Origin of the sequence: Vibrio sp. Vb1127 (assembly GCF_033338735.1) — a bacterium.
In the GTDB taxonomy this organism is placed as follows: domain Bacteria; phylum Pseudomonadota; class Gammaproteobacteria; order Enterobacterales; family Vibrionaceae; genus Vibrio; species Vibrio alginolyticus.
Genome location: NZ_JAWOTF010000009.1, coordinates 1 through 115343, shown reverse-complemented (window position 1 = coordinate 115343; position 115343 = coordinate 1). Strand labels below are relative to the sequence as shown.

95 protein-coding genes, 1 rRNA gene and 2 other annotated features (1 of these 98 running past the window's edge) are annotated in these 115343 nt (G+C 44.7%); of the genes, 57 read left to right on the top strand and 39 right to left on the bottom strand.

Annotation, left to right across the window (positions count from 1 at the left end; all coding sequences use genetic code 11):
* Both ftsZ and lpxC read left to right on the top strand, forming a co-directional pair.
* A protein-coding gene (gene ftsZ / locus R7H07_RS14165) for a cell division protein FtsZ (protein ID WP_017633617.1) crosses the window boundary here: on the top strand, positions 1-623 show its 3' portion. 616 nt of this gene lie to the left of the window's left edge; 623 of the gene's 1239 nt are visible here — the last part of the coding sequence; the start codon falls outside the window, past its left edge; the stop codon is at positions 621-623.
* 101 nt (positions 624-724) lie between these two features.
* Entirely contained in the window at positions 725-1642 is a 918-nt protein-coding gene (gene lpxC / locus R7H07_RS14160; protein ID WP_005381871.1) for a UDP-3-O-acyl-N-acetylglucosamine deacetylase, read from the top strand.
* Between the two features lie 113 nt (positions 1643-1755).
* Here lpxC and R7H07_RS14155 read toward each other — a convergent pair whose 3' ends face one another.
* Positions 1756-2214 carry a DUF721 domain-containing protein gene (locus R7H07_RS14155; protein WP_206959295.1) on the bottom strand — a complete coding sequence of 153 codons (459 nt, stop codon included), beginning with the start codon at positions 2212-2214 and terminating at the stop codon, positions 1756-1758.
* A 407-nt stretch (positions 2215-2621) separates the two neighbouring features.
* Here R7H07_RS14155 and secA point away from each other — a divergent pair, with 407 nt between their 5' ends.
* From secA to carB, 5 genes are all read left to right on the top strand, one after another.
* Complete coding sequence (gene secA / locus R7H07_RS14150) at positions 2622-5351, top strand: preprotein translocase subunit SecA (protein WP_005381868.1); 2730 nt, start codon at positions 2622-2624, stop codon at positions 5349-5351.
* 155 nt (positions 5352-5506) lie between these two features.
* A complete protein-coding gene (gene mutT / locus R7H07_RS14145) occupies positions 5507-5905 on the top strand; it encodes an 8-oxo-dGTP diphosphatase MutT (RefSeq protein WP_005387387.1) in 399 nt (132 codons plus the stop codon).
* Between the two features lie 110 nt (positions 5906-6015).
* The gene (gene dapB, locus R7H07_RS14140; RefSeq protein ID WP_065274178.1) at positions 6016-6825 is read left to right on the top strand and encodes a 4-hydroxy-tetrahydrodipicolinate reductase; all 810 of its coding nucleotides are present in this window, start codon (positions 6016-6018) and stop codon (positions 6823-6825) included.
* A 481-nt stretch (positions 6826-7306) separates the two neighbouring features.
* On the top strand, positions 7307-8446 hold the full coding sequence (carA, locus tag R7H07_RS14135; protein WP_017821483.1) for a glutamine-hydrolyzing carbamoyl-phosphate synthase small subunit: 1140 nt from the start codon (positions 7307-7309) through the stop codon (positions 8444-8446).
* Between the two features lie 16 nt (positions 8447-8462).
* Positions 8463-11696 carry a carbamoyl-phosphate synthase large subunit gene (gene carB / locus R7H07_RS14130; protein ID WP_005381854.1) on the top strand — a complete coding sequence of 1078 codons (3234 nt, stop codon included), beginning with the start codon at positions 8463-8465 and terminating at the stop codon, positions 11694-11696.
* Positions 11697-12019: 323 nt separating this feature from the next.
* On the opposite strand, the gene R7H07_RS14125 is transcribed toward carB, so the two are convergent.
* Positions 12020-12445, bottom strand: a complete 426-nt coding sequence (locus R7H07_RS14125; protein WP_017633621.1) for a hypothetical protein — start codon at positions 12443-12445, stop codon at positions 12020-12022.
* The gene (locus R7H07_RS14120; protein WP_017633622.1) at positions 12442-13311 is read right to left on the bottom strand and encodes a hypothetical protein; all 870 of its coding nucleotides are present in this window, start codon (positions 13309-13311) and stop codon (positions 12442-12444) included. The genes R7H07_RS14125 and R7H07_RS14120 overlap by 4 nt, the downstream gene beginning before the upstream one ends.
* A gap of 304 nt (positions 13312-13615) precedes the next feature.
* On the opposite strand from R7H07_RS14120, the gene R7H07_RS14115 reads away from it, so the two are divergent.
* Positions 13616-14395 carry a TSUP family transporter gene (locus tag R7H07_RS14115; RefSeq protein WP_206959286.1) on the top strand — a complete coding sequence of 260 codons (780 nt, stop codon included), beginning with the start codon at positions 13616-13618 and terminating at the stop codon, positions 14393-14395.
* Here R7H07_RS14115 and R7H07_RS14110 read toward each other — a convergent pair.
* The 10 genes from R7H07_RS14110 to gltB (R7H07_RS14065) form a co-directional block, all read right to left on the bottom strand.
* Positions 14337-15191, bottom strand: coding sequence for a LysR family transcriptional regulator (locus tag R7H07_RS14110; RefSeq protein WP_005387379.1), 855 nt, complete (start codon positions 15189-15191; stop codon positions 14337-14339). The genes R7H07_RS14115 and R7H07_RS14110 overlap by 59 nt on opposite strands.
* Positions 15192-15319: 128 nt before the next feature.
* Positions 15320-15940, bottom strand: a complete 621-nt coding sequence (locus R7H07_RS14105) for a TRIC cation channel family protein (RefSeq protein ID WP_182015950.1) — start codon at positions 15938-15940, stop codon at positions 15320-15322.
* Between the two features lie 69 nt (positions 15941-16009).
* Positions 16010-16831, bottom strand: coding sequence for a vitamin B12 ABC transporter substrate-binding protein BtuF (btuF, locus tag R7H07_RS14100; RefSeq protein WP_206959441.1), 822 nt, complete (start codon positions 16829-16831; stop codon positions 16010-16012).
* The gene (locus tag R7H07_RS14095; protein WP_206959284.1) at positions 16831-17784 is read right to left on the bottom strand and encodes a cobalamin biosynthesis family protein; all 954 of its coding nucleotides are present in this window, start codon (positions 17782-17784) and stop codon (positions 16831-16833) included. Before R7H07_RS14095 ends, btuF begins: the two co-directional genes overlap by 1 nt.
* An 11-nt stretch (positions 17785-17795) precedes the next feature.
* Positions 17796-18491, bottom strand: a complete 696-nt coding sequence (gene mtnN, locus R7H07_RS14090; protein ID WP_005381837.1) for a 5'-methylthioadenosine/S-adenosylhomocysteine nucleosidase — start codon at positions 18489-18491, stop codon at positions 17796-17798.
* Positions 18492-18554: 63 nt separating this feature from the next.
* Positions 18555-18983: a DUF1499 domain-containing protein gene (locus tag R7H07_RS14085; RefSeq protein WP_206959283.1), complete on the bottom strand. Its 429-nt coding sequence runs from the start codon at positions 18981-18983 to the stop codon at positions 18555-18557.
* Positions 18984-19074: 91 nt separating this feature from the next.
* Positions 19075-20487 (bottom strand): FAD-dependent oxidoreductase, encoded by a 1413-nt coding sequence (locus tag R7H07_RS14080; RefSeq protein WP_005381833.1) that lies wholly within the window; start codon positions 20485-20487, stop codon positions 19075-19077.
* 20 nt (positions 20488-20507) lie between these two features.
* Entirely contained in the window at positions 20508-24971 is a 4464-nt protein-coding gene (gene gltB / locus R7H07_RS14075) for a glutamate synthase large subunit (RefSeq protein ID WP_206959264.1), read from the bottom strand.
* A 448-nt stretch (positions 24972-25419) separates the two neighbouring features.
* Positions 25420-26889 (bottom strand): glutamate synthase subunit beta, encoded by a 1470-nt coding sequence (locus tag R7H07_RS14070; RefSeq protein ID WP_025768420.1) that lies wholly within the window; start codon positions 26887-26889, stop codon positions 25420-25422.
* Positions 26889-31439 carry a glutamate synthase large subunit gene (gene gltB / locus R7H07_RS14065; RefSeq protein ID WP_206959263.1) on the bottom strand — a complete coding sequence of 1517 codons (4551 nt, stop codon included), beginning with the start codon at positions 31437-31439 and terminating at the stop codon, positions 26889-26891. Before gltB (R7H07_RS14065) ends, R7H07_RS14070 begins: the two co-directional genes overlap by 1 nt.
* Positions 31440-31990: 551 nt before the next feature.
* On the opposite strand from gltB (R7H07_RS14065), the gene R7H07_RS14060 reads away from it, so the two are divergent.
* The 4 genes from R7H07_RS14060 (at position 31991) to R7H07_RS14045 (ending at position 37774) form a co-directional block, all read left to right on the top strand.
* Complete coding sequence (locus tag R7H07_RS14060; protein ID WP_017633631.1) at positions 31991-32950, top strand: TIGR01212 family radical SAM protein; 960 nt, start codon at positions 31991-31993, stop codon at positions 32948-32950.
* A 35-nt stretch (positions 32951-32985) separates the two neighbouring features.
* Positions 32986-34731, top strand: coding sequence for a GGDEF domain-containing protein (locus R7H07_RS14055; RefSeq protein WP_025768422.1), 1746 nt, complete (start codon positions 32986-32988; stop codon positions 34729-34731).
* Between the two features lie 237 nt (positions 34732-34968).
* Positions 34969-37323 (top strand): aerobic respiration two-component sensor histidine kinase ArcB, encoded by a 2355-nt coding sequence (gene arcB / locus R7H07_RS14050; protein ID WP_005381826.1) that lies wholly within the window; start codon positions 34969-34971, stop codon positions 37321-37323.
* Between the two features lies 1 nt (position 37324).
* Positions 37325-37774 (top strand): hypothetical protein, encoded by a 450-nt coding sequence (locus tag R7H07_RS14045; RefSeq protein ID WP_047102031.1) that lies wholly within the window; start codon positions 37325-37327, stop codon positions 37772-37774.
* Positions 37775-37859: 85 nt separating this feature from the next.
* Here the strand turns inward: R7H07_RS14045 and arcA are convergent, their stop codons facing one another.
* Positions 37860-38576 (bottom strand): two-component system response regulator ArcA, encoded by a 717-nt coding sequence (gene arcA, locus R7H07_RS14040; RefSeq protein WP_005381824.1) that lies wholly within the window; start codon positions 38574-38576, stop codon positions 37860-37862.
* Between the two features lie 361 nt (positions 38577-38937).
* On the opposite strand from arcA, the gene R7H07_RS14035 reads away from it, so the two are divergent.
* The gene (locus R7H07_RS14035) at positions 38938-39345 is read left to right on the top strand and encodes a DUF3293 domain-containing protein (protein ID WP_053306886.1); all 408 of its coding nucleotides are present in this window, start codon (positions 38938-38940) and stop codon (positions 39343-39345) included.
* Positions 39346-39409: 64 nt separating this feature from the next.
* The gene (locus tag R7H07_RS14030) at positions 39410-39892 is read left to right on the top strand and encodes a putative 4-hydroxy-4-methyl-2-oxoglutarate aldolase (RefSeq protein WP_005381822.1); all 483 of its coding nucleotides are present in this window, start codon (positions 39410-39412) and stop codon (positions 39890-39892) included.
* On the opposite strand, the gene R7H07_RS14025 is transcribed toward R7H07_RS14030, so the two are convergent.
* Positions 39889-40359 (bottom strand): hypothetical protein, encoded by a 471-nt coding sequence (locus R7H07_RS14025; RefSeq protein WP_047102035.1) that lies wholly within the window; start codon positions 40357-40359, stop codon positions 39889-39891. The genes R7H07_RS14030 and R7H07_RS14025 overlap by 4 nt on opposite strands.
* 423 nt (positions 40360-40782) lie before the next feature.
* On the opposite strand from R7H07_RS14025, the gene thrL reads away from it, so the two are divergent.
* The 5 genes from thrL (at position 40783) to R7H07_RS14000 (ending at position 46481) form a co-directional block, all read left to right on the top strand.
* The gene (thrL, locus tag R7H07_RS14020) at positions 40783-40860 is read left to right on the top strand and encodes a thr operon leader peptide (RefSeq protein WP_074192076.1); all 78 of its coding nucleotides are present in this window, start codon (positions 40783-40785) and stop codon (positions 40858-40860) included.
* Positions 40796-40915: a sequence feature (Thr leader region), on the top strand. Its footprint overlaps the gene before it by 65 nt.
* Positions 40916-40968: 53 nt before the next feature.
* Positions 40969-43428, top strand: coding sequence for a bifunctional aspartate kinase/homoserine dehydrogenase I (thrA, locus tag R7H07_RS14015; protein ID WP_047102037.1), 2460 nt, complete (start codon positions 40969-40971; stop codon positions 43426-43428).
* 20 nt (positions 43429-43448) lie between these two features.
* Positions 43449-44405, top strand: a complete 957-nt coding sequence (gene thrB, locus R7H07_RS14010) for a homoserine kinase (RefSeq protein WP_206959440.1) — start codon at positions 43449-43451, stop codon at positions 44403-44405.
* Positions 44402-45682 carry a threonine synthase gene (gene thrC / locus R7H07_RS14005; protein ID WP_005381818.1) on the top strand — a complete coding sequence of 427 codons (1281 nt, stop codon included), beginning with the start codon at positions 44402-44404 and terminating at the stop codon, positions 45680-45682. Before thrB ends, thrC begins: the two co-directional genes overlap by 4 nt.
* Positions 45683-45821: 139 nt before the next feature.
* Entirely contained in the window at positions 45822-46481 is a 660-nt protein-coding gene (locus tag R7H07_RS14000) for an NADPH-dependent FMN reductase (protein WP_053350217.1), read from the top strand.
* A gap of 111 nt (positions 46482-46592) precedes the next feature.
* On the opposite strand, the gene grcA is transcribed toward R7H07_RS14000, so the two are convergent.
* Positions 46593-46970, bottom strand: a complete 378-nt coding sequence (grcA, locus tag R7H07_RS13995; RefSeq protein WP_005381814.1) for an autonomous glycyl radical cofactor GrcA — start codon at positions 46968-46970, stop codon at positions 46593-46595.
* Positions 46971-47296: 326 nt separating this feature from the next.
* Between grcA and nfo the strand changes: the two genes are divergently transcribed.
* From nfo to R7H07_RS13980, 3 genes are all read left to right on the top strand, one after another.
* On the top strand, positions 47297-48181 hold the full coding sequence (gene nfo / locus R7H07_RS13990; RefSeq protein WP_017821508.1) for a deoxyribonuclease IV: 885 nt from the start codon (positions 47297-47299) through the stop codon (positions 48179-48181).
* Positions 48182-48470: 289 nt separating this feature from the next.
* On the top strand, positions 48471-49151 hold the full coding sequence (ung, locus tag R7H07_RS13985) for a uracil-DNA glycosylase (RefSeq protein WP_005382846.1): 681 nt from the start codon (positions 48471-48473) through the stop codon (positions 49149-49151).
* Positions 49152-49264: 113 nt separating this feature from the next.
* The gene (locus R7H07_RS13980; protein WP_017821507.1) at positions 49265-49816 is read left to right on the top strand and encodes a hemerythrin domain-containing protein; all 552 of its coding nucleotides are present in this window, start codon (positions 49265-49267) and stop codon (positions 49814-49816) included.
* Between the two features lie 236 nt (positions 49817-50052).
* Here the strand turns inward: R7H07_RS13980 and R7H07_RS13975 are convergent, their stop codons facing one another.
* A complete protein-coding gene (locus tag R7H07_RS13975) occupies positions 50053-50238 on the bottom strand; it encodes a DUF3545 family protein (RefSeq protein WP_005381805.1) in 186 nt (61 codons plus the stop codon).
* A 721-nt stretch (positions 50239-50959) separates the two neighbouring features.
* Between R7H07_RS13975 and R7H07_RS13970 the strand changes: the two genes are divergently transcribed.
* Together R7H07_RS13970 and yaaA are read left to right on the top strand one after the other, a co-directional pair.
* The gene (locus tag R7H07_RS13970) at positions 50960-52393 is read left to right on the top strand and encodes an alanine/glycine:cation symporter family protein (RefSeq protein ID WP_005381800.1); all 1434 of its coding nucleotides are present in this window, start codon (positions 50960-50962) and stop codon (positions 52391-52393) included.
* Positions 52394-52503: 110 nt separating this feature from the next.
* On the top strand, positions 52504-53280 hold the full coding sequence (gene yaaA, locus R7H07_RS13965; RefSeq protein ID WP_005382848.1) for a peroxide stress protein YaaA: 777 nt from the start codon (positions 52504-52506) through the stop codon (positions 53278-53280).
* A 109-nt stretch (positions 53281-53389) separates the two neighbouring features.
* Here the strand turns inward: yaaA and srmB are convergent, their stop codons facing one another.
* The gene (srmB, locus tag R7H07_RS13960; protein ID WP_005381797.1) at positions 53390-54613 is read right to left on the bottom strand and encodes an ATP-dependent RNA helicase SrmB; all 1224 of its coding nucleotides are present in this window, start codon (positions 54611-54613) and stop codon (positions 53390-53392) included.
* 107 nt (positions 54614-54720) lie between these two features.
* Positions 54721-55440 (bottom strand): tRNA1(Val) (adenine(37)-N6)-methyltransferase, encoded by a 720-nt coding sequence (locus tag R7H07_RS13955; RefSeq protein WP_047102044.1) that lies wholly within the window; start codon positions 55438-55440, stop codon positions 54721-54723.
* Between the two features lie 330 nt (positions 55441-55770).
* Between R7H07_RS13955 and brnQ the strand changes: the two genes are divergently transcribed.
* Complete coding sequence (brnQ, locus tag R7H07_RS13950; RefSeq protein WP_005382851.1) at positions 55771-57081, top strand: branched-chain amino acid transport system II carrier protein; 1311 nt, start codon at positions 55771-55773, stop codon at positions 57079-57081.
* A gap of 85 nt (positions 57082-57166) precedes the next feature.
* On the opposite strand, the gene fldB is transcribed toward brnQ, so the two are convergent.
* On the bottom strand, positions 57167-57685 hold the full coding sequence (fldB, locus tag R7H07_RS13945; RefSeq protein WP_005381790.1) for a flavodoxin FldB: 519 nt from the start codon (positions 57683-57685) through the stop codon (positions 57167-57169).
* A 157-nt stretch (positions 57686-57842) separates the two neighbouring features.
* On the opposite strand from fldB, the gene xerD reads away from it, so the two are divergent.
* The 7 genes from xerD to R7H07_RS13910 all read left to right on the top strand — a co-directional run bounded on the left by xerD (position 57843) and on the right by R7H07_RS13910 (position 66576).
* Positions 57843-58760: a site-specific tyrosine recombinase XerD gene (xerD, locus tag R7H07_RS13940; RefSeq protein ID WP_005381788.1), complete on the top strand. Its 918-nt coding sequence runs from the start codon at positions 57843-57845 to the stop codon at positions 58758-58760.
* A gap of 59 nt (positions 58761-58819) precedes the next feature.
* Positions 58820-59608, top strand: a complete 789-nt coding sequence (gene dsbC / locus R7H07_RS13935) for a bifunctional protein-disulfide isomerase/oxidoreductase DsbC (RefSeq protein ID WP_005381786.1) — start codon at positions 58820-58822, stop codon at positions 59606-59608.
* A 43-nt stretch (positions 59609-59651) separates the two neighbouring features.
* Positions 59652-61391 (top strand): single-stranded-DNA-specific exonuclease RecJ, encoded by a 1740-nt coding sequence (recJ, locus tag R7H07_RS13930; protein ID WP_017635068.1) that lies wholly within the window; start codon positions 59652-59654, stop codon positions 61389-61391.
* Between the two features lie 173 nt (positions 61392-61564).
* A protein-coding gene (gene prfB / locus R7H07_RS13925) for a peptide chain release factor 2 (RefSeq protein ID WP_100068604.1) occupies positions 61565-62663 on the top strand; the annotation gives its coding sequence in 2 pieces (ribosomal slippage) (positions 61565-61639 and positions 61641-62663; 1098 coding nt in all).
* Positions 62664-62697: 34 nt separating this feature from the next.
* Positions 62698-64215 carry a lysine--tRNA ligase gene (gene lysS, locus R7H07_RS13920; RefSeq protein ID WP_005382861.1) on the top strand — a complete coding sequence of 506 codons (1518 nt, stop codon included), beginning with the start codon at positions 62698-62700 and terminating at the stop codon, positions 64213-64215.
* A gap of 245 nt (positions 64216-64460) precedes the next feature.
* Positions 64461-65795, top strand: a complete 1335-nt coding sequence (vpsR, locus tag R7H07_RS13915; protein ID WP_017635067.1) for a cyclic-di-GMP-binding transcriptional regulator VpsR — start codon at positions 64461-64463, stop codon at positions 65793-65795.
* A 529-nt stretch (positions 65796-66324) separates the two neighbouring features.
* Entirely contained in the window at positions 66325-66576 is a 252-nt protein-coding gene (locus tag R7H07_RS13910) for a hypothetical protein (protein WP_005381776.1), read from the top strand.
* 131 nt (positions 66577-66707) lie between these two features.
* Here R7H07_RS13910 and R7H07_RS13905 read toward each other — a convergent pair whose 3' ends face one another.
* On the bottom strand, positions 66708-67742 hold the full coding sequence (locus R7H07_RS13905) for an NADP(H)-dependent aldo-keto reductase (protein ID WP_206959262.1): 1035 nt from the start codon (positions 67740-67742) through the stop codon (positions 66708-66710).
* Between the two features lie 154 nt (positions 67743-67896).
* On the opposite strand from R7H07_RS13905, the gene R7H07_RS13900 reads away from it, so the two are divergent.
* On the top strand, positions 67897-68208 hold the full coding sequence (locus R7H07_RS13900) for a DUF6482 family protein (RefSeq protein WP_005381772.1): 312 nt from the start codon (positions 67897-67899) through the stop codon (positions 68206-68208).
* Positions 68209-68223: 15 nt separating this feature from the next.
* Here R7H07_RS13900 and mutH read toward each other — a convergent pair whose 3' ends face one another.
* Positions 68224-68904, bottom strand: a complete 681-nt coding sequence (mutH, locus tag R7H07_RS13895) for a DNA mismatch repair endonuclease MutH (protein WP_017821501.1) — start codon at positions 68902-68904, stop codon at positions 68224-68226.
* 619 nt (positions 68905-69523) lie between these two features.
* On the opposite strand from mutH, the gene rppH reads away from it, so the two are divergent.
* The 5 genes from rppH to R7H07_RS13870 all read left to right on the top strand — a co-directional run bounded on the left by rppH (position 69524) and on the right by R7H07_RS13870 (position 74862).
* Positions 69524-70045 carry an RNA pyrophosphohydrolase gene (gene rppH, locus R7H07_RS13890; protein ID WP_005381953.1) on the top strand — a complete coding sequence of 174 codons (522 nt, stop codon included), beginning with the start codon at positions 69524-69526 and terminating at the stop codon, positions 70043-70045.
* 2 nt (positions 70046-70047) lie between these two features.
* On the top strand, positions 70048-72294 hold the full coding sequence (gene ptsP / locus R7H07_RS13885) for a phosphoenolpyruvate--protein phosphotransferase (RefSeq protein ID WP_104975865.1): 2247 nt from the start codon (positions 70048-70050) through the stop codon (positions 72292-72294).
* A gap of 6 nt (positions 72295-72300) precedes the next feature.
* The gene (locus R7H07_RS13880) at positions 72301-73092 is read left to right on the top strand and encodes a sulfite exporter TauE/SafE family protein (RefSeq protein ID WP_005385965.1); all 792 of its coding nucleotides are present in this window, start codon (positions 72301-72303) and stop codon (positions 73090-73092) included.
* An 87-nt stretch (positions 73093-73179) separates the two neighbouring features.
* Positions 73180-74001 carry a prolipoprotein diacylglyceryl transferase gene (lgt, locus tag R7H07_RS13875; protein ID WP_005381948.1) on the top strand — a complete coding sequence of 274 codons (822 nt, stop codon included), beginning with the start codon at positions 73180-73182 and terminating at the stop codon, positions 73999-74001.
* Between the two features lie 9 nt (positions 74002-74010).
* Positions 74011-74862 carry a thymidylate synthase gene (locus tag R7H07_RS13870; RefSeq protein ID WP_005381947.1) on the top strand — a complete coding sequence of 284 codons (852 nt, stop codon included), beginning with the start codon at positions 74011-74013 and terminating at the stop codon, positions 74860-74862.
* Positions 74863-74932: 70 nt separating this feature from the next.
* On the opposite strand, the gene R7H07_RS13865 is transcribed toward R7H07_RS13870, so the two are convergent.
* Positions 74933-76075, bottom strand: coding sequence for a flavohemoglobin expression-modulating QEGLA motif protein (locus tag R7H07_RS13865; RefSeq protein WP_206959261.1), 1143 nt, complete (start codon positions 76073-76075; stop codon positions 74933-74935).
* 147 nt (positions 76076-76222) lie between these two features.
* Positions 76223-77368, bottom strand: a complete 1146-nt coding sequence (locus R7H07_RS13860) for a Na/Pi symporter (RefSeq protein WP_025768431.1) — start codon at positions 77366-77368, stop codon at positions 76223-76225.
* Between the two features lie 386 nt (positions 77369-77754).
* Here R7H07_RS13860 and nhaR point away from each other — a divergent pair, with 386 nt between their 5' ends.
* Positions 77755-78645: a transcriptional activator NhaR gene (gene nhaR, locus R7H07_RS13855; protein ID WP_005381942.1), complete on the top strand. Its 891-nt coding sequence runs from the start codon at positions 77755-77757 to the stop codon at positions 78643-78645.
* Positions 78646-78933: 288 nt separating this feature from the next.
* A complete protein-coding gene (locus R7H07_RS13850; RefSeq protein ID WP_005381940.1) occupies positions 78934-79242 on the top strand; it encodes an ArsR/SmtB family transcription factor in 309 nt (102 codons plus the stop codon).
* 304 nt (positions 79243-79546) lie between these two features.
* On the opposite strand, the gene rpsT is transcribed toward R7H07_RS13850, so the two are convergent.
* The gene (rpsT, locus tag R7H07_RS13845; protein WP_005381938.1) at positions 79547-79807 is read right to left on the bottom strand and encodes a 30S ribosomal protein S20; all 261 of its coding nucleotides are present in this window, start codon (positions 79805-79807) and stop codon (positions 79547-79549) included.
* A 305-nt stretch (positions 79808-80112) separates the two neighbouring features.
* On the opposite strand from rpsT, the gene murJ reads away from it, so the two are divergent.
* The 6 genes from murJ to ispH all read left to right on the top strand — a co-directional run bounded on the left by murJ (position 80113) and on the right by ispH (position 87719).
* Positions 80113-81675, top strand: a complete 1563-nt coding sequence (murJ, locus tag R7H07_RS13840) for a murein biosynthesis integral membrane protein MurJ (RefSeq protein ID WP_005385957.1) — start codon at positions 80113-80115, stop codon at positions 81673-81675.
* A 69-nt stretch (positions 81676-81744) separates the two neighbouring features.
* The gene (gene ribF / locus R7H07_RS13835; RefSeq protein ID WP_005381933.1) at positions 81745-82680 is read left to right on the top strand and encodes a bifunctional riboflavin kinase/FAD synthetase; all 936 of its coding nucleotides are present in this window, start codon (positions 81745-81747) and stop codon (positions 82678-82680) included.
* A gap of 64 nt (positions 82681-82744) precedes the next feature.
* Positions 82745-85573: an isoleucine--tRNA ligase gene (gene ileS, locus R7H07_RS13830; protein ID WP_154204833.1), complete on the top strand. Its 2829-nt coding sequence runs from the start codon at positions 82745-82747 to the stop codon at positions 85571-85573.
* A gap of 73 nt (positions 85574-85646) precedes the next feature.
* Positions 85647-86153, top strand: a complete 507-nt coding sequence (gene lspA, locus R7H07_RS13825; RefSeq protein ID WP_005385948.1) for a signal peptidase II — start codon at positions 85647-85649, stop codon at positions 86151-86153.
* A gap of 144 nt (positions 86154-86297) precedes the next feature.
* Positions 86298-86729, top strand: coding sequence for an FKBP-type peptidyl-prolyl cis-trans isomerase (fkpB, locus tag R7H07_RS13820; protein ID WP_206959260.1), 432 nt, complete (start codon positions 86298-86300; stop codon positions 86727-86729).
* 24 nt (positions 86730-86753) lie between these two features.
* Positions 86754-87719, top strand: coding sequence for a 4-hydroxy-3-methylbut-2-enyl diphosphate reductase (gene ispH / locus R7H07_RS13815; RefSeq protein ID WP_005381920.1), 966 nt, complete (start codon positions 86754-86756; stop codon positions 87717-87719).
* A 46-nt stretch (positions 87720-87765) separates the two neighbouring features.
* On the opposite strand, the gene R7H07_RS13810 is transcribed toward ispH, so the two are convergent.
* The 4 genes from R7H07_RS13810 to R7H07_RS13795 form a co-directional block, all read right to left on the bottom strand.
* The gene (locus tag R7H07_RS13810) at positions 87766-88239 is read right to left on the bottom strand and encodes a low molecular weight phosphatase family protein (protein ID WP_017636163.1); all 474 of its coding nucleotides are present in this window, start codon (positions 88237-88239) and stop codon (positions 87766-87768) included.
* Between the two features lie 71 nt (positions 88240-88310).
* Complete coding sequence (gene btsR / locus R7H07_RS13805) at positions 88311-89039, bottom strand: two-component system response regulator BtsR (protein ID WP_005381917.1); 729 nt, start codon at positions 89037-89039, stop codon at positions 88311-88313.
* 31 nt (positions 89040-89070) lie between these two features.
* Complete coding sequence (locus R7H07_RS13800) at positions 89071-90741, bottom strand: sensor histidine kinase (protein WP_005381915.1); 1671 nt, start codon at positions 90739-90741, stop codon at positions 89071-89073.
* Positions 90742-90934: 193 nt separating this feature from the next.
* On the bottom strand, positions 90935-92419 hold the full coding sequence (locus R7H07_RS13795) for a carbon starvation protein A (RefSeq protein ID WP_005381914.1): 1485 nt from the start codon (positions 92417-92419) through the stop codon (positions 90935-90937).
* A 280-nt stretch (positions 92420-92699) separates the two neighbouring features.
* Between R7H07_RS13795 and R7H07_RS13790 the strand changes: the two genes are divergently transcribed.
* Both R7H07_RS13790 and R7H07_RS13785 read left to right on the top strand, forming a co-directional pair.
* Complete coding sequence (locus tag R7H07_RS13790) at positions 92700-93041, top strand: DUF2799 domain-containing protein (protein WP_047103915.1); 342 nt, start codon at positions 92700-92702, stop codon at positions 93039-93041.
* Between the two features lie 113 nt (positions 93042-93154).
* Entirely contained in the window at positions 93155-93427 is a 273-nt protein-coding gene (locus tag R7H07_RS13785; protein ID WP_005381911.1) for a hypothetical protein, read from the top strand.
* Between the two features lie 51 nt (positions 93428-93478).
* Here R7H07_RS13785 and murQ read toward each other — a convergent pair whose 3' ends face one another.
* Positions 93479-94408: an N-acetylmuramic acid 6-phosphate etherase gene (gene murQ / locus R7H07_RS13780; protein WP_005381910.1), complete on the bottom strand. Its 930-nt coding sequence runs from the start codon at positions 94406-94408 to the stop codon at positions 93479-93481.
* Between the two features lie 36 nt (positions 94409-94444).
* Positions 94445-95557, bottom strand: coding sequence for an anhydro-N-acetylmuramic acid kinase (locus tag R7H07_RS13775; RefSeq protein WP_104975870.1), 1113 nt, complete (start codon positions 95555-95557; stop codon positions 94445-94447).
* 99 nt (positions 95558-95656) lie between these two features.
* On the opposite strand from R7H07_RS13775, the gene nagZ reads away from it, so the two are divergent.
* The 3 genes from nagZ to tyrA all read left to right on the top strand — a co-directional run bounded on the left by nagZ (position 95657) and on the right by tyrA (position 99073).
* Positions 95657-96640, top strand: coding sequence for a beta-N-acetylhexosaminidase (gene nagZ / locus R7H07_RS13770; RefSeq protein WP_005381905.1), 984 nt, complete (start codon positions 95657-95659; stop codon positions 96638-96640).
* 207 nt (positions 96641-96847) lie between these two features.
* A complete protein-coding gene (locus tag R7H07_RS13765; protein WP_005381904.1) occupies positions 96848-97924 on the top strand; it encodes a 3-deoxy-7-phosphoheptulonate synthase in 1077 nt (358 codons plus the stop codon).
* A gap of 21 nt (positions 97925-97945) precedes the next feature.
* The gene (tyrA, locus tag R7H07_RS13760; protein ID WP_206959259.1) at positions 97946-99073 is read left to right on the top strand and encodes a bifunctional chorismate mutase/prephenate dehydrogenase; all 1128 of its coding nucleotides are present in this window, start codon (positions 97946-97948) and stop codon (positions 99071-99073) included.
* Between the two features lie 77 nt (positions 99074-99150).
* On the opposite strand, the gene R7H07_RS13755 is transcribed toward tyrA, so the two are convergent.
* From R7H07_RS13755 to ettA, 3 genes are all read right to left on the bottom strand, one after another.
* A complete protein-coding gene (locus R7H07_RS13755; protein ID WP_005381900.1) occupies positions 99151-100152 on the bottom strand; it encodes a M23 family metallopeptidase in 1002 nt (333 codons plus the stop codon).
* A gap of 39 nt (positions 100153-100191) precedes the next feature.
* Positions 100192-100551, bottom strand: a complete 360-nt coding sequence (locus R7H07_RS13750) for a PilZ domain-containing protein (protein WP_031781006.1) — start codon at positions 100549-100551, stop codon at positions 100192-100194.
* A gap of 230 nt (positions 100552-100781) precedes the next feature.
* Positions 100782-102449, bottom strand: a complete 1668-nt coding sequence (ettA, locus tag R7H07_RS13745; protein WP_005381894.1) for an energy-dependent translational throttle protein EttA — start codon at positions 102447-102449, stop codon at positions 100782-100784.
* A gap of 364 nt (positions 102450-102813) precedes the next feature.
* On the opposite strand from ettA, the gene sltY reads away from it, so the two are divergent.
* Positions 102814-104760 carry a murein transglycosylase gene (gene sltY, locus R7H07_RS13740; protein WP_031812891.1) on the top strand — a complete coding sequence of 649 codons (1947 nt, stop codon included), beginning with the start codon at positions 102814-102816 and terminating at the stop codon, positions 104758-104760.
* Positions 104761-104773: 13 nt separating this feature from the next.
* Entirely contained in the window at positions 104774-105082 is a 309-nt protein-coding gene (gene trpR / locus R7H07_RS13735; RefSeq protein ID WP_005381892.1) for a trp operon repressor, read from the top strand.
* Positions 105083-105193: 111 nt separating this feature from the next.
* Here the strand turns inward: trpR and yjjX are convergent, their stop codons facing one another.
* The 5 genes from yjjX to bamD form a co-directional block, all read right to left on the bottom strand.
* Positions 105194-105727, bottom strand: coding sequence for an inosine/xanthosine triphosphatase (yjjX, locus tag R7H07_RS13730; protein WP_005381891.1), 534 nt, complete (start codon positions 105725-105727; stop codon positions 105194-105196).
* 24 nt (positions 105728-105751) lie between these two features.
* Positions 105752-106930 (bottom strand): prephenate dehydratase, encoded by a 1179-nt coding sequence (gene pheA / locus R7H07_RS13725; RefSeq protein WP_017636154.1) that lies wholly within the window; start codon positions 106928-106930, stop codon positions 105752-105754.
* Positions 106931-106942: 12 nt separating this feature from the next.
* Positions 106943-107064: a sequence feature (Phe leader region), on the bottom strand.
* 108 nt (positions 107065-107172) lie between these two features.
* Entirely contained in the window at positions 107173-107499 is a 327-nt protein-coding gene (gene hpf, locus R7H07_RS13720) for a ribosome hibernation-promoting factor, HPF/YfiA family (RefSeq protein ID WP_005381889.1), read from the bottom strand.
* Positions 107500-107824: 325 nt separating this feature from the next.
* Positions 107825-109306 (bottom strand): lytic transglycosylase F, encoded by a 1482-nt coding sequence (locus tag R7H07_RS13715; RefSeq protein ID WP_313895346.1) that lies wholly within the window; start codon positions 109304-109306, stop codon positions 107825-107827.
* Between the two features lie 149 nt (positions 109307-109455).
* Positions 109456-110184, bottom strand: coding sequence for an outer membrane protein assembly factor BamD (gene bamD / locus R7H07_RS13710; protein WP_005381876.1), 729 nt, complete (start codon positions 110182-110184; stop codon positions 109456-109458).
* A gap of 136 nt (positions 110185-110320) precedes the next feature.
* On the opposite strand from bamD, the gene rluD reads away from it, so the two are divergent.
* From rluD to R7H07_RS13690, 4 genes are all read left to right on the top strand, one after another.
* Positions 110321-111298, top strand: a complete 978-nt coding sequence (rluD, locus tag R7H07_RS13705) for a 23S rRNA pseudouridine(1911/1915/1917) synthase RluD (protein ID WP_206958067.1) — start codon at positions 110321-110323, stop codon at positions 111296-111298.
* Position 111299: 1 nt separating this feature from the next.
* Complete coding sequence (gene pgeF / locus R7H07_RS13700; protein ID WP_206958069.1) at positions 111300-112028, top strand: peptidoglycan editing factor PgeF; 729 nt, start codon at positions 111300-111302, stop codon at positions 112026-112028.
* Positions 112029-112172: 144 nt separating this feature from the next.
* Positions 112173-114746, top strand: coding sequence for an ATP-dependent chaperone ClpB (clpB, locus tag R7H07_RS13695; protein ID WP_005381873.1), 2574 nt, complete (start codon positions 112173-112175; stop codon positions 114744-114746).
* A 522-nt stretch (positions 114747-115268) separates the two neighbouring features.
* A 16S ribosomal RNA gene (locus tag R7H07_RS13690) occupies positions 115269-115343 on the top strand; the annotation flags it as partial.

Sequence of the window (115343 nt, the reverse complement as noted above, 5' to 3'; positions counted from 1 at the left end):
TGATCAACGTCGACTTTGCGGACGTAAGAACTGTAATGTCTGAAATGGGTCACGCAATGATGGGTAGCGGCATCGCCAAAGGTGAAGACCGTGCTGAAGAAGCGGCTGAAATGGCAATTTCTAGCCCACTTCTGGAAGACATCGATCTAGCGGGCGCTCGTGGTGTTCTTGTCAATATTACTGCTGGTCTGGATATGCGTCTTGACGAGTTTGAGACGGTTGGTAATACAGTGAAGGCATTCGCTTCTGACAATGCGACTGTTGTTATCGGTACTTCTCTAGACCCTGATATGACTGACGAAATCCGCGTAACAGTTGTAGCGACAGGTATTGGTAATGAGAAAAAGCCAGATATCACGCTAGTTGCGGGTGGTAAAGCTAAAGTGGCACCGACGCCGCAAGCTCAACCACAGCAACAAGCAGCGGCAACGCAAGCTGAAGAAAAACCGGCACAGACCTTGCAAAATAATCAAGTGCAAGAGAAGCCACAGGTAACTCCTCAGCCGACAAACACTGCTCCTTCTTCTCCAGCTTCGTCGAGCCAAAGTTCTGCGGCTCCAAAGCAAGAAAAGGAAAGTGGTTATTTAGATATACCGGCATTTTTGCGTCGTCAGGCTGATTAATCTTTAACCCATAAATTTGACATGGCTCAAAATTATGGTAGCATTCACGGTCGACGTTACAGACGGCCGTGTTTTGTAGCAAATTTTTGAGAGGCAAGCAGATGATCAGACAACGTACTCTGAAAGAAATAGTGAAAACAACTGGTGTGGGTCTCCACTCTGGTCGTAAAGTCACACTTACTCTGCGCCCGGCTGCTGCAAATACAGGTATCATTTACCGTCGTACAGATGTAAATCCACCTGTAGATTTTCCAGCTGATCCAGCTTCGGTTCGTGACACCATGCTTTGTACTGCATTGGTAAACGATGAAGGTGTGCGTATTTCAACTGTTGAGCACTTGAATGCGGCACTTGCTGGTATGGGCATCGATAACATTGTTGTCGAAGTAGACGCACCTGAAATTCCGATCATGGATGGTAGTGCAAGCCCATTTGTATACTTGCTACAACAAGCAGGTATCGAAACGCAAAATGCGCCAAAACGCTTCATCCGCATCAAAAAGCCAGTTCGTTTTGAAGATGGTGATAAATGGGCAGAATTTGTACCATTTAACGGCTTCCGTATGGACTTCGAAATTGAGTTTAATCACCCAGCGATTGAATCAGACGAGCAACGTTTGCTGTTTGATTTCTCGTCAAAAGGCTTTGTTCGTGAGATTTCTCGAGCACGTACGTTTGGCTTTATGCGTGATATCGAATATCTACAATCTCAAAACCTAGTTTTGGGTGGTAGTTTTGACAATGCTATCGTTTTGGATGATTACCGTATTCTTAATGAAGAAGGTCTACGCTTTGAAAATGAGTTTGTGACTCACAAAGTGTTGGATGCGATTGGTGACCTTTACATGTGTGGCCACCCAATCATTGGTGAATTCCGTGCCTTTAAATCTGGCCACGGTTTAAATAACCAACTGTTACGTGCTGTTCTTGCAGATCAGGAAGCGTGGGAGTGGACTACATTCGAAGAAGAAGTCGGCTCACCAGTAGCATTCGCAGAACCAAATATGGTGCTTGCGTAAATACTTGGCATTAGAATTAATAAAAAACCAGGCTTATGCCTGGTTTTTTGCTATTTGGCTTTAATCCTGGATTTATCAATAACATTCAAGCTTTCAGCATATTGAAATAACGTTCACTTACGATCTTCCTTTTCTGCCATATCGGCTAATCGTTTTAAACGCTCTTGAATTTTCGGTGGCGCCATGTCGGCAATCGTCATTAATGACTTTGCTGCAGATTCGGTTAGTGGTGGACGCTTAGGTCTGTCGTCTTGTTGAAAGCGGTTTCGATATAGTGAAGGATTGATCCTCACTTCAACGCTCATCAGCTTGGCAAAGCCTTGAGTACGAAGTTTATTTAGGATTATGAGGCGATCGTAATCGATCTTCATTTTGATCGCGGCACTAGAGACATCGATCAATAGATGGCCGTTACGAACATTCGCTACTCGGCAATGATCGGCCGTCCCCGTGGGTAAGACCTCTTGCAAAGCTTGGTTAAGCTGTAAGATTTCTCCAGCATGTTCTTGAATCTGCTTGAACTGTGACTCAGCAATAACATCTTCAGTCGAGGTTGGACGGTGATCACGCATAGGTAAAATCTAATTTTGTTGAGATATAGCTATTCTAGAGCAGCTTTCTATCAAGGTATAGTTTACATTAACGTCTTTAGCTTCAGTTTTACAATGTAGCAAGGTAAAAAGCAAAGTTTGCTCTGGATGGATTACACATATTGCGGTATGCAATATCGGCTAATCAGTCACCACTTTAAGTAAAAACTTCAGAGTGCTTCAAACAAATACGTCTATTTATGGTTGTATCGATTAAAAATCCTTACACTAAGCCACATTGTTTCAAAACTTAGCCTTGAAATATGGATGTTTGAACTCAATATCTTTGATAAATGATTTATCTCAGTATTCTTAGTTCCAAACTGGCAGAGACTGAAGGCATTATGAGTAGATCGGGAACGGTCTGAATAAAGAGAGATTCACGAAAAATGATAACTAAGCTACTGACAAAAGTGATTGGCAGTCGCAACGACCGAACACTGCGCCGCCTTAGAAAAATTGTAAAAGAAATTAATAACTTTGAGCCAACATTCGAAGCTCTAAGTGACGAAGAGTTAAAAGCAAAGACGGTTGAATTCCGTGAGCGCCTAGAGAAGGGTGAAACTCTTGATAAACTACTTCCAGAAGCTTTTGCTACGGTTCGTGAAGCATCTAAGCGTGTCTACGGTATGCGCCACTTCGACGTCCAGCTTATCGGTGGTATGGTTCTAAATGCGGGTCAAATCGCTGAAATGCGTACGGGTGAAGGTAAAACGCTGACGGCAACGCTTCCTGCTTACCTAAATGCCCTGGCTGGTAAAGGCGTTCACATTGTAACAGTGAACGATTATCTAGCTAAACGTGATGCAGAGACAAACCGCCCTCTATTTGAATTTTTAGGTATGACTGTTGGCGTAAACGTGCCAAACATGCCCCCTCAAGAGAAAAAAGAAGCGTACCAAGCTGACATCTTGTACGGAACGAACAATGAATTTGGTTTTGACTACCTTCGTGACAATATGGCTTTCCGTAGCGAAGATCGCGTACAACGTGAACGCTTCTTTGCAGTTGTCGATGAGGTGGACTCAATCCTAATTGATGAAGCTCGTACCCCTTTAATCATTTCTGGTCCTGCTGAAGATAGCTCTGAGCTATACACCCGAATCAACCTTTTGATCCCGCATCTTAAAAAGCAAGACAAAGAAGACTCTGAAGAATATCGTGGTGATGGTCACTACACTGTTGATGAGAAATCAAAGCAAGTATACCTCACAGAAACGGGCCAAGAGTACGTTGAAGAACTATTGGTGAAAAATGGTCTTATGGAAGAGGGTGACACACTTTACTCTCCGACTAACATCAGCATGTTACATCACGTGAATGCCGCTTTGCGTGCTCATGTGTTGTTTGAGCGCAACGTTGATTACATCGTTACAGACGAAGGTGAAGTAGTAATTGTTGATGAACATACTGGTCGTACAATGCCAGGTCGTCGTTGGTCTGAAGGTCTTCACCAAGCAGTAGAAGCGAAAGAAGGCGTTAAGATTCAAAACGAAAACCAAACTTTGGCTTCGATTACCTTCCAGAACTACTTCCGCTTATACGAAAAACTGTCTGGTATGACAGGTACTGCGGATACTGAAGCGTTTGAGTTCCAATCTATTTATGGCTTGGAAACGGTGGTTATCCCAACCAACAAACCAATGATTCGTAACGATATGCCGGATGTGGTGTACCGTACCGAAGCTGAGAAGTTTGCTGCAATCATTGAAGATATCAAAGAGCGCGTTGCGAAAGGTCAGCCAACATTGGTTGGTACAGTATCGATTGAAAAATCAGAACTTCTTTCTAACGCATTGAAGAAAGCGAAGATCAAACACAACGTATTGAATGCGAAATTCCATGAAAAGGAAGCGGAAATTGTTGCTGAAGCGGGTATGCCTGGTGCGGTAACTATCGCGACCAACATGGCCGGTCGTGGTACGGACATTGTGCTTGGCGGTAGTTGGCAATCAAAAGTGGAAGCTTTGGAGAACCCAACTCAAGAACAAATCGATGCGATTAAAGCAGAGTGGAAAGTGGTACATGATCAAGTACTAGATGCTGGTGGTCTACACATCATTGGTACTGAGCGCCACGAATCTCGCCGTATTGATAACCAGCTACGTGGTCGTTCTGGTCGTCAAGGAGATGCGGGTTCATCTCGCTTCTACCTATCTATGGAAGACTCTTTGTTACGTATTTTCACTTCTGATCGTATGGCGAGCCTTATCCAAAGTGGTATGGAAGAAGGTGAAGCAATTGAATCGAAAATGCTTTCTCGCTCAATTGAAAAAGCACAGCGTAAAGTGGAAGGTCGTAACTTTGATATCCGTAAGCAGCTACTAGAATACGATGATGTGGCGAACGATCAGCGTAAGGTTGTCTACGAGCTGCGCGACGAATTGATGAACGTTGAAGACATCAGCGGTATGATCGAGCAAAACCGTGAAGATGTGCTAACAGCGGTTATTGATGAGTACATCCCGCCACAATCACTAGAAGATATGTGGGACGTTGAAGGTCTGCAAGAGCGCTTGAAAGCAGACTTCGATCTTGATGCGCCAGTGAAGCAATGGCTTGAAGAAGACGATAAGCTTTACGAAGAGGCGCTACGCGAGAAGATCATCAATCTAGCCGTTGAAGTGTACAAAGAGAAAGAGGAAGTGGTGGGTGCGCAAGTACTTCGTAACTTCGAGAAATCGGTTATGCTTCAAACGTTGGATACGCTTTGGAAAGAGCACTTGGCAGCAATGGATCACTTGCGTCAGGGTATTCACTTACGCGGCTATGCGCAGAAGAACCCGAAACAGGAATACAAGCGTGAATCGTTTGAACTGTTTGAAGGTCTACTAGAAGCGCTGAAAACCGATGTGATTACTGTTCTATCTCGCGTTCGAGTTCAGCAACAAGAAGAAGTTGAACGTATGGAAGAGCAACGTCGTGCGCAAGCTGAAGAGGCCGCTCGTCGTGCTCAAGCGCAACACGCAGCAGCACAAAATCCTCTTTCTGAAGGTGAAGAATCTGAAGAAGGTTCAAGTCAGCCAATGGTACGTGATGAACGTAAAGTAGGTCGCAATGAGCCTTGCCCTTGTGGTAGTGGTAAGAAGTATAAACAGTGTCACGGCAAAATCGACTAACGTATTAGTCAGATAATTTTTTAAAGAGTCGCCTAGGCGGCTCTTTTTTTAAGCAAATTCTGTGGCTGTCGAATTTCATAAGTTTTGATAGCATCGGATAGTTTTAGAGATGCAAAGACCGTTGAAGTGTAACGGCTTGAGAGTTAGGAACCCCTATGAAAAGAATTCACATAGTCGCGGCTATTATTTTTAACCAAGACAAATCAAAAATTTTTATTACAAAGCGTCCAGACGACAAGCATAAAGGCGGGTTTTGGGAGTTTCCCGGCGGGAAAGTCGAGTCAGGAGAAAGTATTGAACATGCTCTAGCAAGAGAACTTGAAGAAGAAGTAGGAATTGAAGTTACTGAGCAAGCCCTTTTCGAGCATTTGGAATATGACTATCCAGACAAATCACTTAAGTTTGATTTTATTACGGTATCTAAGTTCAGTAATGAGCCTTACGGCCGAGAAGGTCAAGAAGGTCGCTGGGTTGAGATAAGAGAATTGGGTAACTATGCCTTTCCTGAAGCGAACGTGCCTATCTTGGAGCGTGTCGTAAAAGAGTTTGCTTAAGCCTGATGAACTTGCTTGTGGTAACCACGGTATGTTGTTAGTTTAAACAGATTAAGCGAAACGAGAGAACGAGAGCAAACCTCGTTATCCAGAGAAGGAGAGAAAGCGCAATGGTTCGTATTGCAATCGCAGGAGCAGCAGGCCGAATGGGCCGTAATTTGGTTAAAGCTTCACACCTTAATCCAGAGGCGACAGTGAGCGCGGGATCAGAACGACCTGAGTCCTCACTTGTCGGTGTCGATATCGGTGAACTTTGTGGTGAAGGCAAATTCGATGTGTTCTTAACGGATGATCTTGCTAAAGACGTCGATAATTTTGATGTAATCATCGATTTTACTGCCCCAGTAAGTACGTTGGCGAATCTTGAACTGTGTAAGAAGCATGGAAAGAGTATTGTGATTGGGACGACTGGTTTCAGTGATGCAGAGCGTGAGCTGATTGACGAAGCCGCTAAGCAAGTGCCTGTTGTCATGGCTCCTAACTACTCTGTTGGTGTGAACCTAGTATTTAAGCTTCTTGAGAAAGCAGCCAAAGTGATGGGCGACTACTGTGATGTTGAGATTGTCGAAGCACATCATCGTCATAAAGTTGATGCTCCTTCTGGTACTGCTATCGGGATGGGCGAAGCCATTGCTGGTGCGATGGGCAACAAGCTGAATGATGTAGCTGTCTATGCGAGAGAAGGTATCACAGGTGAACGTACTAAAGATGAGATCGGCTTTGCTACAATTCGCGCTGGCGATATTGTCGGTGAGCACACAGCCATGTTTGCTGATATCGGGGAACGAGTGGAGATAACGCACAAAGCGACCGATCGTATGACGTTTGCTAATGGCGCCGTCAAGGCCGCTGTTTGGTTGAGTGCCAAACCAGCGGGCTTTTATACCATGACAGATGTTTTGGGATTGAATGATCTCTAAATACATAATTATTCGCCGGCGGTAGCCGGCTTTTTTATATCTATAGAATTGTTTGTAAATGAAATGATTCTAACAGAAAGTATTTTGGTGCTTACTTTTGTTGTTGTTTTGGTTGTTTTGTGGGTGTTTTGGGTTTTGATGTCTAAAAACTAATGTCTTTTTTGTTGAGTGAACGTTTGCGTGAAAAACTCATACTTTTTTGTGATCTCTAAAAAGTTTAAATTTGTAAAATTCATTAAACCTCTATGCCTCTCTATGTAATAGCATGTAAAAGTTATCTTTTTGGGCCTTACTGATTCAAAATGACCTTACTCGCTAGAAATTAATCATTTATTTTTGATTGTAGGTTGACAGGTTTCGACTCCAACTTTAGAATACCGCCAATTTGTCTGAAATACCTATTTATGTAGATTTTATAGGTAAAGGAAGGCATGTTTGCAGTTTGATTTATTTTTTTTGCATTTTTATTCTGGAGGTTGTCTTGGGTAAATTAGCACTGTTGGTCCTAGAAGATGGGACAGTGTTCCGCGGAGTGTCCATAGGGGCAGATGGTCTTTCCGTTGGTGAAGTCGTTTTTAATACCTCGATGACGGGGTATCAAGAAATCCTCACTGATCCTTCCTATTCTCAGCAAATCGTCACTCTCACTTATCCTCACATTGGCAATACCGGAACCACTTCCGAAGATGAAGAATCCTCTTCCATTCATGCACAAGGCCTTGTGATTCGCGATCTTCCTCTAATCGCTTCTAACTTCCGTAACGAACAATCCCTCTCTGATTATCTTAAGTCTCAAAATATCGTTGGCATCGCTGATATCGATACTCGTAAGCTCACTCGTATCCTGCGTGAAAAAGGTGCTCAAAACGGCTGTATTGTTGCGGGCAATAACCTAGACGAAGCTTTGGCACTAGCGAAAGCAAAAGAATTCCCAGGCTTAAAAGGAATGGACCTTGCGAAAGAAGTTACAACAAAAGAAGCGTATCAATGGAAGCAAGGTTCGTGGACGCTTGAAGGTGGACTTCCAGAGGCGAAAGATGACAGCGAGCTGCCATACCACGTTGTCGCTTACGACTTCGGCGCAAAACGCAACATCTTACGAATGTTGGTTGACCGCGGCTGCCGCTTAACGGTTGTACCTGCAGAAACGTCAGCGGAAGAAGTTCTGGCACTAAATCCAGATGGCGTATTCTTATCGAACGGCCCTGGTGACCCAGAACCATGTACTTACGCGATTGAAGCAACCAAAGTGTTCCTAGAAAAAGGCCTGCCAATTTTTGGTATTTGTCTAGGTCACCAAATTCTGGCGCTAGCATCAGGTGCGCAAACGGTGAAAATGAAGTTTGGTCACCACGGTGCAAACCACCCAGTAAAAGATTTAGAGCGTAACGTTGTGATGATCACTTCGCAAAACCACGGCTTTGCGGCAGATGAAGCAACATTACCGGAAAACTTACGTGCTACTCACGTATCGCTATTTGATGGCTCTTTGCAAGGTATCCACCGCACAGACAAGCCAGCATTTAGCTTCCAAGGTCACCCAGAAGCGAGCCCTGGTCCACATGACGCGGCACCTCTATTTGACCACTTTATCGAACTAATCAAAAAACACAGCGCTTAATTCGGAGTAGTAGATAATGCCAAAACGTACTGACATTCAAAGTATTCTAATTCTTGGTGCTGGTCCGATTGTTATCGGTCAGGCATGTGAGTTTGACTACTCTGGCGCACAAGCGTGTAAAGCTCTTCGTGAAGAAGGCTACCGAGTTATCCTAGTTAACTCTAACCCTGCGACCATCATGACTGACCCTGAAATGGCAGATGCGACATACATCGAGCCAATCCAGTGGGAAGTTGTTCGCAAGATCATCGAGAAAGAACGCCCAGACGCGGTACTGCCAACCATGGGTGGTCAGACAGCACTTAACTGTGCGTTAGATTTAGAGAAGCACGGCGTTCTCGCAGAGTTTGGCGTAGAGATGATTGGTGCAACGGCTGATGCAATCGACAAAGCGGAAGACCGTTCTCGTTTTGATAAAGCGATGAAGTCTATCGGCCTTGAGTGTCCTCGCGCAGATACAGCGAAGAGCATGGAAGAAGCTTACAAAGTTTTAGATATGGTTGGCTTCCCTTGTATCATTCGTCCATCGTTCACCATGGGTGGCACTGGTGGTGGTATCGCGTACAACAAAGAAGAGTTCGAAGAAATCTGTCGTCGCGGTCTGGACTTATCTCCGACCAACGAACTTCTTATCGATGAGTCACTCATCGGTTGGAAAGAGTACGAAATGGAAGTCGTTCGTGACAAAGCGGACAACTGTATCATCGTATGTTCAATCGAGAACTTTGACCCAATGGGCATCCATACGGGTGACTCAATCACGGTTGCTCCAGCACAAACACTGACTGACAAAGAATACCAGCTTATGCGTAATGCATCGCTAGCCGTTCTACGTGAGATTGGTGTTGAAACAGGTGGTTCAAACGTACAGTTTGGTATCAACCCGAAAGATGGTCGTATGGTCATCATCGAGATGAACCCGCGTGTATCTCGCTCTTCTGCGCTAGCATCAAAAGCAACAGGCTTCCCAATCGCGAAAATTGCCGCGAAACTGGCTGTTGGCTTTACGCTAGACGAACTACAAAACGACATCACAGGTGGTGCAACACCTGCGTCATTTGAACCAACTATCGACTACGTCGTAACTAAGATCCCTCGCTTTAACTTCGAGAAATTTGCTGGTGCAAACGATCGTCTGACAACTCAGATGAAATCGGTTGGTGAGGTAATGGCGATTGGTCGTAACCAACAAGAATCTCTTCACAAAGCACTGCGTGGCCTAGAAGTTGGCGCAACTGGTTTTGATGAGATGGTCGATCTGGAAGCGCCAGATGCACTGACTAAGATTCGTCACGAACTTAAAGAAGCAGGTGCAGAGCGTATCTGGTACATCGCCGATGCATTCCGAGCGGGTATGTCAGTCGACGGTGTGTTCAACTTGACTCAAATCGACCGCTGGTTCCTGGTTCAAATCGAAGAAATTGTAAAACTCGAAGAACAAGTCAAGGCGGGCGGCTACGCAGGTTTGACCAAAGAAGTGCTTCGTCAGATGAAACGCAAAGGCTTCTCTGATGCTCGCTTGTCTAAATTGCTTGGTGTCGCTGAAAGTGAAATTCGCCGTGCTCGTGAGCAGTTTGATATTCATCCGGTTTACAAACGTGTGGATACATGTGCCGCAGAGTTTTCTTCTGACACGGCTTACATGTACTCATCTTACGATGAAGAATGTGAAGCAAACCCAACAGACAAAGATAAGATCATGGTTCTTGGTGGCGGTCCAAACCGTATCGGCCAAGGTATCGAATTCGATTACTGTTGTGTTCATGCATCACTTGCGCTGCGTGAAGACGGTTACGAAACCATTATGGTTAACTGTAACCCAGAAACGGTATCTACTGACTACGATACGTCTGATCGTCTGTACTTCGAGCCAGTAACTCTGGAAGATGTACTGTCTATCGCTCGCGTTGAAAAACCAAAAGGTGTGATTGTTCAGTACGGTGGTCAAACGCCACTTAAACTGGCTCGTGCTCTAGAAGCGGCTGGTGTGCCAATCATTGGTACTAGCCCAGATGCTATCGACCGTGCGGAAGATCGTGAACGCTTCCAAGCCGCTGTTGACCGTTTAGGTCTACTTCAGCCAGAAAACGCGACAGTAACAACGATGGAGCAAGCGGTTGAGAAATCGAAAGAAATTGGCTTCCCATTAGTTGTTCGTCCATCTTATGTACTCGGTGGTCGTGCGATGGAAATCGTATACGACGAGCAAGACCTGCGTCGCTACTTCAACGAAGCAGTAAGCGTATCGAACGAGTCTCCAGTTCTGCTAGACCGTTTCTTGGATGATGCAACCGAAGTTGATATTGATGCTATCTGTGACGGTGAACGCGTCGTTATCGGCGGTATCATGGAGCACATCGAACAAGCGGGTGTTCACTCTGGTGACTCTGCATGTTCACTGCCTGCATACACGCTAAGTCAGGAAATTCAAGACAAGATGCGTGAGCAAGTTGAGAAGTTAGCATTCGAACTCGGTGTGCGCGGTTTGATGAACACGCAGTTTGCTGTGAAAGATAACGACGTTTATCTAATTGAAGTGAACCCTCGTGCTGCTCGTACGGTACCATTCGTATCGAAAGCGACAGGCGCTCCTCTAGCGAAAATCGCTGCACGTGTAATGGCGGGTCAATCTCTAGAGTCACAAGGCTTTACTAAAGAGATTATCCCTCCTTACTACTCAGTGAAAGAAGTGGTTCTGCCGTTCAACAAATTCCCTGGTGTTGACCCTCTATTGGGCCCTGAAATGCGCTCAACAGGTGAAGTAATGGGTGTGGGTGCAACGTTCGCAGAAGCTTACGCGAAAGCAGAGCTAGGTTGTGGTGCGGTTTATCCTGAAGGTGGTCGTGCGCTACTGTCTGTACGTGAAGGTGATAAAGAGCGTGTTGTTGACCTAGCTTCTAAGTTAGTGAAACTGGGTTACCAGTTGGATGCGACACACGGTACAGCTGTAATTCTGGGCGAAGCGGGTATTAACCCACGATTGGTAAACAAAGTACACGAAGGTCGTCCACACATTCTTGACCGCATCAAGAACAACGAATACACCTACATCGTAAACACGGCTGCTGGTCGTCAAGCGATTGAAGATTCGAAAGTTCTACGCCGTGGTGCACTGGCAGAAAAAGTGAACTACACAACGACACTGAATGCAGCGTTCGCTACATGTATGTCTCATACTGCAGACGCAAAAGCGTCAGTAACTTCGGTTCAAGAGTTACACGCTAAAGTGAAAGCGAGTCTAGACGCGTAACAGATAAAAATCAGTAAGCTCATTAATCAGGGCTTACATGACAACCTCATTGCCCGCTCATTTGAGCGGGCTTTTTTATATCGAGGTTTTTCTAAAATGAAGAGCATTAAAGTGTGCTAGGAACGATTGGTATGCTTCGCTTTTGAAGATCATTAAGCTAATGATGGCAAGCAATGTACCCAAAGATGAAGAAATAGTACTACCATTTGCTACAACAAAATTAATGCTGTAGGACTGAGGTATTAAGCCGACCATAACTCTTTAAGCAGATAGGTAATTAGAAAAAGTTAAAATAAGCACTGTCGAGCTTAAAAACATACTAACTATGGAGTGCTTCGATAGGTTCTTTTTTCTAAGACTAAGTTATAAGTTGATTCTTCAGTATCAAGAGAGTATCCGTTACTTTTTGCAAAAACATCTGCTGCTAGTAGCGAGGGATAAAGAAGAAAAAAACTAGTTACCGATATAGTTAGGAATATCTTACTAGAGCTTTTAAACTCACTTTTAGTTAGGAAATTATTTGATTTTAATGTTTTTACGGACATTCTAGAGCATTCAAATAAGATCAAACTAGAGCCTATAATCAAAATATCAGCCTGATCAAAAGATGAATAACTTTCATTATTATAGATGTTAAGATAAAAGTCTGACAATCCATCAAAACCATATATTAACAGTGATATTGCTGATGCTAATAAAATTATTAAATAAAAAAACACTTGCGTTCGGTCGTAACTCCCTTTTTTCATCGTAACAAACCTCGCTGTATTTCTTGCGAGAAAATCATACTTTGAGTTTTACGTTGAATCTCATTATATTCTTCTTTTGCTCTTCTCTTTGCTTCTATATCTCTTTGCTTTAAGTAAATATCTATAGAGGCTATTAACTTCTGTGTTAAACCTCGTTTATCATTTTCTCTATTCAATAAAAGACCTACAGCCGAGCTTATCAAAATAGCCCCTAATAATGGGCCAGCACTTAAAGTTACAACACTGCCACCCACTGCTGCGGCAAAGTTTACAAATATAGCTGCTGCAGCTGACGATAACCCGATAGTGATTATATCACTAGCTAAAGTACCAAATAGTTTGGCTAAGGTTTGACGGTCATTGAGGAAAAAGTCAATCACTCTGTATGTGGATATTAAGATAATTGTTATTATGCCCCCACTTCTAATGGATTGTAATGCCCCTTCTGGTCCAACAGCGAACTTTGCCACAGTTGGAGTGGGAAGAAATTTTCCTAATCCAGAAAGCTTTGAGTGCATAGCAGGGGAGCCTGTGAGTATGATATGTGGAGCTCCAGAATAATTTTTAACGATAACAGAGCTATTATTTCCGTACAAATAGTTTGATAAGTTGGTTATAAAAACTAAGTCCTGTCCTGTAGCATAATAGTTTGCTGTATTTTCAAACATTCCCTTTATCTTTTCCCAACGTTCTAATTTCGCTTTATCTTTTACATTGTTCTTGACAACGATATCGAAGCTCTCGATAGATAAGATAATGGTTTCTTGATTTCGATGTTGATGATTTGATTTATAAAGTGGGTAGGTGCTTATACTACCACTATTTTTTGAGGATTGATGTCGTGATAAAGGGTAGTTGCTAGTCATGTATTTTCCTCAGATATCGGGCCTTGAGCGCTGACAATGTAAACTCTACATGCTGAACAGATCTTTCATATTCGTCTAGTTTTATATTTAAAGGTAAGCGTTTGATCTCATTATCAGGAATAGATTTGTGACAGTGATTCAATTCTTTCTGACAACTAAATTTTATATAAAAGTTTGGAGTCAAGTTTAAGCATTAATTCTATGAAAATTAGGAATAGATTGGTGTCTTGACTTTCCATTGGTAGTTTTGTGAATAAGTGCTACCGTTTCTTCCTCTTTGATACCTCTTCAAAAAGGAAGTGTAGTGGAAATCACGGTTGAAATTTTGTTGGTCTTATTTTTGGTTGCGACTGCCGCAGGCTTTATTGATGCGATGGCTGGTGGGGGAGGGCTCATTACGCTCCCTGCGCTTTTGGCTGCGGGGTTGAGTCCGACTCAAGCTCTAGCAACCAATAAGTTACAAAGTTCGTTTGGCAGTTTCTCTGCTAGCTGGTATTTCGTGCGTAACGGTATTGTCAGCTTAAAGGAAATGCGTTTTGCGATACTCTGCACTTTTATAGGTGCTGCAATCGGTGCCGAGGCTGTGCAGTTTATTGATGCTAGCGTACTCACCAGTTTGATCCCTGTTCTTTTGATAGCCATTTCCCTCTATTTTTTACTCGCGCCAAATACGAGAAAAATCGATGGAGAACCAAAGTTATCTGAAGCGATGTTTGCGCTATGCATTGGTGGCGGGATCGGCTTCTATGATGGCTTTTTTGGCCCTGGGACTGGATCTATTTTTACTGTTTGTTTTGTTGCACTAGGTCACTTTTCTTTGGTCGAAGCCACAGCTAGAACCAAAATCCTCAATTTCACGTCAAACATAGCGGCACTACTCTTTTTTATCTTAGCTGGGTTGCCCGTGTGGAAGCTTGGCTTAACTATGGCTGTTGGCGGTTTTCTTGGTGCTCAGTTAGGGGCGAAGGTCGTGGTAAGTAAAGGGCAAAAATGGATTCGTCCTCTAGTTATAGTGATGTCGATGCTTATGGCAACGAAACTTCTTTGGCAACAACATCAGCAATGGATTCTGTCAGTGCTTTAACTCGCTCGCTACGATATGTGCTGTGACGTAAGCAGATATGTATTGGCCGAACTAACTGATCTAGCTCTTCAAAGTCATAGCAGAACTTAGGTGTGATATTAAGTGTCGTTAGGATAGATTTAGGGATTAAAGCGGGAGCCATACCTCCCAAAGCCAGTTGTGCTGCCGCAGTATACGAATCCATTTCCATCAAAGGTTCGATTCCGTGTTTGGATAAAATAGCTTGTTGATATGTGTTGGCAGGGTTAGTTAGGTCATTGGTCAAAATAGCTTTAGGTAGTTGTGAAAGTGAATGTCGACTGACAATTGAGAAAGGTTCATCGGCGAGGTGAAGGCTCATTAATCCATGATGAGGTGGTAGATAGCCAGCGCAAAATCCCAATGTAGCTTTGCCTGATTTCACATTCTCAATAATGCGTGGCGTATGATTGGTCGATATTCGTATGTACTGATCATGGGCAAAGTGTTCTGCCATGATCATGCTGAGGTATCCAGCGACTAAGGTTTCAGAGCAGTCTATCTTGATCAAAGAAGTATCTTCTATTTGTTGTTGATCATAGATCTGACCTCTTAACTCATTGAACGTTGGCTCGATCGTGTTGATGAGCGCAAGGCCATCGGAGGTCAGCTTTATGTGCCGACCATTTGGCTCTATTAATTTTTTTCCTAACTTCTTCTCTAGATTTGAAATACGTTTACTCACGGCAGATTGACTAATATAGAGTTGACTGCCCGTGCGGCTCATGGTTTTTTCTTTACTGAGGACAAGTAACGTTTCAATACCTTCAAGCAACATAATGATTAATGAAAGTTAGGAATGGTTGAGATAATTTAGCGAATTGCCCAAGAATTGGCGACTCAAATGAGCATAAATGAGAGGAGCCGACACTTGGTCGACTCCATGATGAGTGATGTTGTTGGTGTTTAACGGTTAATGGCGAAAGTTGGCAGGGATAGATGCCAACGAATCGCACCGAGACGTATAATGAGCGTTGAGGTTACACCAGCGAGTAAAGCCGTTGAGTGGTCATAACCCATGTTTACCGCCATCGTATGGAAGATGCCGCCAATAATACATGCCGTAGCATAGACTTCACTTCTTAATACCATAGGAACTTCGCGAGCCAGCACGTCTCGTATAATGCCACCGCCACAGCCAGTAATAACCCCCATTATCACCGCGACCATCCCAGATGCATTGTAGGCGAGTGCCTTTTCTACTCCTATTCCCACAAACACAGCGAGACCGATGGCATCACAAACGGGTAATACCCACCATGAGAGTCGCTTGGGTCTTCGAATAACAAGCATGGTTAGTAGACACGTAACAAATATCACCCATAAGTAAGTCGTATCTGTTATCCAAAATACGGGAGTGGCACCAAGCGCCATGTCTCGGATTGTTCCGCCACCTATAGCAGTCACACTGCCGAGCACGATAACGCCGAATGGATCCATTTTTAAACGGCCCGCCAGTAATACGCCAGAGATAGCGAAAACAGCGGTACCGAACAAATCGATCATATAAAGCAGCATGGAGTCCATGTTACTTAGTACCTTTAAATAGTGTGAGAAAAAATGGGCGGAAATTGTACGGTATTTGCCACGAAATCGTTAGCGTTTTTGACGAACGCTTTTAAAGTGCTCACACACTTCTTTGATCGCGTTCAATGTGCGTGGTGTCGGACGGTTAATCCAATCAGAGTTTAGGGACCAGATGTGTTTGTTTTTAAGGGCAAGAAGCTCATTACTCCACTCAGCCCACATACCATCGTTACTCATTGCGTGACGAGAAGTAAAAATAACCTCTGGCTGGCGAGTAATGACTTGCTCGATGCTAACTTGAGGATAAGGCGCGCTAGATGCGGCGAAAATGTTCTCACCACCGCAAAAAGTAAAGACTTCACTTGGCCAGTTCTTTCCAGCGACAGTGATGATAGGCTTTTCACTCAACTGATAAAAGTAACTAACTTTCTCGTTCGTGTTGTACTGTTCTTTTAGTGTACTCAGCTGCGTTCTAAAATCTTCAGCGGCCTTTTTTCCTACTTGTGGAGTTTCGCTGTATTGGCTGAGTTGCTCGATATTATTGGCGATATCTTCTAATGAACCTGTAGTGGAGTAATAGATAGGAATACCGAACTGTTTAATTTTCTCCAACTCTTTAGCGGGGTTTCCGGCTGGCCAAGCAATCACTAAGTCCGGTTGAATAGCAATAATGCGCTCTAATTTAATTCCTTGATAATTTGAGACTCTTTCTAGCTGCTTTGCCTGTTCTGGATAATCGCTCATTTCGCTGACAGCAACAAGCTGGTCTCCTAGCCCTGCTGCAAAGGCAATTTCGGTGGCATGTGGAGCTAAACTTATAATGCGTTGAGCGGGTTGAGCGAAGGTCGCTGTCGAAACAAACAGCGTTAATGCGAAGCATAATTTATTCATCATAATCCTTGATAAATTATTCCTAAAAGCAAACTTTGGATTGCGATCCAAGCCAGGACGCGCCAAACGAGCAGCGTATGTATTTGTGAAAGGTGAATCGCCGATGGCGCAATGCGCCCACCGATTTTTGCGCGCTCTGCACGCACACCTTGATAGATAGCAGGGCCGCATAAAGACAGTTGTAGTTTGTGTCCGATAGTACATAACACCCAGCCAGGTCCTGGTAAGGACCAAGATTTCGCTTGCTGTTGTATTCCAGAGAGCACATTACTTGTATTCTTTCCGGCAGCTAAAAGTATGGCAAAGAGACGAAGTGGAATAATATCCAGAGTAGCAACCAGTTGAATCACAGGTTTACCAAACGGCAAATATTGGCGTCGGCTAGGGGACCACACTCGCGCTAATTCTGTTGTGAGTCGATACATTAGCGCACCAATACCACCTGTTAGTGCGTACCAAAATAGTACGCCGATCACGTTGCGGCTGTATCCCATAATCAGGGTTTCTGAGCCAGCTTTACCTATGCCAACGATCGAGAGGTTACCAGTGTCGCGATTAAGATATGGTTGCAGTAATGCTCGACATTGGGCTTTGTCTTCCGAAGAGATACTTGTGACGAGCTGTTTCGTTAACGTTTCGCTGTTGCGCCAGTCTAGCGCAAGGATCAATAGAACCAGTTCATATAAAGGGATTTGCCAAACAAATGGCTTTACTGCAATCAGTAATATCAAGCAAGGAAATAGCATCAAGCCTAATGCAAGACTGCCTGAGATTACACTCTGTGAGTAATTGTGATTATTGTTCACTTTGTTGGCTAGCTGTTCTGCTAGCTTTCGCCATAAAGTGATAGGGTGCGCTGAATGGGGGATTGGCACTAGAAGGTGCAAGATCAGTGCACCCCACATAATGAGGAGCGCACCGTTGGCATAAAATGACTGAAAAACTTCTTCCATGAATGAGTCGTTTACTTAATGAGTTCCAGCATTTTGAATACCATTTCGGAAGAGCTTTTTGCTGCTAGAGGCAGGAACTCATCAAAGCTCATTGGTGATTCTTTATCAGCGACATCAGAGATTGCACGCACAACAACAAACGGAGTGTTGAATTGATGACAAGTTTGAGCGATAGCAGATGCTTCCATTTCTACAGCGATAACTGACGGGAAGTGTTTACGAATAAACTCTTGACGCTCAGCAGTACAAACAAACGCATCGCCAGTACAAATTAGGCCGCGAACCGCATGAGTGTTTTCCATTTGTGCTAGGGCTTTTTCGGCTAAGTCCATTAGCTTGTCATCCGCTTTGAATGCAGCTGGTTGACCGGCCATTTGGCCAATCTCATAACCAAAAGCGGTTACGTCTGCATCGTGATGACGAACTTCTGTAGAGATAACTACATCGCCAAGGTTTAAGCTTGAATCGAAACCGCCAGCAGACCCTGTGTTAATCACAACGTCTGGTTGGTATTCATCAAGAAGGATTGTCGTGCCCACTGCCGCTGCAACTTTACCGATGCCCGATTGTAGTACGACGACTTCAACATCGTTGATTTGACCAGAGAAAAACGTACAACCTGCTTTATTTACAGTTTTGCAGTTTGTAATTGCTTGCTTCAGGATGGTCACTTCTTGTTCCATCGCACCGATGATACCAACTTTCATAACACTCTCTTTAAGTAAATATTTTAGTTGGCCGAGAGTATAGCACTCCCCGTTGGCAGTTTTCTATTTGATGAGCTTTGCTTGAGTGAGCTTTTCTCGTAATTGATCGGCGCGCTTTCTGTTTACGCCAAAGTCAGAGTAGCCCACACGAGATTCTGAGCGCACAATCAGTTGGTCTCCTGCTATTTTTAGTTCGAGGTCATCCACGAAGCGCATGATTTTAGATGTGCACTCGATACGAAGGTAGTTGCTTTCTTTCACCGCGGTTTTCGCGCCTGGCAGTTCAAGCGCAACTTGCTCAATAGCGTCGATGTTCGCTGAATCAACTAAGATGAATGGCGTTAGGTTGTATTTTTCTCGCGAGTCTTGGGTGGAGGCGCAGTTTGGTTTGTCACCACAAGGTGATTGAGAACGATCCGTCATGGTTGTGACGCCTTGGCTACAAGCGGTTAAGCCGAGCAAAGTAATGGAAAGGAGAGCGGCTTTTTTCATTGTATTTACTCTTATAATTTTGCTTCTAATTATATGGATAAAAAAGAAAAAGGATCCAATAATAGGACCCTTTTTGTGAGGTTAACTGAGATTAAACTTCGAGGTAATCGAGAATGCCTTCTGCCGCTTTTCGTCCTTCATCAATTGCGGTTACGACAAGATCAGAACCTCGTACCGCATCGCCACCCGCGAAGATCTTTTCATTGCTGGTCTGGAACTGGAACTCTTGCTTCGCTGGGGCTTTGATACGACCCCATTGATCCAAATCGACATCAAACGGTGCTAACCAGTCCATTTTGTGCGGCTGGAAACCAAACGCCATGATAACAACGTCTGCTGGTAGAACGTGCTCGCTGCCTTCAACGGGCTCTGGACGTCGACGACCTGCTTCATCAGGTTCACCAAGTGCGGTTTTCACCACTTTGACCCCCGAGACTTTGCCTGACGCATCCACTTCCACTCCCAAAGGCTGAAGGTTGAACATGAACTTCACGCCTTCTTCCTTTGCGTTTTTTACCTCGCGACGAGAGCCTGGCATGTTGGCCTCATCACGACGATAAGCACAAACTACGTTGGAGGCACCTTGGCGAATTGAGGTACGAACGCAGTCCATTGCGGTATCACCACCACCCAGTACGACGACTTTCTTTCCTGCCATATCGATAAAGGGTTGGTTACTCTCAAGATCCATGACTTTGTAGGTGTTCGAAACTAAAAATGGCAGCGCGTCATACACACCCGGCGCATCTTCATTATCTAGACCTGCACGCATGTATTTATAGGTGCCAACGCCCAAGAAAACAGCATCGTATTCATCAAGCAGTTCTTGCATTTGCACATCTTTGCCTACTTCCATGTTCATGCGGAACTCGACGCCCATTTCAGTGAACACACGGCGGCGGTTTTCCATCACGCCTTTTTCAAGCTTGAAGGAAGGAATACCGAAGGTCAGAAGGCCTCCAATTTCAGGGTAGCGGTCAAACACGACTGGCTTAACGCCATTGCGCACTAGGATATCCGCGGCAGCCAAGCCTGCTGGGCCAGCTCCAATGATTGCAACCTTTTTGTCGGTCCATTCCACCTTGGACATATCTGGCTTCCAGCCCATTTCAAACGCTTTGTCGGTAATGTACTTTTCTATGTTGCCGATGGTGACGGCACCAAAGTCATCATTAAGCGTGCATGAACCTTCACATAGGCGGTCTTGAGGACAAACGCGCCCACATACTTCCGGTAGGCTATTGGTTTGATGCGATAGTTCAACCGCTTCAAGAATACGACCTTCATTGGCAAGTTTTAACCATTGAGGGATGTAGTTGTGGACTGGGCATTTCCATTCACAATATGGGTTGCCACAATCTAAGCAGCGATCCGCTTGTGCAGTCGCCTGTTGTTTAGTGAACGGTTCATAGATTTCAACGAACTCGATCTTACGAACTTTGATAGGCTTTTTCGCAGGATCTACACGCTGCACATCGATAAATTGATAAACGTTCTGGCTCATGATTCAAACATCCTCCATGATTACTGTGCTTGAACACGCAGCTCTGCGGCACTGCGGCTCTGGTGACCAAGTAGCGTGCGAAGATCTGCCGCTTGTGGTTTCACCAAATAGAACTTTGGAATCCATTCATCAAAGTTCGCCAAAATATTTTCTGCATGACTCGACCCTGTTTCTTCAAGGTGTTCCGCAATTAGGCCACGCAAATGTTCTTGGTGGATGTAAAGATCGGACAATGAGATGGCTTCGACAGACTCAGTATTAACTCGACCTTCAAAGCTTTGGTTCTCATCCAGAACATAGGCAAAGCCTCCAGTCATACCCGCGCCAAAGTTCACACCTGTCGCACCAAGAATGGCAACAATACCGCCAGTCATGTACTCACAAGCGTTATCGCCAGCACCTTCAATGACGGCTATCGTACCTGAGTTTCGTACGCCGAAACGCTCACCTGCTTTACCGGCTGCAAATAGTTTACCGCCGGTCGCGCCGTACAGGCAGGTGTTACCAATGATAGTTGCTTCATTGCATTTAAATGCGGTGCCAAGGTGAGGTTTGATAACCACTTTACCACCCGCCATGCCTTTGCCCACGTAGTCGTTCGCATCGCCCGTGAGGTAAAGCTCTACACCACCTGCGTTCCAAACACCAAAGGACTGACCTGCGGTGCCGTCAAGATAGATTTTGATAGGGGAAGCCGCCAATCCTTGGTTGCCATAGCGTTTTGCTATTTCGCCAGATAAGCGTGCACCAACAGAACGATCAGTGTTGATGACATTGTAGAAGAAACTTGCCGATTGACCGTTTTCGACCGCATGCATGGCATCATCAATGATCTTTTGGTTGAGCTCAGCTTTATCAAACGGTTTGTTTGGCTCTGTCCAAAATAGCGGATGACCCTCAGGTGATACTGGAGCTTCTAGAATATTGGATAGATCCAGCTTGGTCTGTTTCGCTGTAAATCCCTCTACCGCCTCAAGTAAATCGGTACGACCAATCAAGTCCGTCAGCTTTTCAACGCCAAGTTCGGCGAGTAATCCGCGCACTTCGTCTGCCAAGCCGATGAAATAATTCATCACCATTTCTGGTAGACCTTTGAAGTATTCTTTACGCAGTGTCTCGTCTTGAGTCGCAACCCCAGTTGCACAGTTGTTGAGGTGACAAATTCGTAGGAACTTACAACCCATAGCGACCATCGGCGCAGTACCAAAACCGAAGCTTTCTGCACCTAAAATTGCGGCTTTAACTACGTCTAAACCAGTCTTTAGACCACCGTCTACCTGTAAGCGGATCTTATGACGCAGACCATTAGCAACCAGAGCTTGTTGTGTCTCTGCCAACCCCAACTCCCAAGGGCTACCAGCGTATTTTACCGAAGTTAATGGGCTTGCTGCGGTACCACCGTCGTAACCCGAAATGGTAATAAGATCAGCGTAAGCCTTGGCTACACCCGTTGCGATGGTGCCGACACCTGGCTCGGAGACGAGTTTTACCGAAACCAGCGCATTCGGGTTGACTTGTTTAAGGTCGAAGATCAGCTGGGCCAAATCTTCAATCGAATAGATATCGTGATGCGGAGGAGGGGAGATCAGAGTCACGCCTTGTACCGAATAACGCAGTTTTGCGATTTCTGCGGTGACTTTGTGTCCTGGTAGCTGTCCACCTTCACCCGGTTTCGCACCTTGTGCCACCTTGATTTGCAGTACATCCGCATTAGTCAGGTAATGCGGCGTTACACCAAATCGGCCAGAAGCAATCTGTTTGATACGTGAGTTACGCTCAGTACCGAAACGGCGAGGATCTTCACCGCCTTCACCCGAGTTAGAGTAACCACCAAGACGGTTCATCGCCGTTGCAAGTGCTTCATGCGCTTCTGGGCTAAGTGCGCCAATGGACATTGCCGCTGAGTCAAAGCGTTTGAACAGTTCAGTGCGTGGTTCTATTTGCTCAAGTGGCAGCGGTGAGTCTGATTTTTTCAGCGACATTAAGTCACGCAGCATGGCAACAGGGCGTTGGTTTACCTGCTTAGCAAAGCTCTGATAGTCGTTACTTTCGCCAGATTTAACGGCCTGTTGCAGCGTGCCGACGACATCCGGGTTGTAAGCATGATATTCACCTCCATGGACGTACTTTAACAAGCCGCCATGATCAATCGATTTGCGTTTCGCCCATGCTTTACGAGATAAGTTTGTAAGATCTTGCTGGAAGTCGTCAAAATTCGCGCCTTCAATTCGAGTTGTGACGCCTTTAAAACACAGATCGACCACATCTTGGCTCAAGCCAACTGCTTCAAACAGTTGTGAGCAGCGGTAAGAGGCGATGGTTGAGATCCCCATTTTCGACATGATCTTATACAGGCCTTTGTTGATGCCGTATTGGTAGTTTTGCATCACATCGCGGTAGTCTTTCTCTAGTGCTTTATCATCAATCAGTTTACCTAACGCTTCATAAGCAAGGTATGGGTAAACCGCAGTAGCACCAAAGCCAAGCAAGACAGCAAATTGGTGTGGATCACGGGCTGTTGCGGTTTCGACAACAATGTTGGCATCGCAACGCAAGTTCGCGTCAATCAGACGAGTTTGAACGGCGCCGACTGCCATTGCTGCCGGAATTGGCAACTTACCTTTGACCAAGGCTCTGTCCGAAAGCACCACTAAAACCGTGCCTTCACGAACGACTTGCTCTGCTTGCTCACACAGATCATTAATGGCTTGTTTAAGATCTTTTTGTTGTGGGTCGTAGTTGATATCGAGAATGGTATTACGGTAATGATCGTCACTCAGCTCTAGTAGTTGCTGCATGTCTGAATAGAGCAGTACTGGAGAATCAAAGGTTACACGATGCGCGTGGCCATCGGTTTCACAGAAGACATTCATCTCCTGGCCGATGCTGGTCGCTAGCGACATGACGTGTTTCTCACGCAGCGGATCGATTGGTGGGTTGGTGACCTGCGCGAACTTCTGACGGAAGTAATCAGTCACCAAGCGCTCTTTCGAAGAAAGAACCGCCATCGGGGTGTCATCACCCATCGAACCGACGGCTTCTTGCCCCATATCACCGAGGACACGCAATACTTGATCGACTTCTTCATTGCTCATGGCAAACTGCTTTTGATAAGTCTTAAGCAAGTCTTCATCAAAGCTACGCTCACCTACTTGATCTTCAGGCAGCTGAGAGAACGGTGTTAGTTTGCGAACGTTGTTCTCCATCCATTCGCGATAAGGGTGACGAGATTTCAGGTCATTATCGATCTCGCTAGACTGCCAAAGCTTACCTTTACGAGTGTCGATGACGAGCAATTCCCCCGGACCTACACGACCTTTTTTGGCAACTTCATCTGGGGCGTAATTCCAAATCCCTACCTCAGATGCCAGAGTGATCAACTTGTCTTTGGTAATTACATAACGAGCTGGACGCAGACCGTTTCGGTCTAGGTTACAAGCAGCATAACGACCATCGGACAGTACGATACCTGCTGGACCATCCCATGGTTCCATGTGTTTGGAGTTGAAATCGTAAAACGCACGCAAATCCGGATCCATGTCAGGGTGGTTTTGCCATGCTGGCGGCACAAGCATACGCATGGCACGGAAGATATCCATGCCGCCAGCTAAAAAGAGATCTAGCATATTATCTAAGCTAGACGAGTCTGATCCTGTCTCGTTCACAAACGGTGCTGCAGTTTGTAGGTCAGGCAGCAGTGGTGACGAGAACTTATAAGCACGAGCGCGTGCCCATTGTCGGTTACCTTCAATGGTATTGATCTCACCATTATGAGCAAGGTAGCGGAACGGTTGAGCTAATGGCCAACGCGGTTGAGTGTTGGTAGAGAAACGCTGGTGGAACAGACAGATAGCAGATTCCATACGTAGATCGGCAAGATCAAGATAAAAGCGCGGTAAGTCCGCAGGCATGCATAGGCCTTTGTACACCAAAACTTGAGTCGACAAGCTACAGATGTAGAAATCCGGATCTTCGGTGATTTGTTTCTCGATGCGACGGCGTGCGATGTAGAGACGACGTTCAATGTCACGCTCGCGCCAACCTGCCGGTGCAGAGATAAAGACTTGCTGAATATTTGGAAGCGAGTTGGCCGCAATTGGACCGAGTACTTCTGAATTAGTTGGTACTTCACGCCAACCAGCCACAGTTAGCGTCTCTTGCGCCAGTTCTTTGTTGACGATGTCTTTAGCGAGTTGAGCTTTGACTGGATCTTGGTTGAAGAAAATCATCCCTACGGCGTATTGCTTGCCAAGGTTGAAACCATTTTCTTCGGCAATAAGACGTAAATAGGAATCGGGCTTTTGTAATAGAAGACCACAACCATCACCAGTTTTACCATCGGCGGCGATACCACCACGGTGAGTCATGCGGTCAAGTGCAGAAATTGCTGTACGTACCAGCTTGTGGCTTTGTTCGCCTTCCATATGCGCGATCAAGCCAAATCCACAGTTGTCTTTCTCAAGACTTGGATCATAAAGAGCCATTGCAATTCTCCCTTTGCTTATCCGTCATCCCGACAGATATATCAACACTGCTTACGTTGATATCGATGACTAACTATGCGTCATCTTTATAGCTTTATGTATAATTATTCAGTAAAAGTTGTGAAATATTTAACATTTTTTGAGTGTTTTATTTTCATCAACTTCACAAGCTATAGCTTATTGTAAAAAAGGTCAAGTTATTAGTGGATCATCACGTGAATATACGATTTACCATTTAATAAGCTAAAATAGTTTAATAATTTCAAATAGATAGAAAATTGATTGTTACAAAAAAGTAACATTTGATTCTGTGGGAGATAAAAAAGACCAGCATAAAATGCTGGTCAAAATAGAAAGATTGGAAGGAATTGTTTTCTTTCTTCACCGATAGCCATCGATATTGCTGATGGCTATTAGGCAATTGAAAGAGAGAAGCATGACTGCTTCGTTAAGCAGAAAGCATCAGTGAATCTGCTTTTGCTTCTAGGTTTGTGCCACCCATTAGATAATCATCGATAGCACGGGCACATTCGCGGCCTTCATTGATACAACGAACCACCAAAGATTGGCCTGTTCGCATATCACCAGCAGCAAATACGCCTTCTTGGTTAGTAGCAAAATCTTGAGTTGCTACGTTACCGCGATCGTCTAGTGCGATATCCAGTTGAGCAAGTACGCCTGTTGGTTCAGGGTGTAGGAAGCCCATCGCTAGAAATGCCATATCACATGGAATCACACGCTCGCTGCCTTCTACTTCTTTGAAGCTTGGGCGCTCGCCTGGTTTCGCATCTTGCCAAACGATATCAGCCAAACGAAGACCAGTAACTTCACCTTTGTCATTGCCGATGAACTCTTTGGTGAGGATGTTCCAGTGACGATCGACACCTTCCTCATGAGATGTCGAAGTACGCAGGATCATTGGATATTGAGGCCAAGGCATATTAGCAGGACGCTTTTCTGGTGGAATCGGCATGATTTCCACTTGAGTTACACTTGCTGCGCCGTGACGGTTTGATGTTCCCACACAGTCTGAACCCGTATCACCACCACCGATAACCACAACATGTTTACCCGCAGCGTGAATTTCTTCCGTTTTCAGGTCCATGTTATTGGCGCGACGGTTGTTTTGACCTAGGAACTCCATCGCGAAGTGAACGCCTTTTAGTTCACGACCCGGAACGGGCAAATCACGTGGAACCGTTGAGCCACCGGTTAGTAGAACCACATCGAACTCTTGACGCAATTGTTGAGCATTTACATCAACACCGACGTGTTGGTTTACTTTAAACTCAATGCCAGCTTCTGCCATTAGATTGATCTTGCGATCAATGACTTCCATGCTCAGTTTAAAGTCTGGGATACCAAAACGTAGCAGACCGCCCACTTTCTCGTCTCGCTCGAATACTGTCACGGTATGGCCTGCGCTGTTTAGCTGCTCAGCAGCCGCAAGACCAGCAGGTCCAGAGCCAATGATCGCCACCGTTTTACCAGTGCGAGAACGTGGCGTTTTTGGTTTGGCGTACCCTTCACGATACGCCGTTTCTACGATAGTTTTTTCGATATTACAGATAGTGATTGGGTCTTGGTTGATACCAAGAACACAAGCACTTTCACATGGAGCAGGGCAAACACGACCAGTAAACTCTGGGAAGTTGTTCGTCGAGCTTAGGATGTTCCAAGCTTCTTCCCAGCTATCACGATAAACCGCATCGTTAAATTCTGGGATGATGTTACCGATAGGGCAGCCGTTATGACAAAACGGCACGCCACAATCCATACAACGAGAAGCTTGAGTGTTGATCTTGTCACCAAACTCCTCGTTCAGAACGAACTCTTTGTTGTTCTTGATGCGTTCAGCTGGGTCAATCTTCTGTGGTAGTTCGCGACCATGCTCTAAAAATCCAGTAGGCTTACCCATTATACGGCCTCCACTTGAGTTTCGTTTCCTTGAGACAGTGCTTCAGCTTTGCGTTTTTGAAGAACTGCTTTGTAGTCACGCGGCATTACCTTAGCCATAGAGGCTAGGCTAGCTTCAAAATTGTTTAGGAAAGACTGAGCGACTTCACTTCCTGTGAATTGAACATGCTTAGTTAGCATATCGAGTAATAGATCTCTGTCTTCTTGCTCGATTGGATCTAGGTCTACTAGCTCTGGGTTCAGTTTCGACTCAAAGTCACCTGATTTATCCCATACGTATGCCACGCCGCCACTCATACCTGCGGCAAAGTTACGACCTGTTGAACCAAGGATAATTGCTGCTCCGCCAGTCATGTATTCACAACCGTGGTCACCGACCCCTTCTACTACTACTTTCGCGCCTGAGTTACGAACACAGAAACGTTCACCAGCCATACCGCGAATGAAAGACTCACCCGAGGTTGCACCGTAGAAACACACGTTACCAACCACGATGTTGTCTTCCGCGACAATACTTGATTTTGCATCTGGGTAAAGTACTAAGGTACCGCCAGATAAGCCTTTACCCCAGTAGTCGTTCGCGTCGCCTTCTACTTCGAACTTCACGCCCTTAGCTAGGAATGCGCCGAATGACTGACCCGCAGAACCTTTGAACTTCACGTTCATTGGCTGAGGTAGACCGGCATCTTTGTACACTTTCGAGATTTCGTTCGACAACATGGTACCTGCAGAGCGGTCCGTGTTAACGATAGGGAACTCGGCATTCACCGCTTCGCCTTTCTCGAGTGCAGGAATCGCTGCTTGAATCAGCTTACGGTCTAGCACTTCTTCCAGGTTGTGATTCTGCTGAGCTTGGTTGAATACACCATCAGCTTCACGTGGTTGCTCAACGTGGAGAACAGGAGACAGATCTAGGTTCTTATATTTCCAGTGAGAAATGTCTTGGCGAATCTTCAGCTTCTGACCTTGACCGACCATTTCATCGATAGTGCGGAAGCCAAGTTCAGCCATGATTTCACGTAGACCTTGTGCCATGTATTGGAAGAAGGTTACGACGTCTTCTACGCGGCCATCAAAGCGCTCGCGAAGTGTCTTGTTTTGAGTCGCGATACCAACAGGACAAGTGTTCTTGTGACACTTACGCATCATGATACAACCTTCAACCACTAGTGCTGCGGTTGCTACGCCCCATTCTTCTGCACCAAGTAGTGTTGCCACTGCAAGGTCGCGAGGTGTCTTCATCTGACCATCCGCTTGAACCACGATACGGTTACGTAGACCGTTCTTCAGTAGCGTTTGGTGCGTTTCTGCCAAGCCAAGTTCCCAAGGAAGACCTGTATGGCGGATTGAAGACATTGGTGATGCACCTGTACCGCCGTCGAAACCTGCGATTAGTACAACGTCCGCTTTCGCTTTCGCTACACCAGAAGCGATCGTACCTACGCCTGCTTCTGATACCAGCTTCACGTTTACACGGCCTGCGCGGTTCGCGTTCTTCAAGTCGTAGATAAGCTGAGCCAAATCTTCGATTGAGTAGATATCGTGGTGTGGTGGTGGAGAGATAAGGCCAACGCCCGGAGTCGAGTGACGCGTTGCACCGATCCAGTCATCTACTTTATCGCCTGGTAGCTGACCACCTTCACCTGGCTTCGCACCTTGAGCCATTTTGATTTGCAGCTCTTCAGCGTTAGTTAGGTAGTAAGAGGTTACGCCGAAACGACCTGAAGCCACCTGCTTGATTGCAGAGCGTTCCCAATCGCCGTTCTCTTTGCGCTCGAAACGCATTGGGTCTTCACCACCTTCACCAGAGTTCGATTTCGCGCCAAGACGGTTCATCGCAACAGCTAGTGTGGAGTGTGCTTCGTAAGAAATAGAACCGAATGACATAGCGCCCGTCGCGAAGCGTTTCACGATGCTTTCAATTGGCTCGACGTCGTCGATAGAGATAGAACCAGCGGGGTTCTTAATGAACTCAAGTTGGCTACGCAGGGTTACCGCGTTGTCACCTTGCTTATCTACAGCAGTCGCGTATTGCTTGAACTGATCGTAGTTCTTGTTGCGCGTAGACTCTTGCAGTAGAGAAATGGTTTCTGGGTTGAATAGGTGCTTCTCACCACGCTGTTTCCATTGGTAAACACCACCAACATCCAGCATTTGAATTGGGATTTCGCGTTGTGGGTAACCGATGCGGTGACGGATAAGTACTTCTTTGGCGATATCATCAAGGGTTAGACCTTGGATACGAGAAACCGTCCCTGTGAAGTATTTGTCGACCACGGATTTGTGGATACCCAATGCTTCGAAGATTTGCGCACCATGGTACGACTGTAGCGTAGAGATGCCCATCTTCGAGAAGATCTTCAGAAGACCGCCATTGATCGCTTTACGGTAGTTGTTGAACAGATCGCGAGGGTTCGCTTCTGGATCCAACTTCTTCGTACGTTGAAGTTCAATGATGGTTTCAATCACTAGGTAAGGGTTAACCGCATTAGCACCGTAACCAAGTAGCGTTGCAAAGTGGTGCGTTTCACGCGCGTCACCAGTTTCAACCACGATGTCACACTTCGCACGTAGACCTTTACGGATCAAGTGGTGGTGTACTGCGCCAACTGCCAGCATTGCTGGGATCGCCGCGTGGTTTGAATTCACTGCGCGGTCAGTGAGTAGGATGATTGAATAACCATCGATAACCGCGTCTTCTGCGTATTGGCAGATACGTTTTAATGCACGCTCAAGTTTGCCTTGATCTTCACTAGCTTGGAATACGATATCCAACGTTTTCGCTTGTAGGTGCTCGTTATCGATCGCACGCAATTTTTCAAGCTCAGAGTTGGCTAGAACAGGCGATTCCAATTCTACTTTCTGACAGTGAAGTGGTGTTTCAGTCAGAAGGTTTTGGTCTTTACCCAAGTAAGTGTTCAGCGACATAACCATGCGCTCACGGATCGGGTCGATCGGTGGGTTAGTTACTTGTGCAAACAGCTGCTTGAAGTAGTTTGAAAGGTGCTGAGATTGATGAGATAGAACCGCAAGAGGCCAGTCGGCACCCATTGCTGATAATGGTTCTTTCGCGTCATTCGCCATTGGAACGATGATTTCGTTCACTTCTTCAGTGCTTACGCCAAACGCTTGTTGGCGGTGTAGAAGGTGTTCTGGCTTAGGTTGGCTGAACTGGTTGCTCGCATCTGGCAGCTTCTTCAAGCTCAGTAGGTTTTCTTCTACCCACTTCTCGTAAGGCTGCGCTGTTGCGATGGTGTCTTTCACTTCTTCATCAGAGATGATGCGACCTTGCTCTAGGTCTGCAACGAAGATACGACCTGGCTGTAGACGACCGCGGAACTCTACGTTCTCTGGTTCAATATCCACAACACCAGATTCAGATGCCATCACTAGGAAGTTATCTTTGGTCACAGTGTAGCGAGAAGGGCGCAGACCGTTACGGTCTAGTGTCGCACCAACTTGAACACCATCAGTAAAACATACTGAAGCTGGACCATCCCATGGTTCCATAATGTTCGCGTGGTACTGATAGAACGCGCGACGTTTAGGATCCATGTTTTTGTTTTCTTGCCATGCTTCTGGGATCATCATCATCAATGCGTGTGGCAGGCTGCGACCAGAAAGAACTAGGAGCTCAAGTGCCATGTCAAAGTTAGATGAATCTGAGCTGCCTTCCTGACAGATTGGAAGAAGCATGTCGATTTCAGCCTGAGTAAACAGGTCTGATTCTAGGATTGCTTCACGGGCTTTCATCCAGTTCAAGTTACCGCGAACTGTATTGATTTCACCGTTGTGGGCAATGTAACGGAAAGGCTGTGCAAGACGCCATTTCGGGAAGGTATTGGTAGAGAAACGAGAGTGTACAAGTGCTAGTGCAGTCACCATGGTCGGGTTTTGCAGATCAAGGAAGTACTGAGGTACTTGCTCGGTCGTTAACTGACCTTTGTACACCAATGTCTTGTAAGACATGGAGTTAATGTAGAAGTCGTCACCAATGTTCGAAACGCTTTCTAGGCAAACACGTACAGTGTAGTTACGAAGTACGTACAACTTGCGTTCTAGCTCTTCAGGTGTGATGCCAGGGCCACCAGAGATAAATACATGCTCAAACTGAGGTTCAGTGCTTAGTGGGTCTGCACCGATCATCGAGTTATCGGTTGGCAATACACGGTAGCCGATAACTTCAAGATCTAGACGCTGTGCGTTACGTTCTAGAATGTCACGGCACTGTTCGCGTTTGTATTCGTCTTTCGGGAAAAGAACAACACCAACACCATACTTTTCAAACGAAGGCAGTTTAATGCCTAGTTTAACGGCCTCTTCTAATAGGAATTCATGAGGTTTTTGCAACAAGATACCCGCACCGTCACCGCTGCATGGGTCACAACCTTGACCACCACGGTGTTCCATGCGAGCCAGCATATCCAATGCTTGAGTCACTACTTCATGAGATTTACGGTTTTTAAGGTGAGCAACAAAACCGATACCACAAGCGTCATGCTCCAGTTCCGGAGTGTACAGACCCTGTGGATTTTGCTCTCTATCTACCATAGATACATCCTTCCAGTTCAATGTCGACGCAAAAGTACCGGGCAGCAAATACTACCTAGACTATTGATTACGTCTTGTCCTTTATATTTATTATCGCCACCGATCTAGGTTGACCGGTCTTGATTCCTTTCCGTATCTCGCAGGAAAAGTTTTGCGAGAAAAACAATCCTTGGTGGTATCCCTTTATTTATTATCACTATCTAGTGATTTATATAGGTAGGAGTGGGATAACACCGACAAATCCCGCAGTGTGCTTTGTAATAAAAGTCACAAAAATAACGGGGTTGTGTAAGTATCCTACAATTTTGTCACTTCAGAATGCAATGAAAAACTCGGCGTTGTGACCCAATTTTTTCGTTTAATTATGCATTTTTAGTTTAACATTTACGCAACATGAACGATTTTTGTCTTTAATTATGCAAGTTTATTGATTTTGACCCGCATGATGGGTGTTTGAATTGATTAATATTGTGTGTTTTTTCTTGCAGGGATGTAATTTATTTACACAGATCGTAGTGAGATTGATTACGATTTATTGTTGGTGAGAATTTATGCAGTTACATGAGTTGGTCAATACAATCGGCCAAGATCTTCAGCGTCGATACGGTGAAAAGGTTCATAAGTTAACATTGCACGGTGGATTTAGTTGCCCTAACCGCGATGGCACGATTGGGCGGGGAGGATGTACATTTTGCAATGTGGCTTCGTTTGCAGATGAAGAAGTCCAGATAAAAAGCATTCACGAACAGTTAAAAGATCGCGCAGGTGAAATTCACAGAGCGAAGAAGTATCTCGCTTATTTTCAGGCCTACACCAGTACCTATGCCGAAGTACAAGTTCTCAAAAACATGTATGAGGAAGCACTAAAGGCTGCAGACATGGTTGGTCTTTGTGTGGGGACGCGTCCTGATTGCGTCCCTGATGCGGTATTGGATTTACTGTCGGGCTATGTACAGCAAGGTTATGAAATTTGGCTAGAACTAGGTCTTCAAACCGCCAACAATGACACCCTAAAACGTATCAATCGTGGTCATGACTTTGAGTGTTATGCCGAAATCACTAAGCGTGCGCGAACACTCGGAATCAAGGTTTGTACTCACTTAATTGTGGGTTTACCCAAAGAAACCCGCGCCGAAAATATTGAAACGCTGCAAAAAGTGTTAGCCGTGGGAACGGATGGCATCAAGTTACATGGCTTGCATATTGTCGAAGGTAGCACCATGGCGAAAGCTTGGCGTGCTGGAAAGCTAGAAGCCCCTGAATTAGAAGAATATGTTGCGATCGCCAGTGAAATGATTCGTATGACACCACCAGATGTGATTTATCATCGCGTTTCATCAGCAGCTAGGAGGCCCACGTTATTATCGCCTCTGTGGTGTGAAAACCGTTGGCTAGCGATGACGGAAATTGGTCGAGATCTCAGTGCTCATGGTGCTCAAGGGAGTCTTACGGGGAATACCTTTATCTATACTAAACCGGAATTAATAGCAGATCGCTCAATAAATAACTGATATATTTTAACCAGTGTTCTTTGAAGGTTTAAACGATGGATCAGTTACTCAATTGGCTTTGGGGTGGTCAAGGCGGTTATGGCTATGTCGTCTTGTTGTTAATCGCAGGCGTGTGCGCGTTAGCACTGATCTATTTGCACTTTCAGACATCACTTAAGCAACTAGTAACGGATTCTCCCTATCCAGTCATAGTGGTGGACACTAGCCATGCTCAGCTCTTGCTATCTAACCAGGCTGCGATGCAGTTATTAGGCATTCGCTCTTTGGGAACGGGGTATTTGTATCCTGCTTTATTCGATATTCATGAGCTTGAGCAGTTTCTCGAGCGCTTCTCTAGTCGTCATTTTCGTCAGCAGGCTTTTGACTGGCGACTATCTGATAGTGAATCTATTAAAGTGGAGCTGTCAGGCAGAAAGAGTTTATTGCGCAATCATCGAGTTTGGATTCTTTATGCTCAGCCATATCAAGCCACTCACCAAGAGCAGCAACAAGAACTTGCCCAATTAATCATCGCACGTTCGGCATTAGACTCACTTTCAGAGCTGATTTGTACCCAAGACCGCCAAGGCAATCTATTAACGACCAATCGAGCATTTGATCAATTCTGGCAAGGGCGAAGGGAAGAAGCTTGCGCATCCAAGGCCTTGGGTGAGATGACCAGAAAAAGCGAACGTAAATGGACAACGGATCCACAAGGTCGAAGTTGCTTATTGGAAGTCAATCAAAACTCTCTTGTTTCGCCGAGTGGTGAGCTTATCGGTACGCTGTCTATTAGTCATGACGTGACTGAATGGCACAAGATGCAACAGAATCTGCGAGATGAAATGGAGCGTCGCAAAGATACAGAGGTGGCGCTAGCGCAAAGAGATACTATCTTACAAACGATTCTGGATGCCAGTCCGGACTCTATTGGTATTTTCAATGAGAACATGGTCTATCAAGCGTGTAATCAGCCTTTTGTTAAGGCGTTAGGAATTTCAAAAATTTCTGATTTGATAGGTAAGCGCCTCCAAGACGTGATTCCTAAAGAGATGTACGCGCGCTTAGCAGACAGTGACTTAGAAGCATTACGCCAGTTAGAGCCAGTTCGATACATAGATAAAGTCGTGAGTAGTGATGGTAAAAGTACGTGGTTTGATGTGGTGAAATCGCCTTTTAAAGATAAAGCATCAGGAACGAATGGTGTGCTGATCATGGCGCGTGATATTTCTGAGCGTTATCTTGCAGAACAAAAGTTGGAAAAAGCCAACCTAGAGTTAGAAAAATTGAGCTTTATGGATAGCTTAACTCAAGTATCGAACCGACGCCGTTTCGATGAACAACTGCAGGTATTGTGGTACCACCACGCTCGAGAAAAGCTGCCGCTCACCATCATGTTATGTGACATCGACTTTTTCAAAGATTACAACGACTGTTACGGTCACCAACAAGGTGATGAAGCGTTAGTCAGTGTTGCTACCGTGTTTACACAAGTCATCAATCGTTCTTCGGATTGTGTTGCGCGTTATGGTGGCGAGGAGTTTGGTTTTATCTTGCCGAATACCACCACGGAAGGTGCGCGCAACGTAGCACAGCGTATTCATGAGAAAATTCTACAGCTTGATATGGAACACGACAGTTCAGAAGCATCTGAACGCCTTACCGTCAGTATCGGTCTGGTCTCTTACATTCCTCAGCATGGTGATGAACCCGAAATGGGCATCGCTATGGCTGACAGTGCGTTATACCAAGCTAAAGCTGATGGACGTAATCGCACCTGTATTCACCCCAGTTCTTGCTAACGCTTTGTGACCGCTTGCTCTAAGTTGATAGCTGATTGTTTAAATCACCGTATTAAACACGTTAAACTTACAGAAGCCTGTGCGCTCGTTGGTTTATCTTTCTATCTCGTGTCACAAGCGCAGATCGCACCGTGTGTTTTTCACTAATCAAACAGACCTAAATTGCGTTAGGTCGAGTGCATTTACCTGTTTTTCATCATCGAATGGCGCTATCTAGCCACCACCATGGAGTAGTTAATGAAACCCATGAAAAACCTCGCCCAGTATTATGTCGACTTGCTAGTCAAACTGGGGATTGTTCGCTTCTCTATTTTGCTAGCCCTTGCGCTGGTGGCATTAGCTGTTGTGGTGCAGGTAGGGATTACTTTAGCTCTCAAAGGGCGAGTAGATGATATCGACATTGTCCGTTCGGTGTTTTTTGGTCTATTGATCACCCCTTGGGCGGTTTACTTCCTCTCTGTGGTTGTCGATCAACTAGAAGAGTCTCGCCAGCGTTTAACTAAGCTGGTGTCCAAACTGAAGGACATGCGTTCGCGAGATCAAGAGCTGAATTACCAACTTCAACAAAACATTGAAAAGCTTAACCAAGAAATTGAAGAGCGTATTAAAGCGGAAGAAGCACGTGAAGAGGCGATGCAAGACCTCGAAAATGAGGTGTTCCAACGCGAACGTACTCAATTAGAGTTGGCAGAACGTACCGCATTACTGCGTTCATTTATTGATGCCTCACCAGACTTAATTTACTACCGCAATGCGGATGGTGTTTTCTCTGGCTGTAACCGCGCGATGGAAGAGCTAACGGGCAAGAAAGAGCACCAGTTAGTCGGATTAAGCCCTTGGGATGTGTATAGCAAAGAAATCGCCGAGCATATCGTTGATACTGACCAAAAGGTTTTTGCCGATAATCAAGCAATTACTTACGAGCAATGGCTCGAATACCCAGATGGTCGCAAGCATTACTTTGAGCTGCGTAAAGTGCCATTTTACAGCAAAGATGGCCGCCACCTTGGTCTCGTTGGGTTCGGTCGTGATATCACTGAACGTAAGCGCCATGAAGAGTCGTTAGAGAAAGCAAGCCGCGACAAAACTACCTTCATCTCAACCATCAGTCATGAGCTGCGAACGCCGCTGAATGGCATTGTAGGCTTAAGTCGTATGCTTCTAGATAGTCCGTTGACAGAAGAGCAGCGTAAACACATGCAGACCATCAATGTGAGTGCGATTACTCTAGGTAACATCTTCAACGATATTATCGATATGGATAAATTTGATCGCCGTAAGTTAGAACTATTACCTGCGCCACTTAACTTCGAAGACTTCGTCGCAGAGATTGAGAGTATCTCAGCTCTGATGGCGGAACAAAAAGGGTTACGCTTTGACTTAGAACGTTTAAGCGACTTGCCAAAAGCAATTGAAGTGGATGCAACCCGTCTACGTCAGGTGATTTGGAACTTGGTCAGCAACGCAATGAAGTTCACCAAGGAAGGTGGCGTTGTGATGACAGTGAGCGCGGATGTCGAAGACGATTTTGCGACCATTATTATGGAAGTGGAAGACACAGGTATTGGTATCCCAGACGAAGAGCTAGATAAGATCTTTGCGATGTACTACCAAGTGAAATCAGGCAAGGACAACCTGCATGCGGTCGGTACAGGTATTGGTTTGGCGGTATCTAAGCAACTGATCAATATGATGGATGGTGACATTACGGTTACCAGTGAGGAAGGCTTTGGTAGCACTTTTACTGTATCGATCCACGTTCCGATTGTTGAACTAGCTGAGCCAGTCATTGATGCGAAACGCGACAATGTGCGCCTCAACATATTTATGGTCGAAGACATCGAGCTTAACGTAACTGTGGCTAAATCGTTACTTGAGAGCCTAGGGCACTCTGTCACCGTGGCAATGACGGGCCAAGAAGCGTTAGTGAACTTTGTGCCAGAAAAATACGACTTAGCGTTGTTGGATATCCAACTGCCTGATATGACGGGCTTTGATGTCGCCAATTATTACCGCAAGCATTATAACAATCTTCCTCCATTGGTCGCCTTAACTGCTAATGTAATGAAAGATCGTCGTGAATACTTAGATAACGGCATGGATGATGCGATCAGTAAGCCGCTGGCAGTGAATGCTATTCAGTCAGTGATTGATAAATTCTTCGCTCACCAGTTAGAACAACCTAAGGAAGTGGTGAGCGGTCCCGAAACAGTGGAAGAGCCAGTGCCTTCTCCTGTGATTGAGACACATTTGCTCGATATGGATATGTTAGAGTCTTACGTCGACATTGTTGGTGCAAAACCTGTCTACGACAGCATAAAAATGTTTGAAGATATGATGCCAGACTATATTGATGTCTTAGATTCGAACATGACAGCGAAAGATCAAGATGGGATTGTTTCTGAAGCGCATAAAATCAAAGGTGCTGCAGGTTCAATTGGCCTGAAACGTATCCAAAGTGTGGCGCAAAAAGCGCAATCGCCTGATATGCCTGCATGGTGGGAAAACATTTCAGACTGGGTTGAAGAGATCAAAAATGAATACCAAAACGATATTCAAGTCCTCAAAAGTTGGTTGGAACAAAGGAAATAACATGAAAAGAATCGCACCATTGGCGTTAGTCATGGCATTGATGGCAGGCTGTAGTTCCGTTCCAAATGTGAATTGGCAACAAAACAGTCAGATTACGATTAATGAGGTTAATGTTGAGCTCAAAAGTAATTTATGGGTGAACCTCATGCCGAATATTGGGGACGTGCAAGAGCAAAGTATTCAAGGTGCACTTTACCTCGAAGGAGATCAGTTACTTCCTGCAAATCTAACGGCAGAAGCTCTTATTATTAAACAGGGGCAAAAAGAGTGGTTGGTGGACAGTGCGTCTTTAGATACTCGAACGCACAGTGAAAGCCGATGGGAGGTGGCGTTCTCGTCTCACATTGATGTGAACACAGAAAAATCGGTTGATATCGCAGTGCTTCTAGACGATGCGGGTAAACAGCGTTGGTTAGTCGAAAAGTACGTGAAGATTAACAAGGTTTATTAACCGCAATGATGTTGCATTAGTCGTTAGACCTAAAACAAAAAGGGCTTGCTCAATGAGCAAGCCCTTTGCATATTAGCGGTTAAATCTAGTCTTCTAGATCGCCACAGAAGCGGTAACCTTCGCCGTGGATAGTGGCGATGATTTCTGGCGTACCTGAAACAGACTCAAAGTGCTTACGGATACGACGAATCGTTACGTCTACAGTACGGTCGTGTGGCTTAAGTTCACGACCAGTCATCTTCTTAAGAAGATCGGCACGAGTTTGAATCTTACCCGGGTTCTCACAGAAGTGCAGTAGTGCGCGGAACTCAGAGCGAGGTAGCTTGTAGCTATCACCAGCAGGGCTTACTAGAGAGCGGCTGTTGATGTCTAGTACCCAACCGTTGAATTCATACTTTTCTACCGAGCGCTTCTCTTCTTGCACCGCGTTAGAGCTCATTGAGCGACTAAGTAGGTTACGTGCACGAATAGTTAGTTCACGTGGGTTGAATGGTTTAGTGATGTAGTCATCTGCACCAATCTCAAGACCTAGGATCTTGTCTACTTCATTGTCACGGCCTGTCAGGAACATTAAAGCAATGTTCGCTTGCTCGCGTAATTCACGCGCTAGTAGAAGGCCATTCTTGCCTGGAAGATTAATGTCCATAATAACCAAGTTGACTGAGTTATCAGACAACACTTGGTGCATCTCTTCACCGTCACTGGCTTCAAAAACAGCGTATCCCTCTGCTTCAAAAATACTCTTAAGAGTGTTACGAGTTACTTGCTCATCTTCAACGATAAGAATCTGCGGGGTTTGCATTGGCGGTACCTAAATTTGTGACAAAATTGTGCTAATAGAATAAATTCTAGGCAAAAATATAACATACAGGTAATGTGATTTTGATAATAAATCAAGTTGATCAAAAAAACACTTCTTTCAGTTATCCGCCCTCCATGGAATTTTGCCAACTCACCAGTATCCAATGGCGACGTTTATTCTAAAGGGCTTGTTTACCTTTCATTTCCTGCTTTCAGTGGGGCCTGAAACGTAAACACCCTAAGATATTGAGCGGATTTTATATTGTTAACAGCATGCTAACAATGCTCAAATGTTAATTCCATTCAGTTTGTTGATTTATATCAATTGATGAAATGTAACTGTTATTAATCGTTTAAGACTTATGATAGAAAAAAGTAATACGAACATAGACGCATCGTTATGGAATGCTTATTCAGAATCTTTTTTCAGATTCGAAGCCGAGTGGCGTGTTTCAAACTATGCTGTGATAACCGCTTGGAACCCATACAGTAACTTGAGGTCCAAAGAAGAGAACAGCATAAACAATCACGCGTTAGAAAAACAGCTACAGCACGTTAATTACGCGCCTGTCACGGTAGGTGATAGCGCTTTTACATGGTATGAGGAAAGCTTTGCCGTCGAGTTGTCGCCAGAGGTAGCCGTTGAATTGGCGAATGACTTTCAACAAAACGCGATTTATTACGTCATTAATGACCAACTTTATCTTATTGCGTGCTCGCAGCCGAAAGTTTTTCATACGTTAGGCTCCATTAAGCCTCGACTCGTATAGAAGGTATAGAAAAGGATACTGCTCACTGAAGCATCGCTTGGGTGAGAAAATTCACGGAGGAAATATGAGAGACATTACACCCGATATTTGTGACCAATTTGAAGACCAAGTGAGCTTGCTTACTTTACCATTGCAGAACTTTGGTCAACGTAGCGCTTTTTACGGTGAAATCGTTACGGTGCGCTGCTATCACGATAACTCGAAAGTGCGTGAAGTACTGGGCGAAGATGGAACGGGTAAAGTATTGATTGTTGACGGACATGGATCGTGTCAGAGAGCATTACTCGGCGATCAATTAGCGATACTCGGAATAGAAAATGGGTGGGAAGGCATCATTGTCTATGGTGCAATACGCGATGTAGCACAAATATCTCAAATGGACATTGGCGTTCAAGCTCTTGGCACCAACCCGTTTAAAACAGAGAAACGCGGGATAGGAGAGGTAAACGTAACCTTAACGATGCAAAACCAAATCGTTCAACCTAAGCACTACGTTTACGCGGACTGGAACGGTGTATTGATTTCTAAGCAAAAGCTGGACTTCTAAAAACGAAAGCCTAAACCAACCTCAAAGCCTTGTTGCCAATCTTGGTAATCAAGAGTCGCGTGAAGATCCAGTTTATCGGTAATTTTTACGCGACTTGATACTTCAGCCGCGAGGCTGCTGTCGTCTTGGCGAATACCTTCCGCTGTTTCGTTCTTGTAAGAGCGAACTGTACTTTTCAGCGTGACACGATCATTAAAGTGATAGCTGATCCCACTCAAAAAACCACTTTGATTTTGGGTAGGAGAGTTATTGACTCGCGCACCGACATAAACGTCTACCGAATCAAAAAGTTCGTAAGCGTAACCCGTATCGATATTCCAAACATCAAAACTGTCAGACTGATAACTGTCGCTGGAAATGAATAGTTTATGAGGAGAAGGGGATGTTTTACCTGGAAGCGGCGGAAGCTCGTTTGCTAGACAAACACCAGGCACAAAAAACAGCAACAGAAAAAGCCATCTTTTCATGTTCACCACTCCTTGTGTCAACTTTTTTATTAGTATGCGCCCAAAGCTTCTCACTATTAAAGCATAGAATATGAAAGCTAGCTCACCTATTTTCTAAATAATTCGATCCTATGAACATAAGTCACAGTTAAGTTGTTGTTATGTGTCACAACCCTCTCGAATTATTTGATCGTACGTTTTATGGCAAAGATCAGACTAGTTATTAGATAAAAAACCGAACTGGTGATGATGGTTAAGTCCTTTACAAAAACTAACTGTAGATTTTCAAATGATCAATAATGTGTAATTAACTATAAATATCAATGACATTGCTTAGCAGAAATCTCTGAAAGATGGAAAAACAAACAATTTTTTGTTGACTATGTATCAGAAACTCGGTAAACGTAGAGTTAAGCAAACACAATTAACGTTGAATATTTATTTATGCCATCTAACAGCCTAGTAGTAATGACCACGACCATTATTATTACCGACACGACACATGTTGGGGCAGGCTGCTGAGCGAAAGAAATTCACAAAAAAGGCCTGTATCCAACAAGATACAGGCCTTTTTTTATGCTTTTTTATCCAGAATTTAGACAAATTTAAGAAGATATACCGGAGGAAGGGATGCGAGTATTGAAGTTTGGCGGATCATCACTAGCTGATGCAGATCGCTTTTTGAGAGCGGCAGACATTATTGCCAATAACGCTCAACAAGAAGAAGTAGCGGTTGTTCTTTCCGCTCCTGGTAAAACAACAAACAAATTGGTTGCGGTCATTGAAGGCGCATTGCGCAATGGTGAAGCAGAACTACAAATCAAAGAGTTGGAGGAGTCGTTTAAAACGCTCTTCACTCAAATCCAAGCAGTACTACCCAATATCGATGGTTCAGCTTTCGATAACCAAGTGAAAACTTCTCTCTCTCAATTACGCCAATTCGTTCATGGCATCAATCTTCTTGGCATGTGCCCAAACAATGTTAATGCACGTATTATTAGCAAAGGCGAACGCGTTTCGATTCAATTGATGAAGGCAGTACTTGAAGCGAAAGGCCAACCTGCGCATCTTATCGACCCAGTTGAATACCTATACGCAAAAGGTGATCACCTTGAAGCCATGGTTGATGTAGACGTTTCAACGCAAAACTTCCGCCAAAACCCTCTTCCTCTGGGCCATGTGAACATTATGCCTGGCTTTACCGCCGGTAACGAGAAAGGTGAATTGGTAACACTTGGTCGCAATGGCTCTGATTATTCAGCGGCGGTTCTTGCGGCGTGTCTGCGCGCAGATTGTTGTGAGATCTGGACTGACGTAGATGGTGTATACAACTGTGACCCTCGTTTAGTAGAAGATGCTCGCCTGCTTAAATCTCTTAGCTACCAAGAAGCGATGGAGCTTTCTTACTTCGGTGCTTCCGTTTTGCATCCGAAGACCATTGCTCCTATCGCGCAGTTCCACATCCCATGTCTGATCAAAAACAGCTTTAACCCACAAGGTGCAGGAACTTTGATTGGGCAAGACACTGGTGAAGACAATCTGGCGATCAAAGGTATCACGACGCTAAACGACCTAACTATGGTTAACGTCTCCGGCCCAGGTATGAAGGGTATGGTTGGCATGGCAAGCCGCGTATTTGGCGCAATGTCTTCCGCTGGTGTGTCTATTGTTCTTATTACTCAGTCTTCTTCTGAGTACAGCATTAGCTTCTGTATTGAGGCAGAAGATAAAGCAAAAGCGCAACAAGTACTGGCCGATGCGTTTGAGTTGGAACTGAAAGATAGCTTATTAGAGCCGGTCGAGTTTATTGATAATGTTTCAATCATAACGTTGGTTGGTGACGGCATGCGTACATCGCGCGGTGTTGCATCTCGCTTCTTCTCATCTCTTGCTGAAGTGAACGTAAACATTGTAGCCATCGCACAGGGCTCATCTGAGCGTGCTATCTCAGCCGTGATTCCTGAAGATAAAATCTCTGAAGCAATCAAAGCGTGTCACGAAAACCTCTTCAACTCTAAGCACTTCCTAGACGTCTTCGTGGTTGGTATTGGTGGCGTTGGTGGTGAGCTGGTGGATCAGATCGAGCGTCAACAGGCGAAGCTTGCGGAAAAAGGCATCGTTATTCGCGTGTGTGGCTTGGCAAACAGCAAAGGTCTTTTACTTGATAGTGAAGGTCTGCCACTCGAGCATTGGCGTGATCGTATGTCGGCAGCGACAGAAGAGTTCAGCCTAGCGCGTTTGATTTCTTTGGTTCAACGTAATCACATCATCAACCCAGTATTGGTTGACTGTACATCAAGTGAAGATATCGCGAACCAATACGCTGATTTCTTAGCAGCTGGTTTCCATGTCGTTACACCAAATAAAAAAGCAAACACAGCAAGCATGGCTTACTACCATCAGCTTCGCGATGTTGCGCGCAGCTCTCGTCGCAAGCTGATGTACGAAACAACTGTGGGGGCGGGTCTACCGGTAATCGAAAACCTGCAAAACCTAATCTCAGCGGGTGATGAGCTAGAGCGCTTTAGCGGTATTCTTTCTGGCTCTCTGTCATACATCTTCGGTAAGTTAGATGAAGGTATGAGCCTAAGTGAAGCTACTAATATCGCAAAAGAAAATGGTTTTACTGAACCGGATCCTCGTGATGATCTTTCTGGTATGGATGTCGCGCGTAAGCTTCTGATCCTAGCTCGTGAAGCAGGCATGTCTCTAGAACTAGAAGACGTTGTGGTTGATCAAGCACTGCCACCAGGTTTTGATGATTCTGGTAGCGTTGATGAATTTATGGCGCGTTTACCTGAAGCAGACGCCTATTTTAAAGAATTATCTGCAAAGGCAGCGGAAGAAGGCAAAGTACTGCGCTACGTTGGTGAGATTAATGAGGGCAAGTGCACAGTAAGCATCGCAGCGGTGGATGAAAACGATCCAATGTATAAAATCAAGGACGGTGAAAACGCACTGGCATTTTACAGCCGTTACTATCAGCCAATCCCACTAGTGTTACGTGGCTATGGTGCAGGCACCGAAGTAACGGCTGCGGGTGTATTTTCTGACGTGATGCGTACTTTAGGTTGGAAACTAGGGGTATAACAATAATGAGTTCAAGTGATATGGATGTAGTGGTTTATGCCCCAGCATCAATTGGTAATGTAAGCGTTGGCTTTGATGTGCTGGGGGCTGCCGTGTCTCCAGTGGATGGCACACTATTGGGTGACCGTGTATTGGTGAAATCTGGGGCTGATCCGTTCAGCCTTAAAACGGCGGGTGATTTTGTTGAGAAATTGCCAACTGAACCAAAAGAGAACATCGTCTACGACTGTTGGCTCGTGTTTTCTCGCGAGCTAGATAAAAAAGGTGTTGAGCTAAAACCACTTGAAATGACGCTAGAAAAGAACATGCCAATAGGCTCAGGTTTAGGCTCAAGTGCATGTTCTATCGTGGCGGCGCTGGATGCTTTAAACCGATTCCATGGTCAACCGCTGAATGAGACTGAGCTGCTAGCACTGATGGGGGAAATGGAAGGCAAAATCTCTGGTGGTATTCACTACGATAACGTCGCGCCGTGTTACCTTGGTGGTGTCCAGTTGATGCTTGAAGAGCTTGGTATCATCAGTCAAAAAGTGCCTTGTTTTGATGATTGGTACTGGGTGATGGCGTATCCGGGTATCAAGGTATCAACGGCGGAAGCGCGTGAGATCCTACCATCTCAATACCGCCGACAAGATATCATCGCTCATGGTCGCCACCTTGCGGGCTTTATTCATGCGTGTCATTCTGGTCAGCCAGAACTTGCTGCAAAAATGATCAAAGACGTGATCGCAGAACCGTATCGTGAGAAACTGCTTCCAGGTTTTGCGAATGCACGTCAATACGCAGCGTCTGCGGGTGCATTGGCAACCGGTATTTCTGGCAGTGGTCCGACACTGTTCAGTATTTGCAAAGAGAAAGATGTCGCTGAGCGAGTTGCTCGCTGGTTAGAACAAAACTACGTACAAAACGAAGAAGGATTCGTCCACGTTTGTCGTCTAGATAAGCAGGGTTCGAAAGTAACAGGAAGTGAGCTATGAAGCTTTACAATATAAAAGAAAATGATGAACAAGTTTCCTTTGGCCAAGCCGTTCGCCAAGGGTTAGGCCGTAACCAAGGTCTATTTTTCCCATCGGAATTACCAAAATTTGAAGATATCGATGCGCTGCTTGCAGAAGACTTTGTCTCTCGTAGCACTAAGATTTTATCGGCGTTAATTGGAGATGAACTTACAGAGGAGCAAGTGAATGCTCTTGTTGATGCTGCATTCCAATTCCCTGCGCCAATTAATCAGGTCAAAGACGGTGTTTACGCTCTGGAACTGTTCCATGGTCCAACGCTTGCATTTAAAGACTTTGGTGGTCGCTTTATGGCGCAATCTCTTGCTGCGGTTTCGGACGGCGGCAAGATCACTATTCTGACTGCAACTTCCGGCGATACTGGCGCAGCCGTTGCGCATGCTTTCTACGGTATGGAAGACATCAACGTTGTGATTCTTTACCCGAAAGGTAAGATCAGCCCACTGCAAGAGAAGCTATTCTGTACGCTTGGTAAGAACATCCATACTGTCGCGATCGATGGAGACTTCGATGCGTGTCAGGCACTGGTTAAGCAAGCTTTTGATGATTCTGCACTGCGTGAAGAGATCGGTCTGAACTCTGCAAACTCAATCAACATCAGCCGTTTGATGGCGCAAATCTGTTACTACTTTGAAGCAGCTGCGCAAATGAGCAAGCAAGAGCGTGAAAACCTAGTGGTATCAGTACCAAGCGGTAACTTCGGTAACCTAACTGCTGGTCTATTGGCAAAAGCGTTGGGCTTGCCTATCAAACGCTTTATCGCTGCAACTAATGCCAATGACACGGTTCCTCGCTACCTAGAAACAGGTAAGTGGGAGCCAAAACCAACAGTCGCAACAACATCGAACGCGATGGACGTGAGCCAACCAAACAACTGGCCTCGTATTGAAGAGCTGTGCCGCGTGAAAGAGTGGGGCTTGGAGACGTTAGGTAAAGGCGCAGTATCTGATGAGCAAAGCGCACAGTCAGTGAAAGATTTACATGCTCTAGGCTACCTATGCGAACCGCATGGTGCGATTGCTTACCGAGTGCTTGAAGAACAATTGCAAGACGGTGAAACCGGTCTGTTCCTATGTACTGCTCACCCTGCGAAGTTCAAAGAAGTCGTGGATGATATTCTAGAATCCGATATCGAGCTTCCTGCGCCACTAGCGAAGCACGCTGCGATGGAGCTGCTATCGGAAGAGCTCGACGCAGACTTTGACGCATTGAAACAAGTACTGCGCCGCGTGCAGTAAGCTTCAAAGTATAGTAAGTATCAAAAACAGAAATAACGAGAGGTGAATGAGTAATCATTCACCTTTTTTATTGTCGGTAAGTTTTGACTCTCTTTATGATTGAGAAACGAACTTAACTAAATGAGATGGAAAGAGAAGCATGCATTTTTTGATTTTTCTTGGCTCAGTGAGAGACAGCACGCCACCACGACCAGCCCGTTTAGGAATGCGAGTCAGTAAAGCGTGTGAAAAACTCATCGCGAGTCAACATTCGCAACATACGGTCGAAATCATCGACCCTTTGAATTACGACTTTGGTGATGTGTTTAAGCCCGAGTTTGCTTATCACCGCTCTAAAGTTCCGCAGAACCTAAGTGAGCTGGCAGACAAAATCAAACATGCGGATGGGTATGTGATGGTTAGCCCGGAATATAACCATTCGATGAGTCCTGCTCTGGCGAACACGCTTAACCATTTCGGCAGTTCGCTGTTTTCTTACAAGCCGAGTGCTATCGTGACCTATTCTGCCGGACAATGGGGTGGTGTTAGAGCTGCCGTTTCTATGCGTACCTTCTTATCTGAACTTGGATGTCTACCTGTCTCTGCGATGATCCACATTCCGAAAGCGCAAGAAGTGTTTGATGAACAGGGCGTTGCTGAGGATGAGTCGGAGCAGACGCAGTGGGATAACTATATGAATCGCACTATGCATCAATTGATTTGGTGGGCTGAAGGGGCGTCACTGCAAAGAGATAGGCGTGATCCAACCTCTTTAGCGCAAGCGTTTCAGAAAGATCCTTCGCAAAGAAATGCACCTTAGAGGCGAGTTGCTTTCCATTATAGAAAGGGTTTAGAAGGATTCTGAAACAAAAAAAGCTTGGTCATTGCAGACCAAGCTTTTTAAATTCTAGCGAGCTAGTTTACTGAGAGATTATAGAGTCTCAGTAAAAGTACGAGCGATTACATCACGTTGTTGCTCTGGAGTTAGCGAGTTAAAACGTACTGCGTAACCAGAAACACGAATAGTTAGTTGTGGGTATTTCTCTGGGTGTGCAACTGCATCTTCTAGTGTTTCGCGTTTAAGCACGTTCACGTTTAGGTGTTGGCCGCCTTCGATACGAGGAGCAGTTTCGATTGCAACTTCACGGCTTTCGTATTCACCTAGGTCGCTGATTGCGATAACTTGGTCTGCTTCGTAGCCAGCAGTTGCAGCAACACAGCGAGCTTCATTTTTTTCGCTATCTAATAGCCAGATAGAGTTTAGTAGGTCGTCGTTTGCCGCTTTTGTAATTTGGATACCTTGGATCATCACTATCTCCTAGACCACTTACGTGGTGATTATTGGTGTTAATTTTCGAATTTTCGTTGAGCTGAGTATTATATAGCTAATATCCACTATTTTAATATTGATTTAAGTCAAAAAACAACCAAAAACATTATTTTTATTAAGGTGATTTTATTGAGTTAAATCAATAAAACCTTTGAAAACAAACTAATTACAATTTATTTGAGAATATAAAAAATATTTAATAACTGGTTTTGTTGTAAATTTACTACAAATTGAGATTAAAGTTTAAACTGGTTAACGCAACTATCTGTATTTAGGTAGCAATACTGAAAGTCTAAAGTGATTAAATGACAAACATGAAAAACAAGCTTGGGAATAAACTCATTGGTGCACATGTCTCTGCTGCTGGTGGGGTCGATCAAGCTCCGTTGAGAGCTCGTGAAATTGGCGCGAATGCCTTCGCACTATTTACAAAAAACCAACGCCAGTGGGTGGCGAAGCCTTTAGAAGCAAAAACCATCAGTGCGTTTAAAGCGAACTGTAAAATGCTGGGTTTCGGAGCAGAGCATATTCTTCCCCATGATTCTTATCTGATTAACTTGGGTGCGCCGGAAGAAGAAAAGCTGAATAAATCCCGCGCGGCATTTATTGATGAAATGGAGCGTTGTAATCAGTTGGGGCTGACTTTGCTTAACTTCCATCCGGGCAGTCACCTAAAGAAAGTCTCTGAACAGGAGTGTCTCGCGACGATCGCCGAGTCGATCAATCTTGCGCATAAAGCGGTGCCGAATGTGATCGCTGTTATCGAGAATACGGCAGGTCAAGGCACTAACTTAGGCTGGAAGTTTGAGCACCTAGCTGAAATCATCGAGCAAGTGGAAGATAAAGATCGTGTCGGCGTTTGTATTGATACCTGCCATACCTTTACGGCTGGTTATGACTTACGTACAAAAGAAGATTGCGAGCGCACCTTTGCAGAGTTCGACCGTATCGTAGGTATGCACTATTTAAGAGCAATGCATCTAAATGATTCAAAAGTAGAGTTTGCCAGCAAAGTAGATCGCCACCATTCTCTAGGTAAAGGAGAGATCGGGTGGGATTGCTTTGAGTACATCGCGAAAGACCCTCGTTTTGATGGTATCCCTCTGATTTTGGAAACAATTGATCCAGATATTTGGCAGCAAGAGATCAACACGTTGCGTCAATTCCATTTAGCGGCCATTGACAGTTAATGGCGTAACCACAAAGTTGGCACCTTTCTTTCTTAGTCATTGAACATCAATCTCTGAATTAGCAAAGAAGGATGCCAACATGTCTCGACCATTCTCTTTTACTCCTTATACTTACACTCGTCGTGTGCTTCGCTTACCGATGCCTAATCGTCACATTACCGGACAGGGGCATTTTCGAACGCCACAGAAGCATTAGTCTTTTATTACTTGTCTCAAGTTCGTGGTAAGTTTTTGTTTGTTTGAGTTTCGCTCGTTAGAATAGAAGCAAAATTTAGGACAGGAACTTTCCATGAATCAGTCACCCACTTGGCACGATGTGATCGGCGAAGAGAAAAAGCAGAGCTACTTTGTAGACACCTTGAATTTTGTTGAAGCCGAACGCGCCGCAGGCAAAGCTATTTTTCCTCCCGCAAAAGATGTCTTTAACGCGTTTCGTTTTACCGAGTTCAAAGACGTTAAGGTCGTGATTCTAGGACAAGACCCATACCACGGCCCAAATCAGGCGCATGGCCTGTGTTTCTCTGTACTTCCTGGCATTAAAACGCCACCGTCACTGGTTAATATGTATAAAGAGCTGGCGCAAGATATTGAAGGTTTCCAAATCCCTCAGCATGGTTTTTTGCAAAGCTGGGCTGAACAAGGCGTATTGTTACTCAATACGGTATTAACGGTGGAGCAAGGTAAAGCGCATTCACATTCAAAGACAGGTTGGGAAACGTTTACTGACCGAGTGATTGAAGCCATTAATCAGCATCAAGAAGGTGTAGTGTTCTTGCTGTGGGGGTCACACGCGCAGAAGAAAGGGCGCTTTATCGATCGCAACAAGCACCATGTGTTAGCTGCCCCACACCCATCGCCACTTTCTGCACATCGAGGCTTTTTCGGTTGTAAGCATTTCTCTCAAGCAAACCAGTTGCTTACATCACAAGAAAAAGCACCAATTAACTGGCATTTGCCATTAACTGTATAAATGAAGAGACAGCGATCATGGATGCTATGATCGCTGTTTTTTTGAGCACGCTCGAGGCTGATAGTAAATTTCTCATGTACACTTACTAAAAGTAGGTGTTAAGGAGAGACGCTATGATGATCGAAAGAATTCGACGCGAACATGGTTATATGGTTCGTCTGTTGGCGATACTGCGCCATAAGCTTAATGAGATAAAAAAAGAACGTGTAATCAACTATGCGTTAGTAAGCGAGATTGTTGATTACCTCTCTAATCATTCGGAGAAAGTACACCACCCGAAAGAAGATATCCTCTATCACCACTTTCTTGAACACTATGGTAAGCAACAAACCATGGAAAATTTAGAGAAAGAACATCTAGAGTTAGCGAGTAAAACCAGAGAGTTTTCATCCGTGATAGAGATGATCCTTCAGGATGCTGTTGTGCCACAAGACATGTTCGTCGCTCACCTAGAAGATTTCATTGAATCGCAAAGGCGCCACTTGGAGCTAGAAGAGCGAAAAATTTTGCCTCTCATTGAAGAGTTATTTACCACAGAAGATTGGCAGCATGTCGAGAGCTTATGGAGCGTCAGTGAGGATGACCCTGTATTTGGTGACACGATTGCTGATCGTTATAAGCAGTTGGCCGAACGTGTTCGTCAAAGTGATACTGAGTATGTTTAAGACTGAATGATGAAACCTGAGCGAGCGAAAGTCGTCTCTCGGGTTTGTGAGATACACTTCTTATTTATTGGGAATCAAACGAAAATTTCGTGTGCATATTTCTCGGCAAAAAGTACGGAAGATTCTCATTGAGTAATAATGGTATTCATACTTAAACCTTGGTACATAAACTCACGGTGTTTACGGTCACTGTAAACAAAAAACAAAAGGCACCCGTAAGGTGCCTTTTGTTTGAATTAGAGTTTAATGTCTTCCAAGTTATAATCGGTACAGACATCAAGTTCGCGCAGCTCTTTAAGCAAATTGCGTCTGTCGTTCATCTCTTCTATTTCACGCCACTTTCGCTTTACTGGTTTGGCACGAGATTTGGTTGTTGAGGTAGTATCCAGATTAAAAATGTCATCTAGTTGAAAGCCTTCCATAAGCCACCTTTACCTTTCTTAAGCTAAACTGTTGTAACCAGTCCTTGTGGAGTTTTTTAAGTACCACAATAGCCGTGAGAATAACCATGATATATTTCGCATTTGTGTCGGTAGCATGACATTTTCGTGCAAAAATATTCTCAAAATCACACTTTTTATTGCAACGATGTGGATAAAAAATGCACAAACGATCTCAAGAAAACGATTAAATAGAGAGATTTTCTATGTTAATTCGATTTGATGAATGGGTGCACTGCGCAAAGGTTAAAGTTGCATAAAATCAGTTTGATGAAATAGTGTTCAATTAGATGGTAAGTCACTAGCGTAAATTTATGTAACACCTTGTGAATACTAGCTTGTTCTTGTTTATACAGTTTACCATTCCATTTAATGAAGAATAATTATTTATGTTGGTGTTTGGTAATTGAAATGTTGCGCAGTTTGAGTGTTAAGTCTTCTATTTATGTTATTTTTTGGTGACTTTATAGTGAAAAATAACAATGTTATTCTTGTTGTTGCATATTGATTTTTGCGCTCCTAGGTTGCATTATCCGCCCGTCAAAAAATACGCTGGTACGTAAAATGGATGCATGAAGCGACGTTTACGATTCTAGATTGCCCATAAACATTACTTAAAAAGCTAAGCACACTTTGACACTTAGCAGGCAATTTGGTGGATGGCTAGGACGCATAGACTGGCGCAACTCACTTTGAGGTACACATGACAGACTTAATCAATTTGATGAACGATCTCCTCTGGGGCTCGATTCTGGTTTATCTTCTTGTTGGTGTTGGTATTTACTTCACCGTTCGATTAGGGTTCATTCAGTTCCGCCATTTCGGCCACATGTTCTCTGTTCTTAAGAACAGCCGTAAAGCAGACAAAGCTGGTATTTCCTCTTTCCAAGCGCTTTGTACTAGTCTTGCTGCACGTGTTGGTACAGGTAACATGGCGGGCGTTGCAGTTGCATTGACTGCGGGTGGTCCTGGTGCGATCTTCTGGATGTGGCTGATTGCAATGCTTGGTATGGCAACATCGTTTGCTGAGAGCACACTGGCGCAGCTATACAAAACCAAAGATGATGATGGCAACTACCGTGGTGGCCCTGCCTACTACATGGAAAAAGGCCTGGGCATGCGTTGGATGGGCGTGTTGTTCTCAGTTTTCCTAATCATCGCTTTTGGTTTGGTATTCAACGCCGTACAAGCTAACTCAATTGCCAATGCAATGAGCAACGCATTTGGTTGGAATAACCTGTATGTTGGTATTGCCGTTGTTTTACTGTCTGCAATTGTTATTTTCGGTGGCATCAAGCGTATCGCAAGAGTAGCTGAGATGATCGTTCCGATCATGGCACTACTTTATCTAGCCCTAGCGCTGTTCATCATGTTCTCTAACCTAGAGAAATTACCTGATGTATTGATGCTTATCTTTAAGAGTGCATTTGGTCTGCAAGAAGCAGCAGCAGGTGGTCTTGGCTACGCAATTGCACAGGCAATGATTAACGGTATCAAGCGCGGTCTATTCTCGAATGAAGCAGGTATGGGTTCTGCACCTAACGCGGCAGCTTCAGCAACACCTTACCCACCACACCCAGCGTCTCAAGGTTACGTACAGATGCTAGGCGTGTTCATGGATACGATCGTTATCTGTTCTGCAACAGTGGCTATCATCCTGATGTCTGGTGAGTATGTCGGTCAAGCAACAGAAGTGACGGGTATCGAGCTAACTCAGCGTGCATTGAGCTCACAAGTTGGCGATTGGGGCGGCATCTTTGTTGCTGTGGCAATCTTCTTCTTTGCGTTTACTTCAATCATTGCAAACTACTCGTATGCTGAAACGAACTTAATCTTCCTAGAGCACAATCATAAAGCGGGCTTAAGCATTTTCCGCGTTATTGTTCTTGGTATGGTGATGTTTGGTGCACTAGCTTCGTTACCAGTCGTATGGTCGCTTGCTGATGTCTCTATGGGTCTGATGGCGATAGTCAACTTGGTGGCGATCATCTTGCTATCTGGCATCGTGATTAAACTGGCCAAAGATTACAACCGCCAGCTTGGTGAAGGCAAAGTGCCAACATTTGATGCGAATGATTTCCCAGAGCTGAAATCTCAGCTTGAAGAAGGCATTTGGTACAACGATAAAAAAGACTAAGTGAGCTATCACTCATAGTTGAAAGCTATTAGTACGATGTAAAAAGCCATGCAGACAATGCATGGCTTTTTTTGTACCCTATTAAAAACAAAATTAGAGAAGGGAAAGTCATGCTTATCGTAGTTTCTCCAGCGAAGACTCTTGATTACGAGTCTCCGTTAGCGACAGAAAAATTTACTCAACCTGAGTTGGTCGAATACTCAAAAGAGCTTATCGATGTTTGCCGCAAACTGACTCCTGCTGATGTTGCCTCTTTAATGAAAGTGAGCGACAAGATTGCCGATTTAAATGTGGGTCGATTCCAAGAGTGGAGTGAAACGTTTACCACTGAAAACTCACGACAAGCCATTCTTGCATTTAAAGGTGACGTTTACACAGGGCTAGACGCCGAAAGTTTATCTGAAGCGGACTTCGAATATGCTCAAGATCATCTGCGTATGCTATCGGGTCTTTATGGTTTACTAAAACCACTTGATTTGATGCAGCCATACCGTCTTGAAATGGGTACCAAGCTTGCAAACGACAAAGGTACGAACTTGTACCAGTTTTGGGGCAATGTTATTACGGACAAGCTTAACGAAGCGATTTCTGCTCAAGGTGATAATGTCCTTATCAACCTTGCATCAAATGAATACTTTAAAGCGGTTAAGCCAAAGAATTTAGATGCGCAAGTGATCACGCCAGTATTCAAAGATTGTAAGAATGGTCAATACAAGGTCATCAGTTTTTACGCGAAGAAAGCGCGCGGTATGATGGCGCGTTACATCATTGAAAACCGTGTTGAGAGCGTTGCAGACCTGACTAAGTTTGATACGGCGGGTTACTACTTTGTGGAAGATGAATCGACGCCAACAGAGTTAGTATTTAAACGCGAAGAGCAAAAATAAAGCTGATTGAGACGTAATCGACGTTAATCTCTATCAGCACAAACGAAAAAGGGTTGGCATTGCCAACCCTTTGTTATTTTCTAGCTTGAGCTACTTGGCCCCAACAAGATTACTTCTTCTTAGCGGTTTTCTTTTTCGCTACTTTTTTCTTGTCGTCTTTTTTCTTTTTCTTCTTAAACACAGGCTTTTTGTGTTTAGGACGCATCTCTTTCACGAAACGCTCTTTGATGTCTTCTTTCACGTAACGTGCAACGCGATCCATCATTGGTTGGTCGTGTGCTTCTACGATTGAGATAGCGTTACCTTTCTTACCTGCGCGAGCCGTACGGCCGATACGGTGAAGGTAAACATCAGCCGTGCGCGGCATGTCGTAGTTGATAACGTGTGATACATCCGGAAGATCGATACCACGCGCAGCAACGTCCGTCGCGAGCAGCACGTTCACAGTTCCATCGCGGAAGCGAGAAATCGCATTGTTACGACGATCTTGCGGCATTTCACCTTGAATCCAAGAACATGGAATCTGTGCACTTTCAAGCTGCGCTCGTAGCTCAGCCAAACGCTCACGAGTCTTTAAAAAGACGATAGTGCGCTCAGCTTGCTGAGTAATAATGTGTTTTAGTAATTCCAGTTTGTGTTCAGCATCATCAGCTCGGTGGTACCACTGAGCAATTTTCTTACGCTCACGCAGCGGCGATTTTGCATCAATCTCTGCTGGGTCATTCAACAGATCAGCGGTAAAGCCTTCTACGCCTTTCCCTTCTAACGTTGCTGAGAACAGAAGGGTTTGCTTACGCCAGCGACATTCGTTAGATAGGCGATCGACAGTAGGAGCAAAACCCATATCTAGCATACGGTCTGCTTCATCAAGGATTAACCATTCGATTGCACGACAATCAAAACGTTCTGCATCAATGTATTCTTTTAAACGGCCAGGTGTCGCAACCACAATGTCTTGTGTTGTTGCAAGGATGTCGGCGTGCTCTTGGTACTGAACACCACCAGTGATGGTGAAAATGTTGAGTTTGGTATTTTTTGCCAAAGCACGTGCTTGATCGGCAATTTGCATCGCCAGTTCGCGAGTAGGCGTTAGGATCAAAATACGCGCAGGCCCAGGCTTACGACGAGGGAAGTCTTGCAAGTATTGCAATGCTGGCAGGACGAAGGCGGCCGTTTTACCAGTTCCTGTTGGCGCTGACGCTAGAATGTCACGACCGTCCAACGCTTGTGGAATCGCTTCTGCCTGAATTTTTGTTGGGCGTTCGTAACCCATCTCTTCAATGGCTTCAAGTAGGTTTTGGTCTAGATCAAGTTCAGCAAAGGTTCTGATCACAATGAGTTCTCCACAAGCAAAGCTTGGTTAATGGTTCGCCACAACAGCATAGAATACAAAAAGGTCGCACATTATAAAGTGATTGGTGATAAGGATCACATGTTATTTCACATCTTAAGATAAAACTCGCGAGTTAACTGTATGAAATCATCACTATAGCCGTCATTTGAACGGATAATTAAATGTGACGTCTGCAAATCGCAAGGTCGTTTTGACAGTTCAAATAACAGTCGGTGTACTGGTTTCTTTTCTGATGGTTGCACACGACAGATCCGCGATAGATACCAACCTTGGTTTAATGCTAGCTCAATGAACTGCTCGCCTTCGGTGATTGGCAACACAAAACTAGCTCTCCCTTCGTCATCAAGCAAATGATAGCAACGCTGTAGCAATGCGTTATGGCCTAGCGTATCAGTGTGCCTCGCGGTTGCACGTTGACTGTGTTTCGATTGCTCGCCGCTGTTGAAGTAGGGCGGGTTACAAATGATGCGTTGGAATGGATGTGTCGGCGTAAAGTGCAGTATGTCGGTGTGATGCACACTTACACGATCTGACCAAGGAGACTGGGCCATATTTTTTTGCGCGGCAGCAACGGCTGTTAATTCGATATCGACCGCGGTTATTTGAGCTTCTGTAAAGCGTTGAGCACACATCAGGGCAAGCAGGCCAGTGCCAGTGCCAATATCGAGAATTTTAGCGTCGTTAGGGCTTTGAATCCAAGCACCAAGTATTACCCCATCTGTGCTGACTGGCATACCACTCTCGCCGCCCTCAATACAAAATTGCTTAAAATTGAAGCCTTTAGTTTTCAGTGTTTTGTTCTTCATGATTGTTTTATATTTGCTCAATAATTAAGTGGATTGCTCTATTGTTTATTAATTGTATAGATTGTTGTTTTGTTGGTTATTAAATTGTATTGTTAATTGATCGAGATAAAGAACTGGTCTGTTATTTGGATCTGGTTATATCCACTGCTTTTAAGTTTGAAAACTAAATTAATATGGTGTTTTTTTCTTAAAGGTTGCCAAATGATGAGTCTTTCGTCATTATGCGGCGAAAATTTTATAGATTGAACCACGTGTACTTATTGACTTTAGGTATACAAAAAGTGGTCTAAGCATACACAACATTCATTAATTAAAAGACAAGGGTTATCTGTGAAGCAGACGTTAAAACTAACAGATATTATCGCAGTAGGCTTTATGCTATTTGCGTTCTTTTTAGGTGCGGGCAATATTATCTTTCCACCTCTAGCGGGTCAGTTAGCGGGTGAAAACTTAATGCCAGCTATGTTTGGTTTCTTGCTGACAGCGGTAGGTCTACCTCTTATTACTATCGTTGCTATTGCTGTTGCTGGTGGTTCTTGGGATCACTTAACGCAAGATCTTCCGAAAAAAGCAGCGGTTATTATGGCTGCGTTGATCTTCATCATCATCGGTCCTGCGTTTGCTGCGCCTCGTACTGGCCTAGTGGCTTACGAGATGGCGGTGAAACCTTTCTTCCTTGAAGCGTCACAAACGCATCTCACTGCATTTTCAGTGATCTTCTTTATTGCGGCGATGATGTTCTCATGGTTCCAAGGCCGTTTGATCGATCTTATCGGTAAAGTACTGACACCAGCATTGTTCGTTGGTTTGATCATTCTTGCTGTCGCTGTCTTCCTTGATCCTCAGGGCGATATGATTGGCGCGCACGGTGAATACCTAACGCAGCCTCTGACCAAAGGCTTCTTAGAAGGCTACAACACAATGGATACGTTCGCGTCATTGATGTTTGGTATGCTGATGGTTGATGCACTGCGCGGTAAAGGCATTACTGAGCGCTCTGCAACTACTAAATATCTGATCTATGCAGGTTGTATTGCTGCTGCTGGTCTTGCGTTTGTTTACATCTCACTATTTTACTTAGGTGCGACGAGTGCAACGGTTGCTGCTGGTGCTGATAATGGTGGCCTAGTGCTTAGCCAATACGTTCAAGCGTTGTTTGGTCCATACGGTCAAATCGTTCTGTCTGTCATCGTATTGCTAGCGTGTCTGACAACCGCGATTGGCTTGATTTCTGCGTGTTCAGATTTCTTCAGCTCGAAAACACCACTGTCATACAAGCAATGGGTACTGATTAATGGTTCTGTTTGTGCATTGGTTGCAAACGTTGGTCTTGCGCAGCTGATTTCTCTGTCAGTGCCAGTATTGTTTGCGCTGTACCCTGTGGCGATTGCGTTGGTTGCACTAACATTTGTGCGTAGCAAACTGCCGAATCCACGCTTTGCTTACCGTGCAGTACTGCTTGTATCTCTGCTGTTTGCGTTGGTTGATGCGGCAAAAGTATCGGGTATTGATGTTTCTGCGTTTAACATGTTGCCATTATTCGAAGTCGGCATGGGTTGGGTGCTTCCAACATTTGCGGCTATCGTGTGCATGTTCTTCATCGCGAAACCTCGCCCAGAGCTAGCACAAGAAACCGCGTAATCACTTCGCGTTATCAAGATAATAAAAAGCCCGATGAATTACTTCATCGGGCTTTTTACTTTTTAATGATTACGTGTTTGCGCTATTAAAGCGTGTCGTGGAATTCCACAAGAACTTGTTCACACCATTTTTCGATGCGTTCATCACTCAGTTCGTACTGTGAGTCTTCATCTAACGCAAGTCCAACAAACTTGCTGCCATCTTCGATCAATGCTTTCGATGCTTCAAATTCGTAGCCTTCATTTGGCCAGTAACCGATAAAGGTTGCGCCTGTGGCTTGCAATTCATCGTGAAGTAAGCCCATCGCATCTAAATACCACTCTCCGTAACCTTCTTGGTCACCCAGACCAAACAGCGCTACAACTTTGCCTTTCAGTGGTGTGGTCGCGATGTCTTGCCAAATCGCGTTCCAATCTTCTTGAATTTCACCAAAATCCCAAGTTGAGATGCCAAGGAGTAATAAGTCGTAGTCCGCCATTAGTGATAACGGTGTCTCTTTCACATTGTGAATGTCGACAAGGTCTTCACCAATAAGGGTACGAATTTTCTCTGCTGCCATTTCGGTGTAGCAGGTCGTTGAGCCGTAAAAGAGTCCGATTTTCATTATATTCGTCGTTATTTGTGTTGCTGTTGTGGAAGATTCTAACCATAAATTGAGGAAGATTGCAGCGAATATCCTATGTGGGATGATTTTTTATGGTATTGGATTGGCAGGTGCTTTAATCTAAATACTGTAAATATAAACAGATAAGGAAGCATTCATGACGGCACAACAGCCTGTCAATCAACAAGATTTTTCGCTTGTTGAGCAATTCTTAGATGCGATGTGGATGGAGCGTGGCCTATCAGAGAACACGTTAGCTTCCTACCGAAACGATTTAATGAAGCTGCTCGTGTGGATGGAAAAACATCGATACCGTCTTGATTTTATCAGTTTGTCTGGCTTGCAAGAATATCAAAGCCACCTTGTAGATTTAGATTACAAACAGACGTCTCGTGCGCGTATGTTGTCGGCGATTCGCCGTTTATTTCAATACCTGCATCGTGAGAAGGTGCGTGCTGATGACCCGAGTGCGCTTTTGGTTAGTCCTAAACTGCCACAACGTTTACCCAAAGATATTAGTGAAGAGCAAGTGGACGCGTTGCTCGAAGCGCCAGACCCGAATGACCCTATAGAATTGCGCGATAAAGCGATGCTAGAGCTACTCTACGCGACAGGGTTGCGTGTGACAGAGCTCGTCAGTTTGACCATGGAAAATGTTAGCTTGCGCCAAGGGGTGGTGCGCGTGACTGGTAAAGGTGGTAAAGAACGCCTGGTTCCTATGGGGGAAAACGCGGTCGATTGGATCGAGACGTTCATTCAACAAGGGCGCCCTGCGTTACTTGGTGATACATCATCTGATATTGTTTTTCCTAGTAAACGCGCAAGACAGATGACTCGTCAGACGTTTTGGCACCGTATTAAATACTATGCTTTGATAGCAGGGATTGATACTGATCAGCTGTCGCCGCACGTACTGCGTCATGCCTTTGCCACGCATTTATTGAACTATGGCGCAGATCTCAGGGTCGTACAGATGCTTTTAGGACATAGTGACTTATCGACCACGCAAATTTATACTCACGTGGCGACTGAACGATTGAAGCAGATCCACAGTCAACACCACCCAAGAGCATAACAATGGTTAGATTCATCCATGTCCTCTTGGAAAAACGATTTTACATTAAGGTGAATTTCATGAGCGTATTACGCCGACTAACTCTGCTGACTTTACCATTTTTTGTTACCGCTTGTGGTGCAGAAGAAAGTCAGGCTCAAACGGAGACTCCTGCGCAACAAGTGGCGCCAGCTGCACAAAGCGGCTTTGATGAAGCAGCATTAAAAACTAAGTTCTCAAAGCTTGGTTTATCTATCGTTGATATTCAACCATCAGACGTCGCTGGCTTATTGGAAATTCAAACCAATGGCGGGATCCTGTTTGCTTCAAATGATGGTAGCCATTTTATCGCCGGTACGCTTTATGCCATTAATGATGATGGCAGTTACAAAGATGTCATAGCAGAGCGTCAAGCGCCGCTTAACGCCGAGAAAATTGCGCAGTTCTCCGATAGCATGATCGAATACAAAGCCGACGATGAAAAGTACGTTGTGACCGTATTCACCGATATCACATGTGGTTACTGTGTGCGTCTGCATAGCCAAATGCAAGGCTATAATGATCTAGGTATTACAGTGCGTTACATGGCTTACCCTCGCCAAGGTGCAACTGGCCCTGTGGCAGAACAAATGGCAACGATTTGGTGTGCTGAAGATCCGGCGTCGGCAATGCACAACGCGAAAGTGAATCGTACATTTGATAACCCTGCGAAAGACCTGAAACAGTGTAAAGAAACCATCCAGGCGCATTACAATCTAGGTCGCCAATTGGGTATTTCTGGTACGCCAGCAATCTTCTTACCGAATGGCGAAATGGTTGGTGGCTACCTACCACCTGCAGAGCTATTGAAACGTTTAAAGCAACTATAATCCATTAGGAGCAGAGTCGGCAAAGTTGTCGGCTCTTTTAAGCATGATAGAAATTCAACGACGTCCTGAACCTGATCTTTCCCTTCTTCCTGATTCCATTCCTCCGATTCTTAAACGTATCTACATCAACCGTGGGATAACGGATCTTTCACAATTAGAAACGTCGGCCCGTGGGTTGCATTCATATCAAAAACTCGGGGGGATTGAGCAAGCTGTCGATCTTTTGTTTCAGGGGATAAAAGAACAAAAACGCATCATCGTTGTCGGTGATTTTGACGCTGATGGCGCGACAAGCTCAGCATTATCAGTACTCGCGCTGCGCATGCTTGGTAGTCACAATGTGGATTACCTAGTGCCAAATCGTTTTGAAGACGGTTATGGGTTAAGCCCAGAAGTCGTTGACCAAGCCTTAGAGCTTGGCGCTGAGATGATCATGACGGTGGATAACGGCGTCTCATCAATCGAAGGCGTGCGTTACGCAAAAGAAAATGGCATTACCGTGCTTGTTACCGATCACCACTTGCCAGGACAAGTGTTGCCTGATGTGGATGCAATGGTGAACCCAAACCTTGAGAGCTGTAGCTTTCCATCTAAAGCGCTTGCGGGTGTAGGGGTCGCGTTTTATCTCATGATGGCACTATGCGTTCATATGCGAAAACACAATTGGTTTGCAGAACAGGGGATGCAAGAGCCCAAGTTGATGGAACTGATTGACCTTGTTGCACTGGGTACCGTCGCCGACGTCGTTCCATTGGATGAAAACAACCGCATTCTTGTACACCAAGGCTTGCAACGTATTCGTGCGGGCAAAGCGCGTCCCGGCATCCAGGCATTAATTGAGGTCGCGAAGCGCGATGCGCGTCGTTTAGTTGCGTCCGATTTTGGCTTTGCTTTAGGTCCACGTATTAACGCTGCAGGTCGTCTTGATGACATGTCTTTCGGTGTTGAACTATTGATGTGTAACAACATCCACGCTGCTCGTCGCATGGCAAGTGAATTGGATGGCTTGAACCAGACTCGTAAAGAGATTGAAGAAGGCATGAAGCAAGAAGCGATGGCTTTCTGTGAGCGCCTTCAGTTTGGTGAAGGCAATGAGCTTCCTTATGGCTTAGCCTTATTCCAACGTGATTGGCACCAAGGTGTGATTGGTATTTTGGCTTCGCGCATTAAAGAGAAGTTTCATCGTCCAGTCATTGCATTTGCTGATGGTGGAGAAGGGACGATTAAAGGCTCGTGTCGTTCTATTCCGGGGCTACACATGCGCGATGCGTTGGATTTCATCGACACGCAAAACCCGGGTTTGATCATCAAGTTTGGTGGACACGCCATGGCAGCAGGCTTAACGATTAAAGAGCAGGATTTTGAGCGTTTCAGTCGTTTGTTTGATGAAGTGGTAAAAAAGGAACTCGATGAAGCGGCGCTAAAAGGCGTGATCATGTCAGATGGCGAACTTAAGCCGGAAGAGTTCTCTATGCATGTTGCTGAACAGCTGCGATCGGGTGGCCCTTTTGGACAAGCTTTCCCAGAGCCAATCTTTGATGGTGAGTTTAAAGTACTGCATCAAAAGCTGGTGGGTGAGAAGCATCTTAAATTGATGTTAGAGCCGCTTTATAAAGGTCACCCTACCAATGTGATGATCGACGGTATCGCATTCAATGTTGATCTACGTCGATGGCCAGATGCATCGGTTAAAACAGTACGTCTCGCGTATAAGCTGGATGTGAATGAATTTCGTGGTAATCAATCATTGCAATTGATGATCGACCATATCGAAGCTAAGTAATACCTAGATCAACCTTTCTTATAGAGTACGGTTGCCCCTAAGTGGGCGTAAAATTTTATGACCGTGCTCTCTCTCACCGCAATCTGATTTCTCATCCGAAATTTTCCTGTATCTCGGTCACATTTTTCAGTAGAATTTCTCGGTTAAATTCTATTCTAAAATGTTGAGTAAACATGTTTGAAATCAATCCAATTAAAAACCGTCTGCAGGACGTGTCTCAGCGCACAAATGTCCTGAGGGGGTATCTTTGACTATGACGCGAAGAAAGAGCGTCTAGAAGAAGTCAACGCAGAACTTGAACAACCAGATGTATGGAACGAACCTGAGCGTGCGCAAGCACTGGGTAAAGAGCGTGCATCACTAGAAGCGGTTGTTGAAACCATTGATCAACTAGAGCAAGGTGTGGAAGATGTAGAAGGTCTTCTTGAGCTGGCTGTAGAAGAAGAAGATCAAGAAACATTTGACGAAATTGAACCAGAACTTGCTGAGTTGGAAGAGAAGCTAGAAAAGCTTGAATTCCGTCGTATGTTCTCTGGCGACCACGATAGCTCTGATTGTTACATCGATTTGCAAGCTGGCTCTGGTGGTACAGAAGCACAAGACTGGACTAACATGCTGCTGCGTATGTACCTACGTTGGGCAGAAGCGAAGGGCTTCAAAGCTGAAGTGATTGAAGTCTCTGAAGGTGAAGTCGCGGGTCTTAAGTCGGCAACAGTTCGCATCTCTGGTGAATATGCGTACGGTTGGTTACGTACTGAAACGGGCGTTCATCGTCTTGTTCGTAAATCTCCGTTCGATTCAGGCGGTCGTCGCCATACGTCATTTGCTTCTGCGTTCATCTATCCAGAGATTGATGAAAACATCGACATCGACATTAATCCTTCCGACCTACGCATTGACGTTTATCGTGCGTCAGGCGCAGGTGGTCAGCACGTAAACACCACAGAATCTGCGGTACGTATTACGCACGTACCTACGAACACAGTGGTTCAGTGTCAGAATGACCGTTCTCAACATAAGAACAAAGATCAGGCAATGAAACAGCTTCGAGCGAAGCTATTTGAGCTTGAATTGCAAAAGCAAAATGCGGAAAAACAAGCTAATGAAGACGCTAAGTCTGACATTGGCTGGGGTAGCCAGATCCGTTCTTACGTATTGGATGACTCACGTATTAAGGACCTCCGTACGGGCATTGAAAACCGTAATACTCAAGCGGTTCTTGATGGCGATCTGGACAAATTTATTGAAGCTAGCCTGAAATCAGGTCTATAAAGCTTTTCACCGACAAAAACAGGATACATCGAAAATGACTGATGCTGTTCAAAACGAAACTGTACTAGAAGAAAATAAGCTGATTGCTGAACGCCGCGCTAAACTGGATGCAATCCGAAAGAGCTGCAAAGCGAACGGCCATCCAAACGACTTCCGTCGTGACGCACTAGCGGGCGACCTTCAGAAAGAGTTCGGTGAAAAGACGAAGGAAGAGCTAGAAGAGCTTAACCACGTAGTAGCAATCGCTGGCCGTATCATGGCTAAACGTGGTCCATTCTTGGTAATTCAAGAAACTTCTGGCCGTATCCAAGCTTACGCTGACAAAGCGGTTCAAAAAGTACTTAAAGAAAAATACCAAGGTCTAGATATCGGTGACATCATCGGTGTTAAAGGTGCACTTCATAAGTCTGGTAAAGGTGACCTATACGTGAACATGGAAGAGTACGAGTTGCTAACCAAAGCACTACGTCCACTTCCAGAAAAGTTCCACGGTCTAACTGACCAAGAGATGCGTTACCGCCAACGTTACGTTGACCTGATCGTTAACGAAGACTCTCGTCAAGCGTTCGTAGTACGTTCTAAAGTAATGTCTGCAATCCGCAACTTCATGATCTCTAAGCAGTTCATGGAAGTTGAAACGCCAATGATGCACGTTATCCCTGGCGGTGCGAGTGCGCGTCCATTTATCACGCACCACAACGCACTAGACATGCCAATGTACCTACGTATCGCGCCAGAGCTATACCTGAAGCGTCTAGTTGTTGGTGGTTTTGATCGCGTATTCGAAATCAACCGTAACTTCCGTAACGAAGGCCTTTCTCCACGCCACAACCCAGAATTCACAATGATGGAATTCTACATGGCGTACGCAGACTACAAAGATCTGATGGACCTAACTGAAGAACTACTAAGCTCAGTGGCGCAAGAAGTTCTAGGTTCAACGTCAATGCCTTACGGTGATGAAACGGTTGAGTTTGGTGGTACTTACACTCGTATGAGCATGTTCGAAGCAATCAAGCACTACAACCCAGACCACGCGCAAATCCAAGCGCTAACAGAAGAAGACCTACAAAACCGTGATCTAATGGTTTCTATCGCGAAATCTGTTCACGTTGAAGTAGAACCTTTCTGGACATGTGGTCAGCTTCTTGAAGAGATCTTTGGTGAAACAGCAGAACCTAAGCTAATGCAGCCTACGTTCATCACTGGTTACCCAGCAGATATTTCTCCGTTGGCTCGTCGTAGCGACGATAACCCGTTCTTTACAGACCGCTTTGAGTTCTTTATCGGTGGCCGTGAAGTAGCGAACGGTTTCTCAGAGCTTAACGATGCTGAAGACCAAGATGCACGCTTTAAAGCACAGGTTGAAGCGAAAGAGTCTGGTGACGACGAAGCAATGTTCTACGATGCAGACTACATTACTGCTCTAGAGCACGGCCTACCGCCAACAGCAGGCCAAGGTATCGGTATCGACCGTTTGGTTATGCTACTGACTAACACGCACACTATCCGTGACGTGATCTTATTCCCTGCAATGCGCCCGCAAGCGTAATTCGATAGGATGAGTAAAAAAAACCACCTTCGGGTGGTTTTTTTTTGCCTTTTAGTTAAGGTAATTCAAGTTGTTGCACTTGCCTTTTAATGGGATATGCAAATAAACATTCGCCAAATCTCAATCTATTGCATAGTCTTAATACTGAGACAGACGTGAGGGGGCGGAGTCTCGATAATGTTACCCGCTCGCAAAGATAAGTTTGTGGCACAAAATTTCTATTAACAATGAAAAAGGGTTAGAGAATGGCTGGGCAGTTTAAGATGGATTCCATCCCGGGATCGCTTGTGGTAGTTGGCGGTACTTATGAGCCTTGGTTATCGGTACTGGAGCAAGTGGGCTGGAAGTGTCACCAAGTAGGTGACTTACGCAAAGCTAATACGCTGTTAGAAGATATTGGTCCATGTATCGGTATTGTTGATCTCAGCCATGACGAGTTCAGCTTGAATGGTTTGGCGAACTTAGTCAGCTCTCACAAACACGTACGTTGGTTAGCGTTTATTCGTGAATCTCAGCTTGGCACTGACACCATATGCCAGTTCATTGTTAACTTTTGTATCGATTTTTTCACAGCGCCGATCCCAGATGCACAGTTATTAAGCACAATAGGTCACCAGCTTGGCATGCTTAAGTTAGAGAAAAAAGTTTGGCCTAGTTTTGGTAGCAGTTTAGATATGGGTTTGATCGGTGAATCTATCCCGATGAAACGTTTACGCGATCAAGTGAAGCGCATTGGTCCAACGGACGTCAGCATTCTGATTTCTGGGGAAAGTGGGACTGGTAAAGAGGCGGTTGCTAGGGCCATCCATAAAGTCTCTTCACGCTCTCATAAACCGTTTATGGCAATTAACTGTCGCGCACTCAATGAACAACGTTTCCAAGCTGAAGTATTTGGTATTAACGCCGATGAAGATATGGAAGCATGCCTGCTTGAACAAGCAGATGGCGGCACCGTGTTATTTAACGACATTCTTACCATTTCAAAAGAGCAGCAAATGAATCTGCTTAGATTCTTGCAAGAAGGCACCATTGATACCAAAGATGGCGTAAAAGCGGTTAACGTGCGTATTCTTGCTGCTAACTCGTCAGATGTTGAAAAAGCTTTGATTGACGGTGACTTCAATGAAGAGCTTTACCATTACATCAACGTTCTGCGCATCAATGTCCCTAGCTTGAAAGAACGTGCGAGTGACATCGCATTGCTGGCTCGTTTCTACTTACAAGAGTTCTCAAAAGAGTACAACTCGCAAGCAAAAAGCTTTTCTGAGGATGCATTCAAGGCACTGACACGTTATTTCTGGCCTGGAAATGTGCGTGAGCTGATGAACCAAGTGAAGCGAGCGGTATTAATGTCCGACAGCGTAATGATTGAAGAGCATCACTTAGATTTACCTCAACGTAATGACTCAAAGCGCAGCTTGAAATCAATCCGTGAGAAGAGTGAACGTGATGCGTTGCTGGTTGTTTTGGAATCTCATTCTGGTCAAGTTTCAAATGCGGCGAAAGAGCTCGGAGTTTCGCGTGCAACCATGTATCGACTACTTAATAAACATAACTTGATTTCCGAACAAGCCATGTAGTTGGCCTTTCCCTGTGTCAAATAGGCGAATAAATACAATAAAAGAGAGTGGCCACAGAGCCGCTCTTTTTATTTTTTGTTTGGTTTGATTTATAAAATCCGCAAATTTATATATTCCTCAGGTGAATATGTTATACATAAAAGTATATGAAACTAAATTGCGGTGTATTGATTTGTTTTTAATCAAAAAGGCAAAAAATGTTTGATATATATTCATCAAAGCTTACAATTTAACCGTAACTCAATGAGTTATACCTTTCATAAACGGATTAATTTTTAGCTAGGAGGCGCAAGATGAAACATTACGTTGTTAACACCACTGCTTGCGCTGATCGTATGCCTATCGCTCCGATAACCCTTAAATCGGATGATACCAATACCACTGGCTCACAAGATAAAAATTAATCCGTAACCTATCATATTTATTACTAGGCTGCGGGAAAGTAGCGGCTTAGTATCAACAGAATATTTCTGTTCATTTTACGCACTATTTTTCCCAGTCGAATACATCGATAATCGGAGAAAATATTATGCGTCACTCTATTTACTTACAATTGGCCACTTTGCTATTGAAAGCAGACCTTAAACGCGAAGAAAAGCAATGGCAGCGAACCATACGCCGAACTGCTCATGATATTCCATGGACGAATGTCCATCTATTGAGGGATATTGGTTTAGATCGCGATGGGCGTTCTACACGTGCCAATGTTCCGGATGCAGTAAAAGTTGAACGTCGAGTTCGTCACCTTCGTCGAGTCTTAACGTCGCGAATAATGACGTAATCGTTAGCGTGTTGGGCTGACTGAGTTGCTAACGAGTCATTCAACACGCTTAACTTTTTATATGAAGTATGACTTCATTGGATAAACAGCTGATCTTGAAGATCAGCTGTTTTCGTTTGAAGGTGGTACTGTTAAGGGCAAGGATTCGAGTAAGTTGTACCTATTGCTTGAATTTTAGTAAGTAGTTCGTCGCTAAGTTGCAAATCAATACTGTCGATATTGGCTTTTAATTGGTCTAGGTTTGTTGCTCCTATAATGTTAGAAGCAACAAATGGACGCTGATTGACAAACGCGAGCGCCATTTGTGCAGGGTTTAGACCATGCTCTTGAGCTAAATTGACGTAAGCTTCGGTCGCTTTAACACCTTGTGGAGTGAAGTAGCGCGCAAAACGCTCCCACTTAGTGCATCGAGCGCCTTCAGGTTTTGCCCCGTTTAGGTATTTACCACTCAGGCAGCCAAATGCCAAAGGAGAGTAGGCAAGTAACTGAACGCCTTCGTAATGGCTGATTTCAGACAAGCCAACTTCGAAGCTGCGGTTCAATAAGTTATATGGGTTTTGAATGGAGACAATTCTTGGCAAATCGTGTTTTTCTGCCAAACGCAGTAGCGACATCACCCCCCACGGCGTCTCGTTGGATACGCCGATATAGCGCACTTTACCTGCATTCACTAATTCAGTAAGCGCTTCCAACGTTTCAATTAACGTGACTTCTTCTTGTTTGTCAGGGTATGGGTAGTTGAGTTGACCAAAGCAGTTGGTTTGACGCTGCGGCCAATGTAGTTGGTACAAATCGACATAATCGGTTTGTAGACGATTAAGGCTGTCATCAATTGCTGTATGGATGTGGCGACGATTGAGGCTCATGTTGTCTCTAATGTGAGGAACATTTCGAGGGCCTGCCACTTTTGTTGCCAGTACTACTTTTTCTCTTTTGCCGCTTTTTGCTAACCAATTACCGATGTATTGCTCGGTGAGCCCTTGTGTTTCCGAGTTTGGCGGTACAGGGTACATCTCTGCGGTATCGATGAAGTTCACCCCATGATCGAGGGCAAAGTCGAGCTGTTCAAAGGCGTCCTTTTCTGTGTTTTGCTCGCCAAACGTCATAGTGCCGAGGCAGATTTTACTGATCTCAAGTGATGAGTGCGGTAGTTTTGTGTATTGCATATCACGTCCTTGAAGAGTTACCGACTAAATAAGTGACTCCAATATAGGGGATTTGTAGCCGCAATCGCAAATGATTTACGTATAAAGGAAGAGCAAACTCGAAAGCTACAGTTAGCCTAACTACACTTAAATGATCGTGTGAAGGAGGTATGTTATGCAGAAGCATCAATTGGACATGTGGCTACATGGTCCACATAAAGATACTTATAAAACTCCCAAAGTATTTGTGATTGGGTGTTCTGATGTCTCTGACTATCTTTTAGCTGTGGAGTACAAGCATCAACTTGAGCCGATTAAAGACGGTGAAGACCCGATACATTTTGGCTCTCTAGACTTAGTAAAAGAAGAACTATTGAGGCTAGGGGTCGATAAAGCGTATTTAAGGCTGCGCAATGCGTATGACGAATGTGGCACTGAAGAGGCAGCCTCATACTGCGATATTGAGTTATCGCTCGTGACGCACTAAATAGCTGATATAGTTTTATTCTGGTTGAGTGTTAATGTAGTGCTTGAGTAAGATCTGTTCAGTAAACTGTGTTCTAAGGTAAAAGCCTCGGGGCAGAGTTTTCATCGGCTTACCATTTGAGTTATATGCTTCGGTGAGCGCTTTTGCATTTGCGGCTTTAGGGCGAAGATGCAGCGCTTCTCCGTGTCTGGCGGAAATTTGATCAAATCTTCCCAAGACGATCATCTCCATTAACTCTTCCCAGTCATTTCGCAAAATCCGTTCTTCTTCTTCATCTGGTGACCAAATGAGTGGACTGCCCACACGTCTTTCAGCGAGTGGGATTTCTCGTTCTCCTTCTACGGGTACCCAAAGCACACGAGATAGCTTGTTTCGAACATGACTTGTTTCCCATGTAAGACCATGAACACCAGTGAGGGGGGCCACAGAAACAAAGGTTGTTTCTAAAGGTTTGCCAGAGTAACTGATCGGAATACTTTTCAACTCGATCCCTAGTTTTGCGAAATCTTGTTGAGGTTTACTGCCAGCTGGAGCGCCCAAGTGCCATTCGAGTAATTGACCCACCCAACCTTTATCACGTTTTAAGTTTTCAGGAACAATCATATTCGCCTCGGCGGCCAACTCAGCAAAACTGAGTCCTGCCATATCATGCGCTCGTTCCAATAGCTCTGCTTCTGTTTGTGGTTCTGGTTTCATAGTTACAAGGTGGTATTACAAAAAATATAGTTTATCAAACTCCGACCAAATCTACTGTTTAAGATTTCATCGAGGCGGTGTAAGAACGATCAATTCATAACTTATCCACAGGTGGAGGAGGTATTGATAAGATCCTGACGAGGTCTGTATGAATAAACAGGGGTTAAAATGCATTTTTGGGGTTGATTTTGTTGTAATCATCTAAACGAATAGCAGGTAAGTGTGGATAAATAGCCTGTTGGTGGATCTTTGACCGATCTGAGTTTGGTGAAAAGATCATCAAGAAATTGAAGATCGAATTATCGTTATTTTTAAAAATAAATACTTTTTTATCAATGTTTTATGTTTGTTTTTTTGTTTATTCATTTGTTTTTCATTTGATGGGATTGAACTGAATTACTCATTTGAATTGAATTCTTCACAAAGTTATTCACAGAAAAGGTGAATAAATGTGGGCAATGTCTCACTCTTGTGTTGATAAGGTATGGTTTGATTAAAAGATATCCAAAAATGCTGAAAAGGTAATAAATCTTGCTCATATCACATCAGTAAGTTTGCTAGTAATGGGGATATGTGGAAAAATCACGGTAATAAAAAATTTATTCATAGAGGTTAGCCAGTGATAGATGGCGATGGTTACCGACTTAATGTTGGTATTGTGATATGTAATAACCATGGTCAGGTCTTCTGGGCTAAACGATACGGGCAACACTCATGGCAATTTCCACAAGGTGGGATTGACGAAGGTGAAACCCCTGAACAAGCCATGTTCAGGGAGTTATACGAAGAAGTCGGTTTAACGAAAAAAGACGTTAAGATCATTGCAACAAGTCGTCATTGGTTAAGATATAAGCTACCAAAGCGATTGGTGCGTTGGGACTCCAAGCCTGTTTGTATCGGCCAAAAACAGAAATGGTTTCTGCTGAGATTAGAATGCGATGAGTCTCGCATTAATATGCAACGCGGAAAATCCCCTGAATTTGATGGTTGGCGCTGGGTAAGTTACTGGTATCCAGTTAGGCAAGTTGTTTCTTTCAAGCGAGATGTTTATCGACGAGCGATGAAAGAATTTGCATCCTTAGCCATGCCTTTTCGAGAGAGAAAAGCGAAAGGGAAAAGAAAAAAGCAACGTAGAGGATAATCATGCTCAGTCAGCTAAGGGAAATAGTTGAGAAAGTCTCCAGGGTCGATGATGTGCATCTGGCACTCGATATATTGGTGAAAGAGACTTGTGCTGCCCTTAGTACTGAGTGCTGTACTATCTATCTTGCTAATGAAGAAATGCAGCGCCTTGAGTTAATGGCAACTCAAGGCCTTATTTTTGAAGGTGATAGTATTCATATCAACTTCAATGAAGGCTTGGTTGGGTTGGTAAAACGAAGCGCTGAACCCCTTAACCTTGCCGAAGCCTCAAAACACCCCGAGTTCAAATTCTTTCCTCAACTCGGCGAACAGATTTACCACTCTTTTTTAGCTACTCCAATCATTCATCGTAAACAAGTTTTAGGTGTGTTGGTGATCCAACAAAAAACGCCGCGCTTGTTTAGTGAAATGGAAGAATCGTTTCTTGTTACCTTATCCGCTCAGTTAGCGGTGCTCATTGCACATGCGCAGAATCTTGGGCATTGGCAGTTAGCATCTAAACCCACGGTATTAAAAGGTTTGCCTGCGTCTACTGGTGTCGCGATTGGAGAGTTTTGGTTCGACAATACCCAGCCGAGTTTATCGGATATTTTCCCTTCGTCCACGTTAGATAAGGAACGCGAGCACGAGACACTACTGGTGGCCATAGAGCGAGCGTTAAATGACTTTCGCCGCATGCGGAAAAAACTGGACAGTGAAATCAACAAAGATGCGCTGGCGATCTTCGATCTGTTTACTCACTTACTGAATGATCCGATGCTTCGCGGTGATTTGAAGAAGCAGATTGAAAAAGGAGACAGGGCAGACTGGGCGTTACGCCAAGTTGTAGAGTCATACTCGAATCGATTTGCCAGAATGTCGGATGTATACATGCGTGAAAGAGCGCAAGATATCCGAGAGTTAGGGCAAAGGCTGCTCTATTTTCTGCACAACAGTGAGCAAGAAAATTCTGCAATTGATCGTCCCATTATTTTGGTGGCGAACGAACTCACTGCCACCTTGCTCGCTTCTGTACCTAAAGAGTTCTTGTTAGCCGTCGTATCATTAGAGGGAGGCGCAAACTCTCACGCTGCCATTTTATCTCGAGCTCTTGGGGTCCCTGCAGTCATGGGCGCCAACATTAATCCGGATGTGGTGAATGGCAAACTCGGGATAGTCGACGGCTATACGGGTGAGATCTTCTTGGAGCCAAACCGCCAGTTGTTGCGAGAGTATCGCAGCTTAGTAAGCGAAGAGTCTGAATTGTTTGCCATGGTAAACAAGGACCTCGCACTCCCTGCGGTTACGCAAGATAATCACCATATCGAAATTATGCTGAATGCGGGACTCAGTGCAGACAGTAATATTGCCATCAACACAGGTGTTGATGGTGTTGGGTTGTACCGAACTGAGATTGCATTTTTACTTCAGCATCACTTTCCTTCGGAAGATGAGCAGTATCATCAATACCAAGCAATACTTAACAGCTATCCGAATCAACGAGTAGTGATGCGTACTTTGGATATTGGTGGTGACAAACCTTTGCCGTATTTGCCCATCGAAGAAGATAATCCGTTTCTAGGCTGGCGTGGCATTCGTTTTACATTGGATCATCCAGACATTTTCTTGATCCAGCTGCGTGCAATGTTAAGAGCGAGTGCAGAAAGCGGAAACTTAAGTATCTTATTGCCAATGGTCTCAGGGGTAAAAGAGCTAGACGATGCCATTAGCTTGATTAATCAAGCTCACAGCGAAGCCGTTTTGCTTGATGATAGAATTCAGTTCCCACAAATTGGGGTCATGATTGAAGTACCATCGATGGTGTATCTGTTGCCAACGATTGCTCACCGTGTTGATTTTGTTTCTGTCGGGACAAACGATTTAACTCAGTATTTATTAGCGGTAGATAGGAACAATTCGCGCGTAGCGGATGTCTATGAATCTATGCATCCTGCGGTACTGTTAGCGCTTAAGCAAATCCATGAGGTGTGTGATAAATATCAGGTGCCCGTGTGTATTTGTGGTGAGCTAGCGGGTGATCCATTTGGCGCTCTTCTCTTACTTGGGTTAGGGTATACCAGTTTGAGTATGAACACCTCCAACGTGGCTAAGGTGAAATATTTGATTCGTCATAGTCAACAAGAAGAATTAGAAAAATTAGCGGAGCAAGCAATGACAAAATCCTATGGGGAGGACATTCATCAAATGATGCATGACTTCTTCATTCAACAGGGCTTTGCGGGCTTTATCCGTGCAGGTAAAAAGTAGGAAATCGTGACCGTCTCTTTATTTTTGTTATTGTTGGCGCTAGGCGCTTTTGTGGGTGTGATGGCGGGGTTACTCGGTATCGGTGGTGGTTTGATTGTGGTTCCTGCCTTGTTGTATTTGCTTCCTCTTGCTGGGATCTCTCCAGAAATGAGTATGCACATGGCCTTAGCCACTTCGTTAGCGAGTATTATTGTCACGTCTGGCTCATCGGCGATGAATCACCTTAAGCTCGGCAATGTCGATATGTTTGTCGTAAAATGGTTGATGCCTGGTGTGGTCATTGGTGGCTTTGTTGGTGCCAATATTGCTGAGTGGATCCCTACACACTATTTGCCGAAAGTGTTTGGTGTCATTGTTCTTTGCCTGTCAGTACAAATGTTTCGTTCCATTAAAGTTACGAGCAGTAAACCTATGCCGAGCAGCCCTGTGACTGTAGTTTACGGCACGGGAATTGGTGTCGTATCAAGCCTTGCTGGTATTGGTGGTGGCTCACTGTCGGTACCATTTCTAAATAAACACGGGATAGAGATGCGTAAAGCGGTGGGTTCATCCTCCGTTTGTGGTTGCGTGATTGCTATTTCTGGTATGATCGGCTTCATCTTACATGGCTATAAAGTCGAAGGCTTACCTTCATACAGTATTGGTTATGTTTATCTTCCCGCTTTATTAGCGATTGCTATGGCCTCGATGCTCACAACAAAAGTGGGTGCGAAGCTGGCAACTAACCTTCCAACTGCGGTATTAAAAAAGATATTCGCGGTGTTCTTAATGTTTGTTGCAGCGACCATGCTGCTCTAAGTTTGTACCCAAGTCATTCTCGCTGAACCAAGCATCTAGAGGTTACTTGGGTATATTTATTTTGTTGTGATAAGAAGAGAATGATTTATGTCTCAGGGATATATTGAATTTCCCAATATTGATCCGGTTTTAATCTCTATTGGTCCTGTTTCGGTTCGTTGGTACGGTTTGATGTACCTTGTGGGCTTTATGTTTGCTCTATGGTTAGCGAACCGACGTGCAGATAAGCCTGGAAGTGGTTGGACACGAGAGCAGGTTTCTGATTTGTTGTTCGCAGGCTTCCTTGGCGTGGTGATTGGTGGCCGTGTAGGCTACGTGCTTTTCTACAATTTTGAGCTCTTCCTGGCTGACCCTTTGTATCTATTTAAAGTGTGGACCGGTGGTATGTCTTTCCACGGGGGCTTACTGGGTGTGATTACTGCGATGTTCTGGTATGCACACAAAAACGGGCGAACTTTCTTCGGTGTTGCTGACTTTATCGCGCCGCTTGTGCCATTTGGTTTGGGTATGGGGCGTTTAGGTAACTTCATGAACAGCGAGTTGTGGGGCCGAGTAACGGATGTGCCTTGGGCGATCGTTTTCCCAAATGGCGGTCCACTGCCACGTCATCCATCGCAGCTTTATGAAATGGCGCTTGAAGGTATCGTACTTTTCTTCATCTTGAATTGGTTCATCAAGAAACCTCGTCCTCTAGGTTCTGTTTCAGGGCTATTTTTAGCTGGATATGGTACATTCCGCTTCTTAGTTGAGTACGTGCGCGAACCAGACGCTCATTTGGGTTTATTCGGTGGCTTTATTTCCATGGGACAGATTTTATCCCTGCCAATGGTGGTTATCGGTGTCCTCATGATGGTTTGGGCATACAAACGTGGTCATTACAAAGACGAATTACCACAAAAGACGAAGTAAGGTATTGGTGTGAAACAGTATTTAGATTTGTGTCAACGCATCGTTGACCAAGGTGTTTGGGTTGAAAATGAGCGTACAGGCAAGCGCTGCCTGACCGTAATCAACGCGGATTTAACCTACGATGTTGCGAACAATCAATTTCCGTTGGTCACCACACGTAAAAGTTTTTGGAAAGCGGCCGTTGCAGAGCTATTAGGGTATATTCGTGGTTACGATAATGCGGAAGATTTTCGTAAGCTGGGCACGAAAACCTGGGATGCCAATGCCAACCTAAATGATGCCTGGTTGAATAACCCATACCGTAAAGGTGAAGACGACATGGGCCGTGTCTATGGGGTTCAAGGGCGCGCCTGGGCGAAACCTGATGGTGGTCATGTTGACCAACTACGTAAGATAGTGGATGACTTAACGCGTGGTGTTGATGATCGCGGTGAAATCTTGAACTTCTACAACCCGGGTGAGTTCCACATGGGGTGCTTGCGTCCTTGTATGTACAGTCACCATTTTTCATTGCTGGATGATACGCTTTACCTGAATAGTACTCAGCGTTCGTGTGATGTACCGCTTGGCTTAAACTTCAATATGGTTCAAGTTTACGTATTCTTGGCGATTATGGCGCAAATTACGGGCAAGAAACCTGGTCAGGCATTTCATAAGATTGTGAATGCTCACATTTATGAAGACCAGCTTGAACTGATGCGCGATGTTCAGTTGAAGCGTGAGCCATTAAAAGCGCCGACGTTCCATATCAACCCAGAGATTAAATCTCTAGAAGATTTGGAAACATGGGTCACACTGGATGACTTTTGGGTTGAAGGCTACGAGCATCACGATCCTATTCGTTACCCATTCTCAGTGTAACGAGTATCGTTCTTCAAGATATAGAAAAAGCTCCGAATGGAGCTTTTTTCTTTTTTGTACTTAGAAGGTATTATTTTAGTGCACTGACAATATAACGGTGAATTGGGTTGGTCTGCATCGGTGTGGACAGTGCCGGGCTAATAAACTTAGGTTGAGTGAATATTTCTTTACTCACTAATGAACGGATAAGCTCAAAGTACTTCAGCTCTGTTTTCCCGCACAACAATAGTGAAAAGTCATCGCCCAATTTATCATAGGCATTGAGCACCTCTCGGAATCCTCTAAGATACAAGTAATCCTTCGTTAAACCTCCACCTCGATAGACTCGGGCAGTCGTTGTAAATGCTTGAAGATCAGAAGCTTTATACTGTTCTTTTAATAGCATGAACGTATGGCGGAAATCGCGATCCTTGATCATCGACTCTACTGCCAGAACTCGTAAGGATAAGGTTCTTAGGCGCTTGATACTGAAATGTCCTGACAGATACTCACATAATATAGCCAGCCCTTCTTGAGTGTTGGTATTGGCAGGACAACCTAAGCTCAGGACTTTTAGCGGTTGTTGACGACCGTTAAGCGTAGTCAGGAGATGTACTCCCATTTCATGATGTGCAAGAGCCTCCAGCTCATCAGTGGTGATGTACGCCGCGTGGTTAATTTTGACTCGAGACCCTGAAACTAGTGCGTTTGCTAACATCCCGTCCAACACCTGTATTTCACATTCATACCCATTGCGTTGAGCAAAATTTTGCATGAAACGTGCTATTGCACGGCTATCGTGCTGAGGTTCTTTTTCTTCTTCTGTAGGAAGGTGCAATATGAAATGGGCGTTGGCAATATCTTTGGCGCTCGGTTCCCCATAATAGCGTAAGGAGTTATAAAGAAACTCTTGCGTGCCGATGGTATTCACTTGATCCAGTTTATCTGCATAAGACTGAATTACATCCGCGTACAGCCTTTGCAATTGGGTGTCTTGAATGTTTTCTAGAGGTAGCTCATATAGACGTCGCTTTGCGCTGTGAGTATCTACATTAGTAATTGAATATTGAAAATTAGGCTCTTGAGAATATTTGTTTTTAATGAAACGTTCTCTTTCTTGAGCATAATTAAGAGGATTCACGCTACTGAGGATATCAATATCAGCAACCAGTTGGGTTAGGTTTTCGTCTATTGCGAGTAGCTGATCAGAAATAGCGTCATTAAGCTGCGTCATGTTGTCGACTCCAAATGAGATAGCTCAGCATAAGCATGCTGATGTGGCTCAAATTATCACCGGACAATCGATTTGAACAGTTTAATTATCATAAAAAAGGCTCCACGATGTGGAGCCTAAACAATAAGCGATGGTATGTCGTTGTTGTTACGTTGTTAGGGCTAGAATCGCACCTGGTAGAATAACGAATACTGACATTAGGTAGCCACCAACAACAGCTTTATTCTTAATAGCCATTTCAGAAATCATCTCAGCGCCTTTAACCGGAATCTCACGTAGGAATGGAATTCCAAAGATAAACAGCGTCGCCATGATGTTAAATACTAAGTGGACTAGAGCGATTTGAAGTGCGAATACTGCGAACTCTCCAGATACCGCTGTCGCTGCTAGTAGTGCCGTAATACAAGTACCAATGTTAGCACCCAGAGTGAAAGGGTAGATATCTCGTACTTTCAACACGCCAGTACCAACCAACGGAACCATTAAACTTGTCGTGGTTGAGGAAGATTGTACTAGAACGGTCACGATTGAGCCTGATACGATGCCGTGAATAGGACCACGACCGATGGCGTTTTTCAAAATTTCACGTGCGCGACCAACCATTAGGCTCTTCATTAATTTACCCATCACTGTGATTGCAACGAAGATAGTCGCAATACCCAAAGCAATAAGCATGACGCCGCCAACAGTATCACCGAAGGTAGAAAGTGGCTCTTTAATTGCGCCTACGACTGGCTTTGTAATTGGTTTAATAAAGTTGAAGCCTTTAATGCTCATATCACCAGTAGCAAGCAGTGGAGAAACAAGCCAGTGAGAAACTTTCTCTAAAATGCCGAACATCATTTCCAACGGAAGGAAAATAGCGACAGCAAGCAAGTTGAAGAAGTCGTGAATGGTTGCACTTGCAAATGCACGTTTGAACTCTTCTTTACAGCGCACGTGGCCAAGAGATACAAGCGTATTGGTCACTGTGGTACCAATGTTAGCACCCATCACCATAGGGATAGCGGTTTCTACAGGTAAGCCACCTGCAACCAAGCCTACAATAATAGACGTTACAGTACTTGAAGACTGAATTAAGGCTGTTGCCACCAAGCCGATCATTAGACCTGCAACTGGGTGTGCGGCAAATTCAAATAGCACCTTAGCTTGATCGCCAGTTGCCCATTTAAAGCCACTACCAACCATAGATACTGCTAGAAGAAGCAGATATAACATGAATGCCAAGTTAGCCCAGCGTAACCAACGAGCTGTGCTCGAAATTGGTGCCACTGTTGAAGTAGCTTGGTTCATCATAATTTTCTCCGTTGACCTTTCAGTTCATTTTTCGGTCTGTAGTTGAATCTGCGGGCGATGTTAGAGAACAAATATTTCAGTAATATTACAGATTTCTTGCTGTGAGAGATTTTTATTGTTCTTTTTGATAATGGCGTAAAAGAGGAAGAAAATTAATTTTTAACTTGTTGATTTTAATGGTTAAATTTTGATTTCGTTTTGTTTGGTTTTTGCGTTTTTTTTGTAGAGAAAATGCGCCTCAGTTCAACTTTTATGACAGTGTTGACTTTATACTTTCGGTAAAACTTATGCTTTTGTAAGGTATTGTATGGTTTTGTCGAGTTTATTGTTTGTCTCTGTCACATTTGGTATAAAAAGTATCACTTTCTTTTCGGGACTCGATCATGTCACATCTAAACTACAACCATCTCTATTATTTCTGGATGGTGTGCAAACAGGGCTCTGTAACTAAGGCGGCTGACGCGCTCTTCCTGACACCGCAAACCGTGACAGGACAGATTAAAGCGCTTGAAGAGCGCATGAAAGGAAAGTTAACCAAGCGCAATGGTCGTACAGTTGAGCCCACTGAGTTAGGTCAGCTTGTGTTTAAGTACGCCGACCGGATGTTCGGTTTGAGTTATGAGATGTTAGATATCGTCAATTACAGCCAGCACTCGAACATTCTATTTGAAGTTGGTGTAGCCGATGCGTTATCTAAACGCTTGGTCAGTAAAGTACTGATGACGACCGTCCCGGAAGATAACAGTATTCATTTACGCTGTTATGAATCAACCCACGAACTGCTACTTGAACGCCTTTCTCAGCACAAGCTAGATATGATCCTTTCAGATTGTCCCGTTGATTCTACTCAAAGTCCTGGCCTTTATAGCAAAAAGTTAGGTGAAAGTAGCATGAGCTTTTTTGCTTCTTCTGAAATTGAAAATGTGCGATTCCCTGAGATCTTGGAACAAAAAAAACTTCTGATTCCCGCGAGCCGAACGGCTATGGGGCGTAAAGTTATTCAATGGTTTGATCGTCAAGGCCTTCAACCCAATGTGCTGGGGGAGTTTGATGATGTTGCGTTGATGAAAGCTTTTGCTCGGTACCACGATGATGTGATTTTCTTGGCACCGACCGTATACATGTCGGAGATTGAAGACGACCGAAATTTACAGCTAATTGGCCATGTCGATGGGCTAAAAGAAGAGTACTACGTGATTTTTGCGGAACGAATGATCCAACACCCCGCGGTAAAAAATGTTTGTGATGCTGATTTCAGTCAAATGTTTGAGTAAACCCGTATCGTTGCGTAAATAAATAGATTACTATCAATAAAAATATAATTCTAAATAATATCTAAGTAAGCAAGATACTTGTTTTAGTGAGCAAAACTATTAATTATTGATGGCGCACCAATTAAAATCCTTGGTGGATAATATTGGTGTATCACTAACAACTAAATTAGAGGTTCTAATAATGAAGACTCTGGAAGTGTATCTTGATTTTTTTAGATATATAAATCAGTGCAACACAACAAGCTGGCCAGGGTTGGAATAAGTAAGTTGTAGCTAGAGGTCCAACACATGAATCTACAAGAAATGGAGCAGAACTCCGCAAAAGCCGTCGTGTTGCTCAAAGCGATGGCAAACGAGAGACGCCTACAAATCCTTTGTATGCTGCATAACCAAGAGCTGTCCGTGGGAGAGCTGTGTGCAAAGTTAGAGCTAAGCCAGTCGGCATTATCTCAGCATCTTGCTTGGCTTCGCCGTGATGAGTTAGTCACGACAAGGAAAGAAGCACAAACGGTGTACTACACATTAAAGAGTGATGAAGTGAAAGCGTTAATAAAAACACTGCATAGTCTTTATTGTGCTGAGAGTGCTCAACACTAATTAAATAGTCCTAATATACTGCTCATCTTAGAGTGTGAATCTAACTTGTTGGAATATTTGAGAGTGGCGTTAAACTTTTGATGATAGGGTACTACTCATCGACCAATTTGCTTTGTTCTCAAGTGTTTTAATAGTGCTTTCTAGTTTGAGCGTTATATGGGTAATGAATAAGCTGATGTCTTTAAATGGGACATTCAGAAAAAGAAAAGCTGGCATTGCCAGCTTTTTTTATTAAGAAAATTTTGTAGATATAAAAAAACCGACACAAGGTCGGTTTTTTCTTCACTGTAAAATCAGGACTCTATTAAAGAGCTTTGATTTGTGCAGCGAAACGAGACTTATGGCGAGCTGCTTTATTCTTGTGAATAAGGCCTTTAGTTGCCATGCGGTCTAGGATAGGTGTAACTACAGCGAATGCAGCAGTTGCAGCTTCTTTGTCGCCTGCTTCGATAGCAGCAACAGTTTTCTTCATGTAAGTACGCATCATTGAGCGACGGCTAGCATTGTGCTGACGACGTTTCTCAGCTTGGATAGCGCGCTTCTTAGCAGATTTACTATTTGCCAAGGGTCTAACTCCCAAAAACTTAGTTCTGTGACAATTTAAGGGCGAGGAATATCCCTCATTTGCGCTTAAATGTCAAATGATTTGTGCAAAAACCGATCTAAGCCAAAACAAATTTTGGTAAGAGAGGTTATCGCGGTTAAGATGGCGGGGATTCTAACAGCATTTTTATACCAATGCTAATAATTATCCGCGAAAGGCACACTTATTCCTTACAACCCGCGGATAGATTTTTGACGTCTATTTGCAGCACCTGTCAGAGAAACAGTATAGGGTTAGCTGTCTTATGGTGATATTCCGAGGTTACAGTGAGTAAACGACTACTCAAGTCTGGCATGATCGTCAGTGCTATGACATTTATTTCCCGCGTTCTTGGCCTAGTTCGTGATGTTGTAGTGGCAAATTTAATGGGGGCAGGAGCAAGCGCAGACGTCTTTTTCTTCGCCAATAAAATTCCTAATTTTTTACGACGTTTGTTTGCTGAAGGTGCTTTTTCCCAAGCGTTTGTACCTGTTTTAACGGAAAGCCATGCTCAAGGCGACATGGATAAAACCCGCGAGCTGATTGCCCGTGCTGCGGGCACATTGGGGGTGATAGTCTCAATTGTTACCATCTTAGGTGTTCTAGGTTCCGGTGTGGTGACTGCACTGTTTGGTTTTGGTTGGTTCCTAGACTGGATGCATGGTGGTCCCGCGGCTGAGAAGTTCGAACTTGCTAGCGTGATGCTCAAGATTACCTTTCCTTATTTATGGTTCATCACTTTTGTTGCCCTATCGGGAGCCATTCTCAATACACTAGGTAAGTTTGCGGTTTCTTCGTTTACTCCTGTCTTTCTCAATGTGATGATCATTTTGGCAGCATGGTTTATCTCGCCGCAGATGCCACAGCCAGAGATTGGTCTTGCCATCGGTGTTTTCCTTGGTGGTTTGGTTCAGTTCTTATTTCAAATCCCTTTCCTTATTAAAGCGGGGGTTATGGTTAAGCCGAAATGGGGCTGGCGCGATCCGGGCGTGGTGAAGATCCGAACCTTAATGATTCCTGCTTTGTTCGGTGTGTCGGTAAGCCAAATCAACTTGTTGTTTGATACTTTTATTGCCAGCTTTCTGCAAACCGGTTCGATCAGTTGGTTGTACTACTCAGATCGTTTGTTGGAATTCCCGTTAGGTCTGTTTGGTATTGCGATTGCAACGGTGATTTTACCAGCATTATCACGCAAACATGTTGACGCACAAAATGAAGGATTCGCACAAACCATGGACTGGGGGGTGCGCATGGTGATCTTACTTGGCCTTCCTGCAATGCTTGGTTTGATGGTACTGGCAAAACCTATGTTGATGGTGTTATTCATGCGAGGTGAGTTTTCGCCACAAGACGTACATCAAGCATCATTGTCACTCTTTGCTTACGCTTCAGGCTTGTTGAACTTTATGCTGATTAAAGTGCTCGCTCCGGGGTATTACTCGCGTCAAGACACCAAAACGCCAGTGAAATACGGCATCATTGCGATGGTGACCAACATGGTATTTAATGCAATTTTTGCGTACTTCTATGGCTACGTTGGCTTGGCTATCGCGACAGCACTATCGGCATTTGTGAATATGGCACTGCTGTATCGTGGCCTGCACATCGCAGAGGTATACCAAATCACTAAGCGAACCGTCTTCTTTATTATACGTTTAGCTATTGCTGGCGCGGCGATGGTGGCGGCAATCTTATGGCAACTGGAAGATATGTCAGTATGGCTGGGCTGGAGCTTTGCTCACCGAAGCGCGGTGCTAGGGATGTTGATCGGTTTAGGAGCCGTAGTTTACCTAGTGGTTCTATTTTTAACTGGTGCGCGTTTAAAAGACCTAAAAGCTGGGACAGACTGAGGGTGATTAGTATATAATCCGTCAGTTTCACACAGTGTAAAGTAAAACAGAGGCAGAAAGCAGTATCCAATGGAACTGATTAGAGGCATTCACAATATCAACCCGCGACATCATGGTTGTGTGCTGACTATTGGCAATTTCGATGGTGTCCATAAAGGCCATCAACAAGTATTGCAGCAAGTGTCTGAGCAAGCGGACAGGCTATCCTTGCCTTCTGTTGTGATGACCTTTGAACCTCAGCCGATGGAGCTGTTTGCCAAAGACAAGGCACCAGCAAGGTTGACGCGATTACGCGATAAGTTCGTGCAATTGAGTAAGCTCGATATTGACCGCTTACTGTGTGTCAATTTCAATCGCCATTTTGCAAGTTTAACCGCGGAAGAGTTTATCCGTGACTTGTTGGTCGAGCGTTTGGGTGTTAAGTTTCTTGTCGTTGGTGATGATTTCTGCTTTGGCAAAGGCCGTACAGGTAACTTTGCAATGCTGCAGGAAGCAGGGGAAAAATACGGCTTTGATGTCGTAAGTACCCAGAGCTTTTGTTTACAACAATTACGTGTCAGCAGTACGGCTATCCGTCAAGCGCTGGCGCGTGACGATTTGCATTCCGCACAACAGATGCTGGGAAGAAACTACAGCATCAGCGGTCGTGTTTCTCACGGAAGAAAGCTAGGTCGAACCATTGGGTTCCCTACTGCAAATATTCCTTTGAAACGCTGTGTTTCTCCGGTTTCCGGAGTCTATGTTGTTCAAGCGCTTGGCTTAGGAAATAAGCCAGTTGGTGGTGTTGCTAATATTGGTCAAAGACCAACCGTCAATGGTGTTCGCCAACAGTTAGAAGTGCACTTATTCGACTTTCATGCCAATTTATATGGCAAGCAACTAGAAGTGGAACTTTTGCATAAACTTCGAGATGAGCAAAAGTTTGAGTCGTTTGAAGCACTTAAACAACAAATCGAATTGGATGCTGAAGCAGCAAGGGTGTGGCTGCGTCAGCTTAAGCGTTGAGCGGTTTATTCCACCGTTCAACATAATGTCTAATTTTCGCCCAATATAACGGAATTAAGAATCGATGAGTGAGTATAAAGATACCCTGAACTTACCTGAAACAGGGTTTCCAATGCGCGGCAACCTGGCCAATCGTGAGCCAGAAATGCTTAAGCGTTGGTACAAAGAAGATCTTTACGGTGAAATCCGTAAAGCTAAGAAAGGCAAAAAGTCATTCGTATTGCACGATGGCCCTCCTTACGCAAATGGTGACATTCATATTGGTCACGCACTAAACAAGATTCTTAAAGACATTATTATTAAATCCAAAACACTTTCAGGTTTTGACGCACCTTACATCCCAGGCTGGGACTGCCACGGTCTACCAATCGAATTAATGGTAGAGAAGAAAGTAGGTAAGCCAGGCCAAAAAGTGACAGCAGCGGAATTCCGCGAGAAATGTCGTGAATACGCAGCAGGTCAGGTTGAAGGTCAGAAAGAGAGCTTCAAACGCCTTGGTATCATGGGTGAGTGGGACAAGCCATACCGCACTATGGATTTCGCAACTGAAGCGAACATTATTCGTGCTCTTGGTAAGATCGCAAGCAATGGTCACCTGCTAAAAGGTTTCAAACCTGTTCACTGGTGTACAGACTGTGGTTCTGCTCTTGCTGAAGCGGAAGTAGAATACAAAGATAAAGTATCGCCATCTATCGACGTTCGTTTTAAAGCGGCTGACGAAGCGGCACTGCTATCTAAATTTGAACTGACAGAAGGTCATGAAGGTCACGGTGACGTATCTATCGTTATCTGGACAACAACACCTTGGACACTGCCTGCAAACCGCGCAGTATGTCTACGTGATGATCTAGAGTACGTGCTTATCCAAACAGAAGGCGACAACGCTGAGCGTATCATCGTTGCTGCTGAGCTAGCGAAAGACGTAATGGACCGTGCGGGTATCGAGCACTTCCACAACCTTGGCTTTGCTAAAGGTGCGGACCTAGAGCTTTCTCAATTCCAACACCCATTCTACGATTTCACTGTACCGGCGATCCTTGGTGATCACGTTACGACTGATTCAGGTACTGGTGTTGTTCACACTGCTCCTGGTCACGGTCAAGAAGACTTCGCGGTTGGTAACAAGTACAACCTAGAAGTAGCAAACCCAGTTGGCTCAAACGGTGTTTACCTACCAGATACAGAGCTATTTGCTGGTCAGCACGTATTTAAAGCGAACGATGCAGTAGTAGAAGTACTAAAAGAAAAAGGTGCACTACTACACCACCACGCTTACGAGCACAGCTACCCACACTGTTGGCGTCATAAGACCCCAATCATCTTCCGTGCTACACCTCAATGGTTCGTTTCTATGGACCAAGCTGGCCTACGTGCTAAAGCATTAGAGTCAATCAAGAATGTAGAGTGGATGCCTGAGTGGGGTCAAAGCCGCATCGAAGGTATGATCGAAGGTCGCCCTGAGTGGTGTATCTCTCGTCAACGTACTTGGGGTGTGCCAATTGCTCTGTTTGTTCATAAAGAAACAGCAGAACTTCATCCAAACACGCTAGAGCTGATCGAGAAAGTCGCTAAGCTGGTTGAAGAGAAAGGCATCCAAGCATGGTGGGATGTAGATGCCGCTGAACTACTAGGTGCTGACGCTGACCAATACGAAAAAGTGCTAGATACGCTAGACGTATGGTTCGATTCAGGTGTCACTCACTTCTCTGTTGTTGATGCTCGTGAAGAGTACAACGGCAACAGTGCAGACCTATACCTAGAAGGTTCTGACCAACACCGTGGTTGGTTCCAGTCTTCTTTAATTTCATCTATTGCGATGAAAGACGAAGCACCTTACAAACAAGTACTGACACACGGTTTCGTGGTTGATGGTCAGGGGCGTAAGATGTCTAAATCTATCGGTAACGTGGTTGCGCCAAAAGACGTAACTAACAAGCTAGGTGCTGACATTCTTCGTCTATGGGTTGCTTCAACAGACTACACTGGTGAAGTTGCGGTTTCTGATGAAATCCTAAAACGTAGCGCAGATGCTTACCGTCGTATCCGTAACACAGCGCGTTTCTTCCTAGCTAACCTGAGCGGCTTCAACCCTGAAACAGACATCGTTCCTGTTGAAGAGATGGTTGCGCTAGATCGCTGGGCGGTTGGTCGTGCACTAGCAGCACAAGAAGAGATCGTTAAAGCATACGAAGAGTACAACACACACGGTGTAACTCAGCGTCTAATGCAATTCTGTTCAATCGAAATGGGCTCTTTCTACCTAGACGTAATTAAAGACCGTCAGTACACAGCAAAACGTGGCGGCAACGCTCAACGTAGCTGTCAGACAGCACTTTACTACATCGTAGAAGCGCTAGTTCGTTGGATGGCGCCAATCATGTCGTTCACTGCAGATGAAATCTGGAACGAAATGCCAGGTCAACGCGACAAGTTCGTATTCACTGGTGAGTGGTTCGACGGCCTATTCGGTCTTGCTGAAGGTGAAGAGCTGAACAACGAATTCTGGACTGAGATCCAAGCGGTTCGTGGTGCGGTTAACAAACTTCTAGAAGATGCGCGTAAAGAGAAAACCATTGGTGGTGCACTACAAGCTGAAGTGACTCTATTTGCTGATGACGCACTAGCGGCGAAGATCAACAAACTTGAAGATGAACTGCGCTTTGTTCTACTAACCTCTGCTGCGAAAGTTAAGCCTCTAGGTGAGAAGACGGATGCAGCACAAGCGACGGATATCGAAGGCTTGTTTGTTGAAGTAGCAGCAGCTGAAGGTGAGAAGTGTGATCGTTGTTGGCACCACACGCCAGACGTAGGCACAATTGAAGGTCACGAGAAAATCTGTGGTCGTTGTGTGTCTAACGTAGACGGCGAAGGTGAAGTACGTAAATTCGCGTAATTGCCTAGAACGACTGAACTTTTTTTAAAATTAACAGCCCCAGTATTTACTGGGGCTGTTTGTAGGTAAAGTAATGAGTGAAAAAGCACTGACGTTAAAGCAATCTGGAGTTCGCTGGCTGTGGTTAGCAATTCTGGTATTTATTGCAGATATTGGCATCAAATTGGTGGTGATGGACAATATGGGCTACGGATGGGCAAACCGAATTGAGGTGTTGCCATTCTTCAACCTACTTTACGTTCATAACTACGGTGCCGCTTTCAGCTTCTTGAGCGATCAAGCTGGTTGGCAGCGCTGGTTATTTACAGGTATCGCGTTTGTTGTTACGGGTCTTTTGACCTACTGGATGAGTAAGCTTCCAGCAAAAGAAAAATGGAACAACATTGCTTATGCACTGATTATTGGTGGTGCAGTGGGCAACGTGTTTGACCGCGTCGTTCATGGCTTTGTTGTTGATTACCTAGACTTCTTCTGGGGTAACTACCACTGGCCAGCATTCAACCTTGCTGACATGGCGATCTGTATTGGTGCGGCAATGATTATTCTGGATGGCTTCCGTAAAAAAGACGCTGACAAGTAATCTTTTGCGGTATATCGAATAACCCTAAGCGTCGTCCGTTGATTCGAGCGACGCTTTTTATTATGTTGGAGCGCCAATCAGCATATCAATGTATAAAAAGACCAAGCTGACAGCGTAATAACCCAAGAACAAGGAAGCATTAACGTGACAACAATAACCAATGAATCGGTAGTAACCCTTCACTTTACGATTAAAATGAAAGACGGATCGGTTGCAGATAGTACTCATAACATGGGTAAACCAGCGAAATTTGTTATGGGTGATGGCAGCTTGAGTGAAAACTTTGAGCAGTGCTTGATAGGCCTCGAAACAGGCTCACAAAAAGCGATTGAGCTAAAGGCAGAAGACGCGTTTGGTATGCCAAACCCTGATCATATTCACTATATGGATCGCACTAAATTTGTAGGTGATGCAGAAGTGGAAGTTGGTACAATCATGGCCTTCAGTGGCCCTGATGGCATGGAAATCCCGGGCATTATTACAGAGATTGCAGGCGATTCAGTCACTGTGGACTTCAACCATCCTCTAGTGGGACAAGACGTGACTTTCGAAGTTGAAATTTTGTCAGTAGAATAGCGAACCAAATAAAAGATAACTTCCATGAGCAATGAAATGAAAATCCTGTTAGCTAACCCACGTGGTTTCTGTGCTGGTGTTGACCGCGCGATTAGCATCGTAGAGCGTGCGCTAGAGATGTATCAGCCACCGATTTATGTGCGTCATGAAGTGGTGCATAACCGTTTTGTGGTTGAAGGTCTAAAACAGCGTGGTGCTATCTTCGTTGAAGAACTGCACGAAGTGCCAGACAACAACATTGTGATTTTCTCCGCTCATGGTGTATCGCAGGCAGTTCGTCAGGAAGCCAAGCAGCGTGATTTGACCGTATTTGACGCAACGTGTCCTTTAGTAACCAAAGTGCATATGGAAGTGGCGCGTGCGAGCCGTCGTAATATGGAAGTGGTTCTGATTGGTCACGCAGGTCACCCTGAAGTCGAAGGTACGATGGGGCAATACGCCAGTGAAACCGGTGGTATGTACTTGGTTGAAACTCCAGCCGATGTTGAGAAACTGAAGGCGATTGTGAAAGATCCATCCGATCTTCATTACGTAAGCCAAACGACGCTTTCTGTCGATGAAACTGCCGATGTTATCGAAGAGCTACGCCGCGTGTTCCCAGATATCCAAGGTCCACGTAAAGACGATATCTGTTACGCGACACAAAACCGCCAAGATGCCGTACGTGAATTAGCTGGTGACGTAGATGTGATGGTTGTGGTGGGTTCTAAAAACTCATCAAACTCTACACGTCTTAAAGAGCTAGCTGAAAAGCTAGGGACACCTGGCTACTTAACCGACTGTCCGGAAGATATCAAACCTGAGTGGTTCGAAGGCAAAACAAAGGTCGGCGTGACTGCGGGAGCATCTGCTCCGGAAGAGCTCGTTAATCAGATTCTAGAGCGAATCAAAGAACTCGTTGGTGCCGAAGCGGTTGATGAAGTACTTGGTCGCGAAGAGAATATGTTCTTTGAAGTACCTAAAGAACTGCAAATCAAGCAAGTGGATTAATCTCCATTTATCGAATATTCAAAAGGCGACCTGTGGGTCGCCTTTTTTACATCTCTCTTAACTCATTTAGGTAATCACGAATTTGGTCTTTTCCTAAACCATCGATAATCATATCAGACATCTTCGTGATTCTTCGCTCAAGCGATTGAGCAACCTTTTCGCAATGTGCGTACATGTCTTCATCAGAACCATCGGTCGGAAAAGCATCAACTTGCCAGTTTACTCGAACGCCCCCCGCAAGCCACTGAGGAGCGGTTTCTTGATGTAAAGAATCACAGAGAATAATAACGATGTCGGGAAGAAACTGAGTTCGCTCCTCCCATGAATGCGTGTGGATATGCGGAATGGGGAGTTGGTGGTCATCTAAATATTTTTGCACCACTGGGTGCACCTTGCCTGTGGGATGTGAGCCTCCACTGGTGACACTAAAATCTGCTGGCAGGATATTGGTTGCGATTGACTCCGCGAGAACGCTTCGTCCAGCGTTGTGCTTACATATGAATAAAACTTTATACATCATCGCCTCGTCTTTTCAGAGCGTCCTATTTATACGCTAGCGGAAACTCAGCGATGATGTGTGAAGTTTTTGTGTTAGTGGCTAATGCCGAGCATCTCTTTGAGCACCTTTAAGTAGCGGCGGCTTACTGGTATCTCAAAGCCTGTTTTGGTGATGATTTCCGCTAACCCATTTTCCAGTAACTTGATTTCGCTAATCGCTTTAATACTGACTAAGTATTGACGATGGCAGCGGACTAGAGGGGTTTTCTCTTCCAACGTTTTTAATGTCAGTTGGGTGCTCGCGGTTTGGCTGGTGGAGCGTACATGTACGCCGCTGATATCACTGTAAGCACATTCCACCGTGTCGGTGGCCATGATAACGATGCGGTTGTGTCCGATGCACGGTATCTGATCCAACGTGTCAGGTGTAATAGCAGACAGTTGTTGCGTTAGGGCGGATTGGCTAATGACTTTGTTTAGTCGTTTGACCGTTTTAGTTAACCGGCATGGGTCGACAGGTTTGAGCAAGTAATCAAAGGCATTGTCTTCAAATGCTTGAATCGCATACTGATCATAAGCCGTGACAAAAACCACATAAGGCATAGTTTCTGGATCAAGCATCCCAAGTAATTCAATCCCCGTGACTTGAGGCATTTGGATATCGAGAAACACCACATCAGGCTTGAGTTCATTGATTTTTTTTAGGCCAAGGATTGCGTTTGAGGCATCGCCCACGACCTCAACTTGGCCTGTTTCATCCAGTAACTCTGCTAGCTCTTCACGAGCAAACTGTTCATCATCAATGACGAGTGCGGTTAACATCCAACATTACCTTTATTGCTTCAGCGTGCTTTTATGATTTTGGGGGAATGATAAAGCTCATTTTAGTAAATTGATGTGGCTCGCACGTAATTTTTAGCGCTGCATCACGTCCAAATTGATTAGTGAGACGTTTGTCGACAATTTCTAAACCTAGCCCTGAGTGGTTTTCTTTTGGCGGTTCAAAACTGCCTGCGTTGTCTTCGACGGTAATCAAGTGACCTTGTGGGTGTGCTTCGCTGTAGATATGAACTTTACCACCTTCAAGCATGTTTGAAATGCCATGCTTAATGGCATTCTCAACCAAAGGCTGGAGTGTAAAGCTTGGTAATTTGATGTCCAGCAATTCAGGTTGAATATCGATTTCAACCTCTAAGCGGTCCGTAAAACGCGCTTTTTCGATGCTCAAGTACGAGTTCACATGTGCAAGCTCTTCCTTTAGCGTCACGGTATTAATGTTCTGCTTTAAATTGCTGCGGAAGAAGTGCGATAGATTTTGGATTAGCTCGCGCGCTTTGTCAGGGTCACGACGAGTAATCGCACTAATAGTATTGAGTGCATTAAACAAAAAGTGTGGATTCACCTGAGCGTGAAGCAATTTTATTTCTGCTTGGGCGAGTAAGGCTTGTTGTTGTTGGTAATCGCCATAAAGGATTTGGCTAGATAGAAGCTGGGCTATTCCTTCCGCCATCGACATGTTGGCCGTCGAGAACAATTTACGCTTCGGTTCATACAGCTTTATGGTACCAATGACCTCTTTCCCTGCACGCAGTGGGATGATCAGCGCAGATCCGAGCTTGCAATCTTTTGCAATGGAGCATTGGTATGGACGCTCCGCGCCATCAAGATAAATGATGTCGTTTTTCTCCATGGAGTCTAATGTGCTTTGCGATGAAATCGGCGTGTTTGGTTTATGGTGATCATCGCCAATACCCACAAACGCCAAGATTTTTTCTTGGTCAGTAATCGCGACAGCGCCCACTTTGGTTTCTTCGTAAATAATACGCGCGATTTTCTCTGCGTTTTCGGTGTTGAAGCCGTTGCTTAGAATTCCCACTGAGCGATCAGCAATGGTGAGCGCTCGACGCGAAAACGTCGCAGAAAACTTTTCAAAGATTGCTTTTCTGTCTTGCAGGATACTCATGAACAACGCCGCACCAAATGAATTCGCGATGATCATAGGCGCTGCAATAGCGGACACCAGTTCATAGGCTTGATCAAAAGGTTTCGCGACGGCGAGCAGCAAAATCATTTGCACCACTTCTGCAACAAACGTGACGCTGAAAACGACGCTTGGATTAAACAGCAATGCGCCTTTATTTCGCTTGATAAGGTAAACGTGGAGCAAGCCACCAATTACGCCCTCGGCGGTGGTTGAAATTGCGCAGGCTAGGTCAGTAAAGCCACCAAGAGAGTATCGATGGATGCCACCAGTAAATCCGACGGCGAAACCTACAACAGGTCCACCAAACAGCCCGCCCATAACTGCGCCGATCGCACGAGTATTGGCAATAGCATCGTTGATGTGCAGACCGAAATAGGTGCCGAGAATACAAAAGCCAGAGAAGAGTACGTAACAAATTAGGCGGTGGCTTAAGCGCGAAGAAATACTCAGCAAAGGTAAGATGATTGGCGTTTTACTTAGCATGTAAGCCAAAACTAAGTACACACACATCTGTTGTAAAAGGGAGATGACCAGTTCCATAGTGAACCTAACCTAGAATCAATGTTGTTATTGTATACTTAAGTAACCTCAAGATGCTTGGCTCAGATAGATAAGAACAGCTAAGTAAATGATGCTGCGCTGTGCTTTCTGAGTCTTAAAGTGACTTGGGTATATAACAAAAAGAGCCTGCAATTGGCAGGCTCCTATCTTAGTCACTCAGATGTGACGAGTATTACGCTGTTTCTGATACGGCTTGTGGTTTCTCTTCGTCAGCCAGTTCAGTTTCACCTTTACCCTTAGAGGTTTTGATAACGTAACCTGTCACAGCTAGGGCAAACACAATACCTACGATAGTTGATAGTTGCATTGGCAGACCAAAACCTAGCGAGCTGTTGTTTAAGATGAACGTGACACATACCGTGGTCATGAAGATAGCTGGGATAGTGGTAATCCAGTGCAGCTTGTTGTGACGCAGTAGGTAAGCGGACGCAGTCCAAAGCATCATTACCGCTGTTGTTTGGTTTGCAAAACCGAAGTAGCGCCAGATAATGCCGAAGTCTACTTGAGTTAAGATACCGCCGATAACGAACAGTGGAAGTGCCATCAGTAGACGGTTACGTAGCGTTTTTTGTTCCATGTTGAAGTATTCAGCAAGGATCAAGCGGCTTGAACGGAACGCTGTATCGCCAGACGTAATTGGTAGGATAACCACACCCAGGAACGCAAGGATACCACCGAACACACCTAGCAGACCAAATGATGCGCTGTATACCACGTTACCAGGGCCACCGTTTTTCACAGCTTCTGATAGAGCGTCTAGAGAGCCGAAGAAAGACAGAGCGATAGCACACCAAATTAGCGCGATAACACCTTCACCAATCATTGCACCGTAGAATACGAAGCGACCGTTTTTCTCATTTTCCATACAACGCGCCATCAGTGGAGACTGAGTTGCGTGGAAGCCAGAGATAGCGCCACATGCGATAGTGATGAACAATGCAGGCCATAACGGCATGTCATTTGGGTTGAGGTTAGAGAACATGTCCGAAACTTGGAAGTCACCCATTACTGTGTGTTCGCTAGAGAAAGCAACGGCTGTCATTAGACCAACAGACATAAAGATAAGTAGGGCGCCAAACAGTGGGTAGAAACGACCAATGATTTTATCGACAGGAACAATCGTCGCAATGATGTAGTAAGCAAAAATAGCAATAACCATTGTAGTCATGCTTACGCTCAAGCTTGTTTGATCATTGATGAGGTTAGTAATCATGCCAGCAGGGGCTGAAACGAACACTACGCCAACTAGAAGCAATAGGACAATGGCAAAAATATTCATAAAGTGTTTTGCGCCATTACCTAGGTAGCGACCTGTAATGGTAGGTACAGATGCACCGCCGTTACGCACTGAAAGCATGCCTGAGAAGTAATCGTGTACTGCACCAGCAAAAATACAACCGACTACAATCCAAAGCATCGCCGCAGGACCGTATAGTGCCCCCATGATCGGGCCAAAAATTGGACCAACACCTGCGATGTTAAGTAGTTGAACTAGGTAAACTTTCTTTGTTGACATTGGAACGAAGTCAACACCGTCCGATTTGGTGTGAGCTGGCGTTTGGCGTTTTTCATTGATGCCGAAAATCTTCTCGACGAAAGCGCCGTAGATGAAGTATCCGCCGATTAGGGCTGCGACACAGGTTAGAAACCACATCATAGCAATTGTCCTTGGTCTTAGTTGGGTAGGGTAATTTTTTAATCTCAGGATGCATGTTATGCGTCACTTGTGTTAAATGCATTCGGTTAGTAGATGAGTGGTCGAATAGAGCACTGAGTGGTCGATATGCTGCTTGAGCGGTTTTTAAAAATGGCGAAAGGTTGATGACAGTCTTGAGCGGCTGATTTGAGTCATCAGTGGTTAAATCTGCAAGCTCAGCGGCAAGCGCCAATAATTAGTGGTAAGCTTATTTTTGAAAACAATTACTTAAGGAAGAACCATGAAAAAGGTAACGGTAGGTCTGGCACTGGCTTTACTTGTAGGATGCACAGCGACGACAGCAGATCTTGCCAAGTCGGGAGATTGGCATCAGATCGGATATCAAGATGGCATAACCGGACACACATCGCGCACGATGAGCGAGCTTCGTGAATTGGGTAGTGTTAAGCAAAGTGACTACGACCAAGGTTATTTAGAAGGTTTACGTGAGTACTGTAATCCTGCTTTTGCGTATCAAATGGGGTTATCTGGTCAGTATTACGAAGGGGTTTGTGAAGGTACTGAGCAAGCGCAAAAATTCCGCATGGAATGGCAACGTGGTTGGAATGAATACTCAAATTAATAGTCAATAAAGCCGTTGTTACACTGTCTGCATCACATAAATGTGGCAAAATCTTCCTTATTAAACTATGTTCATACTGCTTGATAGTGAGCACAGAAAAAAGGAATCACATTATGTCAACGCAAATGGCTGGTGGCTGGAGTCCATTTCATGAACTCACAGCAGAGAATAAAGAAGTATTTGCTAAAGGTATCGAGGGGTTTGTCGGTGTCAAATACTCCCCTTTGGTTGTGGCTACTCAAGTCGTAGCCGGACAAAACTATGCGTTTTTCTGTAATGCAGAAGTTGTCTACCCTGGAGCACAACCATACCCAGCAATGGTTCATATGTTCAGTGACCTTGAAGGTAAAGTCGGTATTACTCACATTGAACGATTGAACTACTAAATTAAGCCATAAAAGGCGCCTGACTTTTAAATAAGTGAGGCGCTTTATTGATTAAGATTGATTAGTTTGCGCGATCACGACTTTTCTTAAATATCCTTGCTTGGCGTTCAGTTGCTCAGTCGCGCTTTCTCTATCCAGCCCGGTTAAAATCATCAAAATCGCTAACTTGGCGTCGTAGTCCGTTTCTTTGAGCGCCGTTTTAGCCTCTTGGTTAGTACAATCTGTTGCTTGCATAACAATACGAGCCGCTCTTGCAACTAGCTTTGCATTCGTTGCTTTCACATCTACCATTAAGTTCTGATAACTTTTGCCTAGGCGAATCATGCTTGCGGTAGTGAGCATGTTCAGTACGAGTTTTTGTGCTGTCCCTGATTTTAAGCGAGTGGATCCCGTTAACGCTTCAGGTCCAACAACGGGGCTAATCGCAATATCAGCAATATCTGCAATCGGAGAGTCAGGGTTACAAGATAGTGCTACAGTGGTGGCACCAAGCTCGTTCGCATACTCTAAGCCACCAATCACGTAAGGTGTTCGTCCACTTGCCGCAATACCAACGACGACATCGCGTTGTGTTAGCGTATTCTCTTTAAGATCTTGCTCGCCTAATGTAGGGTCGTCCTCCGCCCCTTCTTTTGCACGGAACATTGCCTCTTTTCCACCGGCAATAATACCAACGACCATCTCTGGATCTGTGCCAAAAGTTGGTGGGCATTCTGAAGCGTCCAAAACGCCAAGTCGACCACTGGTACCCGCACCGATGTAAAACAACCGACCTCCGACCTTAAATGCTTCCGTGATCTTATCAACGGCTTCAGCGATCTCAGGCAACACTTTTTCAACGGCAAGAGGAACGAGTTTGTCCTGTTGGTTGATGCGTTGAACAATATCGAGAGAAGGCAGCAAGTCGATGTCCATGGTGTCTGGGTTTCGCCCTTCAGATACCAGATGGGATAAAGCTGCGATAAGTGCATCGTTCGTCATAATGAATTAAGCCTTTTTGTTTAGGATCTATTGCCCTTAATTTTTTGAATAGAGTACACCCAGTGAAGCGAGACGACTTGCCCCCGTAACTTCCGGTAAGTTGCTAGGGAGGTCGTGAATATGGCGCTGCGCAAGCCAAGCAAACGCCATTGCTTCCATGTAGTCGCCATCAACGCCTTTTTCTGCCGTTGTCGCAACGCTCCATTGTGGCAATAACTTAGCTAGTCGCTGCATCAAAAGTGGGTTTCTTGCTCCACCGCCACAGACCAATAGTTGAGGTGTGATGCCATGAGAAAACTTGTCGACTTCGTTGGCAATGGTAATTGCAGAATACTCGCAAAGTGTACGTTGTACGTCTTCGATTGGTAAATTGTGATGGGCCAGTTGTTGATGCAGCCAGTCAATATTGAACAGTTCTCGTCCGGTACTTTTAGGGGCTGGCATGGCGAGGTAAGCTTCTTTGAGTAATTGAGTCAACAAAGTAGCGTTTACCGTTCCTTTAAGTGCAAATTGTGCATCTTCGTCGAAGCTTTGCCCTTTATGCAGCGCACACCATGCGTCCATCAACATATTGCCCGGGCCTGTGTCATAGCCAATGACTGGTTGTTCTGGATGCAGTACAGAGATATTGGCAATGCCTCCAATGTTAAGCACCACAGTTGTGGAATCCTGCATCGCAAAAATGCTTTTATGGAAAGCAGGGACGAGTGGGGCACCTTGTCCACCTAGCGCCATGTCTTTACGACGAAAATCCGCTACCGTATCAATGCCTGTCTTGACCGCGATAATGTTGGCATCGCCCAATTGAGTGGTAAACGGCAAGTTTCCGGTAGGCTGATGGAACACTGTTTGACCGTGATTACCAATCGCACGAATTTGCTCTGCGACGTAACCAGACTTATTGAGCAGCTGTAACACGGCATCTGCAAATAGGTGGCCGAGCTGGTGGTCAAGTTCACCTATGGTTTTTAAATTTGTTGCTTGACCGGTACAAACAGATAACAGCATGTCTTTTAGCGCTGCGGGCATTGGGTAGTCGTCGTGCGCAATCAGGCGAACATGCTCATCGCTTATTTCAACTAGAGCGGTATCAACGCCATCCATACTCGTTCCAGACATCACACCAATGTACAGTTCGTTAAATTTCATAGCCGATCTCGTCAATTCTTCATTCACTTATTGTAAAGCAAATCTGAAGCGAATAACCTCATCGAATACGAGATATTCAGCCGATTTTGAGGAGAAAACATGGGACCGTTATGGGTTGACGTTGCGGGGTATGAACTGACCGCTGAAGACAAAGAAATCTTGGAGCATCCTACGGTTGGTGGTTTAATTCTATTTGCTCGCAACTATCATGATAGCGAACAGCTTCAAGCACTTACTCAATCCATCCGAAAGGCGGCTAAGCGCCCGTTTTTGATCGGTGTGGATCAAGAAGGCGGCCGAGTGCAGCGCTTTCGTGAAGGTTTCTCATTAATTCCTGCTGCTGATGAGTACGCTAAACATCAAAATGGTGAAGAGCTTGCTCGTATGGGCGGTTGGTTAATGGCAGCAGAGCTGATTGCCCATGATATTGATTTAAGCTTTGCCCCGGTACTTGACCAAGGCCATCAATGTAAAGCGATCGGTAACCGCGCATTCGGTGAAGATGCCGATACCATTCTTCGCTATAGCACTGCATATATGCAGGGAATGAAGAGTGTTGGCATGGCAACGACAGGCAAGCACTTCCCTGGACATGGTGGCGTGATTGCAGACTCACATCTAGAAACACCATACGATGAGCGCAGTGATATTTTTGAACAAGATATGGCGATCTTCAAAGCGCAAATTGATGCCGGTATTTTAGATGCCATGATGCCTGCTCACGTGATTTTCCCACATTATGATGCTCAACCAGCCAGCGGTTCTGAATACTGGTTAAAACAGGTCCTGCGTCAGCAATTGGGTTTTAAAGGTTTGGTTTTTTCGGATGACTTGACCATGGAAGGCGCTGCGATTATGGGCAGCCCAGCCGAGCGAGGTGCTCAAGCATTGAGAGCTGGCTGCGATATGTTGTTAATGTGTAATAAACGAGAAGCGCACGTTGAAGTATTAGACAACTTACCGGTTTCAACCGTGCCACTCGCGGATGGATTACTGAAAAAACAGTCATTTTCTCCAAGCGAACTTAAGCTATCTCAAGAGTGGAAAGCGGCGAGTGAAGCGATGAAACGCTTGACTAGCTAAACCTCTTGTAAAAGATTCAAAACAGCGATTAGAAGCCAAAGTTAATTATGCTTTGGCTTTTTATTTAACTGTAAACTTTAATTTACACTAAATGTTTTTTATTCTGTACGCTTGTTTTTCTTTTTTAGCCTGTTATCTTGTCGTTAAAGCTTAGTTGTCTCACCAAGGGTTTGGTTGGGTGTAAAAATAAATATACAGGTTAGAGTTATGCAGAAAAGTGAGTTGAGCAATATTAATATTATCGAAGAACAGGTTCTTATTACTCCGGAGGAACTAAAAACCAAGCTTCCTTTGAGTGAAAAAGCACGTCGCTTTATTCAAGAGTCTCGTCAAACTATCGCTAATATTATTCACAAGAAGGATCACCGCCTGCTTGTTGTATGCGGTCCATGTTCTATCCACGACGTAGAAGCGGCGAAGGATTACGCAAAGCGCCTTAAAGCACTCTCTGAACAACTAAGTGACCAACTGTATATTGTTATGCGTGTTTACTTTGAGAAGCCGCGCACCACGGTCGGCTGGAAAGGCCTGATCAATGATCCACACCTAGACGGCAGTTTCGATATTGAACACGGTCTGCATGTTGGACGCGAACTTCTGGTGGAGTTGGCAGAAATGGAAATCCCGCTCGCGACTGAGGCTCTAGACCCAATTAGCCCACAATACCTGGCGGATACTTTTAGCTGGGCTGCAATCGGCGCACGTACGACGGAGTCACAAACTCACCGTGAAATGGCAAGCGGCCTGTCTATGCCAATCGGTTTTAAGAATGGCACCGATGGCAGTTTGGCAACCGCAATTAACGCGATGCAAGCTGCGTCCTCTAGCCACCGTTTTATGGGAATTAACCGTGAGGGACAAGTCGCACTGTTAACCACCCAGGGCAATGCTAATGGACATGTGATCTTACGTGGCGGCAAGCAAACTAACTACGATTCGGTATCAGTCACTGAGTGTGAGCAAGAGATGGCGAAATCTGGTCTTGATGCTTCATTAATGGTGGATTGCAGTCACGCCAACTCACGTAAAGATTACCGTCGCCAGCCATTAGTCGCGGAGGATGTGATTCATCAAATCCGTGAAGGCAATAAATCTATTATCGGTCTTATGATTGAAAGCCATATCAATGAAGGAAATCAATCTTCTGACTTAGCTCTTGAAGAGATGAAATACGGTGTATCTATCACTGACGCATGTATCAATTGGGATTCAACTGAGGCACTATTACGTCATGCACATGAAGAGCTAGTGCCTTTCTTAGAAAATCGTCTAAAGGCTAATTAATACAGGATTTAAGGAACATCAATGGCAGTTGAACTTAACGCATTACGCGATCAGATTGATGCAGTCGACAAGCAAATGTTGGAGCTATTGGCTCAGCGTTTAGCGCTCGTAGAGAAAGTTGGGGAAGTAAAAAGCGAACATGGCTTGCCAATTTATGCTCCAGACCGCGAAGCGGCGATGTTAGCTTCTCGTCGCGCTGAAGCTGAAAAAATGGGAATTCCTCCACAGCTTATTGAAGATATTCTGCGTCGAACAATGCGTGAGTCTTATGCCAGCGAGAAAGATTCCGGTTTTAAGTGTTTGAACCCTGATTTACGCTCAGTTGTTATTATTGGTGGTAATGGTCAATTGGGTGGCCTGTTTGGGCGTATGTTCAAATTGTCGGGCTACCAGGTCAAAGTTCTCGGCAGTAAAGACTGGGATCGTGCGGATGAGATTCTAGACAACGCGGGTTTAGTCGTGGTCACGGTGCCGATCCATCTAACGGAAGGGGTGATCGAAAAACTGGGGAACTTGCCGCAAGACTGTATTCTGTGTGACCTGACTTCTATCAAATCGAAGCCTCTGCAAGCAATGTTGAATGTGCATCAAGGTCCTGTGGTTGGTTTGCACCCAATGTTTGGCCCAGATGTTCCGAGCCTTGCCAAGCAGGTTATTGTGTACTGTGATGGCCGTGGTCACGAGCATTACCAATGGCTATTGCAACAGTTTGGGATTTGGGGCGCAAGCTTGTGCCAAATCGATGCACAAGAGCACGATCATGGCATGACGTTGATTCAGGCGCTGCGCCACTTCACTTCGTTTGCTTACGGTATGCACCTTAGCAAAGAGAATCCGAACATCGATCAGTTGTTGAAGTTAAGCTCGCCAATCTACCGCCTTGAATTGGCGATGGTGGGACGACTGTTTGGTCAGGATCCGAACTTGTACGGTGATATCATTTTCTCTTCTCAAGAGAATATCGATATGATCAAGCGATTCCATCAGCGTTTAGGTGATGCGGTAGCGATTTTGGATAGCAGAGACAAAGCGCGATTCATCGAAAGCTTTAAGCAGGTGAGTGATTGGTTTGGTACTTATTCTCAACAATTTATGAATGAGAGCCAAAACTTACTCAAACAGGCGAATGATAATATTCATCGCGGCTAATCACGGGTCATTTAGCCGTGCAGAGTCCGAAATAAAAAGAGCAGCGTAAGCTGCTCTTTTTCGTGTTGATGGACAAATCAGTTCGTCGCAGTATTACTCGTATCTTCACTTGATACTGTGTTGATACTGGTATCGCGATAGGGTGAATTGGTTAAATTGACTTGTAGGCGTACAACGTTATCAATCAATTGAACCAAAGGTCCCCATTTCACTTTTTTCTCTTTTTCAAAGACGTCATTGAAGTTTTCTGGCGTCCACTCCATTAAGTATTGAGGGTTGAGTGCTCGTCCGAGGAAGCGTACTTCATAGTGCAAGTGTGGCCCTGTGGAGTTGCCAGAGTTACCGCATTGAGCAATGATGTCGCCTTTACTAACAAACTGACCGCTTTTCACTTTGAAGCGTTGTAGATGAGCAAAGGAGCTCATAAAGCCAAATGAGTGACGAATGGTGACATAGTTACCATAACCACGATTGCTCGGGCGAACGGTTTCCACCACACCGTCAGCCGGTGCCAGGATCTCTTCTCCTCTTTTACAAGTCAGATCGATACCAGTATGAACATGCCTCTTACCTGAAATCGGATTAATACGACTGCCGTAAGAAGAAGAAATACGTTGGTATGTGACTGGACTGTCATTTGGTATCAAACGGAACATCGTCGCGCGAACAGCAGAATCGATAGCGGCTGCGTCAATTCGCTCCTCTAACCCCATGCTGTTCTCATCGATCATCAACTCTTCGTCTGCGAGACCTAAAACCGATTCAACGTCGAATACCCGTTTGCCCAATAGCTGAATTTGATTGTTTTTGTCAGTCAAAGACTGGGAAAGTGAATGATTGGTATCAAGCTGCTCTTCGTAAAGAGCCGTCACTTCGGCCTTTTCACTTTCCAGTTTGGCGATGATTTGTGTTAGTTCGTCTTTATTGTGCATCTGCTGCTGATTAAGGTACCACGCGCCACCAACGACGGCGGGTAATGCCAATACCGAAGCAAATACTGCTAGGACCGAACTGCGGCCCAAATAGAACTGCTGATCGCCGTCTTTCGTCGGGATCTGCATGATGATTTTTTTAGACATAGTTATTGTTACTTAAATAGGCGTTCATTTATTTTTCTCCTAAAAACCAGAGAGGTGCTCTAACTCTCGATTCAGAAGGTCGTTATTGCCTACATTCAATTCTATAAATCGTTTTAGTTGGCTAATGCTTTCGATGTCTACCTTAGCGATCTTCAACCTAATCTCACACTTAGAGACATTCACAATTTGCGCTTTTAACGTAATCACTTGTTCGGATTGATCAAATGAAAAAGTCACATGGACTGGAAGGGTTGGATCCAAAGCCTCAGTTTCTTCCACTTTCATGAGTAAACCATGCAAGGAAAGATCTTGAATCCTAGCTTCAATTGCCAAGTCACGTTGTTCTATCTTAGCTGGAGCTTGATGGAGAATACGTGAAAAGCGTCGTCTCTCTGTCATATGAATATTCTCGTCAGGTCGTCAAACAGAATTGAATAGTATATCAATACGAACAAAAAGTGTTCGATTGTTGTTTGAAAAGTGTCGAGGTCGCTACAGAGTGACGTAAGTGCAATGTCATGTTCTTAACGAACGAGACGGGCTAATGAGCTCTTTTTATAACAAAGAAAACAAAGGCCGCTATGATAGCGGCCTTTGTACAAATTACAATCAAACTTTGTGGGTTGCGATTACTTCGCAATACGCTTGTATTTGATACGGTGTGGTTCTGCGGCTTCAGGACCCAATGTTTTCTTCAACCAATCCATGTACTCTGTGTAGTTACCTTCGTAGAAGTTAACTTGGCCTTCGTCACGGTAGTCAATGATGTGGGTCGCGATACGGTCAAGGAACCAACGGTCGTGCGAGATAACCATTGCACAACCAGGGAACTCTAGTAATGCTTCTTCTAGAGCACGCAGTGTTTCAACGTCAAGGTCGTTGGTTGGTTCGTCGAGTAGCAACACGTTGCCGCCCGCTTTAAGAAGCTTCGCAAGGTGGACACGGTTACGCTCACCACCCGATAGTTCACCAATAATCTTTTGTTGGTCACTGCCTTTAAAGTTAAAGCGTGAACAGTATGCACGAGCTGGGATTTCGAAGTTGTTGATCTTAATGATATCAGCACCTTCAGAGATCTCTTGGAATACGGTTTTAGAATCGTCCATGCTGTCACGGAACTGATCGACAGATGCTAGTTTTACTGTATCGCCCATCTCAATTGTGCCCGAGTCTGGTTGTTCAGTACCACTTAACATCTTGAATAGCGTCGATTTACCTGCGCCGTTAGCACCGATGATACCAACAATTGCACCTTTAGGGATGCTGAATGACAGGTCATCAATTAGAACTCGACCGTCAAATGACTTGGTCAGGTTCTTCACTTCAATAACCTTATCACCTAGACGCTCACCTGGTGGGATAAATAGTTCATTGGTTTCATTACGTTTTTGATGATCAGAGCTTTGCAGTTCTTCAAAGCGAGCCATACGTGCTTTTGACTTCGCTTGACGACCTTTAGGGTTTTTACGTACCCACTCAAGCTCTTTCTCGATAGTCTTTTGGCGAGCACTCTCTTGGGAGGCTTCTTGTTGTAGACGAGCGTCTTTTTGCTCCAGCCATGAGGTGTAGTTGCCTTCCCATGGGATACCTTCACCACGGTCCAGTTCTAAGATCCAGCCCGCAGCGTTATCTAGGAAGTAACGGTCGTGGGTGATGGCTACTACGGTACCTGTGTAATCCACTAAGAAGCGCTCTAGCCAAGCCACTGATTCTGCATCTAGGTGGTTGGTAGGTTCATCAAGCAGTAGCATGTCTGGCTTAGAAAGTAGCAAGCGACAAATAGCCACACGGCGGCGTTCACCACCTGATAGGTGCGCAATTTTTTGGTCCCATTCAGGTAAACGAAGTGCGTTTGCCGCACGCTCAAGCGCATTTTCTAGGTTGTGGCCATCTTTCGCTTGGATAAGGGCTTCTAGCTCGCCTTGCTCTTTTGCAAGTGCGTCGAAGTCTGCATCTGGTTCAGCGTATGCTGCGTAGACTGCGTCCAAACGTTTCAGAGCGTCAGCAACGTCAGCAACCGCTTCTTCAACAACTTCACGAACGGTTTTTGATTCGTCTAATACTGGTTCCTGAGGTAGGTAACCTACGTTTAGACCAGGTTGTGGACGCGCTTCACCGTCGATATCCGTGTCGATACCTGCCATGATACGTAGCAGTGTGGATTTACCTGCACCGTTCAGACCTAAAACACCGATTTTCGCACCAGGGAAGAAGCTCAGAGAGATGTCTTTAAGAATTTGACGCTTAGGTGGCACAATTTTGCTCACCCGCGACATGGTATATACGTATTCAGCCATTGCCGATCGTTCCTAAATTAACTGTCATTCAAACCCATCATTTTATACCAAGTGCTTTGTTTTTGTTACCGCATTGCAAGAATTTCCCTAACGAATGGATTTCTTATTTTGAGCTGACCGGAAACTTACACGGTTAGGGTATACACTTTTGTTATTCGTTAAGAATGACGAAGTGTTTTCTATGCGAGTTAGAAACGCTTTGTCTCCATCGTCTTAAAAGTTTGACGAGTACAATTTTTAATACACTAAGTTGCTTTACATGGACATCTGCATTCTGTGTAAATAGATGCATGTGTGAAAATTGCCTTAACATCACATGAACTCTAACAAAACTAGGCTTTAGGGCAGTATATGTCTGGGGAAAATGACACAAATGAGATTCAACGTATCTGAATTGGCTAAAAACGTATGCTGCGCCGCCGCGTTGTGTGCTATGAGTTTGAGTGCTAATGCCGCGCTGAGTTTGGAAAAGCAGCGCGAAGTATATGAGCAAGCTCAAGATTTATTAGATAAAAATGACATCGACGGATACCTTTCGATTCGTCCTAAAATTTCTGACTATCCACTAACGCCTTATGTGGATTACCGCACTTTTATTAGACAGTTACCGGAAAAGTCACCACAACAGGTGAACGAGTTTATTTCTGAGCACGAGTCTTTTCCATTTTCTCGTCGAGTTCGCGCTCCATACCTCAATCATCTTTATAAGCAAAAAGATTGGAAAACCATTACTGAGTTTCAAAAAGTCATTCCTAGTGGTGAGCGTTACCAATGTATTTTCTACGTCGCTCAATTAAAGCAAGGCAAGAAAGTCGCGGCGTTTAAAGGGGCTGAACATATGTGGTTACGTGGCATCAGCATTGCTGATGAGTGTGACCCATTATTTGAAGCATGGGACAAGGCGGGTGAGCGTACCGATGAACTGATTCTACAGCGTATGTTACTGGCGTTTGATGCTCGTAATGGCGGTTTGATGAGTTACTTGCTCAAACTGCCTAAATCAGCGCAGGCAAAGCAACAAGCCAAAGAAATGAAAGCGTTGTTTGATAATCCTTCAAGTGTTGCGGAATTCGCGAAGAAAAAACCTGCGAATGATTTTAATCGAGCGCAAAGTGAATATGCGTTAGAAAAGTTGGCTCGCATGAACACTAGCCAAGCACAAGGTGCGTACGATGCTGTCATTAAAGGACAGAAGTTTTCTCCAGAAAAAGCGCAAGAACTTGCCGACTATATTGCATTTCGATTGACTCGTACGGAGTCTGAGTCATTAGCTAAATGGCGCGATGATAAAACGAAAACCAGTCAGTACTTACCGTTGATTGAAACGCGCATCCGCTTAGCGATTCAAAATGCAGATTGGAAAGGCGTACAAGAGTGGATTGCTGTTCTAAATAAAGAAGAACAAGCCACGCTACGCTGGCAATATTGGCTTGGAAGAAGTGAAATAGCGTTAGGTGATGACATCGCGGGGAAACAGCGTTTAGCAACTCTGCTTGGGCAACGAAACTTCTACAGTGTGGCTGCCGCCAATGCAATCGGGCAATCAATCAAATACCCAACGCATACGGTTAAGTTGGATAAGAAAGTTGTTCAACCCTATCAAGACTCGTTAGCTCGTATCGAAGAGTTGATCGCGACGGATAAAATCGCAGCAGCGAAGAGTGAATGGGCACACTTACTGCGCCGCGTAGGGAAAGATGAAAAGGCGATGTTGGCGGCTTATGCATCATTTAAACGTTGGCATCACCTAACGGTGACCGCGAGTATTCAAGCGCAGATGTGGGATAATATCGAACTTAGGTTCCCAATAGCACACCGCTGGTGGTTTAACTTTTATGCGAAAAAGCACAACATTGATCCCGTCACGATGATGTCTCTCGCTCGACAGGAAAGTGCGTTAGATGTTGAAGCCCGCTCTCCAGTTGGCGCTCGTGGTCTTATGCAGATCATGCCTGCGACGGCGAAGTACACGGCACGTAAATATAAGTTGAGTTATCAAGGTACGCAGGATCTCTACAATGTAGGAAAAAATATCGAAATTGGTAGCCATTATTTGCAAGGTTTATTAGAGGATTACGATAATAATCGTATTTTTGCTCTTGCTGCTTATAATGCAGGTCCTAACAGAGTAAAAACGTGGCGAGAGCGTACCCAAGGAAAAGTGGATGCTTATGCCTTTATTGAGGCAATTCCATTTAAAGAGACGCGCGGTTATGTACAAAACATCTTGATGTTTGAAACATACTATCGTGATCTTTTGGGTATCGATGGCGCGTTCTTGAATCAACATGAGATCAATACCAAGTATTGAGTGAGGTAACTTGATGTCGCACGAACCCGAGTATAAAGACTGGCAACAGATTATTGAGCTAATTCGAACAAGTATGGGCACCCAGCAAGATGACATGCTGTTAACTATGCTGATGTCACGTGATGAGAGAGAGTCATTAATATCACGCGTTAATATAATTAACGAACTTCTTAAAGGAGAATTATCTCAACGTCAGATCAGTCAGATGCTTGGTGTGGGCATTGCCACCATTACTCGTGGCTCTAACGAACTAAAGTCGAAATCTGATGAAGAAAAAGACAAGTTGAAAGTCTTGTTAGAACAAGTTGCGGTATCTAAGTAGACAGTATATCCAATTTGCTTTTAGGCCTTGGTGTTACAAGTGACTAAGATAACGTATTACAAAGGGCGGAAATATCCGCCCTTTTTGCGTATCTAGAGACTAGGCTGAGTGTTATAAATTTGAAGGAAAATGCTCAGGGTTTGTGAATGGAATTAAAGCCAGAATCAAGGCTTGGTGATAGACCGAGCTTCGAGTTAGCTGGTTTTGGGTTAGCAGGCTAATAGCGCCACCTTTCTGTTTGATATTATCAGTACCAAACACTTCGTCCATTACATCTCCCAACTCATTCGCATCCTTGAGTTTTTCCAAGACTTTTGGCGGCAACATTAAGCTTGCAGAACGAGATTCACCGCGGTGAGTCTCTGACTCAACCACCATCCAAGCAAACGTCACGTTTGCTTCAATTCCCGCTTCGAGACCGACATAGTAATCCGCGTTTGGCATCTCTACTTTTGCGTTTTTAACGCGGTTTAGCGCACCACGATGAGTTTCTTCATTCGTCATGGGCTGATCTGCGACCTCACTCGGTACACTGATGCCAACGAAGTTGAACTCTTGATGCGGAAATGCATTACGAAATGCACTTTGAACTGCATTAATTTTGGCTGGGTTTAGCGATGCGATTACGACTTTTTGGGTTGCCATGATCTTTTTACTCACTGGTGTCTATTAACTCAATTTTACTTGGGTAGGCTTTACGTTCTCACTAGGGTAACAGCCTAATACTTTCAAGTGTTTAGTTATTTTTGTTAGCTCTTCTAGTGCCTGTTGCATTTCTGTCGAAGCAAGATGTGATGTCAAGTCTACGTAGAACATCTCTTCCCACGGGTTCCCCATAATTGGGCGTGATTCTAGCTTGGTCATATTGATGCCGTAACGTTGCAGCACTAATAGTGTTTCAACCAATGAGCCTGCCTCTTGGGAGGTCGACATGATCAATGTGGTTTTTGCTGGAATCTGAGTAGAAACTTCAACCGGTTTACGAGCAACCACGATAAAGCGAGTATGATTTTCGGTTTGGTTTGCGATGTTGCCTTGAATTGCTTGCAAGCCATATAGCTTACCGCTTGATGCATTACCAATTGCAGCCACATCATCACGATCCATCTCTTGGACTTTCTGCATTGCATCTGCTGTGCTCGCGCAGGACTCCAGCTTTACCCCTTTCATACGGCTTAAAAACTCACTGCACTGTTGGTGTGGCTGAGGGTGAGAATACAGCGTTTTAATATCTTCCAGACGAATGTCTTTTTTCGCAACCAAGCAGTGTTCGATTGGTTGAGTTAGCTCTCCAACGATGTAAAGCGTCGTGTGTTGTAGTAAGTCATACACTTCATTAATAGAGCCTGAGCTGGTGTTTTCGATTGGCAGAACGCCATAATCAGCATGGCCAGATTCAACCGTTTGAGTCACTTCTTTAAAGTGCTCGCAGTTGAGCTCGATAAGCTCCGTATTTTTACGACTGAAGTATTCGCGACTTGCCAAGTGCGAATAAGAGCCTTTGGCTCCTAAAAAAGCGACGCGAGCAAGTGGCTTACGGCTTTGCTGTGGGTTAACGAGATTTTGCAGATAACTTTGTTGAAGCAGAACTGAGTCTTCAATGATGGTATGGAAAAGCTTGGTGATGTACTGCGCGTCAAGTTCGTATTTATCTTGGCCATTAGAAATCAGCTTGACCAATAATTGCTGTTCACGGACGGCGTCGCGAACAGGCTTTGAGGTTTGTACTTTGCTTTTGGCTACTTCAATGCTGAGTTTACGGCGCTCAGACAATAAGCTGAGAAGTTGGTCATCCAACTCATTCAAGCGTAAACGAATTTCTTCGAGGGAAATAGGTTGGTCAGTCATCAATTCTTTCCTTATAAAAAAGCCTCCCGATTTGGGAGGCTTTCTGTTTGTTTTTGACTTTTCTTTCACAAACGAGTTCGCCCCTCCAACTATGGGAGGAAAAAGAAGTCAAAAATAAACAGTGAGGTTAAATGCATAAATAGTGCTTAATTTATGAGTGTTTAAACACAATAAGCAAGGCTGGGGAGAGCGTCAAGCAAAAAAATAGCGCCTTTCGGCGCTATTTCCTCAATCTGTTCAGTTTACTCTTCTTCTTCCACTAGCTCAGGCTTACTTGCACGTCGAGCTTCAGGTTTGTGGGTCAGCTTGTTCAATTGTCGTTCTAGTTTTTGCTCCACTTCGTTGATAGCTGCGTAAAGATCTTCGTGAGTTGCTGAGGCAATGAGCTGGCCTTTAGGAACTTTGATAACCGCTTCGAATTTCTTCTGTTTGTTTGGTTCCTCACTGAAAGTTGCTTGGCAACCAATTAGGTCTACTTGCCATTTCTCCAGTTTTTTAAATTTGCTCTCAATATGAGCTCGGATTGCAGAGGTGATTTCGATGTTTTTGCCAGTGATATTCATTGTCATAAGTGTTTTTCCTCTGTTGCATCCCTCATGGGTTGAGTTCAGATTACCGCTTTAAGCATAAAAAAATGTGATTCAGATCATTATTTTGCTCGGGTTTTTTATGATGAAAAATGAATGTGATCTCACTCAAGAACTTCTGAGATTTATCGTGAAATTGCTTGTTATCGGTTAGTAAATCCGTAGATTGGATAGAGTACTCAGCTGAAAACGGCCTCGTTTTTAGGGAAGTTTTACGGCCTAATATTTGAGGTGGTTAAAATTTAACTACACGTAAGGTGTGATGACGATCACTGAGTCTCTCCAATGAATCCATTTAAAAAGCCGCTTACTGTACAAGCGGCTTTTTACTGCCTGGCATTTGGCTGACTTTTCGTAGCGGTATCATGAAAATGGGGTCTTTTGGGGCTAGTGAAACCCTTTCTAGACTTTTGACTTGGTCCAAACTTTCTAGTTGTTTGTATATTATGTAGTAGCGATTAATGCTTGTGACGTACCCAACCGTTGAGCTTAAACTTTTCCGCATAACGACTTCCACGTTATTAAACCAAACATTAGGATCGTAACCTTGTTGGGCTGCACGCTTACGAATACGCTCTACATTGCCGGGGCCCGCATTGTAAGCCGCCAATGTAAAGTAGAGTTTATTTTGTGCAGTAATATCAGGATCACTGAAGTACTGCTTACGCAAAAAAGCTAAGTATTTCACTCCAGCATGAATGTTGTTTTCTAATTGTCGAACATTTTTGATATTGATATTCGGATCTTGAGCGGTGCTGGGTAGGACTTGCATTATGCCAACGGCACCTCGGCTTCCAACTAGGTCGTTATTAAATCCTGATTCCTTGTAAGCGATTGCAGCGATCAGTAAATAGTCGATATCGTATTTCTCACCATAGCGTGAAAATAGCGCTGCGAGTTTTTCTAGTTGAGCAATTTTCTTAGGGTTAAGAGCTCTGTTCAACCATCCCGTGTTATCGATGTATTTACCGTAAATAACGTTACCGAGTAGTGTCCCAGAGCGAGACTTCTGGATGAACTTATTCACGACGGCTTTTAATTTGGGACTATTTTCTCGCATTGCCCAAGCAATTTTGCCATTTTTGCGGATAGGGATTTTTTTGTGCACCCGAATATCATCCATCACTTTCAGCCAAAGCTTGGCTTTATGGCTATCGAGAACAATGGCTTTGACGTAACCATTGTTGAGCATTCCGACCAGCTCATAATCTTGAAGTGTTTCTTCAATAAAGTGCACGATAACAGGCGGTAAGCCTTTTTTGTTTAGTTTCTTATTTAGTGTCTGAATGCTTTCAAAGTAGCTAGAGCTGGCGCGCACCCAAATCTCTTTGCCGCTCAGTTGTTCGATTTTCGTCATCGTTGGTGTGCTTTTGTTTGTCACTACCCACTCTTGAATGTCAGTGAGAATGGGTGAACTGAACTCCACTTTCTGTTTGCGCGTGTCGGTAATAGTCAGGTTGGCGACAACTAAGTCACCTGAACCGTTTTCTAAGGCTGGCAGTAGCTGGTCGCGGGCAACAGGAATAATTTGTACGTTAAGCTTTGGTTTGAGTTTACGAAGGTCTTTTTCGAAATGCGCCAGCAATTCCGCGCCTATGCCTTTTGGTGTGCCGCCCTCAATGTAGTAAAAGCCTAAATCGGCAGAAACTAAGACGCGCAGTACATTCTTATCTTTGATGACATCGAGGTCCCCAGTGTAAGGAGGCTGTTTGAGCGGCGAGATTTGCAGTGCGCAAACGGAAGCAGACAATAGGAGCAGCATAACTGCGCAAAGCTTAGATATCGTCACGTTCACATCCTTTTTATAAAGGGGGGGAGGAGAACTTTAAGCATATGTGGAGCTAGGAAGATCATCAAGAAAGGGCTGAATACACTATTGAGAGTAATAAAAAACCGCCACGGTAAAAACGGTGGCGGTTCAGTTTAAAGCAAGTTCAATTACTTCACAGGGTTGAGCTCGATAAGCTTTTCAGTTCTTGCTACGGCGTCTTCCAAACCAAGTTGCTTGTAGGCCTCTAGCTGGATAGTCAGTGACTTACGTGCAGCTTCTGTGTCTGGATACGCTTTTTGTAGCTCTTGGCTGCGATTAATAGCAGCGACCCAAGCTTCACGGCGAAGGTAGAAGTCAGCAGTCGCTAAATCATAGTTCGCTAGACGGTTTTTCAGCGCAACCATACGTTTTTGTGAATCTTCTGCATATGGGCTATTCGGGTAGCGTTGAAGTAGTTTTTTGAAGTCATCAAACGCTTTTTTTACCGGTTCAGGATCGCGATCGCTTCGATCTACGCTGAATAAATCATGCATAAAGTTACGATCTTGCGCCATGTGGCTTAGACCTCGCATGTACAGCACCCAATCCATCTTTTCATGGGTTGGGTTTAAACGCATAAAGCGAGAAATGGTTGCCAAGCCCAAAGCAAGGTCGTCGTTTTTGTAGTACGCATAGATTAGGTCAAGCTGCACCTGTTCTGAGTAGGCACCGAATGGGTAACGTGAGTCTAATGCTTCCAGTTTCTCAATTGCAGAAAGCCAATTACCACTTTGAAGAGAAATCTGTGCGTCTGCATACAGTTCCGAAGGCGGCACATCAGGAACGATTTCTTCTTTGCTTGCACATCCAAACAGAAGGGATACCGCTAAAAGGCCTGTTAAAGTCTGACGTTTCATATCAGGAGTCTGTTCCTTGAATCTAAATATTTCTTAAGCTGCCGTTACTTTCTTTCCAGTAACAGATACAATGACGTAATAGTCTATTTTTTCACAGTCGTGAGCATTAGTCTCACAGTTTTTAAAAAAGTTCGATATGGCTCAGCAGATTGTATTAACAAATACCGTAAAAGATAGCCAGTTAGGTCAACGTTTAGACCAAGCTATCGCCGAATTATTCGCGGACTTCTCTCGCTCGCGCCTAAAAGAGTGGCTGCTTGATGGGAAAGTTCAAGTTGATGGTGAAGTTGTCACTAAACCTCGTACCAAAGTAATGGGTGGCGAGGAAATTACATTGCAAGCCGAGTTAGAAGATGAAGAACGCTGGGAAGCGCAAGATATCCCGCTAGATATCGTCTATGAAGATGAAGATATTATCGTTATCAACAAACCTCGTGACTTTGTGGTTCATCCGGGCGCTGGTACGCCTGATGGCACTGTACTTAATGCGTTGTTGCATCATTACCCTGATATTGCAGAAGTACCTCGTGCAGGTATCGTGCACCGTTTGGATAAAGACACAACGGGTTTGATGGTGGTGGCGAAAACCGTTCCTGCACAAACTCGTCTGGTTCGCGCACTGCAAAAACGTAATATTACTCGTGAGTACGAAGCGATCGCTATTGGTCGTATGACTGCGGGCGGTAAAGTGGATCAACCTATTGGTCGTCACTCTACTAAGCGCACGCTTATGGCGGTGGCACCAATGGGCAAACCAGCCGTAACGCACTACCGTGTTGCTGAACGCTTCCGCGAACACACGCGTATTCGCTTGCGTCTAGAAACGGGTCGTACGCACCAGATTCGTGTGCACATGTCTTACCTTCAGCATCCGTTGCTCGGTGATATTGCATATGGTGGACGTGCTCGCATCCCGACAGGTGCGTCTGAAGAGCTAACGGCAATGATCCGGGGTTTCGATCGCCAAGCATTGCACGCAGTAATGCTGCGCTTTGAGCACCCAATTACGAGCGAAGTTCTTGAGTTTCATGCTCCAGTGCCTGATGACATGGTGGTGATGACTGAAGCGCTTCGTCAAGATACAGAAGAGCACGGCTTACCGGAAGAATTCTAATATGAAGACGATCATTCCGAATTGGCCAGCGCCTAAAAATGTCAAAGCTTTCGCCTCAACACGCATAGGCGGATTTTCGACAGGCCCTTACCAAGGGCTAAATTTAGGTACTCACGTTGGGGATGATTTGTCTTTAGTAGAGAAGAACCGAGCTTGGTTGGCGCAACAGGCAAGCATGCCAAATGCGCCAATCTGGTTAAACCAAACGCATTCAACCGTTGTGGCTCAAGCAAATGAACCAACAACACAGGTGCTTGATGCGGATGGTGTATTTACTTCTTCAAGCCATGTTGTTTGTTCAGCGATGACCGCCGATTGTTTACCTTTATTATTGACTAATACACAAGGTACGCAAGTAGCCGCAGTTCACGCAGGTTGGCGCGGCTTAGCAAATGGCATTGTCGAAAATGCGTTAGCGTTGTTTTCTGGTGAAGTGATAGCGTGGCTTGGCCCCGCCATTGGCCCTCAAGCCTTCGAAGTGGGTGAAGATGTTCTGCAAGCTTTTGTTGATTTTGATTCACAGGCGAATCAAGCATTTGCTCCACGCGATATCGACGGTAAATGGTTTGCTGACATGTCGGTGCTGGCAACGCAACGTCTAAACCGGGCTGGTGTGACACAAGTGTTTGATTCTGGACTTTGTACTTACCAAGATAAAGCCTCTTTTTACTCTTATCGCCGTGATGGTAAGACTGGTCGACAAGCAACCTTTATTTGGATCGAAGACTAGCTATAAGCACCAAAGTGCTAAGATGCATACTACTATTTTTGCAAAGCTATCTTTATTCATTCACTCCCTTGAAATTCCCCTCCTGAGTATCCATCTTTCTAACTGTCAAAAGAATTTCCTTTAGTTGAGGTTAGGAAGGTAGATATGCGTCTTGATCGATTCACAAGTAAGTTTCAAATCGCTATCTCTGATGCTCAATCACTAGCGTTAGGGCGCGATCATCAATATATCGAGCCAGTTCACCTCATGGTGGCTTTGCTTGATCAAAATGGCAGTCCAATTCGTCCATTGCTTACTATGCTGGATGTGGACGTAACGCATTTACGCTCTAAATTGAGTGAAATGTTAGATCGATTACCAAAAGTCAGTGGCATCGGTGGGGATGTTCAGCTCTCTAGCTCGATGGGCACATTGTTTAACCTGTGTGACAAAGTGGCGCAAAAGCGTCAAGACTCCTATATCTCGTCTGAAGTCTTCCTGCTTGCCGCTTTAGAAGATCGCGGACCATTGGGGCAATTGCTCAAAGAGATCGGTTTAACAGAGCAAAAAGTCAGCCAGGCAATCGAAAAGATCAGAGGTGGTCAAAAGGTCAATGATCCGAATGCAGAAGAGCTTCGTCAAGCATTGGAAAAGTTCACCATAGACCTTACCGAACGTGCAGAGCAAGGTAAATTGGATCCGGTTATCGGCCGTGATGATGAGATCCGTCGTACTATCCAGGTATTGCAGCGTCGTACTAAAAACAACCCTGTGATTATCGGTGAACCAGGCGTAGGTAAGACAGCAATTGTTGAAGGCTTAGCGCAGCGCATAGTTAACAACGAAGTACCTGAAGGTCTGCGTGGTCGCCGTGTGCTATCACTGGATATGGGCGCACTGGTTGCTGGCGCGAAATACCGTGGGGAATTTGAAGAGCGTTTAAAATCAGTATTGAATGAACTTGCTAAAGAAGAAGGCAACGTCATCCTCTTCATTGATGAACTACACACTATGGTCGGTGCTGGTAAAGGTGAAGGCTCAATGGATGCGGGCAACATGCTAAAACCGGCATTAGCTCGTGGTGAGCTGCACTGTGTTGGCGCAACAACATTGGATGAATATCGTCAGTACATCGAAAAAGATGCAGCATTAGAACGTCGTTTCCAAAAAGTGCTGGTGGATGAGCCGACCGTTGAGGATACCGTGGCGATTTTACGTGGCTTGAAGGAGCGTTATGAGCTTCATCATCACGTCGAAATTACCGACCCAGCGATTGTTGCTGCGGCGAGTTTGTCACATCGCTATGTCTCCGACCGTCAGTTGCCGGATAAAGCGATCGACTTAATCGACGAAGCGGCTTCAAGCATTCGTTTACAAATTGACTCTAAGCCGGAGTCCTTGGATAAGCTTGAGCGTAAAATCATCCAACTCAAAATTGAGCAGCAAGCACTAAGTAACGAGCACGATGAAGCGAGTGAAAAGCGTTTGAAAGCGCTTAATGAAGAACTCAATGAAAAAGAACGTGAGTACGCTGAACTAGAAGAGGTTTGGAATACAGAAAAAGCAGCTCTTTCTGGTACTCAACATATTAAGTCTGAGCTTGAACAAGCTCGTATGGACATGGAGTTTGCTCGCCGAGCTGGTGATCTAAACCGCATGTCGGAGCTTCAATATGGTCGTATTCCTGAACTTGAGAAGCAGTTAGATCTTGCAACCCAAGCTGAAATGCAGGAAATGACGCTATTGCGTAATAAAGTAACCGACAACGAGATTGCAGAAGTACTTTCTAAGCAAACCGGTATTCCGGTATCCAAGATGCTAGAAGCGGAAAAAGAGAAACTACTTCGCATGGAAGACGTGCTGCATAATCGTGTGGTAGGTCAAAGCGAAGCGGTCTCTGTTGTATCGAATGCCATTCGTCGTAGTCGAGCTGGGCTTTCTGATCCAAACCGACCAATTGGCTCTTTCTTATTCTTAGGTCCAACTGGTGTGGGTAAAACAGAGCTTTGTAAGACACTTGCGAGCTTTATGTTCGACAGTGAAGATGCGATGGTCCGTATCGATATGTCTGAGTTCATGGAGAAACACTCAGTGGCAAGGTTGGTTGGTGCACCTCCAGGCTATGTCGGGTATGAAGAGGGTGGTTACTTAACTGAAGCGGTTCGTCGCAAGCCGTATTCGGTAATTTTGTTAGACGAAGTAGAGAAAGCGCATCCGGATGTATTTAACATTCTGCTGCAAGTTCTCGATGATGGGCGTTTAACGGATGGTCAAGGTCGTACTGTTGACTTCCGTAATACGGTTGTGATCATGACATCTAACTTGGGTTCATCTCGTATCCAAGAGAATTTCGCAACATTAGACTATCAAGGTATCAAGAGTGAAGTGATGGATGTGGTTAGCAAACACTTCCGCCCAGAGTTCTTGAACCGTGTTGACGAAATCGTGGTGTTCCATCCACTTGGTCAAGAACACATTAAGTCCATTGCTTCTATTCAATTGGAACGTTTGGCGAAACGACTAGAGGAGAAAGGCTATCAACTAGAAGTTTCCGACAAAGCGCTCGATTTGATCGCTCAAGTTGGTTTCGATCCTGTGTATGGTGCGCGTCCTTTAAAACGTGCAATTCAGCAGAATGTCGAGAACCCGTTAGCCAAATCAATTCTGTCTGGTGAAATCGTTCCAGACAAGACAGTGCAGCTAATTGTTACTAATGACCAAATTTGTGCTCATCAATAATTGTATGGATACAGTAAAATTGAGATAAAAATCACACTAAAGGGGCCGTTTGGCCCCTTTTCTATAGTTTTTTAGAGTCTTTTGTCTGTTTTCTATACGAATAAACTAAAAAGGTGAGTTTTTTTAAAAAATGCACTTGTGTTCTTTGATGAACTCCCTATAATGCGCCTCCGTTGTCACGGGAAAGCAAGTGAAGCGGAACCTAAACAACTACGGTTAGTGAGTTAAAATTAACTCGCAGATAAATAACTTAAAAAAGTGTTTGACACGATAAGTTATCTAGCTAAAATGGCCGTCCACTTTGAAGAGAACTTCGAAGTGTGCTCTTTAAAAATATAGACCTATCAATCTGTGTGGGCACTCGTTGATGATAATCCAATTAGAAGCTTAGGCTTCAAATTAGGTTTCAATGATACGAAGTGACCATTGAATCGAAAGATTCAGCACAGTCAATTCAAACATTACTTCTGCTATTTATTAGCGAAAGGAATGTTCAGTATTCATTGAGCCGAACAAAATCTTAAATTGAAGAGTTTGATCATGGCTCAGATTGAACGCTGGCGGCAGGCCTAACACATGCAAGTCGAGCGGAAACGA

Bases quoted from the DNA above. Each gene is read 5' to 3' on its own strand.
- lpxC (WP_005381871.1), top strand. From the start codon at position 725: ATGATCAGACAACGTACTCTGAAAGAAATAGTGAAAACAACTGGTGTG.
- R7H07_RS14155 (WP_206959295.1), bottom strand. From the start codon at position 2,214: ATGCGTGATCACCGTCCAACCTCGACTGAAGATGTTATTGCTGAGTCA.
- secA (WP_005381868.1), top strand. From the start codon at position 2,622: ATGATAACTAAGCTACTGACAAAAGTGATTGGCAGTCGCAACGACCGA.
- mutT (WP_005387387.1), top strand. From the start codon at position 5,507: ATGAAAAGAATTCACATAGTCGCGGCTATTATTTTTAACCAAGACAAA.
- dapB (WP_065274178.1), top strand. From the start codon at position 6,016: ATGGTTCGTATTGCAATCGCAGGAGCAGCAGGCCGAATGGGCCGTAAT.
- carB (WP_005381854.1), top strand. From the start codon at position 8,463: ATGCCAAAACGTACTGACATTCAAAGTATTCTAATTCTTGGTGCTGGT.
- R7H07_RS14125 (WP_017633621.1), bottom strand. From the start codon at position 12,445: ATGAAAAAAGGGAGTTACGACCGAACGCAAGTGTTTTTTTATTTAATA.
- R7H07_RS14120 (WP_017633622.1), bottom strand. From the start codon at position 13,311: ATGACTAGCAACTACCCTTTATCACGACATCAATCCTCAAAAAATAGT.
- R7H07_RS14110 (WP_005387379.1), bottom strand. From the start codon at position 15,191: ATGTTGCTTGAAGGTATTGAAACGTTACTTGTCCTCAGTAAAGAAAAA.
- R7H07_RS14105 (WP_182015950.1), bottom strand. From the start codon at position 15,940: ATGGACTCCATGCTGCTTTATATGATCGATTTGTTCGGTACCGCTGTT.
- btuF (WP_206959441.1), bottom strand. From the start codon at position 16,831: ATGAATAAATTATGCTTCGCATTAACGCTGTTTGTTTCGACAGCGACC.
- R7H07_RS14095 (WP_206959284.1), bottom strand. From the start codon at position 17,784: ATGGAAGAAGTTTTTCAGTCATTTTATGCCAACGGTGCGCTCCTCATT.
- mtnN (WP_005381837.1), bottom strand. From the start codon at position 18,491: ATGAAAGTTGGTATCATCGGTGCGATGGAACAAGAAGTGACCATCCTG.
- R7H07_RS14085 (WP_206959283.1), bottom strand. From the start codon at position 18,983: ATGAAAAAAGCCGCTCTCCTTTCCATTACTTTGCTCGGCTTAACCGCT.
- R7H07_RS14080 (WP_005381833.1), bottom strand. From the start codon at position 20,487: ATGAGCCAGAACGTTTATCAATTTATCGATGTGCAGCGTGTAGATCCT.
- gltB (WP_206959264.1), bottom strand. From the start codon at position 24,971: ATGGCTCTTTATGATCCAAGTCTTGAGAAAGACAACTGTGGATTTGGC.
- R7H07_RS14070 (WP_025768420.1), bottom strand. From the start codon at position 26,889: ATGGGTAAGCCTACTGGATTTTTAGAGCATGGTCGCGAACTACCACAG.
- gltB (WP_206959263.1), bottom strand. From the start codon at position 31,439: ATGGTAGATAGAGAGCAAAATCCACAGGGTCTGTACACTCCGGAACTG.
- R7H07_RS14060 (WP_017633631.1), top strand. From the start codon at position 31,991: ATGCAGTTACATGAGTTGGTCAATACAATCGGCCAAGATCTTCAGCGT.
- R7H07_RS14055 (WP_025768422.1), top strand. From the start codon at position 32,986: ATGGATCAGTTACTCAATTGGCTTTGGGGTGGTCAAGGCGGTTATGGC.
- arcB (WP_005381826.1), top strand. From the start codon at position 34,969: ATGAAACCCATGAAAAACCTCGCCCAGTATTATGTCGACTTGCTAGTC.
- R7H07_RS14045 (WP_047102031.1), top strand. From the start codon at position 37,325: ATGAAAAGAATCGCACCATTGGCGTTAGTCATGGCATTGATGGCAGGC.
- arcA (WP_005381824.1), bottom strand. From the start codon at position 38,576: ATGCAAACCCCGCAGATTCTTATCGTTGAAGATGAGCAAGTAACTCGT.
- R7H07_RS14035 (WP_053306886.1), top strand. From the start codon at position 38,938: ATGATAGAAAAAAGTAATACGAACATAGACGCATCGTTATGGAATGCT.
- R7H07_RS14030 (WP_005381822.1), top strand. From the start codon at position 39,410: ATGAGAGACATTACACCCGATATTTGTGACCAATTTGAAGACCAAGTG.
- R7H07_RS14025 (WP_047102035.1), bottom strand. From the start codon at position 40,359: ATGAAAAGATGGCTTTTTCTGTTGCTGTTTTTTGTGCCTGGTGTTTGT.
- thrL (WP_074192076.1), top strand. From the start codon at position 40,783: ATGCCATCTAACAGCCTAGTAGTAATGACCACGACCATTATTATTACC.
- thrA (WP_047102037.1), top strand. From the start codon at position 40,969: ATGCGAGTATTGAAGTTTGGCGGATCATCACTAGCTGATGCAGATCGC.
- thrB (WP_206959440.1), top strand. From the start codon at position 43,449: ATGGATGTAGTGGTTTATGCCCCAGCATCAATTGGTAATGTAAGCGTT.
- thrC (WP_005381818.1), top strand. From the start codon at position 44,402: ATGAAGCTTTACAATATAAAAGAAAATGATGAACAAGTTTCCTTTGGC.
- R7H07_RS14000 (WP_053350217.1), top strand. From the start codon at position 45,822: ATGCATTTTTTGATTTTTCTTGGCTCAGTGAGAGACAGCACGCCACCA.
- grcA (WP_005381814.1), bottom strand. From the start codon at position 46,970: ATGATCCAAGGTATCCAAATTACAAAAGCGGCAAACGACGACCTACTA.
- nfo (WP_017821508.1), top strand. From the start codon at position 47,297: ATGACAAACATGAAAAACAAGCTTGGGAATAAACTCATTGGTGCACAT.
- ung (WP_005382846.1), top strand. From the start codon at position 48,471: ATGAATCAGTCACCCACTTGGCACGATGTGATCGGCGAAGAGAAAAAG.
- R7H07_RS13980 (WP_017821507.1), top strand. From the start codon at position 49,265: ATGATGATCGAAAGAATTCGACGCGAACATGGTTATATGGTTCGTCTG.
- R7H07_RS13975 (WP_005381805.1), bottom strand. From the start codon at position 50,238: ATGGAAGGCTTTCAACTAGATGACATTTTTAATCTGGATACTACCTCA.
- R7H07_RS13970 (WP_005381800.1), top strand. From the start codon at position 50,960: ATGACAGACTTAATCAATTTGATGAACGATCTCCTCTGGGGCTCGATT.
- yaaA (WP_005382848.1), top strand. From the start codon at position 52,504: ATGCTTATCGTAGTTTCTCCAGCGAAGACTCTTGATTACGAGTCTCCG.
- R7H07_RS13955 (WP_047102044.1), bottom strand. From the start codon at position 55,440: ATGAAGAACAAAACACTGAAAACTAAAGGCTTCAATTTTAAGCAATTT.
- fldB (WP_005381790.1), bottom strand. From the start codon at position 57,685: ATGAAAATCGGACTCTTTTACGGCTCAACGACCTGCTACACCGAAATG.
- xerD (WP_005381788.1), top strand. From the start codon at position 57,843: ATGACGGCACAACAGCCTGTCAATCAACAAGATTTTTCGCTTGTTGAG.
- dsbC (WP_005381786.1), top strand. From the start codon at position 58,820: ATGAGCGTATTACGCCGACTAACTCTGCTGACTTTACCATTTTTTGTT.
- recJ (WP_017635068.1), top strand. From the start codon at position 59,652: ATGATAGAAATTCAACGACGTCCTGAACCTGATCTTTCCCTTCTTCCT.
- lysS (WP_005382861.1), top strand. From the start codon at position 62,698: ATGACTGATGCTGTTCAAAACGAAACTGTACTAGAAGAAAATAAGCTG.
- vpsR (WP_017635067.1), top strand. From the start codon at position 64,461: ATGGCTGGGCAGTTTAAGATGGATTCCATCCCGGGATCGCTTGTGGTA.
- R7H07_RS13910 (WP_005381776.1), top strand. From the start codon at position 66,325: ATGCGTCACTCTATTTACTTACAATTGGCCACTTTGCTATTGAAAGCA.
- R7H07_RS13905 (WP_206959262.1), bottom strand. From the start codon at position 67,742: ATGCAATACACAAAACTACCGCACTCATCACTTGAGATCAGTAAAATC.
- R7H07_RS13900 (WP_005381772.1), top strand. From the start codon at position 67,897: ATGCAGAAGCATCAATTGGACATGTGGCTACATGGTCCACATAAAGAT.
- mutH (WP_017821501.1), bottom strand. From the start codon at position 68,904: ATGAAACCAGAACCACAAACAGAAGCAGAGCTATTGGAACGAGCGCAT.
- ptsP (WP_104975865.1), top strand. From the start codon at position 70,048: ATGCTCAGTCAGCTAAGGGAAATAGTTGAGAAAGTCTCCAGGGTCGAT.
- lgt (WP_005381948.1), top strand. From the start codon at position 73,180: ATGTCTCAGGGATATATTGAATTTCCCAATATTGATCCGGTTTTAATC.
- R7H07_RS13865 (WP_206959261.1), bottom strand. From the start codon at position 76,075: ATGACGCAGCTTAATGACGCTATTTCTGATCAGCTACTCGCAATAGAC.
- R7H07_RS13860 (WP_025768431.1), bottom strand. From the start codon at position 77,368: ATGAACCAAGCTACTTCAACAGTGGCACCAATTTCGAGCACAGCTCGT.
- nhaR (WP_005381942.1), top strand. From the start codon at position 77,755: ATGTCACATCTAAACTACAACCATCTCTATTATTTCTGGATGGTGTGC.
- R7H07_RS13850 (WP_005381940.1), top strand. From the start codon at position 78,934: ATGAATCTACAAGAAATGGAGCAGAACTCCGCAAAAGCCGTCGTGTTG.
- ribF (WP_005381933.1), top strand. From the start codon at position 81,745: ATGGAACTGATTAGAGGCATTCACAATATCAACCCGCGACATCATGGT.
- ileS (WP_154204833.1), top strand. From the start codon at position 82,745: ATGAGTGAGTATAAAGATACCCTGAACTTACCTGAAACAGGGTTTCCA.
- lspA (WP_005385948.1), top strand. From the start codon at position 85,647: ATGAGTGAAAAAGCACTGACGTTAAAGCAATCTGGAGTTCGCTGGCTG.
- ispH (WP_005381920.1), top strand. From the start codon at position 86,754: ATGAGCAATGAAATGAAAATCCTGTTAGCTAACCCACGTGGTTTCTGT.
- R7H07_RS13810 (WP_017636163.1), bottom strand. From the start codon at position 88,239: ATGATGTATAAAGTTTTATTCATATGTAAGCACAACGCTGGACGAAGC.
- btsR (WP_005381917.1), bottom strand. From the start codon at position 89,039: ATGTTAACCGCACTCGTCATTGATGATGAACAGTTTGCTCGTGAAGAG.
- R7H07_RS13800 (WP_005381915.1), bottom strand. From the start codon at position 90,741: ATGGAACTGGTCATCTCCCTTTTACAACAGATGTGTGTGTACTTAGTT.
- R7H07_RS13795 (WP_005381914.1), bottom strand. From the start codon at position 92,419: ATGATGTGGTTTCTAACCTGTGTCGCAGCCCTAATCGGCGGATACTTC.
- R7H07_RS13790 (WP_047103915.1), top strand. From the start codon at position 92,700: ATGAAAAAGGTAACGGTAGGTCTGGCACTGGCTTTACTTGTAGGATGC.
- R7H07_RS13785 (WP_005381911.1), top strand. From the start codon at position 93,155: ATGTCAACGCAAATGGCTGGTGGCTGGAGTCCATTTCATGAACTCACA.
- murQ (WP_005381910.1), bottom strand. From the start codon at position 94,408: ATGACGAACGATGCACTTATCGCAGCTTTATCCCATCTGGTATCTGAA.
- R7H07_RS13775 (WP_104975870.1), bottom strand. From the start codon at position 95,557: ATGAAATTTAACGAACTGTACATTGGTGTGATGTCTGGAACGAGTATG.
- nagZ (WP_005381905.1), top strand. From the start codon at position 95,657: ATGGGACCGTTATGGGTTGACGTTGCGGGGTATGAACTGACCGCTGAA.
- R7H07_RS13765 (WP_005381904.1), top strand. From the start codon at position 96,848: ATGCAGAAAAGTGAGTTGAGCAATATTAATATTATCGAAGAACAGGTT.
- tyrA (WP_206959259.1), top strand. From the start codon at position 97,946: ATGGCAGTTGAACTTAACGCATTACGCGATCAGATTGATGCAGTCGAC.
- R7H07_RS13755 (WP_005381900.1), bottom strand. From the start codon at position 100,152: ATGTCTAAAAAAATCATCATGCAGATCCCGACGAAAGACGGCGATCAG.
- R7H07_RS13750 (WP_031781006.1), bottom strand. From the start codon at position 100,551: ATGACAGAGAGACGACGCTTTTCACGTATTCTCCATCAAGCTCCAGCT.
- ettA (WP_005381894.1), bottom strand. From the start codon at position 102,449: ATGGCTGAATACGTATATACCATGTCGCGGGTGAGCAAAATTGTGCCA.
- sltY (WP_031812891.1), top strand. From the start codon at position 102,814: ATGACACAAATGAGATTCAACGTATCTGAATTGGCTAAAAACGTATGC.
- trpR (WP_005381892.1), top strand. From the start codon at position 104,774: ATGTCGCACGAACCCGAGTATAAAGACTGGCAACAGATTATTGAGCTA.
- yjjX (WP_005381891.1), bottom strand. From the start codon at position 105,727: ATGGCAACCCAAAAAGTCGTAATCGCATCGCTAAACCCAGCCAAAATT.
- pheA (WP_017636154.1), bottom strand. From the start codon at position 106,930: ATGACTGACCAACCTATTTCCCTCGAAGAAATTCGTTTACGCTTGAAT.
- hpf (WP_005381889.1), bottom strand. From the start codon at position 107,499: ATGACAATGAATATCACTGGCAAAAACATCGAAATCACCTCTGCAATC.
- bamD (WP_005381876.1), bottom strand. From the start codon at position 110,184: ATGAAACGTCAGACTTTAACAGGCCTTTTAGCGGTATCCCTTCTGTTT.
- rluD (WP_206958067.1), top strand. From the start codon at position 110,321: ATGGCTCAGCAGATTGTATTAACAAATACCGTAAAAGATAGCCAGTTA.
- pgeF (WP_206958069.1), top strand. From the start codon at position 111,300: ATGAAGACGATCATTCCGAATTGGCCAGCGCCTAAAAATGTCAAAGCT.
- clpB (WP_005381873.1), top strand. From the start codon at position 112,173: ATGCGTCTTGATCGATTCACAAGTAAGTTTCAAATCGCTATCTCTGAT.